Source organism: Paenibacillus sp. G2S3 (genome assembly GCF_030123105.1).
Classification (GTDB): domain Bacteria; phylum Bacillota; class Bacilli; order Paenibacillales; family Paenibacillaceae; genus Paenibacillus_AQ.
In genome coordinates, this window is record NZ_CP126095.1 from 5536459 (window position 1) to 5651801 (window position 115343).

The 115343-nt window shown below is 45.7% G+C and carries 106 protein-coding genes and 3 riboswitches (2 of these 109 only partly in view); of the genes, 30 read left to right on the plus strand and 76 right to left on the minus strand.

Annotated features, from left to right (window positions below):
* The 7 genes from QNH28_RS24340 to QNH28_RS24370 all read right to left on the minus strand — a co-directional run.
* On the minus strand, window positions 1–709 hold the 5' portion of the coding sequence (locus tag QNH28_RS24340) for a carbohydrate ABC transporter permease (protein ID WP_042191442.1). It extends 182 nt beyond the left edge of the window; only the first 709 of its 891 coding nucleotides appear in the window; the start codon lies at window positions 707–709; its stop codon lies off the left edge, out of view.
* A 95-nt stretch (window positions 710–804) separates the two neighbouring features.
* Window positions 805–1731 (minus strand): ABC transporter permease, encoded by a 927-nt coding sequence (locus QNH28_RS24345; RefSeq protein WP_283908901.1) that lies wholly within the window; start codon window positions 1729–1731, stop codon window positions 805–807.
* A 24-nt stretch (window positions 1732–1755) separates the two neighbouring features.
* Window positions 1756–3054 (minus strand): 6-phospho-beta-glucosidase, encoded by a 1299-nt coding sequence (locus QNH28_RS24350; protein ID WP_283908902.1) that lies wholly within the window; start codon window positions 3052–3054, stop codon window positions 1756–1758.
* The gene (locus QNH28_RS24355) at window positions 3051–4028 is read right to left on the minus strand and encodes an N-acetylglucosamine kinase (protein WP_283908903.1); all 978 of its coding nucleotides are present in this window, start codon (window positions 4026–4028) and stop codon (window positions 3051–3053) included. Before QNH28_RS24355 ends, QNH28_RS24350 begins: the two co-directional genes overlap by 4 nt.
* Before the next feature lie 21 nt (window positions 4029–4049).
* Entirely contained in the window at window positions 4050–5039 is a 990-nt protein-coding gene (locus tag QNH28_RS24360) for a LacI family DNA-binding transcriptional regulator (RefSeq protein ID WP_283908904.1), read from the minus strand.
* Between the two features lie 151 nt (window positions 5040–5190).
* Entirely contained in the window at window positions 5191–5352 is a 162-nt protein-coding gene (locus tag QNH28_RS24365) for a hypothetical protein (protein WP_283908905.1), read from the minus strand.
* Between the two features lie 77 nt (window positions 5353–5429).
* Window positions 5430–5654: a helix-turn-helix domain-containing protein gene (locus QNH28_RS24370; RefSeq protein WP_019908812.1), complete on the minus strand. Its 225-nt coding sequence runs from the start codon at window positions 5652–5654 to the stop codon at window positions 5430–5432.
* A gap of 248 nt (window positions 5655–5902) precedes the next feature.
* On the opposite strand from QNH28_RS24370, the gene QNH28_RS24375 reads away from it, so the two are divergent.
* The 9 genes from QNH28_RS24375 to nagA all read left to right on the plus strand — a co-directional run bounded on the left by QNH28_RS24375 (window position 5903) and on the right by nagA (window position 15016).
* The gene (locus tag QNH28_RS24375; protein ID WP_283908906.1) at window positions 5903–6070 is read left to right on the plus strand and encodes a hypothetical protein; all 168 of its coding nucleotides are present in this window, start codon (window positions 5903–5905) and stop codon (window positions 6068–6070) included.
* A gap of 581 nt (window positions 6071–6651) precedes the next feature.
* Window positions 6652–7551: an iron uptake system protein EfeO gene (efeO, locus tag QNH28_RS24380; RefSeq protein WP_283908907.1), complete on the plus strand. Its 900-nt coding sequence runs from the start codon at window positions 6652–6654 to the stop codon at window positions 7549–7551.
* A 5-nt stretch (window positions 7552–7556) separates the two neighbouring features.
* The gene (gene efeB / locus QNH28_RS24385; protein ID WP_349655010.1) at window positions 7557–8888 is read left to right on the plus strand and encodes an iron uptake transporter deferrochelatase/peroxidase subunit; all 1332 of its coding nucleotides are present in this window, start codon (window positions 7557–7559) and stop codon (window positions 8886–8888) included.
* Between the two features lie 58 nt (window positions 8889–8946).
* Entirely contained in the window at window positions 8947–9348 is a 402-nt protein-coding gene (locus QNH28_RS24390; protein WP_283908908.1) for a hypothetical protein, read from the plus strand.
* The gene (locus QNH28_RS24395) at window positions 9305–10747 is read left to right on the plus strand and encodes an FTR1 family iron permease (protein WP_283908909.1); all 1443 of its coding nucleotides are present in this window, start codon (window positions 9305–9307) and stop codon (window positions 10745–10747) included. The genes QNH28_RS24390 and QNH28_RS24395 overlap by 44 nt, the downstream gene beginning before the upstream one ends.
* A 291-nt stretch (window positions 10748–11038) precedes the next feature.
* Window positions 11039–12016 carry a LacI family DNA-binding transcriptional regulator gene (locus QNH28_RS24400; RefSeq protein ID WP_283908910.1) on the plus strand — a complete coding sequence of 326 codons (978 nt, stop codon included), beginning with the start codon at window positions 11039–11041 and terminating at the stop codon, window positions 12014–12016.
* Window positions 12017–12231: 215 nt separating this feature from the next.
* On the plus strand, window positions 12232–13110 hold the full coding sequence (locus QNH28_RS24405) for a MurR/RpiR family transcriptional regulator (RefSeq protein ID WP_283908911.1): 879 nt from the start codon (window positions 12232–12234) through the stop codon (window positions 13108–13110).
* Complete coding sequence (nagB, locus tag QNH28_RS24410; protein ID WP_283908912.1) at window positions 13110–13838, plus strand: glucosamine-6-phosphate deaminase; 729 nt, start codon at window positions 13110–13112, stop codon at window positions 13836–13838. The genes QNH28_RS24405 and nagB overlap by 1 nt, the downstream gene beginning before the upstream one ends.
* Window positions 13826–15016, plus strand: a complete 1191-nt coding sequence (nagA, locus tag QNH28_RS24415) for an N-acetylglucosamine-6-phosphate deacetylase (RefSeq protein WP_283908913.1) — start codon at window positions 13826–13828, stop codon at window positions 15014–15016. The genes nagB and nagA overlap by 13 nt, the downstream gene beginning before the upstream one ends.
* A gap of 86 nt (window positions 15017–15102) precedes the next feature.
* On the opposite strand, the gene QNH28_RS24420 is transcribed toward nagA, so the two are convergent.
* Window positions 15103–16248: a YhcN/YlaJ family sporulation lipoprotein gene (locus QNH28_RS24420; protein ID WP_283908914.1), complete on the minus strand. Its 1146-nt coding sequence runs from the start codon at window positions 16246–16248 to the stop codon at window positions 15103–15105.
* 203 nt (window positions 16249–16451) lie between these two features.
* On the opposite strand from QNH28_RS24420, the gene QNH28_RS24425 reads away from it, so the two are divergent.
* Window positions 16452–17522, plus strand: a complete 1071-nt coding sequence (locus QNH28_RS24425) for a glycosyltransferase family 4 protein (protein ID WP_283908915.1) — start codon at window positions 16452–16454, stop codon at window positions 17520–17522.
* A gap of 65 nt (window positions 17523–17587) precedes the next feature.
* Here the strand turns inward: QNH28_RS24425 and QNH28_RS24430 are convergent, their stop codons facing one another.
* The 11 genes from QNH28_RS24430 to QNH28_RS24480 form a co-directional block, all read right to left on the minus strand.
* Window positions 17588–18628: a glycosyltransferase family 4 protein gene (locus QNH28_RS24430; RefSeq protein WP_283908916.1), complete on the minus strand. Its 1041-nt coding sequence runs from the start codon at window positions 18626–18628 to the stop codon at window positions 17588–17590.
* On the minus strand, window positions 18625–19347 hold the full coding sequence (locus QNH28_RS24435; RefSeq protein ID WP_283908917.1) for a glycosyltransferase: 723 nt from the start codon (window positions 19345–19347) through the stop codon (window positions 18625–18627). Before QNH28_RS24435 ends, QNH28_RS24430 begins: the two co-directional genes overlap by 4 nt.
* 31 nt (window positions 19348–19378) lie before the next feature.
* A complete protein-coding gene (locus QNH28_RS24440) occupies window positions 19379–19954 on the minus strand; it encodes a class I SAM-dependent methyltransferase (RefSeq protein ID WP_283908918.1) in 576 nt (191 codons plus the stop codon).
* 7 nt (window positions 19955–19961) lie between these two features.
* On the minus strand, window positions 19962–20678 hold the full coding sequence (locus QNH28_RS24445; RefSeq protein ID WP_283908919.1) for a glycosyltransferase: 717 nt from the start codon (window positions 20676–20678) through the stop codon (window positions 19962–19964).
* Entirely contained in the window at window positions 20675–21658 is a 984-nt protein-coding gene (locus QNH28_RS24450) for an NAD-dependent epimerase/dehydratase family protein (RefSeq protein WP_283908920.1), read from the minus strand. The genes QNH28_RS24445 and QNH28_RS24450 overlap by 4 nt, the downstream gene beginning before the upstream one ends.
* Window positions 21655–22494 carry a dTDP-4-dehydrorhamnose reductase family protein gene (locus tag QNH28_RS24455; RefSeq protein ID WP_283908921.1) on the minus strand — a complete coding sequence of 280 codons (840 nt, stop codon included), beginning with the start codon at window positions 22492–22494 and terminating at the stop codon, window positions 21655–21657. Before QNH28_RS24455 ends, QNH28_RS24450 begins: the two co-directional genes overlap by 4 nt.
* Entirely contained in the window at window positions 22491–23477 is a 987-nt protein-coding gene (locus tag QNH28_RS24460; RefSeq protein WP_042191479.1) for a polysaccharide biosynthesis protein, read from the minus strand. The genes QNH28_RS24455 and QNH28_RS24460 overlap by 4 nt, the downstream gene beginning before the upstream one ends.
* Window positions 23467–24561, minus strand: a complete 1095-nt coding sequence (gene wecB / locus QNH28_RS24465) for a non-hydrolyzing UDP-N-acetylglucosamine 2-epimerase (RefSeq protein WP_283908922.1) — start codon at window positions 24559–24561, stop codon at window positions 23467–23469. Before wecB ends, QNH28_RS24460 begins: the two co-directional genes overlap by 11 nt.
* Window positions 24562–24819: 258 nt before the next feature.
* Complete coding sequence (locus QNH28_RS24470; RefSeq protein WP_283908923.1) at window positions 24820–26283, minus strand: glycosyltransferase family 4 protein; 1464 nt, start codon at window positions 26281–26283, stop codon at window positions 24820–24822.
* A 450-nt stretch (window positions 26284–26733) separates the two neighbouring features.
* Complete coding sequence (locus QNH28_RS24475; RefSeq protein WP_283912253.1) at window positions 26734–27849, minus strand: CgeB family protein; 1116 nt, start codon at window positions 27847–27849, stop codon at window positions 26734–26736.
* Window positions 27850–27900: 51 nt separating this feature from the next.
* Window positions 27901–28917 carry a CgeB family protein gene (locus QNH28_RS24480; RefSeq protein WP_481858406.1) on the minus strand — a complete coding sequence of 339 codons (1017 nt, stop codon included), beginning with the start codon at window positions 28915–28917 and terminating at the stop codon, window positions 27901–27903.
* A gap of 330 nt (window positions 28918–29247) precedes the next feature.
* On the opposite strand from QNH28_RS24480, the gene QNH28_RS24485 reads away from it, so the two are divergent.
* On the plus strand, window positions 29248–30000 hold the full coding sequence (locus tag QNH28_RS24485) for an AAA family ATPase (RefSeq protein WP_283908925.1): 753 nt from the start codon (window positions 29248–29250) through the stop codon (window positions 29998–30000).
* A gap of 101 nt (window positions 30001–30101) precedes the next feature.
* On the opposite strand, the gene wsfD is transcribed toward QNH28_RS24485, so the two are convergent.
* From wsfD to QNH28_RS24500, 3 genes are all read right to left on the minus strand, one after another.
* Window positions 30102–31517, minus strand: coding sequence for a glycan biosynthesis hexose transferase WsfD (wsfD, locus tag QNH28_RS24490; protein ID WP_283908926.1), 1416 nt, complete (start codon window positions 31515–31517; stop codon window positions 30102–30104).
* Window positions 31518–31525: 8 nt separating this feature from the next.
* Window positions 31526–33418 (minus strand): LTA synthase family protein, encoded by a 1893-nt coding sequence (locus tag QNH28_RS24495; RefSeq protein ID WP_283908927.1) that lies wholly within the window; start codon window positions 33416–33418, stop codon window positions 31526–31528.
* Between the two features lie 198 nt (window positions 33419–33616).
* Window positions 33617–34954 carry a 5'-deoxyadenosine deaminase gene (locus QNH28_RS24500; RefSeq protein WP_283908928.1) on the minus strand — a complete coding sequence of 446 codons (1338 nt, stop codon included), beginning with the start codon at window positions 34952–34954 and terminating at the stop codon, window positions 33617–33619.
* A gap of 67 nt (window positions 34955–35021) precedes the next feature.
* Window positions 35022–35120, minus strand: a riboswitch (purine riboswitch).
* A gap of 288 nt (window positions 35121–35408) precedes the next feature.
* On the opposite strand from QNH28_RS24500, the gene QNH28_RS24505 reads away from it, so the two are divergent.
* On the plus strand, window positions 35409–35858 hold the full coding sequence (locus QNH28_RS24505) for a DL-endopeptidase inhibitor IseA family protein (RefSeq protein ID WP_283908929.1): 450 nt from the start codon (window positions 35409–35411) through the stop codon (window positions 35856–35858).
* A gap of 53 nt (window positions 35859–35911) precedes the next feature.
* Here the strand turns inward: QNH28_RS24505 and QNH28_RS24510 are convergent, their stop codons facing one another.
* The 5 genes from QNH28_RS24510 to QNH28_RS24530 form a co-directional block, all read right to left on the minus strand.
* A complete protein-coding gene (locus tag QNH28_RS24510) occupies window positions 35912–36448 on the minus strand; it encodes a GNAT family N-acetyltransferase (RefSeq protein ID WP_283908930.1) in 537 nt (178 codons plus the stop codon).
* 208 nt (window positions 36449–36656) lie between these two features.
* Window positions 36657–37073 carry a FliH/SctL family protein gene (locus QNH28_RS24515; protein ID WP_094876886.1) on the minus strand — a complete coding sequence of 139 codons (417 nt, stop codon included), beginning with the start codon at window positions 37071–37073 and terminating at the stop codon, window positions 36657–36659.
* 4 nt (window positions 37074–37077) lie between these two features.
* Window positions 37078–37380, minus strand: coding sequence for a hypothetical protein (locus tag QNH28_RS24520; protein ID WP_283908931.1), 303 nt, complete (start codon window positions 37378–37380; stop codon window positions 37078–37080).
* The gene (locus QNH28_RS24525; RefSeq protein WP_349655011.1) at window positions 37377–37724 is read right to left on the minus strand and encodes an alpha-helical endospore appendage domain-containing protein; all 348 of its coding nucleotides are present in this window, start codon (window positions 37722–37724) and stop codon (window positions 37377–37379) included. Before QNH28_RS24525 ends, QNH28_RS24520 begins: the two co-directional genes overlap by 4 nt.
* Before the next feature lie 21 nt (window positions 37725–37745).
* Window positions 37746–38000 carry a nucleoside-diphosphate sugar epimerase gene (locus tag QNH28_RS24530; protein WP_481858337.1) on the minus strand — a complete coding sequence of 85 codons (255 nt, stop codon included), beginning with the start codon at window positions 37998–38000 and terminating at the stop codon, window positions 37746–37748.
* 258 nt (window positions 38001–38258) lie between these two features.
* On the opposite strand from QNH28_RS24530, the gene QNH28_RS24535 reads away from it, so the two are divergent.
* On the plus strand, window positions 38259–38777 hold the full coding sequence (locus tag QNH28_RS24535) for a GNAT family N-acetyltransferase (RefSeq protein ID WP_283908932.1): 519 nt from the start codon (window positions 38259–38261) through the stop codon (window positions 38775–38777).
* Window positions 38778–38806: 29 nt separating this feature from the next.
* Here QNH28_RS24535 and QNH28_RS24540 read toward each other — a convergent pair whose 3' ends face one another.
* The 5 genes from QNH28_RS24540 to QNH28_RS24560 all read right to left on the minus strand — a co-directional run bounded on the left by QNH28_RS24540 (window position 38807) and on the right by QNH28_RS24560 (window position 47541).
* A complete protein-coding gene (locus tag QNH28_RS24540; RefSeq protein ID WP_042191506.1) occupies window positions 38807–39538 on the minus strand; it encodes a sugar phosphate nucleotidyltransferase in 732 nt (243 codons plus the stop codon).
* A gap of 47 nt (window positions 39539–39585) precedes the next feature.
* On the minus strand, window positions 39586–40323 hold the full coding sequence (locus QNH28_RS24545; RefSeq protein WP_283908933.1) for a glycosyltransferase family 2 protein: 738 nt from the start codon (window positions 40321–40323) through the stop codon (window positions 39586–39588).
* Complete coding sequence (locus QNH28_RS24550) at window positions 40320–41303, minus strand: glycosyltransferase family 2 protein (RefSeq protein WP_283908934.1); 984 nt, start codon at window positions 41301–41303, stop codon at window positions 40320–40322. Before QNH28_RS24550 ends, QNH28_RS24545 begins: the two co-directional genes overlap by 4 nt.
* Window positions 41300–42142: a glycosyltransferase family 2 protein gene (locus QNH28_RS24555; RefSeq protein ID WP_349655012.1), complete on the minus strand. Its 843-nt coding sequence runs from the start codon at window positions 42140–42142 to the stop codon at window positions 41300–41302. The genes QNH28_RS24550 and QNH28_RS24555 overlap by 4 nt, the downstream gene beginning before the upstream one ends.
* 527 nt (window positions 42143–42669) lie before the next feature.
* A complete protein-coding gene (locus QNH28_RS24560; RefSeq protein WP_283908936.1) occupies window positions 42670–47541 on the minus strand; it encodes a WIAG-tail domain in 4872 nt (1623 codons plus the stop codon).
* A gap of 239 nt (window positions 47542–47780) precedes the next feature.
* Between QNH28_RS24560 and QNH28_RS24565 the strand changes: the two genes are divergently transcribed.
* Entirely contained in the window at window positions 47781–48875 is a 1095-nt protein-coding gene (locus QNH28_RS24565; RefSeq protein ID WP_283908937.1) for a YheC/YheD family endospore coat-associated protein, read from the plus strand.
* An 86-nt stretch (window positions 48876–48961) separates the two neighbouring features.
* Window positions 48962–49753 carry an archaetidylserine decarboxylase gene (gene asd / locus QNH28_RS24570; protein WP_042191516.1) on the plus strand — a complete coding sequence of 264 codons (792 nt, stop codon included), beginning with the start codon at window positions 48962–48964 and terminating at the stop codon, window positions 49751–49753.
* Window positions 49754–49826: 73 nt separating this feature from the next.
* Here the strand turns inward: asd and QNH28_RS24575 are convergent, their stop codons facing one another.
* The 5 genes from QNH28_RS24575 to pdxR all read right to left on the minus strand — a co-directional run bounded on the left by QNH28_RS24575 (window position 49827) and on the right by pdxR (window position 62322).
* A complete protein-coding gene (locus QNH28_RS24575) occupies window positions 49827–56672 on the minus strand; it encodes a glycoside hydrolase family 3 C-terminal domain-containing protein (protein ID WP_283908938.1) in 6846 nt (2281 codons plus the stop codon).
* A gap of 579 nt (window positions 56673–57251) precedes the next feature.
* The gene (locus QNH28_RS24580) at window positions 57252–58247 is read right to left on the minus strand and encodes an ABC transporter substrate-binding protein (protein ID WP_283908939.1); all 996 of its coding nucleotides are present in this window, start codon (window positions 58245–58247) and stop codon (window positions 57252–57254) included.
* 269 nt (window positions 58248–58516) lie between these two features.
* Window positions 58517–59260 (minus strand): 2,3-diphosphoglycerate-dependent phosphoglycerate mutase, encoded by a 744-nt coding sequence (gene gpmA, locus QNH28_RS24585; RefSeq protein ID WP_283908940.1) that lies wholly within the window; start codon window positions 59258–59260, stop codon window positions 58517–58519.
* Window positions 59261–59859: 599 nt separating this feature from the next.
* Window positions 59860–60645 (minus strand): helix-turn-helix domain-containing protein, encoded by a 786-nt coding sequence (locus QNH28_RS24590; RefSeq protein WP_283908941.1) that lies wholly within the window; start codon window positions 60643–60645, stop codon window positions 59860–59862.
* 171 nt (window positions 60646–60816) lie between these two features.
* Complete coding sequence (pdxR, locus tag QNH28_RS24595; RefSeq protein WP_283908942.1) at window positions 60817–62322, minus strand: MocR-like pyridoxine biosynthesis transcription factor PdxR; 1506 nt, start codon at window positions 62320–62322, stop codon at window positions 60817–60819.
* Window positions 62323–62465: 143 nt separating this feature from the next.
* Between pdxR and QNH28_RS24600 the strand changes: the two genes are divergently transcribed.
* From QNH28_RS24600 to QNH28_RS24610, 3 genes are all read left to right on the plus strand, one after another.
* A complete protein-coding gene (locus QNH28_RS24600; protein ID WP_283908943.1) occupies window positions 62466–63083 on the plus strand; it encodes a pyridoxamine 5'-phosphate oxidase family protein in 618 nt (205 codons plus the stop codon).
* Between the two features lie 180 nt (window positions 63084–63263).
* Complete coding sequence (locus QNH28_RS24605; protein WP_283908944.1) at window positions 63264–64565, plus strand: aminotransferase class I/II-fold pyridoxal phosphate-dependent enzyme; 1302 nt, start codon at window positions 63264–63266, stop codon at window positions 64563–64565.
* 149 nt (window positions 64566–64714) lie between these two features.
* Window positions 64715–64837, plus strand: a complete 123-nt coding sequence (locus QNH28_RS24610) for a YjcZ family sporulation protein (RefSeq protein ID WP_218641867.1) — start codon at window positions 64715–64717, stop codon at window positions 64835–64837.
* A 139-nt stretch (window positions 64838–64976) separates the two neighbouring features.
* Here the strand turns inward: QNH28_RS24610 and QNH28_RS24615 are convergent, their stop codons facing one another.
* From QNH28_RS24615 to QNH28_RS24635, 5 genes are all read right to left on the minus strand, one after another.
* Entirely contained in the window at window positions 64977–66197 is a 1221-nt protein-coding gene (locus tag QNH28_RS24615; RefSeq protein WP_283908945.1) for an ABC transporter permease, read from the minus strand.
* Window position 66198: 1 nt separating this feature from the next.
* Window positions 66199–66945, minus strand: coding sequence for an ABC transporter ATP-binding protein (locus tag QNH28_RS24620; RefSeq protein WP_283908946.1), 747 nt, complete (start codon window positions 66943–66945; stop codon window positions 66199–66201).
* Entirely contained in the window at window positions 66942–68435 is a 1494-nt protein-coding gene (locus QNH28_RS24625; protein WP_283908947.1) for a DEAD/DEAH box helicase, read from the minus strand. The genes QNH28_RS24620 and QNH28_RS24625 overlap by 4 nt, the downstream gene beginning before the upstream one ends.
* A gap of 97 nt (window positions 68436–68532) precedes the next feature.
* Complete coding sequence (locus tag QNH28_RS24630; protein ID WP_283908948.1) at window positions 68533–69309, minus strand: SDR family NAD(P)-dependent oxidoreductase; 777 nt, start codon at window positions 69307–69309, stop codon at window positions 68533–68535.
* Window positions 69310–69337: 28 nt separating this feature from the next.
* On the minus strand, window positions 69338–69793 hold the full coding sequence (locus QNH28_RS24635) for a chemotaxis protein CheX (protein WP_042130872.1): 456 nt from the start codon (window positions 69791–69793) through the stop codon (window positions 69338–69340).
* A gap of 253 nt (window positions 69794–70046) precedes the next feature.
* Between QNH28_RS24635 and QNH28_RS24640 the strand changes: the two genes are divergently transcribed.
* A complete protein-coding gene (locus QNH28_RS24640) occupies window positions 70047–70949 on the plus strand; it encodes a LysR family transcriptional regulator (RefSeq protein WP_283908949.1) in 903 nt (300 codons plus the stop codon).
* A 70-nt stretch (window positions 70950–71019) separates the two neighbouring features.
* On the plus strand, window positions 71020–71829 hold the full coding sequence (locus QNH28_RS24645) for a histidinol-phosphatase (RefSeq protein ID WP_283908950.1): 810 nt from the start codon (window positions 71020–71022) through the stop codon (window positions 71827–71829).
* An 89-nt stretch (window positions 71830–71918) separates the two neighbouring features.
* Here the strand turns inward: QNH28_RS24645 and QNH28_RS24650 are convergent, their stop codons facing one another.
* The 7 genes from QNH28_RS24650 to QNH28_RS24680 form a co-directional block, all read right to left on the minus strand.
* On the minus strand, window positions 71919–72659 hold the full coding sequence (locus tag QNH28_RS24650) for an NADPH-dependent oxidoreductase (RefSeq protein ID WP_283908951.1): 741 nt from the start codon (window positions 72657–72659) through the stop codon (window positions 71919–71921).
* Window positions 72660–72834: 175 nt separating this feature from the next.
* Entirely contained in the window at window positions 72835–73377 is a 543-nt protein-coding gene (locus QNH28_RS24655) for a GNAT family N-acetyltransferase (protein ID WP_283908952.1), read from the minus strand.
* A gap of 33 nt (window positions 73378–73410) precedes the next feature.
* Entirely contained in the window at window positions 73411–74355 is a 945-nt protein-coding gene (locus QNH28_RS24660; protein WP_283908953.1) for a metallophosphoesterase, read from the minus strand.
* A gap of 19 nt (window positions 74356–74374) precedes the next feature.
* Complete coding sequence (locus tag QNH28_RS24665; RefSeq protein ID WP_283908954.1) at window positions 74375–75166, minus strand: DUF3891 family protein; 792 nt, start codon at window positions 75164–75166, stop codon at window positions 74375–74377.
* Between the two features lie 187 nt (window positions 75167–75353).
* Window positions 75354–76118 carry a succinate dehydrogenase iron-sulfur subunit gene (gene sdhB / locus QNH28_RS24670; protein WP_283908955.1) on the minus strand — a complete coding sequence of 255 codons (765 nt, stop codon included), beginning with the start codon at window positions 76116–76118 and terminating at the stop codon, window positions 75354–75356.
* A 75-nt stretch (window positions 76119–76193) separates the two neighbouring features.
* A complete protein-coding gene (gene sdhA, locus QNH28_RS24675; RefSeq protein WP_283908956.1) occupies window positions 76194–77936 on the minus strand; it encodes a succinate dehydrogenase flavoprotein subunit in 1743 nt (580 codons plus the stop codon).
* Between the two features lie 68 nt (window positions 77937–78004).
* Window positions 78005–78670, minus strand: coding sequence for a succinate dehydrogenase cytochrome b558 subunit (locus tag QNH28_RS24680; protein ID WP_283908957.1), 666 nt, complete (start codon window positions 78668–78670; stop codon window positions 78005–78007).
* A 403-nt stretch (window positions 78671–79073) separates the two neighbouring features.
* On the opposite strand from QNH28_RS24680, the gene QNH28_RS24685 reads away from it, so the two are divergent.
* Window positions 79074–79976 (plus strand): LysR family transcriptional regulator, encoded by a 903-nt coding sequence (locus tag QNH28_RS24685; RefSeq protein WP_283908958.1) that lies wholly within the window; start codon window positions 79074–79076, stop codon window positions 79974–79976.
* A 71-nt stretch (window positions 79977–80047) separates the two neighbouring features.
* On the opposite strand, the gene QNH28_RS24690 is transcribed toward QNH28_RS24685, so the two are convergent.
* Together QNH28_RS24690 and QNH28_RS24695 are read right to left on the minus strand one after the other, a co-directional pair.
* The gene (locus tag QNH28_RS24690; protein ID WP_283908959.1) at window positions 80048–80716 is read right to left on the minus strand and encodes a potassium channel family protein; all 669 of its coding nucleotides are present in this window, start codon (window positions 80714–80716) and stop codon (window positions 80048–80050) included.
* Between the two features lie 13 nt (window positions 80717–80729).
* Window positions 80730–82025 (minus strand): TrkH family potassium uptake protein, encoded by a 1296-nt coding sequence (locus tag QNH28_RS24695; protein WP_283912255.1) that lies wholly within the window; start codon window positions 82023–82025, stop codon window positions 80730–80732.
* 133 nt (window positions 82026–82158) lie between these two features.
* Window positions 82159–82340: riboswitch (cyclic di-AMP (ydaO/yuaA leader) on the minus strand.
* A 314-nt stretch (window positions 82341–82654) separates the two neighbouring features.
* Between QNH28_RS24695 and QNH28_RS24700 the strand changes: the two genes are divergently transcribed.
* A complete protein-coding gene (locus tag QNH28_RS24700) occupies window positions 82655–84340 on the plus strand; it encodes a CPBP family intramembrane glutamic endopeptidase (RefSeq protein WP_283908960.1) in 1686 nt (561 codons plus the stop codon).
* A 110-nt stretch (window positions 84341–84450) separates the two neighbouring features.
* On the opposite strand, the gene uvrC is transcribed toward QNH28_RS24700, so the two are convergent.
* A complete protein-coding gene (gene uvrC, locus QNH28_RS24705) occupies window positions 84451–86403 on the minus strand; it encodes an excinuclease ABC subunit UvrC (RefSeq protein WP_349655013.1) in 1953 nt (650 codons plus the stop codon).
* 121 nt (window positions 86404–86524) lie between these two features.
* Complete coding sequence (gene trxA / locus QNH28_RS24710; RefSeq protein ID WP_042130884.1) at window positions 86525–86842, minus strand: thioredoxin; 318 nt, start codon at window positions 86840–86842, stop codon at window positions 86525–86527.
* Window positions 86843–87199: 357 nt separating this feature from the next.
* On the opposite strand from trxA, the gene QNH28_RS24715 reads away from it, so the two are divergent.
* Window positions 87200–87355 (plus strand): YqzM family protein, encoded by a 156-nt coding sequence (locus QNH28_RS24715; protein ID WP_094871648.1) that lies wholly within the window; start codon window positions 87200–87202, stop codon window positions 87353–87355.
* A 65-nt stretch (window positions 87356–87420) separates the two neighbouring features.
* On the opposite strand, the gene dnaI is transcribed toward QNH28_RS24715, so the two are convergent.
* The 3 genes from dnaI to QNH28_RS24730 form a co-directional block, all read right to left on the minus strand.
* Window positions 87421–88377, minus strand: coding sequence for a primosomal protein DnaI (gene dnaI, locus QNH28_RS24720; protein ID WP_283908961.1), 957 nt, complete (start codon window positions 88375–88377; stop codon window positions 87421–87423).
* An 18-nt stretch (window positions 88378–88395) separates the two neighbouring features.
* The gene (locus QNH28_RS24725) at window positions 88396–89934 is read right to left on the minus strand and encodes a replication initiation and membrane attachment family protein (protein ID WP_283908962.1); all 1539 of its coding nucleotides are present in this window, start codon (window positions 89932–89934) and stop codon (window positions 88396–88398) included.
* 292 nt (window positions 89935–90226) lie between these two features.
* Window positions 90227–90523, minus strand: coding sequence for a YuiB family protein (locus QNH28_RS24730; RefSeq protein WP_042130887.1), 297 nt, complete (start codon window positions 90521–90523; stop codon window positions 90227–90229).
* 349 nt (window positions 90524–90872) lie between these two features.
* On the opposite strand from QNH28_RS24730, the gene hemQ reads away from it, so the two are divergent.
* Window positions 90873–91625 (plus strand): hydrogen peroxide-dependent heme synthase, encoded by a 753-nt coding sequence (hemQ, locus tag QNH28_RS24735; protein WP_283908963.1) that lies wholly within the window; start codon window positions 90873–90875, stop codon window positions 91623–91625.
* Window positions 91626–91722: 97 nt separating this feature from the next.
* On the opposite strand, the gene QNH28_RS24740 is transcribed toward hemQ, so the two are convergent.
* Window positions 91723–91980: a hypothetical protein gene (locus QNH28_RS24740; RefSeq protein WP_283908964.1), complete on the minus strand. Its 258-nt coding sequence runs from the start codon at window positions 91978–91980 to the stop codon at window positions 91723–91725.
* 1 nt (window position 91981) lies between these two features.
* Window positions 91982–93175: an NAD(P)/FAD-dependent oxidoreductase gene (locus tag QNH28_RS24745; protein WP_042130890.1), complete on the minus strand. Its 1194-nt coding sequence runs from the start codon at window positions 93173–93175 to the stop codon at window positions 91982–91984.
* A gap of 331 nt (window positions 93176–93506) precedes the next feature.
* On the opposite strand from QNH28_RS24745, the gene QNH28_RS24750 reads away from it, so the two are divergent.
* Window positions 93507–94481: an NAD(P)/FAD-dependent oxidoreductase gene (locus QNH28_RS24750; protein WP_481858407.1), complete on the plus strand. Its 975-nt coding sequence runs from the start codon at window positions 93507–93509 to the stop codon at window positions 94479–94481.
* A gap of 129 nt (window positions 94482–94610) precedes the next feature.
* Here the strand turns inward: QNH28_RS24750 and sda are convergent, their stop codons facing one another.
* Together sda and QNH28_RS24760 are read right to left on the minus strand one after the other, a co-directional pair.
* Window positions 94611–94754: a sporulation histidine kinase inhibitor Sda gene (gene sda, locus QNH28_RS24755; RefSeq protein ID WP_283912257.1), complete on the minus strand. Its 144-nt coding sequence runs from the start codon at window positions 94752–94754 to the stop codon at window positions 94611–94613.
* Window positions 94755–95068: 314 nt separating this feature from the next.
* Window positions 95069–95731: a YheC/YheD family protein gene (locus tag QNH28_RS24760; RefSeq protein ID WP_283908966.1), complete on the minus strand. Its 663-nt coding sequence runs from the start codon at window positions 95729–95731 to the stop codon at window positions 95069–95071.
* 332 nt (window positions 95732–96063) lie between these two features.
* On the opposite strand from QNH28_RS24760, the gene QNH28_RS24765 reads away from it, so the two are divergent.
* The gene (locus QNH28_RS24765; protein ID WP_042130893.1) at window positions 96064–96273 is read left to right on the plus strand and encodes a hypothetical protein; all 210 of its coding nucleotides are present in this window, start codon (window positions 96064–96066) and stop codon (window positions 96271–96273) included.
* A gap of 67 nt (window positions 96274–96340) precedes the next feature.
* On the opposite strand, the gene QNH28_RS24770 is transcribed toward QNH28_RS24765, so the two are convergent.
* Window positions 96341–96793 (minus strand): GNAT family N-acetyltransferase, encoded by a 453-nt coding sequence (locus tag QNH28_RS24770; protein WP_283908967.1) that lies wholly within the window; start codon window positions 96791–96793, stop codon window positions 96341–96343.
* Window positions 96794–96894: 101 nt separating this feature from the next.
* Window positions 96895–97254: a HesB/IscA family protein gene (locus QNH28_RS24775; protein ID WP_283908968.1), complete on the minus strand. Its 360-nt coding sequence runs from the start codon at window positions 97252–97254 to the stop codon at window positions 96895–96897.
* A 370-nt stretch (window positions 97255–97624) separates the two neighbouring features.
* Between QNH28_RS24775 and mqnE the strand changes: the two genes are divergently transcribed.
* Complete coding sequence (mqnE, locus tag QNH28_RS24780) at window positions 97625–98731, plus strand: aminofutalosine synthase MqnE (RefSeq protein WP_076285245.1); 1107 nt, start codon at window positions 97625–97627, stop codon at window positions 98729–98731.
* A 51-nt stretch (window positions 98732–98782) separates the two neighbouring features.
* Window positions 98783–99844: an NAD(P)/FAD-dependent oxidoreductase gene (locus tag QNH28_RS24785; protein ID WP_283908969.1), complete on the plus strand. Its 1062-nt coding sequence runs from the start codon at window positions 98783–98785 to the stop codon at window positions 99842–99844.
* A 67-nt stretch (window positions 99845–99911) separates the two neighbouring features.
* Here QNH28_RS24785 and QNH28_RS24790 read toward each other — a convergent pair whose 3' ends face one another.
* Window positions 99912–100166, minus strand: a complete 255-nt coding sequence (locus QNH28_RS24790; RefSeq protein ID WP_149645001.1) for a YuzB family protein — start codon at window positions 100164–100166, stop codon at window positions 99912–99914.
* Window positions 100167–100247: 81 nt separating this feature from the next.
* Here QNH28_RS24790 and QNH28_RS24795 point away from each other — a divergent pair, with 81 nt between their 5' ends.
* On the plus strand, window positions 100248–100496 hold the full coding sequence (locus QNH28_RS24795; RefSeq protein ID WP_042130899.1) for a NifU family protein: 249 nt from the start codon (window positions 100248–100250) through the stop codon (window positions 100494–100496).
* A 155-nt stretch (window positions 100497–100651) separates the two neighbouring features.
* On the opposite strand, the gene QNH28_RS24800 is transcribed toward QNH28_RS24795, so the two are convergent.
* The 13 genes from QNH28_RS24800 to QNH28_RS24860 form a co-directional block, all read right to left on the minus strand.
* Window positions 100652–101509, minus strand: coding sequence for a MetQ/NlpA family ABC transporter substrate-binding protein (locus QNH28_RS24800; RefSeq protein ID WP_283908970.1), 858 nt, complete (start codon window positions 101507–101509; stop codon window positions 100652–100654).
* Window positions 101510–101567: 58 nt separating this feature from the next.
* Window positions 101568–102227: a methionine ABC transporter permease gene (locus tag QNH28_RS24805; RefSeq protein WP_283908971.1), complete on the minus strand. Its 660-nt coding sequence runs from the start codon at window positions 102225–102227 to the stop codon at window positions 101568–101570.
* Window positions 102227–103243 carry a methionine ABC transporter ATP-binding protein gene (locus tag QNH28_RS24810; RefSeq protein ID WP_283908972.1) on the minus strand — a complete coding sequence of 339 codons (1017 nt, stop codon included), beginning with the start codon at window positions 103241–103243 and terminating at the stop codon, window positions 102227–102229. Before QNH28_RS24810 ends, QNH28_RS24805 begins: the two co-directional genes overlap by 1 nt.
* A 100-nt stretch (window positions 103244–103343) precedes the next feature.
* Window positions 103344–103483, minus strand: a riboswitch (SAM riboswitch).
* Window positions 103484–103582: 99 nt separating this feature from the next.
* Window positions 103583–104317 (minus strand): Cthe_2314 family HEPN domain-containing protein, encoded by a 735-nt coding sequence (locus QNH28_RS24815; RefSeq protein ID WP_283908973.1) that lies wholly within the window; start codon window positions 104315–104317, stop codon window positions 103583–103585.
* 107 nt (window positions 104318–104424) lie between these two features.
* Entirely contained in the window at window positions 104425–105402 is a 978-nt protein-coding gene (locus QNH28_RS24820; RefSeq protein WP_283908974.1) for a COX15/CtaA family protein, read from the minus strand.
* 90 nt (window positions 105403–105492) lie between these two features.
* Window positions 105493–105837: a thioredoxin family protein gene (locus QNH28_RS24825; protein WP_042194485.1), complete on the minus strand. Its 345-nt coding sequence runs from the start codon at window positions 105835–105837 to the stop codon at window positions 105493–105495.
* Between the two features lie 78 nt (window positions 105838–105915).
* On the minus strand, window positions 105916–107544 hold the full coding sequence (locus QNH28_RS24830; RefSeq protein ID WP_283908975.1) for a putative polysaccharide biosynthesis protein: 1629 nt from the start codon (window positions 107542–107544) through the stop codon (window positions 105916–105918).
* 27 nt (window positions 107545–107571) lie between these two features.
* Window positions 107572–108057, minus strand: a complete 486-nt coding sequence (locus QNH28_RS24835) for a DUF456 domain-containing protein (RefSeq protein WP_283908976.1) — start codon at window positions 108055–108057, stop codon at window positions 107572–107574.
* Between the two features lie 36 nt (window positions 108058–108093).
* On the minus strand, window positions 108094–108849 hold the full coding sequence (locus QNH28_RS24840) for a Cof-type HAD-IIB family hydrolase (protein ID WP_283908977.1): 756 nt from the start codon (window positions 108847–108849) through the stop codon (window positions 108094–108096).
* Window positions 108850–108926: 77 nt separating this feature from the next.
* Window positions 108927–111032 (minus strand): peptidoglycan D,D-transpeptidase FtsI family protein, encoded by a 2106-nt coding sequence (locus QNH28_RS24845; protein ID WP_283908978.1) that lies wholly within the window; start codon window positions 111030–111032, stop codon window positions 108927–108929.
* A 26-nt stretch (window positions 111033–111058) separates the two neighbouring features.
* Window positions 111059–113134, minus strand: a complete 2076-nt coding sequence (locus tag QNH28_RS24850) for a peptidoglycan D,D-transpeptidase FtsI family protein (protein WP_283908979.1) — start codon at window positions 113132–113134, stop codon at window positions 111059–111061.
* Window positions 113135–113306: 172 nt separating this feature from the next.
* Window positions 113307–114452, minus strand: coding sequence for a transglutaminase domain-containing protein (locus tag QNH28_RS24855; protein WP_283908980.1), 1146 nt, complete (start codon window positions 114450–114452; stop codon window positions 113307–113309).
* 61 nt (window positions 114453–114513) lie between these two features.
* Complete coding sequence (locus tag QNH28_RS24860; protein ID WP_042191604.1) at window positions 114514–114951, minus strand: hypothetical protein; 438 nt, start codon at window positions 114949–114951, stop codon at window positions 114514–114516.
* 270 nt (window positions 114952–115221) lie between these two features.
* Here QNH28_RS24860 and QNH28_RS24865 point away from each other — a divergent pair, with 270 nt between their 5' ends.
* Window positions 115222–115343: the 5' portion of an MFS transporter gene (locus tag QNH28_RS24865; RefSeq protein ID WP_283908981.1), read on the plus strand. Its footprint extends 1066 nt past the window's final position; the window shows 122 of its 1188 coding nt (coding positions 1–122); the start codon lies at window positions 115222–115224; its stop codon lies off the right edge, out of view.

A 115343-nucleotide genomic window follows, 5' to 3' on the forward strand; every position in this document is an offset into this window, starting at 1 on the left:
TAATGTTGGAGTTCATAACCTGCCGCAGCAGGGTCTGTATAGGAAGCAGTTCGTCCTTCGTAATATAGATCGCTCCCGTAAACCAGTCGTTCCAGTAACCGACCGCAGTAAATAAAGCAATCGTAGCCAGCACCGGGCCGGAGACGGGAATAACGATTCGGAAGAAAATGCCGTAGTTACTGCAGCCGTCGATTTTGGCCGATTCCTCCAGCCCCTCCGGCAAAGCGTTGAAGAAGGTGCGGATGACAATCATGTTCCAGACGCTGATGATGCCGGGGATAATCAGAACCCAAAAGGTGTCCAGCATACCCAAAGAGCGAACTAGTAAATAACTAGGGATGAGCCCTCCACTGAAGAACATCGTAATCATGAAGAACACCATATATTGTTTTCGAAAAAGCAATGTTTTCTTGGACATTCCGTAAGCTAACAGGGCCGTGAAGAAGACGGACAATGCCGTGCCGCCGAGCGTTCTAAGAATGGTGATCAAAAAAGAATTCAGCAGGCGATGATCCTGAAACACAATATAATAATTTTCCAGGGTAAATGCTCTCGGCAACAAGGTTACACCGCCGAGCGCCGTATCGCTCCCTAGATTAAAGGAAATGACCAGCGCGTTCCAAAACGGGTACAGCATAAGTAGCGCCAGCAGCGTCAAAAGGATATAAATAGTCCGCTGCATGATTTTGTCGCCTAGGCTTAGTCTCATTGTTCACCTCTCCTAAAAGGTTTATGGAGCATTACTTACAGTCGATACATCCCAATAAAACTTGCATCGGAAGCATTCGCTATAAGTAGTAGTACCTACCAGAGACTAACATCTGCCCGGCGGGCGATTTTGTTGGCCATCACCAGCAGAATGACACTGATCACCGCTTTGAAAAGCCCTACCGCTGTCGCATAAGAGAATCTGGCATTTAATATCCCCACACGGTACACATAGGTGTCGATAACATCGGAGTATGGTCGCAGGATTGGATTGGTTGCCAGCAGCAAAATGTCCTCAAAGCCCGCACTAAGCAGACTGCCGATGGCAAGAATCATAAAGATGATGATAATGGGGGTAATGCTGGGGAGTGTAATCAAGTGAATTTGCTTAAATCGGCTTGCTCCGTCTATGGAAGCGGCTTCATATAAAGTCGGATCAATGCCTGCAATCGCGGCCAGATAGACAATGCTCCCAAATCCGACCTCCTTCCACACATTTACACTTACTAGAATAGACCAGAAGTATTTGGGTAATGCCAGGAAGTTAACTGGCTCCCCTACCAGATTGAATCGCTCCAGCACATAGTTTACCGTTCCGTTGTCAACAGATAACAGCGAAAATACAAAACCGGATACAATAACCCAGGACAGGAAATACGGTAAATAGCTGACGGTCTGGATAACGCGTTTAAAGCCCATATTACCGATCTCATTCAGCATTAGTGCAAGAAGAATCGGTGCTGGAAAAGAGATAATCAATTTAAGCAAGCTAATCACAATGGTATTTCGCATCACATTCCAGAACTCCGGTGCCTCGAAGAACATTCTGAAATGCATAAATCCAACCCAGGGGCTCTTCATCATGCCGCCAAAAATATCGTATTGCTGGAACGCCATAACCACGCCATACATCGGAATGTAGCTAAAAATGAATACAAAGATAATTCCCGGCCAAACCATGGACTGCAAATCCAATTGACTGGTGAATTTCTTCCATCTACTTGGCTTCTCGGCCGTGTTCATCCGTTTTTCCTCCTCTGGACGATTCTAGTGAAACAACGGCAAAAACGCTTTGTTCTTCTCCAGCATTTCATCCAGCAGCTGTTCAGCTACGGTGACCGAAGGCACGAGCGGATGATGAACCATAGCCTGCAGGGCCATACCCCGGTCTCCGTGCACAGCCGCCTCGATGGTGAGGCTCTCGTATTGCTTGACCGCGGCCAGCAGGCCTTTGACCGGCTGAGGAATTTTGCGCAGCGGAATCGGCAGCGGACCTTGTTTGGTGACCACACAGTTCACCTCAATGGAGGCATCATCCGGCAAGAAGTCAATCATTCCGTTATTCCTTACATTCAACGTCTGGATATCGCGGGAATCATTATAAATGGAGCGCATCAGCAGCACTGCCGCCTCGGAGTAATAGGCTCCACCACGCTGCTCCAGCTGCTTTGGTTTCTCCTTTAGCTCAACGTTCCGATACAGCTCAAACAGCTCTTCCTCCACCTTCTTCACTACCTCAGCGCGCGATCCGGTCGTTGCTGCTGCTTCCTTCTGTTCCGCAAGCATCGCGTCCGTCATGTAGTAATAGCTCAGGTAATAAGAAGGGATGGCTTTCAAAGCATTCAGAAACCGGTGGTCCCAGGAATCAAACGGCACATTACTCGCCTTGTAGTTCTGGGGGTAATCAATGAGCTCCTGTAGCTTGCTTTTACCGTCAATTACGATATCGGATACCCAGTGCAGATGGTTGATGCCGACAAACTCCGCGTAGATCTTCTCCATAGGAAGTCCGAAGAACTCAGAGAGCCACTTTTGAAAACCGATCGGCGAGTTGCACAGGCCTACGCTTTTTACCGATGAATATTTGTGAACAGCTTCAGTTACCATACCGGCCGGATTCGTAAAATTCAGCAACCAGGCATCCGGAGCTAACTCCTCGATGTCCTTGCAAATATCCAGAATAACCGGAATGGTCCGCAGGCCTTTCATCATCCCTCCGGGACCCGTCGTCTCCTGACCGATGACATCGTATTGAAGCGGAATTAATTCATCCCATTTTCGCGCTTCCAGCATACCTACCCGGATTTGAGTGCAGATAAAGTCTGCTCCGGCGATGGCCTCCCTGCGCTCAAGCGTCTGGGTCACGGTAATCGGCAGTCCGGACTCAGCAATCATACGCTTGCTTAATTCCGCAATCGTATGCAGCTTCTCCCTTCCCGCCTCAATATCCACCAGCCATACTTCGCGGACGGGAAGCTCTTTATGATGCATGATGATGCCTTCAATAAGCTCAGGCGTATACGATGAACCCGCTCCGATGACAACGAGCTTCAAAGTCTCCTTCATAATAATAGCCCCTCCTTACCCAGTGATAGACGATTAAGAACCTCCTGATTCACACGCACACCGCTGCTTTCCATTGCCAGAACGACCGCGCCTACAACCGGTTCCCGGGTTAGAATCCTTAAAGTGCCATTTGGAGCCGAATGCTTCACTCTCTGTTCAATGGCCCGCCGGATGATGCCTGAGCGATCCCCTTTGGTCAATAGGCTGCCTGCAAGTACGATGTCAAAGGAATCCTCCTCCATAGCCAAATGGCGGATTGTCGATACCGCTGCCAAACCCAGCTCATCCCCTTGCTTGGTTAGCAGTCCGATGGCGACCTGGTCTCCTTCATCTGCCGCTTGAAACAGCAGCTCAGCAATCTGGGGAGGCAAGTCTCTGGAATGATCCAGGTAATCCTCCCTTAACTCCGAAACACTGGAATAGCCCAGCAAATGAATTAAGCGTTCGCTTAAAACAGTCTCTTTCTCTCTTCCATCATCCGCCCGAATAACGCTACGGAATACCTCAATACTTAGATCATAGCCGCCGCCGTAATCACCGAACCGATAGCCAAATCCACCACATTGGTATGTAACGCCTCGCGGATTTTTACCGGCGCAGTTCACTCCCGAGCCGCAGATCAGCACGATCCCATAATTACTCTCTGTACCTGATCGCAAGGCAATCCAGGTATCGCAGGAAATCTCAGTTCGGGGAAGGCCAAGTCTGCTGATGATTGGTCGTAAAATTCGAAAATCGGATTCTCTGTCCGCTCCAGCCAGACCGAACCAGGAATACTCCATCTGATCCTTTGTCAGCCCCGACGCTATAATCGCTCCCGATACAGCCTGGTGCAAACTGTTCTCCGCCTGCTCACGATTATTTTGATGATTCCCGTTCCCTCCCTTGCCTACACCGATGACCGTTCCCTGTTCATTTGCAATCATTGCATAAGTTTTGCTGCCCCCTGCATCGACTCCCAAAAAGTACTTCACAGTTCGTTTCACTCCTAATATTTAGGTTAACCTTACAGATGCGGTGGATTCACGCACGAGAAGCTGAGGAGCGAGCTTCGTTATAGCAGCCGGCATCACCTCCCCATTGATTAATTTCATCAGCAAATCAACACCAATGCTGCCCATTTGCGCCTCAGGCTGTCTGACTGTCGTCAACCGGGGATAAAATTCATCTACGAACTGCTGATCATCAAAGCCAACCACTGAGATATCCTGAGGTACCAGAATCCCCTCCTCACGCAGGGCTTGAACAACACCTAGAGCAATAAAATCGTCTCCGGAAAAAATGGCTGTCGGCAGCTTATCTTCACGAATCCATCTCTTGGCCACCTCATAACCGCTACTTACCGTAAATCCGCAATATTCCGTGCCGAAGGGTGTTAGCCCCGCTTCATCCAGCGCCTGTACATATCCCCGCTTACGCTCCGCTACACTCAGGAATACCGAAGGGCCACCAATATAGGCGATCTGGGTGTGTCCAAGACCAATCAAGTGCTTGGTAGCTTCATACCCCCCTTGATAGTTATCAACGACGACACTGGGAACATCCTCATGCTGAAGCTGGTTATCCAGCAAGACAAACGGAATGTTTTTTCTTTTTAGCTCCTCCACATATTCTTTTTCTTCAATCGGAGACAACAGGATAATCCCGTCAACGCGGTCCTTCTGAAACAGGAAGTTAACGCCTTCATCCTCATTCTCGGCTATGGACAGGGCCAAGAAGTAACCTTGTTCTGCCAGCTTCCGGTTCACCACGCGAATCACGCGGTCATAGAAAGAATCGTTAAAGTTGGTAATCGACATACCGATGACTCCCGTCTTGCCGCGCACGAGACTTCGCGCCGCCGAATTGGGCTGATAATTTAATTCCTCCATAGCACTCAGCACTTTCCGCCTATTGCCTTCACGTACAGAAGGTGAATTGTTAAGAACTCTGGATACGGTCACTACAGAGAGCCCCGACCTTTTGGCTACATCATGAATGTTCATCTAAGCTTCTATGCCTCCAAGTTCAATAGTTTAAACGTTATAACTTTTAGGGAAATAAAAAAGGACTAACTCTTCTCGCCATAACTACGTCCTGACTGAGAATCAAACATTGAATGTCAGTTTTACCTTTATCGAAAGTATCAAAATGATTTTAAAAGTTTAAAGCTTTTAACTTTAACATGATTTTACAACCATTCCCAATATCCGTCAATCCATAAACTGCAGCCAAACTTAATATTTCTAAACCTAAATCGTCGGGAATAACAAAGTCTTTTCGGAGGATATAATCGCTTAAGGAAATATCATTATTCAAGAACCACAACAAAAAACCTTCCCTCACCCCTAGAGGTGGAGAAGGCTTAAACGCGTCACTTCCGAAGACATGGCCAGCTATATTTTCAGCTCCCCAAGCTTGATCAGCTCGACAACCGCTTGTGAACGGCCTTTAACGTTTAATTTTTGCATTACATTGGAGATGTGGTTCCGAACTGTTTTTTCGCTGATAAATAATAAACCAGCGATATCACGAGTCGTTTTGTCCTGCACGAGAAGCTCGAAAACTTCGCGCTCACGATGAGTCAACAGAAATTTGCTGTGGTGTTCGTTCCCCTTCAATGGTGTCACCCCTCCTTGCCCTGGGTTTGTTTGGTATAACAAGGTAAAGGGATACAGTCAAAACATATTATGTATCGATGAAGTTAATGGTGCTGTCATAACTATAAAATGGGCTTAATCATCCGAAGCTGATTACACCGCTTTAGTGAGGACATTCACCTGCAAAAGCTTGAAATTTTCCAGGATAAAATCATCTCCTTACAGGGTAAACTACAACTTGTTGTTTCTTATTAAAAGGAGGTGTACGTATGAGCAACTCGAAAAATAATCAACCTACTAAAGCAGAGGTACAAACTACGAAATTAAACAAATTTCCACTAGTTGGTAAATTTGAACCTGAATTTTCTGCTGAGGAGGCTGCAGAAGTATTCAAAAATCAACCCTCTACAGAACATGAATCCCATAATGAACAATAAAATAAAGACGACCTGCCGCTTCAACAGTGTATTCACGGTCTCCTTCTGATGCTTTCGGACCCAGATGACGTTATTTGCAAATTTATCGCCTTTTGAGCTAAGTTTCGGACTCCAATGCAGCTACTCCTCAGAAAGAGGTCAATATTTGGTGTTTTTCAGGCCAATAGCGACTATAGGGTCCGATAGCGATCCAAAACTCGAAAAATGCTGCATTTAAGGTCATCTGTGTCCTTCAACTGCTGTGTACGCGCAAATAAATGATCTATACAAACGATGCCTCTAGTGATTTAGATCATATTAGGTCCACACAGAAGGATAACTCTGCAGTTTATTGCATGGCATAGAGACAGTGCTTTTCTGTAACAGTACAATTGAATCATTAACCTGCTAATTCCCGAATGAGATTAGCTATATTACTACAAACTCCACTCCCATCCCAGGGAGTTTTTTTGTCGTGCAAATTATTAACTATGAAATACATCACAATTTTATATTGACAGTAAATGTATACGGACTTATGATAAATCCAGCATAAATGATAACGATTATCATTTACATATAAAAAAGGGGTGCTTCATTCAATGAAATTCACATATGCCGTGCCTGCAGGTCTACTTGCAGCCTCCATACTATTTACCGGGTGTGCCAGTAACAACAATAACAGTAATAGCAACACTAGCAATAATAACTCTGCAAATACTGCTGCTAACAGTACCAAGGCAACAAATACATCTGATACTACTACAGCAACTACTGCCGACTTTACATCAGCGGTTGAGCAATATCGTACATATGTCATCGAGCAATGTGATGAATTTGTAAAGCAAACAGAAAATTTCACAAACGCAGTTAAAGAAGCAAAGATTGAGGATGCGAAGGCACTTTATGCGCCAGCCCGCATGTATTACGAACGAATTGAGCCGATTGCAGAAGCACTGGGTGATTTGGATCCAAATATTGATGCCCGCGAGAATGACGTAGATGCTGCTGAATGGCGCGGCTTCCATAAGCTTGAGAAAGCGCTCTGGCAGGATAACACAACCAAAGATATGACCGAAGTTGCTGACCAATTATTGAAAGATGCCCAGCTTCTGCGTGCAAAAGTAGAGACCGTAGAGATCGATGCCAATCTGCTCGTTACTGGTGCTGTGGAACTGCTTAATGAGGTTTCTTCTTCTAAAGTAACAGGTGAGGAAGAACGTTACTCCCACACAGATCTGTATGATTTCGTCGCTAATGTTGAAGGCGCCCAAAAGATATACGAGCTGTTAAAGCCTGAACTGGCGAAAAAAGATGCTGAGCTAGAAAAAACAATTGGTGAACGGTTCGCAGCCTTGCAAGCCGAGCTTGCTCCTTTCAAATCTGGAGATGGATATGTTTCCTATAAAGAGCTGAAAGAAGAAGATGTGCGTAAGTTGAGTCAGAATTTGGATGCCTTGGCTGAGCCATTGTCCAACATGGGAACTATTCTAGGAGTGTGAACATCATGAATAAGCACAACAAATTCACCGGTTTACCAGCGAATGCTGAGGGTGTCCCTCTCAATGAAGAATCCAAGAGCAATCCTATATTAGATAAAAAACTAAGCCGCCGCGATATGCTGCGGCTTACTGGCGCCACTAGCCTTGGTCTGCTATTAGGTGGAGGAGGTGTTGGCGGAATTATGGCTGCGCGTAATGCCGTAGCTGAGCCAACAGTAGCTTCCCAAAGTGATTCCATTCCTTTTTACGGGAGTCATCAGGCCGGCATTCTAACCCCTGCGCAGAATTTTATTTACTTCGCAGCCTTTGATCTCACCACAACGAAGCTATCCGATGTAAAAAAGCTAATGCAAGCATGGACAACTGCCGCAGCTTCTCTTACTACTGGCAGCCTCATTGGCGACGTCAATGACAATCCTAATCTACCACCCTCCGATACAGGTGAAGTGGATGGTTTAAACCCTTCACGCTGTACGCTTACCTTTGGTGTCGGACCTTCTTTTTTTGACAACAGATTCGGTTTATCTTCCAAGCGTCCAACTCTATTAGCCGATCTTCCTGCATTTACGGGAGATAACCTGGATCCTAAGTGGTGTGGTGGAGATATTTGTGTTCAAGCCTGTGCTGATGATCTGCAGGTGGCCTTCCATGCTATCCGCAATCTGGCACGTATCGCCCGTGGCACAGCCGTACTCCGCTGGACACAGGAAGGCTTCCAGCGCACAGGAACAGCAGATCCTAAGGGAGCCACGCCGCGTAATCTTCTAGGTTTTAAAGACGGCACAGGAAATCCAGATACTACGAACGAAGCAGAAATGAACGAAGTGGTCTGGAACAGCAGCGGTGACGGTCCTTCATGGATGAGCGGCGGCACTTATATGGCAGTTCGCCGTGTACGTTTCCGAATCGAGGTCTGGGACCGTTCCTCTCTAAGCGATCAAGAAGCTACCTTTGGACGTCATCGCCATACCGGAGCACCTATCGGTGCAAAGGATGAATTTGATGATCTGAATCTGAAAGCGGCTGATGCATCCGGGAAGCCGATCATTCCACCGGATTCACATTCTGCCTTAGCCCATGGTGACGGCACAGTCAAAATGCTGCGCCGCTCCTACTCCATTTCCAGCGGATTAGATATCGCAACAGGTCAACTCGATGCAGGATTATTATTCATCAGCTTTCAACGGGATTTAATGAAGCAATTTGTTGCGATCCAGCAGCTCCTCTCGAAAAGCGATCGGCTAAACGAATATATGACTCATACAGGCAGTGCGGTATTTGCCTGCTTCCCAGGTATTCGCAAAGGCGGCTACATCGGGGAAGCCCTTTTAGGCTAAGCCAGCCCTAATTTTCCAATCGAATGTTCCTGTCCATTATTGAAAGGGGATTATCCCGATGTACTCTCTTAATAAACGGCTGCTATCGAAGGCAGCCGTACTGATTCTGTTTAGCATCATATGTATACTGATGCTATCTAACCCGGCGGCGCGCGCGGAGGGCGATGGCTCGGTCGACGAGCTGCTGCCGCCAGTCGGCAGCGCGCTCGTCGAAGCCGGCCAGAGCCGCTGGGACGCGGCCGCCGCCGATGTAGAAGCGTTCGCTGCGCTATGGCGCACCGCGAACGCGAACACGCCGGACCCGGCACTTGCCGGTCCGGCAGCCGCTGTTGACGCCGCGCTTGCAGACGCGGCGGCGGCCTTGCGGCGGGCGATGGTGCGCCCGCCAAAACGGCACTGTCCACGCTCGCAGAAGCGTGGACGCGTATGTCACCGCCGCCTCCGGCACGGACGGCGGTGACACTGGAGCCGCCGGCCAAGAGACGGCGGCGAAGCTGCTGCCCGCGGCGGAGCGCACGCGGGATGCGGCGCGCAGCGCCGACTGGAGCGCGGCAGCGGCAGCGTACCGCGACATCGTCAGCGGATGGAAGCCGGCAGAGCGCAACATCCGGGCCGACAATTCCGCCGTCTACAGCTTGCTGGAGACGAAGATAAGCCTGCTGCGCATCGCGCTGCAGGCAGAACCGCTCCGCGAGGAGTCGGCGAAATCAGAAGCAGAAGCCTTATATCAGCTGCTTGCTGATTACAGTGAAGGCAAAGCAATAGATGCTGGCGATACTTCCGGTAAACCAGCATCTATTGAAGGACTGATCAGCCATCTCAACAAAGCTTCTTCCACCGCCAAAGCAGGCAACAGCGCAGAAGCAGCAAATATCATGGAACAATTCATCGTAGATTGGCCCTCTGCTGAAGGACAAGTACAAATTGCTTCTCCGGCGGTCTATAACAATATTGAGAACGAAAGTGCAGCGGTCACTGGCTATCTGCTCTCTAATCCACCTAAGTTAGATCAAGCCTTAAAGATCATGGATAATATGGTCTCTGAGCTAACTCCTTTGGCTGGTGAGACAACCTATAATGCTTGGGATGCTGCGCTAATTCTACTGCGTGAAGGACTGGAGGCGATCCTCGTATTGTCTGCCCTTCTTGCCTACCTGAAGCGTGATGGCAACACCAAAGCACAGAAATGGATCTGGTCTGGCGCAGCTATAGGACTTGTAGCGAGTATCGGATTAGCCGTTCTGCTCACCTATACCATTTCCCGCGCGGCATCTGGTGGAGCACGTGAGATGATTGAAGGCATCACGGGTCTTGTTGCTGTAATCATGATGCTTACCATTGGACGCTGGCTGCATAGCAAATCAAATACCGCGAATTGGAACAACTATGTTGGTCGGCAAGTGGATGGAGCGTTAGCCAAGGGTAATCTCTGGTCATTATCTTCCGTAGCAGCGCTTGCGATTTTACGCGAAGGTGCAGAAACCACTATTTTTTATGTAGGGATGGCCCCTTCCATTAAAGTGTCTCAATTGCTGCTAGGGATCGGAAGTGCTCTAGTGATTCTAGGGATTGTAGGTTACGCAATTATTGCCTTGAGTGCGAAATTGCCGATTGCCGCCTTCTTCCGTACAGCTACACTACTTATTTACTATTTAGTGTTCCGCTTTCTTGGAGAGAGCATTCACTCCCTTCAAGTCGCCGGGAAACTTCCCGCTCATGTACAGGATGGGTTACCTTCTATTAGCTGGCTCGGGATGTATCCAACTTGGGAAACATTAGTTCCTCAGTTGCTTGTCCTTGCGTTTATTGTGTGGGAAATGCTGCGGAATAGAGCACCGAAAGCGTCACAAACTGTATAGCAACAAAGAAAAAAACGGTTGTCATCTTTTAACGATGACAACCGTTTTTTGTAGATTTTAAATGAAGCCGATCCTATGACCTTTGCATTAGAAAATGAAATTAGATGTACCGGTCCGTCACGCCCTTTAGGTTACGCCGGTTTAGTCCGGTAATCCCTTGCAATTACAGTCTAATTTATGAAATGGATTCCATAGCAAGCTTTTTATTTGCGAGGTAATTTACGGACGATATGATAGAATAAAAAGACTATATACTACACACAAGCACCAAAGGGAGGCTGTTGTTCTCGAATGGCTAATATAAAAGAAATCGCTCGTATGGCTGGTGTTTCCGTGACAACGGTCTCGCGAGTACTCAATAATCATCCTTATGTAAGTGAAGCCAAAAGAACCGCTGTCCTTAATACGATTGAAAAATTAAACTACACGCGTAATATGAACGCCGTACATCTAATTACTGGCCGTACCCAAGCCATTGCAGTTATTATCCCTAACATCAACCTTTTTTATTTCTCTGTAATTATTGAAGGCTTAGCTCAAGAAGCGCTGCTAGCGCATTACCGACTAATTCTGTGCCAGACCGATTATCGTCATGAAGAAGAGCTCAAGGTACTGGAGATGCTGCGCAACAAAGAAATTGACGGCGTGGTAATTGTATCTACGAGAATGAGCTCAGAAGTCATTGAAGAATATACAGCGTATGGCCCAATAGTAATCTGCCAAGATAGAGGTGAATGTCGCTTCTCTTCCGTGTATATTGAGCATTATTCTGCTTTTCGTTCCGGCCTCCAGTACTTGAGTGATAAGGGGTACCAACAGATCGGTTACTGTGAAGGCAAACAGCACGGCAGTAGTAGTTCCATCCGACAAATTGCCTTTAATGACTTTTTAGCCGCTACAGGACAGCCTTTTCATGAAGGATGGATGATGTATGACTGTATGAATGAAGAGGATGGTGGGCGTGTACTGCACGAACTGCTGAAAATGAAGAAGCGGCCCAATGCCCTGATTATAACAGGCGATCATGTAGCAGCCGGTCTGATCATCGAAGCGTGGAAGAACGGGATCCGTATTCCTGAGGATCTGGCGGTCATCGGATTTGACGACCAGCCGATCGGACGAGCTTTGGGTCTCACCACCATAGATAACCAGTTGTCCGAAATGGGCGTTACAGCTTTTCGGATCATTTATGATCAGATCCAGAATAACGATAGACATCCGGTACACCATAAGCTTGAGTATCGCATTATTGAACGTTCTACGGTATAGTACGATTCAGATGTTGTTCAAAAACGGTCCACTTCGCAGTCTTCTGTGAGTGGGCTGTTTTTAATTCTCACATATTATCCTTTTTTTATTCATTTTTCCCCCTTGCATCCGGAATGATTTTGTTTTATTCTGATTATGAAAATAATTTTCTTATTTCAAGATATAATTTTAAAAATAATTTTAAAAAAAGTTTCATTAGAAGTCGAGGTGGATTGATGTCCCCAATTTTGTATGCACTCGAGCACGAAAAGTCCAAGCTCTCACAAATGGAGCGCAAGCTGGCGGAACGGATCCTGTCATCACCAGGTGAAATTGTTCATATGGGTATCACAGAACTCGCGGAGCAATGCGGTATTAGTCCTGCTACCATCACACGTTTTTGTAAGGTTCTGCATTTCAAGGGTTTTCCAGATTTCAAAGTAAAGCTAGCGGCTGAGATTGCTCATAGCGATGCAGCACCTCAGGATGGTGGTTCTTCTTATCAGGATATTGTTGCAGGCAACCCACTCTCCGTTATTGTGGAAGCGATGCAAACAAATCACCTGACATCCATCCGAGATACAACTTCACTTTTGGATTTGGAACGACTACAGGCAGCCGTTAATTTATTGTGTCAAGCACGGCGAGTGGACCTTTACGGAATGGCTACTTCCTCCATTGTTGCTCAGGATTTCTACCAAAAGCTAATCCGCATTGGCGTGAATTGTACGGCATTTGCCGATTCCCATATGCAGATTACATCTGCCTCTTCGCTATCTGAAGGCGATGTCGTTTTCGCAGTATCGTATTCCGGAGAAACCCCAGAGACCATTGATGCTTTAACCTGTGCCAAAGCCAGCGGAGCAAGCACCATCGCTCTAACCTCTTACGGCAGCAGCACCTTGGCAACTCTGGCTGATATTCCACTCTTCTCCTCTTCTCTGGAAAAAGGAATGCGACGAGGAGATATGGCCTCACGTATTGCCCAGCTACACATCATTGATATTTTGTTTACTGGAATGGTCAGCACCCGTTTTGGGGATTTTATTCCTAGACTGGAGCAATCTTATCTGAATGTCCAACATTACCGAAACAAACGAGGAGGTCAATTATAATGAATATTCTTAAGTTCAATAGTGATGAAGATTTCGTACAGACAGGTGCAAATCTTATCGCCAGCCTGCTTCAAAGCAATCCTAAAGCGGTGCTCGGTCTTGCGACCGGAAGTTCCCCAGTTGGTGTCTATGCCAAATTAGTTGAAATGCATCAAAAAGGACTTGTTAGCTTCTCGAAGGCCACTTCCTTCAATCTTGATGAGTATATCGGTTTGCCTGTCGATCACCCGCAGAGCTATCGCAGCTTCATGAATGAGCAATTATTCAATCATATTGATATTGATCTAGGACAGACACATGTCCCTAACGGCAATGCAGCAGATATGGAAGCGGAGTGCCTCGCTTACGACAAAATGCTGGAAGAGAACGGACCGGTTGACTTGCAGATCCTCGGGATTGGAAGCAACGGTCATATCGGATTCAATGAACCAGATGCCAATCTGAGCAGCAAAACTCATGTCGTTGATTTGCTTGAAGACACACGGGAAGCTAATGCCAGATTCTTCGACTCTTTAGACGATGTACCACGGCAAGCGGTCACCATGGGCATCGGCGGCATTCTGAAAGCACGCCAAATTCTTTTGTTAGTACGCGGAGCTGGCAAAGCTGAAGCTATCCGCAATGCTGTTGAAGGTCCGATTACTACCCAATGCCCTGCATCTTTGCTGCAAAGCCATCCGAATGTAATCGTCCTTGTAGATGAAGGAGCAGGAAAATGGCTGAAGTAAAGAAAGAACTAGGAAAATTACTGTTTGGTAAGGTGCTGACTCCCCAAGGATTAATTGAGCAGGGCGTGATTGCTGTATCAGGTGAGCAAATCCGTTATGCCGGTGAGGCAACATGGCTTCCAGAAGCTTACGCACATTGGCCAGCCGATGGTCAAGCTTCGGGAGACCTGCTTATTCCTGGATTTGTAGATGTACATGTACATGGTGGAGCTGGCCACGACTTTATGTACAGTGATACCGAATCTCTAAATACCATCACTAAGTTTCACAGCTCCCAAGGAACAACTACCATGCTGGCAACGACTATGACCGCTTCCAAGCCAGCCATTGATCAAGTATTTGCCGAAATAAACGCATATCGCTCCACTGAGATGCCATACACACAAATTGCGGGTATGCATTTGGAAGGACCGTTCATCAGCCCGAAATGGTCTGGCGCTCAGAACCCAGAGCATATTGTTCCTGCCAATATTGAATGGCTGGAACAATGGGAGAACGATTACCCAGGCATGATCCGGCAAGTCACATTGGCTCCGGAACGCGAAGGCGCACTCGAAGCTATTCTCTGGCTACGTAAGCATGGTATTACCGCTGCTCTCGGTCACACCGATGCATCCTTTGAAGAGGTCATTGCCGCAGCAGATGCCGGATTAAATCAAGCTGTGCATATGTTTAATGCAATGACACCACTACATCACCGCAAGCCTGGATCTGCCGGTGCCGTACTATTCGATAAGCGCATACGGGCGGAGATTATCGCCGATGGCATACATGTTCATCCTGCAGCCATCTCTATAGTGGCTAATCTAAAAAAAGATAACAATTTGTTATTAATTACAGATGCTATGTCTGCGACTGGACTTAATGATGGTGAATATACGATTGGTGATTTACCTGTGCTGGTTCAAGATGGCATCGCCACACTTAAAGATAACCCTGCTGCTTTAGCGGGTAGTACGCTTACCATGATCCGCGGCTTCCGTTATCTCATACAGGAAGTAGGGCTCAGCCTGGAAGAGGCCTCCCGTGCTGCAAGCCTTACTCCGGCGATATCCATTGGAATGGAACGTTCCATCGGTTCTTTGGAAGCCGGAAAACGCGGCGATATTCTCCGGCTTGACGCTGATTTGAATTTGCGTGGCGTATGGATTGGCGGTCGTCAAATTACCATTCAATAAAATTGTGTATAACAAAAAAACAACAGTCCTCACCTTTATGGCGAGAATTGTTGTTTTTTTGTTTATAAATCAACTCTAACTATTTATTAATAATTACGCGTTGGGAAAATTCGCTCAACCATCGTCCGGAATTCATCCACAAAACCTTTGATCGGATGACCCGCACGAGCCTCTTCGGCATAAACGTTGACACGATCTACAAAGTCTGGATTTGCTGATACGTATACATCCTTAATTGTTGCATCATGTTTTTTAATTTCGGCAGCGATTTTTGCTTTAATTTCTTTAGTAACTGTATCAGTTTCTTTCGTATGCATAGTGTTATTTGTGCTATTCATGTGAGTCGAATTGGTGCTGTTCATGTGAGTCGAATTACTTCTATAATTCGTACCATGGGTACTATTGGTGTAGTTTGGAGTGGTACTGCGAATGCCCATTCCTGTTCCCAAACCATCGGTCATTCCTGTTCCTGTTGCGTTTCTAGTTCCCATACCCATTCCGTTACCAATGCCCATCCCCATATTAACATCATGCTTCGAACCGTTGCTGTTCAGCAGAGGTCCATTATTATAAGTATGGGTTCTTGTCCCAGTAGTCCCTGTACCTGTTCCCAAACTTCCCATACCGGTTGTTCCATTTCTGTGAGTCCCCATACCTGTCGTACCTGTACCCGTCCCCATACTTCCCATGCCAAGCGTTCCATTTCTGGTTGCAGGTCCAGTGCTTGTTGTACCAGGGACTGTATTCACAGTACCTCTTAAGGTTCCGTTCGTTCCATTCGTTACGGCCCCTGTATCATTCATCCCATCGCGTCCAATTTTCACTCTTCCTGTACCCGACATTACCCCAGTCGGTCCATAATTGTGAGGAACTGTAGACGATTTAGCTCTATAGGATGTAGTACCTTTGGCCCGAAGTCCAGTAGTTGTATCATGCAATGTTACGGCGACATACGCATTCTTACCTGCAAGCATTACGTTCGCTGTGCGAACTTCAGGCATAGCGGCAATACGATCAGCGAGTTCCTGACTGACCTCCATCTTAGTAATATTATGCGTACCCATCGTTCCTCCGCGTACGGAGTTTACACCGATACGTCCGTCATTTACGCCCCGGACACTATTAGTTTGCACATTAGTCTTTTCTGCCGTATTCGTCCCACACCCTGTAATACTCACCAAGCCTAGAAGTAATGCGGCTGAGACTGACATGCTGATCTTGGATCGCATCATGAATTCATCCTCCATCTCTATTGTTGTATGTGTGCAGCGTAACAGTCGTTAGGATGACCTTCCTTAGATCAAGCTATCCTGAAAGGATTTGGAACTGTGTCCGTTTGACCGTCACCTGACCATGCACATCGGCGTATCTTATAAACAGTAAGCCGTATCTCAAGCGAGTCGGTATTGCTCCGCAAAAGTCAGGAGGCGCGTGCATGAAAGTTTTATTCACGTTTTATATACCGAGTGGCGGGGTGGAGACCTTAAACAAGCTGCGGTGTGAGAGTCTCCAGCGTAATGGGATTGAATGCCATGTTTTATATCTAATGCCTGGTTCAGGAAGCCAGAATAAGGCTAACTTTCCGGTGTTCATTTCCTCTATAGATGAGGAGATTAAAGAAGTACTTGATACCCATAACTATGATGCCATTATTGTTACATCCGATTATTTATTGCTGAAGCGTCTGCGTGAGCTCGGTTACGGCGGTATTTTGATATACGAATCTCAAGGACTTGGAAAACGCAGTCATGCGGAAGACCTAATCAAAGACGCTATTCCTTATTTCCGCTCCTACTGTAACGCTGTCCTAATCCCACCAACGGATCATTTACTGGAGCTGTTTATTGAAATCTGTCCATGGCTGCATCGGTATGTCATTCCCAATATTGTTGATGTCCAGTCTTTTCAGCATATCCCTGCCGAGCCTCCCGCAGATCCGGTCATCGCTTGGGTAGGGCGTTTGGAGAGCAACAAAAATTGGCGAGAATATTTGAGAATTGCCCATCAAATTCGCCTTCACAAACCAAACCTTCATTTATGGATGTTTCATGACCCTGAATTAGCCACAGAAGATCAAAAGCTATCCTTCCAAGAAGAATTGCATGCCTTAGGTCTGAATGACCGTTTAAGTACCTTTACCAATATCCCTAACCATGTGATGCCCATTTATTATTCGTCCATAGCTAATTCTGGAGGGTTCCTGTTATCCACTTCAGTTACAGAAGGATTTGGCTATGCCGTTGCGGAAGCCATTTGCTGCACTTGTCCTGTACTTAGCACGGATTCTGACGGGGTTAGATCCTTTATTGTGCATAATATCTCAGGTAAATTTTATCCGCTTGGCAACATCGAAACCGCCGTCAATGAAGGGCTAGAGCTAATGAACAATATGCCACTACGAAATGCACTCCGCCAGCAAGGAAGAAATTATATGGTTTCACGTTACGGTTCGGAAAAATATGCGCAGTCTTTTCGTGAAATGATGAACTCCTTTGCCATCTTCTAACTGAAAAAGAACCTTCAGTCCACTTTATTTGTGGATTTGAAGGTTCTTTTATGATTTGGGACATACTAAGATGGATTTCTTGATACAATCTCAAATAGCACATTTTGAAGTATTTGTGTGCTTTTTTCCCAAGTGAAATCCTGTGAAACCTGTTCACCCTTACGAGCCAATCGTTGGCGTAAAGCCGGGTCTCTGATTAAGGTTATAATGTCATCTGCAAGCCGGTTCTGAAATCGGTAAGACATTAAGCAGTTATGGCCATGCGTGCAATATTCCATATTCCCACCGGAGTAAACCGTAACGAGCGCCGCGCCGCAACGCATAGCCTCGATTCCTGGCAACGAACCTGTATCATACGTACTCGAACTCACAAAAATGTCGCTCTCACTATAATGGAAACAAAGTTCAGCATCATTCGCTGGAGTCCTTATTTGGTAACGTTCATCGTTCACTAGGGTTTGAAGCGTTGGAGATTCCGCTTGTTCTCCGGGAGGAGAAATTAAATAAAGTTCAACCTCTGGATGTTGGGCTTTAACCTTGTTTAATTGTTGAAGTAAATAATTCTGCTCACGGTGAGCTGAGAATCCACCTTCTGTCTTGCGCATAATCGCGGAAATTACCAGCCTTTTTTTAGGATCACGGATTTTAAGATTTCTAAAAACTTGGCCTACACCGATTGGCACGATTCTCCCTTTAATTCCATGATTCATCTGGACAATTCCTTGTTGCCAGCGCGAAAGAACGAGTAGGTTAGGCGTAATATTATACGATGAAAAAGAACGGTTATTGTCAGGTAAAAAGGTTGGCTCATAACAAAGCGCCAATCGAACATGAACGCCTTTACCGTCTTCACTTGCCCGCTGCGATACCTCGACTGTGGTATAGAAGTTGGAGATAATCACATCTCCTACAGGAAAATCGCTTGCTGCCAGTTCTCCTGTTTTTGCATAGACCAGTTCACATTTCATCTCGTATTCTACGACACCATCGCTGGGTAAGAGGATCGTCACTTCATGACCAATTTCTGTAAGACGATTAGTCAGCTCTGCCAGCATACGCTGCGCCCCACCCCTGGTTAGAGTTAGAACAGGAAATATTAACTTCATCTCCTTCTCTCCTTTAGCAACAACCGCGATAGAACCCGGTGATGTCTTGCTTGTACCTGCTCAATCTCCCTTGTCTGCTCCTCTTTGTGAATTACTGAGCCCATCTCGTTATGAACTCGGTAATCAAGCAGCGGTTCCTCTATATAAGACCATGTATAATACGGCAAAATACGCAGCCATAGATCATAATCTTGTGTATATAAAAATTTCTCATTGAATTTTCCAACTGCGCGTAAAATATCCATATGAAGAAGCACAGTACTTCCATTCACCGGGCAGCCTAACATCATGGTCTCAATAAGCTGTGCCCTACTGTCAAAAATCATACTTATCGTCTCGGAAATCCGCTTACCCTGCTCGTTTATATAATAGTAGGCTGTATAATTAAACAAAGTGCCTGTGCTCTTGAGCATTTGCATCTGATGTTTGATTTTATTCGGATGAAATAAATCGTCAGCACTTAACCAGGCAAAATAGGTTCCCGTAGCCACGTCTATTCCTTTGTTTAGCGCGGAGGCGGTTCCTCCATTATTTTTTCGCTTATAAATGATCTTATCCATGAAGGGTTCAAGCTTCTCCCTCCAAAGAGTAGACCCATCATCAATTACAATGATCTCTATGTTCGAGTAACTTTGTTCCACGACGCTTTGAATCGCGAGATCCACGTATGGACAGTTATAAAAAGGAATGATTACCGACACTTTAGGTTCTTCACTCATGCGCTCACCTCCTTCACCTGAAGCTCGGCCTTTATACTGTTTTGCAAGCCAATAAGGCATCTACCGGAGCATGACTTTCACCAAACGCTTCACGAAACGATGGATTTTGAGCATGATGAAAGCCTTTAAGTACAGTTACAGCATACCCCAGCTCCATAAAGTCCTCCGGCTCCCATCCGCTCCGGTGCTTTTGATAATGTTCTCCTTGCAAGTGATAATGGTCCATTCCCTCCTGCGGAAAAAAACCCCGAGGTGTAAATACGACTACACGATTATAGGCGATCCTCTCTGCCATCCCGAGTAATCTCTGTCCTTCCTTCTTTTCAAAGTGTTCTATGGAATCGATAAAAGTGACCGCTGAGAACGTCTTAGGAAGGAATAATTTATCCATATGACAAGCATCCCCGTGCACAGGAATAATATGAGGTGATTTATATTTACGATGCAGTAGGTAAGGTCTGTGAATTTCTAGTCCAAGGACTACTGCGGCTTCATACCGTTCAAGCAGGGTACCGGTGCCGCTGCCGATATCCAGTATACTTTCACAGAATTTCAATTGTTCCAATAAGATTGGTAGAAAGTCATTCACTTCAATTACCCGGTACATAACCTTCTTACCCCCCCATAGAAGAGATCAAATGCTGGAGCGGACCCTTGTAACGAGCGTTAGTTGCAGCTGCTTCTGCCATAATGACATCGTAATATTTAAGCGTCCCCATCCCTTCATGATTACGGTAAGCGGTGAGTGACTGATTCAGCATAACAGGTGCATACCCGTTCAGAATCGCGCGGTACCATAAATCATAGTCATGTGTATAGGGAAGTGATTCATTAAAAAGCCCAATCGCTCCAAACACCTCTCGTTTGAACATCACCGTACAGCCATTAATAGGATTACCCTGTAAAAAACAACGTAAATAATCGAGGTAACTAGGAAACAATTGCGCTGCGTTCATCTGAATCAACTGAGATTGACCGTTAATATAATTGAAGTTGGTATAGGAGATTAACAGGTGGTTTTGTTCCATGAACAGCACCTGATTATTGATTTTGTCTCGGTAAAATAAGTCATCTGAGCTGAGCCAGGCCACATAGTCTCCGGTTGCATGCAAGATGCCGTGATTCAGAGCGGAGGCGGTTCCTCCGTTGCTTTTTCCCAAATAATGAATTCGCGGAAAATACGGTCGAATCAGATCTGCATGAACGGTCGAGCCGTCATCGACGACGATGATTTCGTAAGGTTCCCAAGACTGTGAAAGCACACTTTGCAAGGCATGCTCTATATAAGGGCAGTTATAAAAAGGGATCACTACCGATACTTTCGGTCTCATAACATCCGTCCTTCCCAGTTCGCACGACAATAGTCCAAAATATCTGTTAAGGACTGACTAAACTCGATTTCTGGCTTCCAGCCCAGTGAAGATACATTTTCCTCCGGTGTTGCAGAGGCGTCTGAAGGTGTTGATCGATCCCCCGCCACTCCGTTTTCCGGAATAGAGAGAGCAGCTTGTTCTGGTCCCCAATCCATCGGAACCGAAGCAATGGAATGGCTTATTAGCTGCTCCGCAATATCGCCAAGTTGCCGCTGCGTTCCTGAATCAATTCGGTAGATGGTTCCATTAGTACCTTTGCGCAATATAAAGTCATAAGCTCTTACAGCATCGCGTACATCCAAAAAATCACGTAATGCATAGCGAGAAGAAAGTTTGAAGGGAGGTATTTCTTCGCCTGCATGGACTTCACTACGAACAATATGCTGTGCCAATAAAGAGCAGAAGCCAGTAGAAGGACCGGGACCGATCAGGTTGCAGGGCTCAGCCAGCAGAACGGGCTGTTTAAACAGCGTCCCCCAAGCTAAGGACACCAGCTCTTCTATTGTTTTGCTGAGGCTATATGGGTGTGGTGGTCCTGCCACCACACCGGGTTTGAATTTAAGTCGCGAGCCTGCTACAAGAATCCGACTGGTAGGTAGACTTCGCATGGCTTCTAGCAAATATAACGTAGCCATCACATTCGTCTCCATAAAGAGCAAAGGGTTACGCCAAGACTCAGGCACCGAGTTGTTTCCTGCCAAATGAAGGACAGCCTCCGGTGTAGTTTCCTTTATCATCTCAGCAACGGCCTTCCGATTGCTTAAATCACAGTGATAAACCTTCACTCCTTCTGGAAACAAAGCGGAAGCGAGGACACCCGCTGTCGATGGCGGACGCACCACAGCGGTAACCTCAGCGCCTCCTGCCGAGAACAAATGAACAGCATGTCGACCGGTGAATCCGGCCGCCCCGGTAATCAGTAGTTTTTGACCTTTCATGGGGACATCTCTGACTGCTTCATCCAGTCAGCCAGTTCTTGCAGCATCAAGGGGTACGAAGGCAACGGCAAATTAACATCCGTTCTTGTATTCACTAATGTTCGATCTTGAACATGTTCATCTTCAGGGATGATTTCTACATCCTCTTTATGAAAGGTAGCCTGAATGTGTTGAAGCAGCTCATACTTACTTACCGGCTTCGGATGTGCTAAGTGAATCAGCCCCGATACCGTGGAATCCAGCAGCGTATCCACTGCTTTAGCTAATTGGAGTGTAGTGACTCCATTCCACATCACCCGGCGGTATCCTGATACTTGACCACGCTGTGCCAGGAACCAATCCATCAGACCAATACCGTCTGGGCGGATTTCCGGACCAATAATCGAAGTGCGGATCGTAAGATGTCCAGGTTTTTGCACCTCACCAAGACTTTTTGAAATCGCATAGACAGAGGTTCCATCAGGAGCATCCTGCTCGGTGTACCCTCCGCGTGTTCCTTCAAACACGCAGTCGGTACTGATATGGATAAGTCTTGCATGAACAGCTTCCGCCATTCGCCACAAGTGGTGCGGAAGAAAGCCATTCACGTGGTAAGCCCCTATTTTGTCACGTTCTGCGAATTGATTGAGTACCCCCATCGCATTAATGATGCAATGGGGGGAGACGATATCGACCAGCTTCTCTACTCCGGCTATATCGTTTGCATCTACATACAGCCCGCCAAGATCACTCTTATCCCGGGTTGTATGGAAGACGTGATGCTTGCCCTGGCGGCGAAAATAATCCGCCAGCATATGCCCCGCCATACCGTTTCCACCAAGGATAAGCAGCTTCATTGCAGGAACCCTCCCCGAATCAGGATGCTCTTGATCTCTTCCTGATCCATTAGATTCGTCTCAGAGCTAAAGCTATTAAAAGAGACATGAGGATAAGCGCTATAATGTGCCTTTAACTCTGGCATGTTCAGCGTAGGGAGTATCACTAGATACTGTTCATCGTAGACAACGGTTGTTAAGCTTTCGAAATCGCTCATTAGAATCTCGTGTATTTTCTCCCCCGGACGAATTCCGGTCTCGATAATACTTACATTCGGCTCTCCAGAGGCCTCAATTAACACCTCAGCCAGGTCGATAATCCGGCAGGTCGGCATCGTCATGACAAAGATTTCCCCACCTAAGCTAACCTCAGAAGCTTTAAATAACAATGTAATTGCATCGCGTAGGGTGAAAAAGAAACGGGTCATTTTCATATCGGTAATGCGTACCTGTCCCTTGTCCTTGATCTGCTTCATGAACAAATGCACTACGCTGCCGTTCGTTCCGAGCACATTCCCTCCACGTACGGTTACAAAACGGGTGTTTGAGCCAATTAGATTGGCATAGACGAACAATTTTTCCCCAATCGCTTTGGTCATTCCATAGAAGTTCGACGGGTTCGCAGCCTTATCCGTAGAGATGTAAATGGCCTTCTCAACGCCATTCACAATGGCTGCTTCGATCACATTCTGAGTGCCTACAACATTGGTTTTGAGCGCTTCATAGGGCTGATCTTCACAGACCGGAACATGTTTGAGCGCCGCCAAATGGAAGATATAATCAACGCCACGGCAAGCGGCGATCAGCGCATCCTTGTCACGGATATCACCAATGATAAAGCTGAGACGTTGATCCTCGAACTCCCGACTCATCGCCACCTGAGCGGATTCACTGCGGGAGAAGACGATGATTTCCTTAGGATTTTGCGGCAGAAGTTGCCTAATCAGCTCATGCCCCCAGGAACCGGTGCCGCCTGTGACCACAATCCGTTTATTATTGAACATGCAGGTTCCCTCCAAGCAAAAATTTAACTACCTTTACCGAAACATCCGGAGTCAAGTAACCTTCCGGAGCCTCCCAATCCCGACGGAGCGCTGTCATCAGCTTGACGCTGCGCAGAATACTTTTCTGGTCCACACCTGACACCACGTTACTTCCGCAATCTACCGTTTCTGGACGCTCCGTTGTTCTGCGAATCGTAACGGTTGGCACTTTCATCAAGCAGCATTCCTCCTGTACGGTCCCACTGTCGGTGATGGCACACAAGGCATGCTGTTCCAAATAAACAAAATCAAAAAATCCGAAGGGCTCATGAAATTCAACGAGAGGGTTCATTGGAAGAGAAAGTTGCTCGGTTAGTTTGGAGCGAGTGCGAGGATGAATGCTGCATATTAAACGAATTCCAAAATGCTCAGCCACTGCGTTAAGACCTGACATAATTTGTACAAGGGACTCTGGATCATCTACATTTTCTGCACGATGTGCTGTTACAAGGAAATACTGCCCTGAGGTAAGATTCAGCTGCTCCAGAATACTGCTAGCCTGGATTTTTGGTTCAAAATGAGTCATGACCTCATGAATCGGATTTCCTGTTAACACAATACGTCTGCTTGGGAAGCCTTCGCTGATTAGATGTCTTTTGCTCTGCTGTGTATATGGCATATTAATGGTCGAAACGGCATCTATGACACGGCGGTTTTTCTCTTCGGGCACTTTTAGGTCATAGCAGCGGTTTCCCGCTTCCATATGCACTACCGGAATACCCATCCGTTCGGCCAAAATCGCGCATAATGCGCTATTCGTATCCCCCAGAAGCAAGACACGGTCTGGCTGTTCTTTCTGTAAAATGCTTTCTAGCCCTCCGAACATGGCGGCAAGCTGGCCGCCGAGTCCTGCTTGCTTATCTTGCAGCACATAATCCGGCGCCCGCAGTCCCAGCTCAGAAAAGAAAATACCGCTGAGACTGGCGGTAAAGTTCTGGCCTGTATGCACCAGGATATGCCGCTCAGCATGTTCGTCGAGAAGCGGAATGATTACACTGAGGCGGATGATTTCAGGCCTCGTGCCTAAAATCGTCATGATCTTCATGAGTTCACTCCCCTGCCTGTTTGATGATAGTCTGACTTGGCTCAGTCAGGTGGACTAAGCTTTAAAGAAAATGGGGCGCTTATCGGGACTGGGCCAATCTACGGGATTTATACCGTTTATTTGGCGGTTCCGGCTGGATTCGCGGCGATCGGGGGGATTTATGCCCCTCTTTTCGCTCATTTGGCCGGACTCGCGGCGATCGAGGGCATAAATGCCCTCTTTCCGCTCAGCTTGCCACCTTCGCGGCAAGCAGGGCATTTACGCCGCGCGCCGCCGCCCACCCCGGCGGGCTCGGCGGTGCTTGCCCCCGGCGGTGCTCCGCCGCCGGGCAGAGCCCTTGCGCCGCTTGCGAGCAGCGCGGCGCAAAACCAATGGGCGCCCGCTTCGCTTGCGCGCCCGGGCTTTGCCGCGCCGCTTACGGGCGACGCGGCTCGGCAGGCCCTTGCTTCGCGGCAAAGCCGGCGACGCTACGGGCAATTCAGGCAGGACAGCGAGTGGTTCCACCACGCTGTCAGCCTCGCGCACCGGTGGTGCGCTGCAATAGCGGAGGCTCCACATCTCCGCAAGACCCTGCAGGCGGCTTCGATAAGCCGCTGGACCATAAACAGCGTCAACCCGCTCCCGCGCTTGGGCGCCTATGGTTATCGCCAGTCCCGGCTGCGCCAGCATGACGTTGACTCTTTCGGCCAGCGCGGAAATGTCCGACGCTGGCACGAGATTTTCGCCGCAGCCTGCTGCGTGCAGGATTTCCCGCAAGCCCCCGGAGTCGTAAGCGACCACGGGCTTTCCGAAAGCCAATCCTTCCAAAGCGGTCATTCCGAAGCCTTCGCGGATCAGACTGGGAACAACCAGCACATCCATAGCGCAATAAGCAGAAGGAAGGCATTCAGCATAACCAACAAATTTAAAGCGAGTATACAGTCCCTCAAGCTTTACCTTGCGGACACAGCGATCATAGTAGCTTTTGTCACCAGCTGAGCCTATGACAACAAATTTCGTACTAGGGTGAACCGCGTACACAAGCACAGCCATTTTCACAAAATGTTCCAATCCTTTTTCCTTATTTATAAAGGAAGAAATATAACCGACCAGCTGCTCCTGCGGTTTAATCCTTAGCTCTCGCCGTCGTTCGCCCCGAAGCTTGCTCCAAGCCTCAATCATCATCTCTTTGTCATTCCAAGAAGGGGGAAGCTGAATCACTTTCTCCGCTCTCACTTCCTCTGGAAAGCACGCTGCTGCCGTCTGTGAAATAGCCAGAATCTCATCACTATTCCGATGAATCAGCCCGACACTAATGGATGTATATTCATTGTCTGTTATCGTCTCTGATATTTTCCAAACCACCGGAATGCCCAGTGACTTAGCAGCCATTGCTGGCAAAGCATGCACACAGGTACTTGTAATAATAAACGCCGGACGCAGAGAGGTCAGCCAGTCTGTTAATTCCTGATACTCCCTGCTTTCCTGGAATTTACGAGCATCTGCCTCGAGCCCTGCATAAGGAGTGTACATTCCATATAAAAGAGGAATCGAGAGAAACTGTACACTTATTCCGCAGCTTCGGGCCTGAGTAGTCAGCTTGCCGTCCTGAGGTGCCACGAGAATACAATTAAAGTACGGAGAAAGCTCCTGAGCGAAAAACAATAACAGCTTCTCCGCTCCGGTAATACTGCGTGTATTGGATACATGTGAAAAGAGGACGATTGTAGCTTTATCAGCCATGGCGTTTCGGCGCTCCCTAACGAGGGCCTGGAGCAGCCATTCACCTCCCTAAAAGTTTTACGAAGGATTGCTTACTTTCTTACTTCGCAGTAAAACTTGCTTCGAAAGCATCCGCTTAGTTTTACGAAGCATTGCTAAAGTTTCTTACTTCGCAGTAAAACTTGCTTCGGAAGCATTCGCTTAGTTTTACGAAGGATTGCTTACTTTCTTACTTCGCAGTAAAACTCGCTCAGAAGCATTCGCTTAGACCGAGTCTCGCCCTCTCAGCCCATAACTCACCCTTCGCTTTCGCTCAGCTATACAAGCCGCTCCAGATGCAGCTTCTTTTCATCAGGTTACAGGCATACGCTGAGGACCGGTTCTACAGTATATCGAGGAAAAACAGATGCCGGCACGACACCTGTCCCCTGCTAAGCGCACATTTCTATATTCAGTTCAGGCACAACAAGTCTAGCCGTAGATTACCGTTAACATCTGGGAAATACGCTTTGCGTAGGTGTGATCCTTAAGCGTCCGTTCAAAGGCGCGCAGCGCGATCGCCCGGCGTTCCTCCTCATGGGTTAGGTAATAACGGATCTTATCCATCATTTCCTGAGGGCTCGCAAAGGTCTCAATTTCTTCACCCGGTTTGTAGAAGGAACCCAAATCATCTCTGGCATCTACTAATTGCAACGTACCTGTTGCCGCAATTTCAAAAGTACGCGGATTAGGAGAAACGGCTGAAATCGAGAGAGAGTTGTTGTTAACTACTTCATCAATGTGCGAGCGGTGTAGGTTAATGACAATTTTGGAACCGCTATAAGCTACAGCTGTCTCTTGTGGGGACATCCATTTGCCAATTTCAATACGGTCACCGTACAGCGGAGCCTCAGGCAGACGATCCCACCAGATTCCGTTAATCACTGTGTTATAGTTCATCAGATCAGGAAGAATCTCACGGAAGAAGTTGACCCGGTTCCAATAGGCGGAGCCAATAAAGCTAACTTCCCGATTTACTGACGAACGTGTGGTAGTAGGACGGTAATGTTCCAGGTGAGCAGCAAAGGGGAGATAATGTACCTCAGGGCAACCAAGTCCCCGGTAGAAATCAATACAATTACGTTCAAGAGTGAATACAAAATCGTAATGCGCCACAATCTTGATCGTAAAGTCAGTGTAATAAGGATCATCTGTAAGCCAAATAGCTGTCCGGATGCCACTCGTACGAATCGCATCGATCTGCTCAAGTGGTAAATCCATACCATCCAGCACCAGTACTAGATCCGGTCTTTGCGCTGCAGCCAGCTCTACTAGATTTTGCCGCACATCCGTAATCGTGACTTGAGCTGTTAATTTTTGCAGTGCGCAAAGAACCGCATCATCTAAAGGAGAGTAAGGGTACCCTTTGCCAGAAGCGACATACATGACATGAATATTCCGTACAGGAAATACTTCTTCTGGTCGACCATTCAGAATCGCAAGGCGCCCCCGTAAATAGCCCTCATCATAACCACCCTTGAAACCACTCAGACGACCACGCAGCTTTTCTTCCTCTGGAGGTGTCAGAGGTAATGGCGGTGTAGGCATAATAAATTCATTATTGTTCATAATCCTCGCTCCTTTATCCCGTTATAGATTTCATGCACGTGAAGCAATCACATTCAGCAAATGAGGCAAACGCGCAGTGAATGTATGGTTGCGCATTGTAGTCCGTAATCCCCGTAAAGCGTAGATTCGACGCTCTTTTTCATGCTTCAGATAGTACTCAATCTTCTGCTGCAATTCCTTAGCGGAGCCAAAAGTATCCAGGTCATAACCAGGTCGATAATAATTGCCCAGATCCTCACGAACATCCGTAAGCTGCATAGTACCGCAGGCGCTGATCTCATAGGTGCGCGGATTAATGGAACGTGAAGGAAGGCGGTAGCTATTCCGGTTATCCTGCCCCTCTTCCCACGGGCGGTGAATATTAATGACTATTTTTGCACCACTGTAGTAGTTCGCTGTTTCCTCTGGCGGGATAAAGCCATTGCTGATAAAAGGTGTAAGTTGATCATAGGTTGCGAGGCGTTCCCAGAACCCTCCAGCGATAAGCACCTTCTTGCCCTTAAGATAAGGTGCCAGTTCGTCGAACAGCTCTGTCCGATTACGAAACGCATTGCCAATAAATACAATGTCATACTGATATTGCGGGCCGGTACGCCGTGGGTAGAACATCTTTGGATTGACACATAGTGGCAAATAATGAACCGATGACACCCCAAGGGATTGATAGAACTCCACACAACCCAGCTCATGCGTAAATACGTGATCATAATGCCTACAAATGACTGAAGTATCCTCTGTAAAATAAGGATCATCCACAAACCAGATGGCGGCTTTGATGCCTAGCTTTCTGATCTCCGAAATCTGCTCTAAATGATTTTCCGGGAATACATGAAGCCCGTTCATCACTAGCACTGCCTCAGGCATTTCCCGAGCCGCGGTTTCCAGCATCGTTTCAGGAGTGCTTATTACAAGCTCACTTACAAGCTGCTGCAACGCCTCTGTTACGCCAGTGTCGATCGCCTGAAATCCTTGAGGAACATACATTAATTTAAATGGTCGGCAAGCTTCGACCCCTGGAGTATTCAGACGCTGCACAGCCTCACACATACCAAGATGATATCCTTCGTGATAACCGTCGCGATATTCTCGCGGACGCTTGTGTCTTTTTCTCTTTCTCGCTTTCACGGCCTTCACCCTGCCCCGTCGTATTCTCAAGACAGTATAACTATATGCGGAGTCAGCACTCGCCTCATGGACATCTGTCTTTACTAGAACTAAATTGGCAGATGTCCCCTGTCTTTTGCCCGGCTTGCCCGAACCTTAGAAGATTTCATCCACTCACAGAATGCTGGTATACTATAAAGGTCTAGCTTGAGACTCTAATCTCGTCATATCTGACCGGAAATGATTATTTATGGCATTCACAAGGGGGACATTATGAATAACACCACGTTGTACTTGCGCCATGCAGAACTGCTTCGGGACCAGGTTCCATCATTCCAAACCTATCCATTTCATCTGCCAGCCGTAAGAACACTGGATCGTCTTGTTTTTCAAAAACCAGTAACCTTTCTTGTTGGGGAGAATGGCACAGGGAAATCTACCTTGCTAGAGGGAATTGCTGCTGCGTGGGGCTTTAACCCTGAAGGTGGAACACTTAACTTCTCTTTTAACACTCGTTCCTCGCATTCGAGTCTCTATGAGTATTTTAGAATTGCTAGAGGGGTTAGACGTCCGAAGGACGGTTTTTTCCTTCGTGCGGAGAGCTATTATAATGTGGCTTCCTACATTGATGAATTAGATGAACAGCCCGGTGGCCCACCGATCAAAAACTCCTACGGAGGCAAATCTCTGCATGAGCAGTCGCACGGAGAATCTTTTTTGGCTGCGTTCGTTCATCGTTTTGGAGGCCGTGGCCTTTATATCCTCGATGAGCCTGAAGCAGCGCTCTCTCCCTTACGTCAAATGTCTCTGCTAGTGCGTATGCATGAGCTGGTCGGGCAGGATTCACAGTTTATTATTGCTACTCATTCCCCCATTCTGATGTCCTATCCCGGTGCTGAAATTCTACTCCTGGAGGGAGAAGGAATTCGGTCCGTCGCCTTGGAGGAAACGGAACATTATACCGTGACCAAAGCATTTATGAACGATCGTCAAGGGATGTTGCGTGAGCTATTAGAGGATGAATGACAAGTATAAACGCCTTCGACGTCCCTATAATTAAAAAAACAGCAAGTCTCCATAATCGGAAACTTGCTGTTTGATTTATTTTTTAAATTAAAGTCTTTAAACTAACGTCTTACAATCCCCACTATCTTGTGTACAATCCATCCAAACATGACTACAACCATCATATCGAAGCACACATTAAACAGGAATAAATGCTTACCGATGTCAGCCCTTCCGTCCCCAAGAATCGGAACCAAGAAGGAGAAAATTCCTATCAGTCCTAATAACATCAGCAGTTCACCAGCAACTCTTCCCCGAACATCCCGGCTACGGAAATATTGGAACAGTGCCCCGGCAAAATACACTAGATAAAATAGAGAGAGAAATCCGAGCGTATGCGGAATATGCTTATTCTTGAATTCGCTCCACCCGCTGTAAGTGTAGGATAATGCGCCTGCTGGCTTATTTTCACTCTTCTCATAGTTCCCTAGATAATAAGGACGAATCGCCATACTGTTACTCGCAGCATATTCCATATTATCTATTAACCGTCCCGGATGTTTTAGATAGAAGAACAATACATCCTTATGGGATACTCGGTCGTAGAAATCCGGTACCAGCGAAGGATCATCCTGTTTGATGACCGTATCGGTCTGAAAATAATTCGTACCCGCCAGTACCTCTAGCCGCTCCGGCAATCCGAGATCCTGCAAATCTCCCTTAACATCCGGGGATTCGTTCAAAATACCAAAAAACACGGTCTGATACAGGTTAATATGCTTCAGCTCTTTCGGCGCCGTCATGTACATAACGATGGATACCAGAAATATGGCAATCGAAAAGCGTAAGGCCAGCTTTCTCCATTTTCGCTCACCGTCAAGCGTCATAAACCGCAGGAAGATTAGCGCAAAAGCAATCCCAATCGGCGCATTCTGAATTTTGGAGGTGACCAGAAAGAGAATCGCGATAAAGAACAAGGTTAACCCTTTAGTCGTAGGCTTTTCTTGGCTAGTTAGTCTTAACCCCAGCGCAAAGGTCAGCAGCATGAACACCATTGATACCGGTTCTCCAAACAAGGAGTTAAAGTATGCCAAATACCCAATATCGTAAAATACAAATAATATAGCTGCACCTAGCAACAGCCCAGTAACATAAGAGCCGCGAGCATTATACTTCACCAACAGCCAGGTCGCCAACAGTAAAAGAAGACCGTAAACTGCACCAAGCAATCTAACATCAAAAAAGCTGCCATGGATGAGCCCGCCGATCAACCTCGGTACGAGCACAAGCAAAATCTGTGAAGAAGGATAGAAGCCCCTGAACAAACTCTCATATGCAAAACTAGAATGACTGTAATTAAAAAACTGGTCGGTATACGATGCTGCAGTATCATAGTAGTTCAGACCGATGGTATTCATCATACGCAGGAAATCTCCATTATCGGCAACACCAATAAATGGTCCTACGAAAAGCAGATAAATAATGAGACCGCAGCCGGCAAGGCTTACAAGATACTCCGGTTTCCAGAACTTTTTCATGATTCCCCCTATCTCTGTGGTAACAGCTTCACATATTCGTCGGACAAATTCATTAGCTTCAATACATACTCATAATCGCTCTGATATTTCGAGAAGTCCGTTACCGGCTTGAGCGTATCCAGCGACACAGCTCCACCATCTGCAAATCCTTTTCCAGGGACATAGAGAATGTCATCATTAAAGAAGGAGCCGGAAGGCAAATAATACCTCATCCCTAACACATTACGATCAATGTTGAGCAGGTCATGACCAAAGGCTGTAAAACCTTCTTGTTGTAGTGAAACGCCCATTAAATTAGCTATCGTAGGAAGGATATCTAGTTGTCCTCCCGTACGCTCTACTACCTTCCCTTGCTCCATTCCCGGTACACGCACAATGAATGGGATATTAAAGCGGCTAATCCGGGAATCGTATGGAATACCAAGTGCACTTTCCACTTGCTCTGGTGAAACATCCTGAGGCTGCAGGCCAAAGTGATCGCCATACATGACCAGAACCGTGTTATCCCACAATCCATTTTCTTTCAAACCTTCTATTAAAGTACCTATAGCATAATCAGTATAGTTTATAGCAGTCAAATAATCACCAAGCATCGTATCCTTCAAATTGTCAGGCACAGTGATTTTTTTAAAGGAATCTGGGATTTTGAAAGGATGATGACTGGAAGCTGTCACCATCTGTGCGTAGAAAGGAGTTCCTTTCTTCTGCAGCTCTGCCAATTTCTCGACACCCGTAATATACAGCTGTTCATCGGAAGCACCAAACGCATTAAAATGATCATTCGTAAAATGATCTTTGTCATAATAGCCGTTAAACCCAAGCGCCGGATACAGCTCATTTCGATTCCAAAACCCTACTTTATTCACATGAAAGGTATACGCCTCATACCCTTTATCCCTTAGCAGTCGTGGTAAGCTTGGTAATTCTCTGTCCCCGAATCCGGTAGACATAGCCAAAGTACCAATCGGATAAATAGAAGTGTTGCTCATGAATTCAGCGTCAGACGTATTCCCTGGACCAATCTGCTGATAGACATGAGGAAAATAAAAGCCCTCATCCGCTAGCTTATTCATGACTGGCGTCAGTTCCTGACCATTCAGGGACTGATGCAGCGGAAAATTTTGAAAGGCTTCCAATTGTAGCACAATTACATTTTTACCCTTTTGTGAGCCAAAATAATCAGGAGTCGTACCCACTGGCTTGTCACTAAAAGGATAGGAAGATTGCAGCGCGTCAACCTTCGCAATCGTATCCTTAATATCACCCGTTCCAATGAGATTGTTATCTTCTTTAATCTTAATAGCTGCAACGACCTCATAATTTAGAAACCCGGCGGTTTCTGCCTGTACAAGCTCATTCGTAATCCCTTGAGCAGAGTGGACAGAATATGCCGATAAAGAAAAACCTCCAATAATGGATACCAGAATCACCACCACATGCACGAATCCTGTCTTCCGGGAGCTAAAGCGTTCACGCGGGTAGGTCTTTCCTTGTTTCCATCTGCGAATCAAACCATAGATAGCGAAGATAACAAAATCCGCGAAGAATAAGTAATCAATACTCTTTATGGTAGATTCTACGCTTGCCTTCACTTGAAATACCTGATTGATTTCAGATAAGGCTAGGTAGGTTGGAACAGAACCAAAGTGATTAAAATATACAGCGGCTGCGAACAGCAACAGCGATAAAAAACCGTTAAATATCCAATAGACGGTTGTTCTTACCCGAGATGGCGTAATCACCGTTAAAATCCCCATGATAAATAGGACTGGCGCTACATCCGCTGCAATCCATTCCCAAGCAACTCTATCAAAGAACAACACTCTCAGAAGCAACAGCTTTAACCATAACAATATAACAACGATAAAAAAATGGGCGCGATCCGGCCCTTGCTTTTTCACTTTTAATCCCCTCTTACATGTTCATTTGTTCGAAATATCAAATCTATTCTAGTCATTTGTAAAATATCAGGTTGCTCTAGTATAACAATACTTACTTTTTTTATCAAAATGGTAGAATTATCTTCCACTCAAAAAAAGAGATGCCCCGCTGCCCTTTCGGCATTGGAATATCCCTGTTAACTATGAGTTGATCAATCTTCAGACGATTGAAGTATACTTAAGCAATCTTTTAATAGAACGGTTAGCTTCATTCAGAACAATCTCTTTATCTACAGTCTTCAGCAGACCCCTTTCCATCACGATCTCTCCGTCGATAATCGTGGTTTCCACATCCGCCCGGGTAGCGGAATATACAATTCTAGAGATAGGATCTACGTCGTAGGAGGGGAAGGTATGGAAATTGTAGAGATTCAGGAGCACTAGGTCTGCTTTTTTGCCAACCTCGATACTGCCGATTTTATCTTCCATCCCTACCGCCTTCGCCCCACCTATAGTTGCCATACGAAATACACTGCGGGCATCCATCGTCGTAGGTCCATATTTAGGCTTCTGAATGATTGCCGCGAGCCTCATTTCATTAAACATATCCAGATTGTTATTGCACGGAGCGCCATCTGCACCCAGACTTAGTGACACATGCTCATGGAGCATCCCAGGTGTATCTGCAATTCCGGAGGCTAGTTTCAGATTTGAACCGGGGCAATGACTTACATGGACTCCGCGATCCAGCAAAATCCGCCGCTCCTCAGCATCCAGCCATACACAATGGGCCAGTATTAAGCGCTCATTAGCTAATCCTAGATGGTCCAGATAGACAATATTACGCATGCCGGTCATCGCCTGCACGATCTCAATCTCCCCTAAATTCTCAGAAGCATGGGTATGCACCTTCACATCATACCTTGCAGAGAGATCTCTTACCTCAGTTAACAAGGGTTCGGTGCAGGATATTACAAAACGCGGAGAGAACGCATATTGAATCCGTCCATTCCCATAGCCATTCCATTTTTCAAGCAAATCCACACTTTCCTGTAAAGAAGAAGCGGTATCCTCCTGCAGTGCTTCAGGTACATCTCCCCCTTTTTGATCCATCATTACCTTGCCAGACAAGGCCCGGATTCCACTTTTAGCAATGGCCTGAAAAGCATAGTCTGTATGGTGAACAGTCTCCATATCAACAATCGTAGTGGTTCCGCTGGAGATCAGTTCCCCTATACCGAGCATCGCCGAATAATAAAGGGACTCCTCATCATGCGCAGCCTCTAACGGCCAGATCCGTTTACGCAGCCAATCCATAAGCTCCAGATCATCTCCCTTGCCACGGAATAACGTCTGGCATAAATGAATATGCGTCTGAACAAAACCGGGAACTAACGTACGGTTTGTAGCATCGATTACCTGGTCGTCTCCCTGCGGGATCAGGCCAGTGCCGATTTCTACGATGATATCGTCCTTCACTCGAACATCGCCGACAATAATTTCCTCCTGTTTGTTCATTGTAATGATCTCAGCATTTTTGATCAGGATGTTCCCCATTGTCCTTCTCCCCCTCATTATTCATTCGTTTGCCGGTTCACGGTGTAACACAAAAAGGCCACAAAAATATGCCTTAGCATATTTTCGTAGCCAGAAATTTACGGTTTCCGGTAGAGACCCTTAAACCAATTATTAAGGATATACGAAAAGAGAAGCTATTCTATTCCAAATTTAATAAAGCAATCATAATCCAAAGACAGGTTTAGTGTCAATATAAGTTATTTAAACTAACACAAATTTCTTAAATATAGCTTTTCACAATTAAAATAATGGTAAACCCTAAAATCTATGTTATAAAACATAACTTTTATTATGATTTCCCACACTACTTATCAATAACTTTTAAGTTCCGCTTTTTATACTCGTCCTATTACCCGAACCGTTAGCTTCACTTTTAATAAAGTAATAGCGAGGAGGAGATCCAATGCCAACAATTTCTCAAACCCCAACTGAGTTGCAAGCATTCATCGCCGCTGCTGAAAAAGTATGGTTCGAAGTCTACGATTCTGCCGATTCTCGCAGAGTGATCCGCGTTGATGGCACCGATTATTATCGCCTGCCGGTTAGATTCAGTACCAGAGCTAAGGTCATTTCTTATTTTAGAAAGTACTGGGGCATTACAATGAGCAACACCATGTTCTGTAATTTAAAAACCGTTTCTAGAAACAACAGACTCTATGTAATATCGGGAGATACAGGAACCATTGCTTTTATCCCAAGAAGACTCACCATTACTGGTCGTACATCAACGAGAGTACGCCTTACAGCAGTTCTGTCGATTGATGATATGAGCGATGAAGATATCGTTAACGTTCGTTACCTGATCGGCGTATCCGGTAAAAGACTTCTTATCCTTAACCGGGATCAAAAAAATACCGATACTCGATACCAGACATGCCGTTAAGAGAAATAAAAGAAAAAAGGTCCAGAGGCTAACCCCCTGGACCTTTTTTTATGTTAAGACTCCGGATTAAGTTCCGGTTTCAGTACCTTCTCGAATACTGGAAAGTTCGCCGTGCGGTCCGGAAAATCCACTTCACCTCTACGGTCATATCCAAGACGGGGATAGATTTCCAGCGCTCTAGTATTCTTCGCATAAGTATCCAGCCGAATACTTGTGTAACCATTAAGCGCCGCGTAATCCTCTGCAAAAGCAATTAATCTAGTCGCAATTCCTTTGCCCTGAATATGTGGATGAACTGCTAAACGATGCATAATCAGATGCGGCCCTTGATTTTGCTTCCACTCGATCTTCCTATATTCCTCAGAAGGATTCTCATCCAGCACAAGAATTCCCGCGATGGCTTGACCCTCTTCACAAACATATAAGGTACCCTGTGCGATATCCAGCTCGATAATCTCTTTATTCGGATAGCGCTCATCCCACTGGTCGCTTCCAGCGGCCTGCATAACTTGTACACATTTTGAGATCAATTCCATGATCTCTTCGATCTCTTCCTGTCTAGCTTTTCTGATCCCATTTCCTACTTGCATCCTGCTATCCCCTCTTTCATATCGACATCTGAAAACCGTCTAAATAGATTCTCGTTTTAGAAGTCTATCATATTCGGAGACAAATTCCGATAGTAGGATGATTCCAGAGAGGATGTAGTCCCTCTAAGTTGAGGGACACGGAATGATCAGAAAAACGCGTCATAGATTAGATCTCCGGGTCCCTTCCTCTTAAATTACCTGCCGCTGCTCAGTTAAACTCCAGCTTATGCCCGTCCTCGAAGCCCTTGGCGAAACCGGCGTCGAACCCCACGTTGTATGCTTCGGTGTACCCCTGCTGAAAGGCGTCTGCCGGTGGCGTTTCCGGCGAAACGCCAAGGTCCGGGGGGAGCGGAATGACCTGCGGGGCAGGTGGAGCCTCGATAACCGGCACTACATGAACTGGTGCTTGTATAACCCTTACCTTTCGAACAAGCTTGCGGCGGAGCCTTCTTTTCTTTCGTACCAAAAGACCCTTCTTCGTCTTTCCATAACGAACGATTTTCCGAGAAAGTCCTCTGCGGGGTTTGCGGGCTAGACCTCTACGCACTTTCGTTTTCCGTGAGAGCAGCAGTGTGCGTCTGCGGGTTCTGCCTGAACGTAATGTTCTAAGGCTCTTTTTCTTCATACTTCTATTCCTCCTGTGCTCCATGATCTCTGGAGGTTCCTACGGCGTATGCCTTGCTCAGCCATGGCGCAGCAGGAATTCCCCGTTTCGGTTGATGTAGTGAAATGCCGGACATCATCCGGCACATCGCGCTCTGATACCCACTTAGGACTCTGATATTGTCGCTCAATTTGCGGGCCGTCAGCTCAGATTGCCCCGTCAATTCGGCGATGCTCTCCAAGATGGCCGCCAAAGCAGCCTGACTGCGCGAAATGGAGCGGATCATCTCCAGCTTGACGGCATGTTCAGAGAGACGGTCCCCACTCATTTGCTGTCTTCTCCAAAACTGAATCCATCACCTGACATGTCTCCAAAACCTTCTCCGCCACCATCATCTTCACCACTGCCCAGCACTGCTTTTAGATTGCTGTAGAGTCCATTCTCCAGTTTAGTCAGCCCTTCAACCATCTCCACGATAACTTCGTGAATGGAAATCGATTCCTTTAGCTGCTCACCGTGGGATTCGAAAGCTCTAGCATGGATATGATGCTGTGCCCACTGCTTTACCTTTTCAGCTTCAACCGCCTTAGCCTCCAGAATCAACGCAATGTTCCACTGGATAGTGGCGGTCGACTCCAGCATTTGCAGATATGCTTGTTCTCTGCTCATCATCCGCCTCCTGCTCCTATAGCGCTACTCTTCGTCTTGACCGTTCAGTTCCTTAATGACTCTGCCTACCCCTTCAGCCATCGCTTCTTCCAGATCCGCAAGTGCATTCAAGTAAGCAATGATATTCTTGTTTACCTGAGTTGAGCTTTCGATCATCCCGCTGATACCGTCAAAATCGGGATCCGCATCTGGCAGATCGTGGACAATTTGCGACATACGGACAGCCACGTGGCGCTCGGCGTCTAGAATCCGCGCCATCTGTTCGTGCGTATGGGCCATGTGCTGCAGGACTTTGGTTATTTTATTCTGCACCTTCATGTCTCCTTTGCTCAAACGCCCTGCTACAGCATATGCGGCAGAAGCCGGGACGGTGCCGGGGTTATGAAGGCAAGTTGCGGCTCTTCAAGCAACAAGAATCAAGTTTAAATGCCTTTGGCGTCCTAAAAATAAAAAACGTTTGAGAATTGCTGCATGCATATAAATGGATTAAAATGTGAAATACGAATTCTTTAATTTACAAAGGTTGGAGGGGGAATTATGCAGCTTGGAAGCCAGCGGATCGATTTAGTGCCTTTAAATGCCACAGAGCTCTCGCTAGCCATAGAAAATTACTCGGGGCTTCAGCAACATTTGGGTTTAAACGCCATCAGTGCCGAGCTTGACGATGACATGCAATATGCGATGAAGATACGGCTAAAAAAGGTGCTGCAGGACCCAGAGCATTACCTATGGCTGACCAACTGGGCCATCATTCATCAGAAAGATCAGTGCATTATTGGGTTCATTATTCTTAAGGGTTATCCGAACGAAAAAGGTGAGGTTACTATAGGCTACGTGATTGATGAGAAATATAGAAGAAACGGATATGCTACTGAGGCATTGCAGACGATCAATACGTGGATTCTCAGCCATCCCCAAGCCAGCTATGTAATCGCAGATACTGAAAAAGATAATATAGCCTCGCATAAAGTATTGGAGCGTTTAGGTTCAGAGAGATACCTAGAGACGGAGGATTTGATCTGGTGGAGAATTGCAAACCCCAGAGGCTTACTGTAGTATCATCACAACAAAAAAAGCACTGCCACTTATGGCAGTGCATCCTTGAGCTTTTCTCCCGCCTCCCGCAGAGACTGGAACGTCCCCGCATCGCTCCACCAATCCTTGAGAACATCATAGCTGAGCCTGCGGTTAGCAGCATATATATTATTTACATCGGTAATCTCCAGCTCCCCCCTCTTAGAAGGGGATACTTGGCGGATAATGTCAAACACAGCTTCATCGTACATATAAATACCTGTTACGCAAAATTTAGTCTTGGGATGCTCGGGTTTCTCTTCGATATAAGCAATCCATGCAGAATCTTGACTATCGAACACGGGAACGCCGTATCTACGCGCGTCGTCCACCGGTTTCAGCAATACCTTGGCTGTACCTTCAGGCTGCCGGAGATAGCTCTCCACGTAAGGCGTCAGATCATCCATAAACAGATTATCACCAAGCAATACGACAAACCGTTCCCCAGGGAAAATGAATCCTTCTGCTAAATCGAGAGCCTCTGCAATGCCTCCAGCAGCTTCCTGAATTTTATAGGTCAGTGATACACCAAATGCTGCACCGCTACCTAAAAAATCCGTATACAGACCAGCAGACTGCTTGCTGATGACCAGAAGAATGTCGGTAATCCCTCCCCGGCGAAGCCGATCTATGCCGTAACAGACCATAGGATATTTGCCGACCGGAAGCAAATGTTTGTTCATAAGCCGGGTCAGCGGTTGAAGTCTGGATCCTGTTCCGCCCGCCAGTATGACTCCTTTCACTTACTTTCCTCCTCTTTATCTAAGTCCTTTGCCTTCGGATCTGCACTTTATATGAAATTCGTTGGATCCACATTCCATTTGTTCATAAAAAGCTTACGATTTCGTTCCAACAGCTCCTGTAGTCCGGTGTGATATACCCGCTTAAAGCTCGCACTTCCTTCATGGTGTACAAGGCAATCCCCTGCGATGAGCAATCGGTATCCCTTTAGCCTGGTGCGATAGCAATAGTCATCGTCCTCGTAATGTCCGGGTGAGTATCTCTCATCCAGCAGACCTACGGAAGTAAGTAGCTCTCTTTTGAATAAAAAACATAATCCTACCAAACGTCTAGTCTCCAACCATTTTTGAGGATTGGAACGATTAGTTATCTCTGCAGCCTTATGAAAATCCAGCAAACTTTCATAATCAGTCTTCACCTGTTGACGTCCACTCGCATAGTTTGTCACTGGCCCAACAATACCTACTTCAGGAGCACTATATAGTGCTCTCTTCAGATTGGCTAACCATCCATGGGAAACCACCACATCATTATTCAGCAGCAATAATTCATCCCCCGATGCTAGCAGTAGACCCATATTACATGCGGATGGAAAGCCTCGATTCTCAGGCAATGAAATAAACGTTATACGATTCGCACGGCAATAGGCATCCGTTCCATCTGATGAAGCATTGTCTACAACGATGATCTCGTAAGGCAGCGGAGTATAAGCACGAATAGACTCCACACAGGACCGCAGCAGAGGCAGCGCGTTGTAGGTCGGAATAATAATACTGGTCATCGTCATATCCGGTTCCTCCAAGCGGCTACTTGTCTGCGGTATTCGCGCTGCATTTCGCTATTTCGTAGGCCCCCAACATCCTGCCGGGAAAGTACCTCAAGGAGAGCCTCTGCGTGATCCCCTATGATTAGCTTCTCCACAGCATTTCCAGCGCCTATATTCGCCTGACGCAGCCGATTATGCTTAATCACATTCACCGTTCCAACTTTCTCCACCCTTAGCTTCTTTAATACAGAGAGGGCTTGGGCTTTAGGAGGCACTATTAATTCACGGTAGCCTATGGTCTCAAGTGCTCTCCGGGAGAGTGCGTGGGGGACAGCCGTCATAGAGCTAACTCCGAGATCGTACCGTCCAAGAGCATAATTCAGAAACAGCTTGCTACGAGTAACATCGTCGCATAATCCAAACGAAGGCATCAGTGGATCCAAATCATTAAGAGCCACGTCAATTCCACCATCTACAGCAGCTGTGAAGAATCCGAGCTGAGATGCAGGGATCACCATATCTCCATCCAGGAAAAGCAGAATATCTCCTCGACTCAGCTTCGCACCAATAGCCCGCCCTACATCATGTCCTACAGACTCCGGGCAATGTACAATTACAGCTTGACGATGTTGTCTGGAAATGGGAAAACTGCTATCACTGCAACCGTTAAGCACGACAATAATTTCAGTAGGTTCCAGCCGCGAAACCTGTTGCAGCAGACGTCCCAAGGTCTGCTCCTCGTTACGCGCGGAGATAATTACTGACAAGGTTCCACGTAAACTCGGTAATTTCAGTGCCTCACGACCTACCTTTGATTGCCGAGACAGAATGGGCGACCGAACGGTAGCCGAGCCTCCTTTTACAGAACGATTCGCTACCCTTTGGCGGGGTGCCAGTGTTGTTTTAGCTTGACTAGACGCTGAACGTTTCTTTACCGAACGAGTTGCTGTTCCTCGTCGAACGGTGGAGCTACCAGATACTTGTAACAGAGCAACCATCATCTCACCATCTCTCTGCGCCGGGTTCCGTCGCCAAACCCCGCCCTGTTTCCCCGGTGTTCAAGCAAGAGGGATACAGCCTCCATATGATCTGCTGTAATTAACTGCTGCAAAGGATCTGTGCCATCTTCCTTACGTCTGACCGCATTCAGTTTCCCTACATGTACTTTGTGAGCAGCTACCACACGTAAACCACTCAGAACGGCCTGTGCATGTGCCAGAGGGGGACGCGATAATGATTCAGTCCCTAAGATTTCAAGCGCTTTGCGGCTGATTGCGTGCGGAACTGCCGTCATCGAGCATCCTTTTAGATCCGGACGGCCAAGCAAAATATTGAGTGCATGTTTGGACAGCACCACCGGATGGGGCGAAAGTCTTCGTACTGGTCCGGAATAATTATTAAGCGCTAAGTCTGCGCCACCACTAATAGCGGTGACGAAAGGACGTAGCCCCGAGGCAGGAATTACTAAATCTCCATCGGTAAACAAGAGGATCTCTCCTTTAGCTGCCTCTGCTCCGACACTGCGGCCCGCGTCATGTCCAAGCGGCAACTCATAGGAAATAACATGCGCACCAAGCGAAAGGGCAATTTCTGCCGTTTGATCGGCTGATCCGTTGACGACTACAATAACCTCGCAGCGCGGATGGACCCCTCTAGCTCCAGATATCACTCCCGCAATGGTCCTCGCTTCATTCATGGCCGGAATAATAACGGAAACATAGGGATTTGGATGGTTAACGATAGGGACTGCAGCGACTTGCCGCACTGGGCGTGAAGTCCGCCGCTTGATCCGAGAGACCCGCCGTCCCGTGCGGCGGGCAGAAGTACGTTTGGGCTTCATGCTCATCCACCTTCCTTACAGAGCCTATTCGTCAGGCTGAGGGTTACATCACAGTTTATGTACTACGCCGAACAGGGTAACGGCCTTTGTCTCCTGTCATTTGGAAAACAGGACAAATGTACTCACCGCCAAACTTCGGCTGAGACACATTTGCTTAAACGAAGCATGCTATCGGACACAGTTAGCCCTAAACGCCGAATTATCGCATATTTGGATGGCTATCGGACTCCATAGCTGCTATTGTTCTAAATCACACAAAATAATGACCTTTTTCTAAGGAATAGCTTCAGTGGAGTCCGAAACCAGCTTCAAATGGTGATCAATTTGCAAATAACGTCATCTGGGTCCGAAAACCGCAGCGGGTGATTAGATTAGCCCACTATCGGGTACAGTTAAAGCCGCAGCAGGTGACTAGGACTCGCAGGTGCATGTATCTAACGTAGCTAACGACCAAAAAAAAAAGCAGAGCAGCGATCTCCAATAAGGAGAATCGCTGCTCTGTCTTTTTAAGAAAGACTATTTGAAGTTTAGTCAAACACACGATCATCCACTGCCGGTTTGGCTAAAGGAGCTCCGATAGCAATCCAAGAGATGACCCCGTAGAAATGCGGAGTTTCACGTAATCGCACCACTTGAATGACTGCATCTCCATTGGCTCTACTCTTCAAGGAAGCATAGAAGTAAGGTTGATTAGTCATGGCAACAAGCACATAACCGGTATGACCAAAGTTCTCATCAAACGATACGGTCACCTCCACACTCTCAGCATCCCCATTGAACATAAAGGCTGTCATTCCGAACTGCTGAAGCGTCTCTCGCTTTCCTGCAGTCTGAATCGGACTGAAGGATAGATGTTCAGCATTTACAGAATTCGCTGCCAAATGGGACCCATTTACTGCACCGGGAGCAATATGATAATCCTGAACGCTTTCTTCCTCCAGATGACGGGCTTGAATGGCAAAAGAAGAAATTTTTGAACCCACAACCGCCTCATCCTGAAGCTCTGTCGTCCCTACGGAACCATCGGCTAGATGAGCGGACTCGATGCTGCCTGCCTTCAGCTTAGCTCCGTTGATACTTGCATCAGGGAGCAATGCTGAGCTGCGTGTTTCATCCGCTAGATGCTCCAATTTGATGATACCAGGCTGCAAATGTCGATCAGCTACAATCTGGTCAGCAAGATGCTCTCCGTACACACTCCATGGCTGTAAATGTAAAGAATTCACTGAACCTTCGGCCAGCTTTTCTTCAGTAATACTGCCTTCCGGCAACAAATCGGCACTACGTACCTCTTCTGCCAGGTGCTTCAGAGTGATGCTGTCAGATCGAATATGGCGACTATCCACCGCATCCCCTGCTAAATGACCACCATAGACACTACCAGGAGCCAGATGGAAAGAATGGATGGATCCACCCTCCAATTTTTCTCCTGTGATACTACCGTCTGGCAGCAACTCGGCGCTAAACACTTCTTCTGACAGATGACTCAGGTTAATGCTTCCAGACCGGACATGGCGGCTATCTATCGTATCACTCGCTAAATGTCCCCCGTACACACTGCCCGGAGACAGATGGAAGGCATTAATGGATCCACCCTCCAGTTTCTTTCCAGTAATGCTGCCGTCTGGCAGTAGATCAGAGCTACGAACCTCTTCCGACAGATGAGCCAGTGTAATCTCTCCATGTCGGATATGACGGCCTTTTACTGTACTTGAACTCAGATGACTGCCATTTACACTTTCAGGCATTAGATGAATAGAAGCTACCGATGCTTCCGCTAACTTATTGCCGGTAAGGCTACCGTCTGGCAGCAGATCAGAGCTACGAACCTCTTCTGACAGATGCGCTAGGTTGATCTCACCATTCTGAATATGACGACCTTCTACTGAACCCAGGCTCAGATGACTACTTCCTACACTTCTAGATATTAGATGAATGGAATCTACGGATGCTTCCGCCAACTTCTCGCCAGTAAGGCTACCGTTTGGCAGCAGATCAGAGCTACGAACCTCTTCCGACAGGTGAGCTAGGGTGATCTCACCAGGCAGGATATGACATCCTTCTATCGAACCTAAAGTGAGATGACTACCATCCACACTTCCAGGCACTAGATGAATGGAATCTACCGATGCTTCCGCCAACTTCTCTCCAGTAATACTACCGTCTGGAAGCAACTCGGAGCTGCGTACCTCTTCCGATAAATGAACTAGGGTGATTTCACCATGCAGGATATGACGACCTTCTATTGAACCAGGACTCAGATGACTACTCCCTACACTTTCTGGTGCGAGATGACTAGAATCTACGGATTCTTCTGCCAGCTTCTCCCCGGTAATACAACCTTCCGGTAACAAGTCTGCACTACGCACTTCTTTGGCCAGATGAGCCAGCGTAATCTCACTGTACCCGATATGACGGCCTTCTATTGTATCCAGGGCCAGATGACTGCCATTCACACTTCCAGGTATTAGATGATTTGAATTCACGGATTCTTCCGCTAGCTTTTCTCTGGTAATACTGCCGTCTGGGAGCAAGTTTGCACTACGTGCATCTTTCGCTAGATGAGCCAGTGTAATCTCACTGTACCCGATATGACGGCCTTCTATTGTATCCGGGCTCAGGTGACTGCCATTTACACTTCCAGGTATTAGATGATTTGAATTCACAGATTCTTCCGCCAGCTTTTCTCTGGTAATACTGCCGTCTGGAAGCAAGTCTGCGCTACGTGCATCTTTCGCTAGATGAGCTAAGGTGATTTCACTGTGTCCGATATGGTGACCTTTTACTGTATCCGAGCTCAAATGAATGCCGTTTACACTTCCAGCCACTAAATGAATAGAACCTACCGATTCCTCAGCGAGCTTCTCGCCGGTAATACTACCGTCAGGCAGTAGCTCAGAGCTATAAGTTTCTTCTGCCAGATGAGCCAGTGTGATCTCACCATGCCGGATGTGACGTCCTTCTACTGCTCCCAGAATCAGATGATTTCCATCTACGCTTCCAGGTACAAGATGAATAGAATCTACCGATGCTTCTGCTAGCTTCTCCCCGGTAATACTGCCCTCTGGCAGCAAGTCGGAGCTACGTGCATCTTCGGCTAGATGAGCCAGCTTGATCTCACCATGCCCGATATGCCGCCCTTCAATCGTATCAACACTTAGATGGCTGCCGTCTACACTGCCCGGTGAAAGATGCTGGGAATCCACAGCCCCTTTGGCCAGCTTAGAGCCGCTAATGCTGCCCTCCTGTATTTGAATCGTAGAGATGGAATTAGGAATAATATGGCCATTTCCGATGGACAACGGCCGAATATGCGCCCCGCCGATGCTTCCCGGATTCAAATGTCTGCTCTGAACCGCGCTATCGCTAATGGATTTTGAATGAACTGCATTCACAGATAAATGCTCTGCCTGAACTGCTGACACTGCTAATTTACTGGAATCAACGCTTCCGTCGGCAAGCTTAGCCGAAGTGACCGATAAATCACTAATCTTATCCGTCGATACACTTTCCGGGGACAGCTTTAACGACGTCACCACATGATCTGCCAGATGATGCGGCTGCACCGCTCCAGCGGCCAAATGAATCTCTCTCACCGCAGCAGAAGCGAGCTTATCTCCTGAAACCGAGCCGGACTGAATCGCAGCGGCAGTCACACTATTTTCTCCTAGATGTCTCCGTTCCACGGCTCCAGTGGCTAGATGATCTTTATCCACCACGGCATCCTGCAAGGCACGACCACTCACGCTGGCATCGGCTAAATGTTTCTCCTCCACTGCACAAAAAGCAATATGCTCCCCGCTAACCACTTCACGAGCGATCGTACTTCCGATGACCGATCCTGCTGCTAGTTTAGCCGAGTTTACCCCTCCATCCGCTAACTTGGCGGAAGTAACACTCTGTGGACGAAGATGCTCTGCTCCCACAGATTCTGAGGCCAGCTTTTCTCCAGTAACAGCACCAGAGGACAGATGATCCGTATGAATAGCTTCATCCATAAGCTGCTCCGGGCCCACCGCTTCCAAAGCTAAATGAGAGTGGTTCACAGCCTCACGTTCCAGATGGTTGGAGGAAATAGCTTGCATAGCAATTTGCGGTCCGCGTATGGCGGATTTGGCAATATGTCTTGTGGTTACAGCTTCATCTGCTAGCTTATGTGCGAGTATGCTTTGATCAGCGATTTTCGATGAGGTAACTGCTTGCTCAACCAGCTGTGCAGTACCTACTGCACCCTCCGATAGCTTCAAAAAAGAAATACTTCGGTCAGCCAGATGACGACTTGTTATTTCTCCGTCGCTGATATGGGAACCGTGTACGCTTTCTGCACTTAAGTGGATGCTTCTCACTACTTCTGCACCTAGCTGCTTGGAACCAATAGCACCATCTGCAATATGCGTGCCTTCGATTACACCCGACTGGAGCTGCTCCTTGCCGATCAGCTTGCTGGCAAGCTGCCCTGGTCCAATCGCTCCCGGTGCCAAATGTTTGGCAGTTATCAGAGCATCGCTAAGATGACGACCCTCAATAACAGCATCCGCCAGCTTGGAGCCGCTAATTTCACCATCGGCTATTTTATCACCAGATACCGCTGCATCAGCTAGCTTGGAACGGTCAATACTCCCGTTCGCCACGTGGCGGCCAGTGATGCTGCTGCTTCCTATTTTTTCACCAGTAACCGCTCCATCTTCCAGTAAATCAGCCGTAATAATCAGATCGCTCAAATGACGACTCTCAATAGATTTATCTGCAATTTGTCCACCGCCGATAATTCGATCAGCCAGCTTCTCTGGACTAATACTGCCGTTCTTCAGCTTCTCTCCACTGATGGAATGGTCCAGCAGTTTACCGCCACTTACGCTTCCTTCAGCTAAATGCTCACCCACAATGGATTCAGGCGCGATTTTCGAAGAAGTAACTGCCTTGTCCGCGATATTGATACTCTGCACAGCGTAATCTTGCAGCCATGGTGTACCGATAATACCGAACTTCAGCTTTGAACCGTCGATGGTGCGTGGGGCGATTTTAACCCCAGTCACTGCTGCATCCGACAGATCATCTGTATAAACAGGCTGGAACCGCTCTTTTTCCGGAGCGAACCAGATCGTTTCAGGAAGATTATCCGCCTGTTTCTGAAGCTGCGTTTCCACTATAGCCTCTGGCTCTAGTTCTGGTTGCAGAATTGGAACTGAAATCGGTTCCTCTAGAATGACTTCAGCAATTGCTCCCCCACTTACCTGAACATCCGCGAGCTCTGCTTTACTGACTCCGTCACTGCTGCTCCCCGAATCCTTAGAACTGCTTTTGCTTTCCAGCATGTTCAGTTCCTTTATATTGGGATTATCTACATAGTAGAGTCGTTTTTGTGGACTGCGCGGCTGCTTTTTTTTGGAACCCCTCACAAGCAGTCTCCTCCTTCCATCTATTGTTTCTCCTAGGCATCATATGCAGCGATATGGGCTGATGACACCCTTTTGCGATAAGCCCTTAATAAGATTCTGATGAAATTTAAACTTTCTTATATTCAAAAAAAGGCTTCTGCCGCCGCGCATTCGTCCACCCTGACATGCGGGTACAAACATACAATGACAAGAGTAGTAAAAGCGGGAATCACGTGACCGAAGAAACAGGAGGAACAAACATGGGGCATACGCACGTTGGAATACTACTAAATGCCGATATGCACCGGGGCGTTCCCCGGCTAAAAACAGGACAGGAGTCTCTATCCAATTATGAAGAGGCGGCCGCTGCATACGGCTTAGTCCCCTGCTTCCTGAAGCTCGCAGACATCGATACAGACTCAGGCTTTAGTAGCGCATATATAAAGGGATCTCAAGGATATAAAAGCGTAGTAGTTCCTACGCCCACTGTCATCCATAACCGGGCGATATACAGCCAGAATAGCCCAGGAATGCAACGTCTGCTGCGGCACCATCCTTTGGTGTACAACACTTGCAATCGCTACGGCAAGGATGAGATCCATGAACTGCTTGAGCAGCATGAAGAGCTGCGTGAGGTTTTGCCAGCAACAACTGGCGTGTCTGGACTCAGACAAATGATGAATCGTTACCCCGATCTTATTCTTAAACCTTGCCGTGGAAGCATTGGGCATGGTGTCATGCGACTAGTTCGTAAAGGGCCACAGCGCTGGAGCCTACATTATCTCTCCTCCTCAATGCGGCGCTGGATAAGTACTCCCGTATATCAGGGGGCACTACCAAAAATGCTCCGAGCACGCCTTGCCTCTGTTCCTTATCTCGTGCAGGAGCGTATTGCCCTTGCAGAGATTGAAGGACGTCCCTTTGATTTACGTGTCACCGTTCAACGTGGCTGGGGAGGCGACTGGCAGGTCACGGGTCTCTTTGCTAAACTGGCACCTCCTGGAGGATTTGTCTCCAATATAGCCCGTGGAGGGGAAGCTTTAAGCTCTTCCTTTGCGCTTGAAAAAGCCTTCTCTAGATCAACAGCGGCTCATATCCGTATGTCTGTCGAATCACTCAGCCTTGTTATCGCGCGTTGTCTCGAACAAGACCTTCCAGGTCTGGCCGATATCGGGCTGGATATAGGCATTACTAAAGACGGCCAACTCTTCTTTATAGAATGTAATGGCCGCGACCAACGCTATGGATTTCACAAAGCTGGCCTTACGGAGATTTGGAAGGAGAGTTACCGAAGACCTATGGGATACGCACGTTTTTTACTAGAAAAGAACAGTCTCATATATAACAGTTATTGATTTGTCTCCTATTCTATGTCAATATAATGCAGAGCAGATGGCGGCCACATACGACCGTACTGCTGTATTATGGAAGGGAGATGGGCATGGTAAAACAATTGCTGCGGCTAATGACCGAGCTATCCTCGCACCGATGGCTTTCACGGTTAATGGGGTCTTTTTCTCATAGTAGACTCAGCCGTTTTCTAATCCCGGTATTTATTAAGACTTATCAAATCCCCTCCGCCCAAGCGGAGAAGAATCCTGGAGAATATCTCACTCTTAATGAGTTTTTCAGCCGCCGGCTGAAGCCTGGCATGCGGCCTATTGCAACCGATGCTGACGCTTTAGTTAGTCCCGTAGATGCAATGATTACTGCTATGGGTGACATTTCCTCTGGTACGATTATGAATGTAAAAGGGCAGGATTATAAGATCGAGGATCTACTGAATCATTCTCCGCATCTGGAGCTATACAAGAGAGGTTTTTTCTTCGTCCTTTATCTAAGTCCTACGGATTATCACCGGATTCACTCTCCCCTTACTGGACATAAGGTTGAGAGTGATCATATTCGTGGACGAGCCTATCCTGTCAACGATTTCGGCATGCGACATATGAAGGGCGTACTGAATCGCAATGAACGTCTTATCACGTATATCGCCGGAGACTACGGAGAAACCGCAGTAGTAAAGGTAGGCGCGATGAACGTCAGCAGCATCGGGTATACGGATGCTAACGCTACCGAGTGGCAAATTGGCGATGATCTAGCCTATTTCGAGTTCGGCTCCACTGTAGTACTGCTTATGGAGAGCGGTACTTTTACCCCGAGACCCAAGCTTGAGGTCAACACGAAGGTAAAGATGGGGGAATTGCTGGGGACGCTACATCGGCCGCTTTAGTAAAGCTACGATATAACAAAACAAGGGTATCCCTAACCGATTGAAAATCGGCGCCGGGATACCCTTGTTTTGTTTATTTCACTTTAGAGCTTGTTACGCTAGCATAGTAATCCAGTACATTGTTGATGATCACAGCTGCTTCAGCTCTTGAGGCCGAAGCTGTCGGATCCATTTTTCCACCGCTGCCTCCATTTACAATACCAAGATCTTTGAAGGCATAGACCGCTTCTTTAGCATAACCCGCAATAGAAGCATCATCTGGGAAGTCATGGTTAGTCGGTTGCGGCAATTCAACATTCAGTTTCTTCAATGCATTGAATAGAATTACACACAGGTCCTGACGGCTAATGCTGCTATTAGGAGCAAACATGCCATTACCGATACCATTGATCAGTTGATTAGAAGTCCCAATCTCAACATAGTTTTTATACCAAGCATCTTTCAGAACGTCAGTAAACTGCTTTTGATTCTCGCCCATGCTGAAGTTGAAGCTTTTTACTACCATGGCAACAAACTCGGCACGGTTTACCTTCCCACTTGGATCAAAGCTTCCGTCTGTGCGTCCGCCGATAATATTTCTCTCCACCAGCGCTGCAATCGCTGATTCTGCCCAGCTAGGAATTAGAGTAGCATCTTTAAACTTATTCTTAAGCTCTTGTCTGATTAGCTCCGGTGTCTTCGTTTTTCCATCTGTTTTTGGAGGCTGAGGCTGCTGTTCTCCAGGTTTTACGACTTCTCCAGGAATGGATGGTACTGAAGGTACTGCTGGGTTAGTCGGTGTTGGTGTGCTTGGTTGATTGCCATCTCCACCTGTTCCGCCGCTGTAAGGTTTAACGATCACAGAGATCTGCACCTTCAGGCCAAGCGGATTAGCTATACCCTCCGGCAAGATCAGCTCCCCCTTGATGGTGTACGTTCCTTCCTTATTACCGTTATAGCCTTCCTTGTTCCACTGAACAGAAACGACCTTATTCATCCCGGTATTCAGGGTTACTGATACTGAAGCTGGTAGCTCCAGCGCGTCAAAACCAGTGCCATAAGCAACGCTCTTACTTGCTAGCGCTTGCACTTCCGTGATTTCCGGTATCGTAATAACCTCTGGCAGCACTTCGATCGTAATGGATGCCTTTAGATCCTTTGGATTGCTGATACCTTCCACAGGTACTAGCGCTCCTTTCAGGATAAAAGCCCCTTGCTTATCGCCATTGTAACCGTCACTATTCCAATCGATGGATATCGCCTTTGTCTCACCGTTGTTCAAAGTAGCTATTACAGATGATGGTAGCTTCAATCCATTAAATGGAGTGCCGAATGGAACACTCTTACTTTCCAAATCCTGCACTGTGACAATCTCAGCGACACGAATCACTTCCGGCCTTACCTGAATGGTGATGGAGGCTTTCAGATCATTCGGGTTAACCATTCCTTCTTCAAGGACTATAACACCGTTCAGTACGTAAGATCCTTCTACATTGCCGTTATAACCCACAGGGCTCCATTTAACAACAAGTTCCTTCTGCTCATACGTATCAAGCGTTACTGTAGCTGAAGACGGCAATTCCAACTTATCAAAAGCGGTGCCAAATTCAACATTTTTGCCCTCCAGCTTCTCAACCTTAGTAATCTGGATAGGTTTAGTACCTTCTGGCAGTACAACCACTGTAATAGAAACAGTTTGATGGGTACTATTCAACACACCCTCAGGAAGCTCAAAGCTACCTGCCAGCGTATAAATCCCCGCTTTTCCACCGTTGAAATCTTTACTATCCCATTGTACAGGCAAGTGAATTACCCTTTTGTTGCCCAATGTAGCTTCCACTGTAGCTGGTAAATTCAATTCTCCTGCAACAGTTCCGAACGGCACACTCAGCAGCTGCGGCTGAACAATCGATATAATTTCTTTAGCATGGGTATCTTCTGTCCATTTGGCATAATACACCGTGCTTATGTTCATTACCGTGTCTACTGTTAATGCATTACCGGTCCCTTCTTTATTATCAAACCAGCCAGCAAAAATGTAGCCTTCACGTTCCGGTACCCGAGGTAAGGTGCTTATTGCTTCACCTTTAAATGCGGTTACCTTAGTAGGCGCCGGTGCGTCCAGATAATTCTGATCGAAGGTGACTTCAATCGGATCAGCATAAATGAGTTCAACATATTGTAAATTTGCATTTAATCCGTTAAAAATCATATACACATTTTGTTTTCCAGTCACTTTGGTTCTGTCTAGGAAGGTTTCCGCTGTCAAATAATGATCAATGTAAGAATTTCCAGATGTTTGCTTGGTGCTTGCCATTCCATAATTCCCCCAAGCAGCGCCTGCCTTCTGAGCAAAACTAATGCTTGCAAATTCATTACCGAGTTCGAAAGTACCCCCGCCACTGTAAGCATCAGCATATGCTTTTCCTTGTGTAGTAGCTCGTTTGACTGGTTTACCCGTATTGTCAGCCTCTGTATAGAATTTAAAAGATGGAGACGATCCGCCTTCACGGGCATATTGCACTCTTACTTCCACAAGATTAGTCAAGTCAACCTGACCAAAATAAACAAGGTCATTAGAATTGACATAGCTCATGGCGTCCGTACCACTTTCGAATCTGAACTGGGTATTCGTTGCATAAATCCACGGTGCATTATAAGGGTAAATTCTAATACCATTCTCTATTTTCAGCGTTTCTTTCGGAGCAATATTGATTGGCATAGACGATATGCTCAAATCTGTTATAGCCGCTTTTAAGGAAGCTATGGCTTCTGCAACAACCTCGTCGTTAATCGGCTCAGCAAGAACAGCCTTAACCTCATCCAGCACAGCGTTGAATTTGAGCTTTTTGTAAGCTGTGTATGCATTCATATCGATATTTTGAGCAGCCTTGATATCCGCATCTAACACCGATGTGTCTACATTGTCCTGCTTCAGCTGGAAGGTTAGCCAGTTCAGGTCAATACCAGCACTCTCAAATACAATTCTAAGGGTATGCTCACCCGCCGACAGCTGAATATCAGGGATTCTGAAGGTTTTCCATACCCCTTTAGTCGTGGTGAGGTCGAAGGTACCCAGTAGCTTATCGCCATCATAGATGCCAAAGGACATTTGGGCGACATCCGATTGGCTAGAGCGAATTCGTGATGTGACTTTGTACATGCCTTCTTTCTCTACATTTACCTTATAGGAGATGGCTTCTCCCTTACTTGTGTTGGTGTAGCATAATCCGCCGTCTACATCATTACTGCTTACTGGCGTGATTATCGGAGTAATGGAGGCAAATTCCGTCTCAGCTACCTTCAATTTAGTATTTTTCCCAATCTTCTTTACTGCCAAAGCTACATCACTGTTGATTCTGACATAATCAAAATCAACAACAAATGGATCTGTGAGATTCTGACTTCCATTAGATGCAAGTAATCCAAACTTCGGATTGGCATAATTCGCAGTTGTACTGCCAAGTGAAATATATTCCTTGCCGTCAGCGCTGACATAACCGGAATAGCTATTGCCTATTTTTTTCAAACGTAAATACAGCTCTTTCTTTTCTCCAAAAATACTGGTGAGCTGACTGGCAGACAGTTGTCCGATGGTAACAGGCTCCGTACCTCCGGTTTCTTTGGTCATACCGATGATCTTGCCGCTACTGTATTCATACTTCACCCAGATATAGTTATTGTTATCCTGTGAAGCCGTGATGCCGACGCCGTTATAATTTTGATTTGGCGCTTTGCTCATATTAATTTTCACTGTTGCTTCCCAGTTGCCGAAGGCCTCCTGCTGGAAATAGTTCTTCAAATCTGCATGATCACTCCAGAAGTCACCTCTTTCAGCGATGATTCTCAAATTGCCGAGAGCGGTGCTCAAAGACCAATTTTTGTTGTTTTCTGTATTGGTAGCAGTCTCTTTATTAATCGTCCAGAAGTTGCTTAGATTTGTACTATCGAACTCATCACTCTGTGGTGTCGTACCAAACTGTATCACATAGGAATTCGCCTGATCGGAGCTGATACATTTGATCGTCACTCTTTTATTGATGAGATCTACGTTGGCCGTCGCTTTTACACCATCATTCGTTTCAAACGTAACTTCAGGCAAAGTAGCCCCGTTACTGAGACCTACATCATAACTGAACCTAGTCTGTGCAAACCCCTCAAGCGGCTTACCATCAATAGAGATATTCTTTAAATAAGCATAGGTCGGATTCTCAAAAATAGGTTCCAAACCTTCCTCCGAAGAGAAAATAACCTTGTAGATCCGTTTCTCTCCTCCGGCCGAAGCAGTAATTACAGCAGCCGGTCTATCTTTATCCGCTTGTCGTATACTTACGTCTACACCAGCTATCGCCGTAGCTTTGACTTCAGGATAGCTGCTAGTTTCAGTCGTTTCACCAAAGGCTTTATAGTCGAGTTTCAATGGATTAAATATTTTAATCTTTTTGCCGCCAACCGTAATATCAGAGAGCTGTGGATCTCCTGATTTGTCCGTATTCACCCGGAACCAATCTCTTCCCGGCGTATAATTGACCACATAATCAATCTTTGCCGTTCTTGCAAAGGCTGGAGATTTCATCAAAAAGCTCGTAATATTCTTGGCAGAACGCTGCAATTCTCCCAAGGTCAGACTGCCGTTAGCAAGCGATGTCATCGTATTAAAGGTACTGTTATTCCGATTCTTATGCGTTTCTGCATAATCGTTCGGAATTACCATGTAAAGGTCATTTTGGGCACGGACCATGGCTTTGCCGTTGGTTTCATCATAACGATTGGTAGTGGCATAGAAGCCCTGATCCTCACTCATCTTCGCCCACCAGTCTGTCATGACAATCCCGTCAAAGCCCCACTCTCCGCGGAGGATGGTCGTATTCAGATCATAGTTACTGGAAGCCCAAGTTCCGTTTACCGGACCATAGGACGTCATCACTGAGCGCGCCTTTCCACTCTTCACTGCCATTTCATAACCTTTCAAATAAATCTCGCGAAGCGCTCTTTCAGAGACAAGTGCATTCACAAGATGTCTATCCGTTTCCTGATTGTTCGCTGCGAAATGCTTAATAGTAGGCGATGTACCGTTCTTCTGAAGACCTCTTGTCTGCGCAGCAGCCATGATGCCTGTCAGTAACGGATCCTCTGAAAAATACTCAAAGTTTCTTCCGTTCAGGGGACTTCTGTGGATATTGATTCCCGGTCCAAGCAGCGTGTCGATATTGTTAATCAGCATTTCTTTACCGAGAAGATCAAACAATCTTTCATTCAGCTCGGTGTTCCACGTACAGGCAAGCATCGTCCCGTTCGGGATACTGGTCGCCTTCTCTGCATTGGTCTCCATCCGGATTCCTGAAGGACCGTCGGCAGCACTGTCGATAGGGAGTCCGAATTTCAGCAGATTTTTAGTGACACCACCAAAAGCCGCAGCGGTACCGGCAGTAACTTTAGGGCTAGACATTCCTTCCCCTAAAATAATGGCCCCCAAATCGTTATTGGACAATTGTGCAATGAACTGATCCATAGTCACTTTTTGATTGTATACATCCAATAAGGTATAACCCTTGTCCCCAGTTTGTGCAATGGACGCAGGGAGATTTTGCTTGATTCTTTCATCCAAGTCGGTAGTCCGTGTCGGTACCTTTTCAGTGACGGTCGTAAAAGTACCATTTTCATTCGGTTGTCCTGGTTTGATACGATCAAATTCCTTAGTTGGCGCGAGCGCTTCCTGCAGGGTTTCTACAACCTTCAAAGCATTAAGGCTGTATACTCCTTGCTTTTCGCTGTCACTTACACTGTTGCCTACGTAAATATTATAGTCACCAGCTTCTAGGACATAAGATGAATCATGACCTGTAATTCCACTATCATCATATGAGGCCATATCTTTGGTGTCATACGTGATGGTGATCGACTGTGATTCCCCAGGCTGTAACAGCCGGGTCTTAGCAAAAGCAGCAAGCTCCTTGGCCGGCTTGCCAAGTTTACCTTGTGGTGCACCGTAATAAATCTGTACAACTTCTTTGCCTTCCACCTTACCAGTATTCTGAACAGTTACAGTCACTGCAACCTCATTCTCACCAGCTTTGACATTATCAGTCGTGATCTTGAAATTGGTATAGGACAGTCCGTACCCAAATGGATAGAGCACCTTATCCGGAGCAAAGGTCTCAAAATAGCGGTAGCCTACATAAATATCCTCACTATAAGAATTCTCAGTTTTGCTGCCAAAATGTGCAGTAGAAGGATAGTCAGCAAGTGTAGCTGCAATCGTGTCGCTCAATTTACCGCTTGGCGTAACGTCTCCGGTCAGTACGTCGGCTACAGCGCTACCGCCTTCCATCCCCCCTTGCCATGTGTACAAAATAGCAGCTTTGGGATAGTTTTTAGCCCATGACATATCGATAACGTTGGCTACGTTCAATACGATGGCCACACGGTCGAATTTGGCATAGACCCGGTTAAGCATGTCTACTTCAAGGTCTGTCAGCTTATAGGCACCCTTGACGTCCGTATTATCCTTATCTTCACCGGCTGTTCTACCGATGATGACCACAGCTGTATCCGTTTTTGCTTTTGCTGCATCCACAATTTCATCGGTTAAAGGCATTTCTGCCTGTGACCACGGCTCTGCTGCCCAGCCACCACCGCCATTGTTGAAAGGATTCTTTTTGATCCAGTCGGCATAAACCTTCGCCAGATCTTCATTTAACTTGAGACTGGGATTGTTCCGAAGACCTTCCAGAATCCCATTCACATAATCTACCCTTACCGCACCGCCAGATCCTGTGCCTGACTTGTAATAATGCGCTTGTATGCGGCCAAATACCGATACATTTTCACTCTTCTTGATAGGAAGCACTTGTTCATTCTCATTTACTTGTGATCCTGCTGGTTTATACTCCGGATTTTGCAGCATCACAATACCTTCAGCGGCCACTTCTCTGGACACATCCGCTAATCCCGGGAGAACCTTAGCCAAAACGGGAGAACTGGTACTAGGCGTTATGATTGAGGTTATCAGAATGCAGCAGAATAATATTTTAAGTAAGCGATTACAATTTTTCCTCATACTTATCACCATTCCTTTCGATTAAGGCACAGCTTAGGATAATGGGTCATCGTAAAGAGCGAGATTTCAATTAAAAAACCGATGGGATGAATTTACTTTCAGGAAGGAGTTATTCTCTAAGAGCGCTAGCCGCTGTGGAGTAAGGCTTGTTCAAGTATCAAGTGTGTTACTGATTAAATCTAAACCGGTTTAGATTTTTTGCATAATTCCCCTAACTCATACCTACAAAATAAAGAGTGCGAAAATGTTCATTAATTCCTCCTTTACTTTTTAAACTTACATTGAATACTATCATCAGAAATATCATCCTAACATAGAAAATCCTCATAGATTTATTGAATATACTCATGTATCACAGAACTATATTAAAATAGCAGGGAGAATCAGCATCGCTCAATGCCAATTCTCCCTGCTATAAAAAAACCAAATGCAAGTTCGCGGACTTTCTTTCAAGTAGAATTATTTTGCAGATAAAAGACTCTCAGTAATGTAATTTAACTGCGCTTCAAGCGTAACGGGATCGCTATATGTATCAGCGGTTGGGTCCAGTTGGAATACGTTGCCTGCTTTTACGGCAGGAAGGTGCTTCCATAAGGGGTTGTCATAGACAATTTTCGGATCGCTCGTATCGCCAGCCCATGGGCATGTGAATACAATATCGCCAGCAAATTGAGGTAGCTTCTCAAGGGAGATTGTTGCCCAACCAGTGCCGCTGTCTATAGCTTCTTTCTGCGCTTCAGGAGGTGCTTTCAGACCAAATTCATTATAAATAATTTCTCCACCGCGCCCGTAGCTGTGACCGAATACGAATAGTCCACCGGAAAACGGATTTAGGATAGAAACGGTTTTGTCACCTACAGCTGCTAACACCTTAGGCTTCAATTCGTTGATTTTTTTGTTCCATTGTTCCACCCAAGCTTTAGCTTCGACTTCTTTCCCCGTTAATGTACCGAAATCAAGCATTTGATCTCTGATAGTTTTTGCACCGTATTGAATGGCTACTACTGGCGCTATTTCGGCCAGCTTGTCGAGTCCTTCCATTCCGGAGAATGCAACAATAAGATCAGGGTTCAGCTCTAAAATGTGTTCAAGAGATGGTTCATCCCCAAGGCCTTGAACGCCTTCCAGCATTCCTTCAAAGTAGGGACTGTTTAAGACACCATTCATAACACCAACCGGTTTGATACCTAACGCCAAGAAGTATCCAGTGTCGAAGGAGGTTAAATCGACAATCCGTTTCGGATGTCTGGGTACTTGAATATCTCCGTTACTTGCTTGATATGTAACCATGTCCACTTCGCTGGATGAGTCATTGCTATTTGATGAAGATACAGCACTCTCTGTCCCATCTACTGAGGAGGTGGTATGCTCAACTGCTTGTCCGCAAGCTGCGAGAAGTAACATAACAACCAAAATAAACACAAGGAACAGATAAGTTCTTGTTGATTTAAACAAAATAATTCCACTCCAATCGACATATTATATAATAATGATATTGATAATCATTATCAATTGAATTATATAGTATTATTCTAGTATTGGCAATGGATAATACGTTGACATCTACTGTATTACCTTTTGGACACCTATTATCTGAAGATTGAAAGTTATAAGGTAACAAAAACCCCCTTTCGCTTAAAAACACACTAACAATAAAAGGACAGCCCCCCGGCTGTCCCTTAATCTCTTCAAGTCATATCTACTCTTTACACCTGTTACGCTTATTACACATGACCCTGCTTAGCAACATCAAGCGCCTTGGCGGCAACCTGTTCCGGATCTCCTAAATAAAAGCGGCTAATTGGATTAATGTTCTCATCCAGTTTGTACACTAAGGGTACTCCTGTAGGAATATTGAGCTCCAGCAGTGCCGCCTCATCAATATCCTCCATAAATTTAATCAACGCTCGCAGCGTATTGCCATGGGCTGAAATGAGCACCCGTTCCTTTTTACGTACAAGGGGGACAATGCGGTTTCTCCAGAAATCACCCACACGATGAACAGTATCCTCCAGACTCTCACCACGCGGGATATCCTCCGGACGAACACTGCTGTAGCGAATATCGTTTCTGGCATACCGAGGATCATTAAGCTCCAGCAGTGGAGGCCGAACCGATAAACTCCGACGCCAGAGATGCAGCTGTTCTTCACCGTACTTTATGGCCGTTTCACTTTTGCTAAGTCCCTGAAGTGCGCCATAATGCCGTTCGTTCAGTTTCCAGGACTTTTGCACAGGAATCCACAGCAGATCCATTTCATCTAGAACATAATTGAGTGTTTTGATCGATCGTTTAAGTACCGAAGCAAAAGCCAAATCAAACGTATATCCTGCATCCTTCAACAGCTTGCCAGCAGCCTTGGCCTCTTGGATACCCTTCTCGGTTAAATCTGGGTCACTCCAGCCCGTAAATAAATTCTGCACATTGTACTGGCTTTCACCATGACGTATAAGCACGATTTCGTACATTTCCTCTCTCCTCCCACCTATAGCTCTGGAAATCTGTCACGTATAATTTCTGCGCTCCATTACTTGAATAATACTCTTTTTAGTAATAACCCATTCGCTAAAATAAATATCGACAGCTAGCCCATCATTGGACTTTTAAACGGTGATAATCTTTAGTATGGGCTTTTTTTCACCAATTGAATGTAAGATATGCAACAGAATGCAAAATTACCCTTACAGGAATTTATTCTATTGTATCAAAATAACGCGAAGGACGATAAACCCTTCAGTTTGCCAAGCATAAAGTATGGTGTGAAACTTATACTTTCTTATATTTCAAAAAAACCGGAAGCCTGTTGGCCCCGGTGATTTAAAGTCTTTGGTCATATCCAGCGATTATGTTTAGAACCAGCTATCTATGGCAAAAGCACTCGACTGTTTTAATCGTTTTAAACGGTTTCTAAAAATCCTTGCGCCTCCACTTTTACAATCTGTGTTGCAGATTCGGCGTCTGTTCATCATTCCATGCGTCTCCCCTTCCAAGAAGTTATGTAAATCCTCTGTAAACTAAACTGCAAAGTATTTACCCTTGGATGAAATAACTGAAACAAGGAATTAAATCAGCGGATCTCAGATGGACTTTTTCCGGTATACTGCTTAAACTGGCGGCTGAAAAAGAAAATGTCACGGTATCCAAGCGCATCCGCTACTTCAGTAACATTCATTCCCGCGTAAAGCAGCAAATGCTGAGCACGCTCAATCCTCGCTCGAATGACATAAGATTGAACGGAAGAGCCTGTAAGCTCCTTAAACTTAATTGAAAAATACCGCGGCGACAGCCCTGCACGTGCAGCAAGATCCTCTACGCGATGCGAAATCCCGGGATGCTGGCTTACATAGTTCGCTATTTCGTGAATTATCTCTGTTAAATGGTTGCTGGCATAACGTTCTACAGGCTTCACACGGTCCTCCCTAAGCAGATGAATCATTAGTTGCTTTAGAACAAGCTGCCCTTCTTCCTCAGCCGCGAACGTATCCACTAGGAATAGCCGGACGTAACGAGCAAGCAAATGCTCAAATTCAACCGTCTCTGCAAGTACGCGATAGGGCAGCGGAATATCCGTCACCTCTCCGGTGACATCAAAATGAATATATGTAAGAACAAGCGGCTTTTGCGGATTATGAGTAGCACTTGTATGGTCACCCGGACGGAACAAGAAGCAGCTTCCCTTGCCCACTTGGAAGGGTTCCCCGTTACGTATAACCGTTCCTTCCCCGCTCCATACATAGAATAAATCATAATTTTGCAGCGACTTCTCTCTTTTTTGCCATTTCCAGCTTGGTTCGCACACAATCTTCGCCAAGGCAGGTAATATAACAAAAGAGGACGGCGATGCGTGCAGCATAACGTTCCCTCCTAAAAGTTTTGTTAGCATAATCTACTTGAGTTACTTCGCAAAACTCTCTTCGTAAGCATCCGCTTAGTTTTGTTAGCATAATCTACTTGAATCACTTCACAAAACTTGCTTCGTAAGCGTTCGCTTCTTTTTAATTTCCATCCCCACCATCATACCTTGTCATGTTGCACTTTGTACATCTTCCCACGCCAAAAGCAGGCGCTTTATTCCTTCCTCCAGCTCCACAGCATTCAGATGTGCAAAAGCAAAACATGCGGCTGGCTCCCCTACCGAAACTTGATATAACGCCGCATCTCTGAAATCCGTGCCGCGCCTGCGCGCCGCCACCCGGAATGCTACGAACTCTTCTCTACTGCGCAGCCACCGTGCATAAACCTGTAGCCCCGCATCGCCAGGCAGCAGTTCAAACAGCTCATTAAGCTGTTCCGACAGCAGATTCCTGAGGATGCGGCCACGTTCGCCGTAAATTCGGGTCATCCGGCGCAGATGACGACTATAGCCGCCAGTATTCATGAACCGCGCCAACGCACGCTGTTCCAGCAGCCCTACTGGCAAGGGCTCATATAACGCCTTGGCGGCGATCGTCGGCTTCACCAGCGAGGGTGGAAGCACTGCAAAGCCAAGTCGAAGGCCAGAGAACATCGTGTTTGAGAAGGAGCCAATATACACGACCTGTTCTCCGCGATCTAGCGCTTTTAAAGGCTCAATTGGACGTCCTGACCACCGAAACTCACTGTCATAATCATCCTCAATGATCACTGCATCATGCCGTTGCGCCCATTCCAGCAAGATTCGCCTCCGTTCCAAAGGCAGCACTACACCTGTAGGAAATTGGCGACTCGGTGTAACAAACAACAGACGCGCATCCCAATCCTCGGGAATAAGACCGCTGTCATCTAGCTTTCCTGACAGCAATCGTCCCCCGTTGATCTCTACCGCTCGGCGAATCCCATGAAAGCCTGGGTCCTCGACAACTGCTGCGCCTCCTGCATCCAGCAGCAGCTGTGTCAAAATAACGATGCCTTGCATCGAACCGCTAAACAATACGATATGCTCTGCATCCGCACGAATTCCGCGGGTAATCCGCAGATGCGCAGCAATAGCTTTCCGAAGCCCTTCATCTCCTTGAGGTGGGCAAGTACTTTGAAGCAATCCGCCTTCCTTCCCTCCGGCATATGACAACGCACTACGCCATTCGGAATAAGGAAAATGCTCCATCCGCATACCACTGCTAAGAAAGCTTATAACATTGTTGCTACGCTGCTCATACAAGGGTGTCGGACGCGCAAGTAGTCGCCTTCCCCAAGTCGAGAGTGGGATCATTCTCTCAGATGCAAGGCCTCCCCCAGTAACATCTGCTACTTCACCCAAAACCACATTTTCACGCTTAGTATCTCCAGAAGCTGAAGAGAAGCTATCTTCTGATACGAATGTCCCCCGCCCTGTCACCGTCCTTACATAACCATCAGCAAGCAGCATTTCGTACACCTGCGAGACTGAACCGCGCGACATGTCATAGTGCATAGCCAAACTTCGTGTAGAGGGCAGCTGCATGCCACCCGGGAGAGTTCCCTCCAATATTGCAGCGCGGAGCGCGTGATATAGCGCTAGATATTTGTAGCGGTGTATCGCCAGATATTGATCATATGCCAGCGTGATATTCATTGTTTCCCTCCTTGGCCAGCAAGTGGTCCATTAAAAACTATCTTAATTGGTCCTTTTTAATTGTCAATCACTCTACTATTCTTGAAAGAACATCTACATCGGAGCAAAAGCTCTACACTAATAAGAATGAGGAAGTGATCCCTATGCGCAGAAAAGAATTTCAAGTAGATCAGGAGGAAGAATTGGTCTCTTTTCTAGACGGAATGAGCTTTGGTTTTCTCGGGACAAGCGATGAACAGGGGCTACCGCGGGTGACACCGCTGAATTTTGTATATACAGGTGGGTGTTTCTACTTCCACGGCAGTCATGCTGGCGGCAAAATGAAAGCGATCCGTAATCAGCAGAGGGTCTGCTTTAGTGTAGCGGATGAGTATGCACTGATTCCGTCTTATTTTAGCGATCCTGAGATGGCCTGCCCAGCCACCGCATATTTTAAAAGTGTTACCGCCTACGGCATAGCCGAGCCTGTAGATGACATTAGCGAAAAAGCCACCGTACTCTCCTTATTCATGAACAAGCTCCAGCCCGAAGGTGGTTATGATCCCATTGAAGCTGAGGACCCTAGGTACCGTCCCCGTCTGAAGGGCGTTGCGGTTGTACGTATTACCCCCGATGAGATTACTGCGAAGTTTAAGTTTGGGCAAAATTTGAAGGAAGAAGGACGTTCTGGAGTCATCTCCGGTCTGTCTGAGAGAAATCATCCACGTGATGAAGAAACCATTGAAATGATGAAGAAATTCTGTCCCTTCCACTCCGAATAATAGATACGGATAAACCTGTTTCTCGTACGAAAATCAGCATTACGTATTGTGTAAAACCTATACTTCTTTAAATTTTAAAAAAACGTATCTTTCCAAGTGACGGTTGCAAGCCGCGGTGATATAATGTTAGGCAATGTTAACAGTATGTTATCCCCAAAGAACCCTGGAAGGATGAAACTGATGAATCCACTAGCTGGACAATTAAACGAAAGTATCAAAGCAGGAAATGAACATGTATATGATATGCTCTCTACGCTTGGCAAAGAAATTTACTTCCCTAAAGAGGGCATCCTGAGCCAATCCGCTGAAGCAGGAGCTCATGCCAAGAAATACAACGCAACCATCGGTATTGCTACTGAAGGTGGTGTACCTATGCACCTCGGCGTCATTCAGGATAAACTTTCCGCTTACAGCCCTAAGGATCTGTATAGTTACGCTCCTCCAGCAGGTAAACCAGAGCTACGTACTGTATGGCGTGAAAAGATGCTGCGCGAAAATCCATCGCTAGAAGGTAAAACCATCAGCAATCCTGTTGTAACCAACGCCCTGACTCATGGGCTTAGCATTGTCGCTGACCTCTTCGCAGAGCCAGGTGACGCTATTATTTACCCAGATAAGAACTGGGAAAACTATGAACTCACCTTCGGAATTCGCCGCCATGGGGAGACCGTTAATTATCCGCTTTTCACAGAAGAAATGACCTTTAACAGTGCGGGTCTTGAAGATGCGCTGCTTGCTCAAAAAGAACGCGGAAAAGCGATCGTTCTGCTGAACTTCCCTAACAATCCTACAGGATATACTCCAGGGATTAAAGAAGGCGATGAAATCGTCGCAGCTATCCTTCGTGCGGCTGAGGAAGGTATTAACGTGGTTGTCGTAAGTGATGATGCCTACTTCGGACTGTTCTTTGAAGACTCACTAAAGGAATCCTTATTCGGTAAGCTTGCTCATCTGCACCCACGTGTGCTTCCAATCAAAATTGACGGTGCGACCAAAGAAGAATTCGTCTGGGGCTTCCGTGTTGGCTTCATCACTTATGCCTCTGAAGACAAGGATTTGCTGGCTGCATTGGAGCAAAAAACACTAGGCATTATTCGCGCTACTATTTCCAGCGGTGCACACCCATCACAGACCTTCGTACTGGATGCACTGAAATCTCCACAATTCGAAGAACAGAAGGAAGAGAAGTTCCAAATCATGAAGGGCCGTGCGAATAAAGTAAAAGCACTGCTCGATAGCGGCAAATACGGCGATGATGTATGGACGTATTATCCTTTTAACTCCGGCTACTTCATGTGTCTGAAGCTGCATACTGTTTCGGCTGAAGCTCTTCGACTTCACCTGATCCATAATTACGGACTGGGCACTATTGCTCTTGGTGAAACAGATCTGCGTATTGCTTTCTCTTGTATCGAAGAAGATCAGCTTGAAGATCTGTTCGATCTTGTATACGCGGGCGTTCGCGATTTGGAAAAAGCTTAACAAATCTTTCATATTCCCTACAATCAGCTCCGCTTCTGCGGGGCTGATTTTTTTTCTGGACTCCTCCGGCATTGGCCTATACATGCTTCTTACTCCGCACATACAATACGATGTACTCAAGTACAACACACACCGAAAGGGGAATGAACATGAGCGAAGAAGTAAGAGGCGGATTTAACGGTTGTTGTGGAGGCGGCGGATTCACAAGCACTGGCGCCATTCTGGTTCTCTTTATCCTGTTGGTTATCATCAGCCGTTCACTCTTTGTCTAACTAGAGATGACAGTCTCGGGAGAGAGCCTTGAGCTCTTTCCCTTTCTCGTGGTACACCACATTCCCCACACAAAAAAAGGCTCCCTCATCCGTAGAATGCTCTACTTTTGAGAAAGCCTTTTTTATTTTGAAATAGCTCCTACAAATCCTCGTCAGCCATCCGTGCCGCTTTGCGGGACAAGTATCCCTTAAATAGAAAGGATACCAGAACCCCTGCTACAAATGTACCCAGCACTGGCAATAGTCGGTCACCTATAGAGGCTAAGAAAGGCAACCCAAGAATCAGTGCCACTACCAGATGCGCGCGGAATACGAATTGTGTTGTGTTATCCGCCTTACTGCCTTCAGGAAAGGGATACACTGTCAGCCAAAAAGACTCACTGTGCAATTTGCGAAGTGTCGACAACTGCACGCCTATAATGAATAGGAAGAACAAATAAATCGCGGTGCCAAAATAACTGTCACGGTTCAACCAATTCAGCAGCAAGGCCAGCACCGAAATCCGCATGATGATTCCGAAGATATCTCCCCGGGCGAAGCTTTTAGTCAGCAAATAGCGGTAAGCCGTATCTTTACGCCAAGGTAGCCGAGCCCCCCATTTGGAAAGATAACGACGAGGATACACCCGCTGATCACGGCCCGGTACATCCACGAACCAGCCTAGAACCATCAGTGCGCGTCCACCTTGATTCTTTTCCATGGCGATTAGTCTTTCCCAAGGTACAGCGTGGCGTCCAGGTACGGACAGTGCAACAAGATAGGCTGCTGCTAATAGCGCCATAAATATCAGGCTTCTACCGGAAGGCTGCCACAACCAAGCGGCAATCATTAATCCTCCTACTGCCCAGCGTAAGAAAGTGAATATGCCCGCCATCGGACGCGACAGCATAGCTATCTCTTTCCATAAGCCGTAACTCGCGATTAGCTTCACAGCGATCAGAATCAATATTGTAAATAACAGCCGCTTAGGCGAGTCATCTGTACGTATGTACAACGGCCAAAGGGTAATGAGTACAAATAACAATCGAACAATCTTCCATACGTTCCCACTCACCCACGAAGGTGCGAAATATTCCTTCATTCGATGTCCTTGCGGCAATAGAAAGATCGTATCCGGAGTCTGCAAATAAGTGCGGAAGCTGCTATTTACTGCTGCAGGCAGCAGTATTGCAAGCATAATCCAGCGGATGGGAATGCCTTCAGGCACATTCTGTAACAACGATGTATACCAAGCAGAGAAGACAATCAACACAAAGAGGAAGACCATAGCTACGCCGCTTTGAATGATATATCCCACATAAGGAAGCATACTTCCCATGAATCGACCTCGCCGCGTGCGCCGCAGCTCTTTCAAATCCATATTATTTCCCTCCCTGAACCAGCTCGTAGAACAGCTGCTCCAAAGTCAGCCCCTGTAGTCCAGTGGTTGCCGCAATTTCTGCCAGCGTTCCCTGAGCAATCACCTTACCTTTATGCAGCACAATAAAACGGTCGCAATAATTCTCAATGGTAGAAAGAATATGAGAGCTAAGCAGAATAGAGGAGCCTGATTTTTTCAGATCCATCATGAAATCAAGCAGAGAGCGAATCCCGAGCGGATCCAGTCCTAAAAAGGGCTCGTCGATCACATATAACGCAGGGCGTGCCACGAAAGCGCACATGATCATGACCTTCTGCTTCATCCCTTTGGATAGATGAGTCGACAACGTGTCCATCTTATCTTCCATATGGAACAGCTTGGCTAGATGTAAGGTGCGAGTTTCGTAGTCACTTTGTTCTACCCCATACGCTCTTGCTGTAAATTCAACATGCTCACGTACTGTCATTTCATCATACAGAAGAGGCGATTCAGGGACAAAACTCAAAGCATTGTGATATCCGATCGGATCTTCAGCACGGGTCTTACCCTTTACTGTGATATCGCCCTTATGGGGCGACATCAATCCTAGAATATGCTTCATGGTTGTACTTTTTCCTGCTCCATTTAAACCAATCAATCCAACCATTTCGCCAGGCTGCACCTGAAGTCCAATATCATGCAGCACCGGCTTATTCAGGCTGTATCCACCACTGAGGCCCGTAATTTGCAATACGGGAGAATTATTCATTGACCGTCACCTCTCGGAGTTTTGTCTTTCAACCATTTTGGTGCTCCTTTATTCTTGCGGTTCTTCTCACGTTCCGCATTGCTGCTGCGTTTACTCCGTGCAGGAGTAGCACCTCCACGCGCGCCTGCGGAAGGATTCACACTGCGCTGAGAATCGCGCTGTGGTTCTCCACTTACCTCACTTGTCTGGATCGTAGCCAATCTTTTCGCAGGTTGCTGCCCTGTGCTGGCTGCAGACGGCTGAACCCCTGCATTCCCTGATGTTCTTGCCTGTGGTTTGCTGCTATGCGGAGAAGCTCCATCGCGACGTTGTCCACTGCTCTCGTTACGTCCCCGTCCAGTGTTGCGCGCTTCATCTGCTGCTAGCACCTTGCCACCGACCATTTCCCGCTCTTCAAGGGCAATATCCAGTTCACGCGCAAATTTACGCATGATAAAGGTCTGCTGCTCTGTCACAATCGTTACGGATAATCCGCGTTTTCCCATCCGACCCGTACGACCCGCGCGGTGTACATAATGCTCGGAATCAAAGGCAGGATCGAAACTGACTACCAGTGACAAATTCTCAATATCCAGTCCTCTGGCCGCCACATCACTGGCAACAAGCACACGGAATTTACCCTCGCGGAAACGTGACAATACATTACTGCGTGTTACTTTATCTGCATCACCGTAAAGTGCGGCTGCGGTTAGTCCAAGATGATTCAGCTTAGCCTCTACCTCTGCAATATCATCAGTAGCATTCACGAATACAATCGCCTTATCTGGATTGTAATGACGGATGACCCGACGCAGCATGTCTATTTTGTTGCGTTCTTCAGTAACAACGTAATGATGCTCTAAACTCTCTGCCGTCATTACACCAGGAGCAATTCCAACCTCTGCCGGGTTCTTCATTTCACGATTAGCCAAGGCTTTCGTCTCCGGTCCAATCGTTGCAGACAGCATAACGAGCTGGCGTGAACGCAGCGCGCTGCTAACGATTTTCGTTACCTCTCCGGCCCCGCTTAGCTGGAACATTTGGTCCGCTTCATCTAGAACAATCGTGCTGACTTCATGCATCTTCAACTTGCGAAGTCCAATCAGCTCCCGGATCCGGCCAGGGGTTCCCACAACAAGCTGTGGATGCTCACGTAGTTTGTCAATTTGGCGTTTGATGGCTGCCCCGCCAATAAGACCCATTACTCGAATCCCACGGTGTTCGCCATATCGTTCCGCCTCACGTAAGATTTGCATTGCCAGCTCCTGTGTAGGGGCGAGCACCAGCTTTTGGACCACCTTCTGCTCCGGGTTAATCGTTTGAAGCAGAGGCAACAGATAGGCCAAGGTCTTACCCGTTCCAGTCTGGGAAGCAGCAATAACATCTCTTCCCTCCAGCAGAAGTGGAATCGTCTGCTCTTGTACCGGGGATGGAGCGTTAATACCGAATTCCGACAATCGGGCAACTAGGTCTTCCTGAATGCCGATAGCCGCAAAAGAAGCTTTATTCATAAGTGTAATTCATCCTTTTCGCTTGAGATAATATCTTCATTATATGCCAAAAAGGCCTCTCCACCAAATGGAAGGCCAATAATGCTGACGGCAGGCTCTATTTTCTGTTCATCGCATTATAAGTAAGCTTGTCCGCCAGGCGAGGAAACAGACCATAAAGCCGAATACCAAACCCTGCCAGACCCGGAAGATCAATCTCTTCTTTGCCAGTTTCCATGACCTTTACGATCTTGGAAGAGACATGTTCTGGTGTCATCATCATCCGAGCAACGCTCTTTTCATAATTGCCGGAAGGGTCAGCCGTTTTGAAAAAATCAGTGGCAATAGGACCAGGGTTCACAGCCGAGACGATAATGCCACTCTTGCGCAGCTCCTGACGGAGTGCATTCGTGAATCCGAGAACAGCATGCTTGGTGGCCGTATAAGCTACCGATTTGGCTGTACCGATCTTCCCTGCCATAGAAGCCACATTTACGATCTGGCCACTTCCCCGCTCTAACATATGTGGAACAACAGCCTTCGTACAGCGAACAATTCCCATGTAGTTAACATCCATCATATCGTCAAATTCATGGGATTCCATCTCCGTAAAAGCAGCAAATTTACCATACCCTGCGTTATTCAGTAAAATATCGATTCTGCCGTGTGTCGCCAAAATCTGAGCAAAGGTCTCCTCAACAGCTGCCGCATCTCTTACATCACAAGTATACAGTCCAAAAACGCCCGAAATACCGGCCGCCGTTTCTTTCAGCTTGTCTTCAGAACGTGCTACTAGGATAGGAATCGCGCCCCGTTTACTAAGCATTTGTGCGGTTAATGCACCAATACCACTTGACGCTCCTGTAATTACAACAACCTTATCTTTGAGTACCATAAAAAGTATTTCAGCTCCTAACTCTTGCCTAAGAGATCATCACCTGAATATCCATCTCTCCAACCCCATCCATCAACAATGGAATACTAAGTGCTCTGCGAGGCAAAAAGGACATGCTCTCTAGCTTCATAATTTGGGGCGGGCTGATATCCACCGAAACTCCCTGATTATATAGAATCGTACTAGCATTCCCACTGATCATATTGCCCAGCTCTGAAATTGCACTCTGACCCATCTCATCCATCTCCGTAATCACATAGCCGCCCATCATAATCGATACCATTCGCAAGGCTACCTGCTCCGCGATACCAAATATAATATTTCCGCTCAGCTGGCCTGTCATTCCCACTTGAATCCATATATGATTATCGATCAGTTCAATTTCTTTAATGCCTAAATTCCCAGTGGAAGGCGAGACCTGAATTACTTGTTCTATAACTGTCCGTGCAGATTCTAAAAACGGATTAATTACTTCTGCTTTCATGAAAGTCCAGTCTCCTCCTTTATCGTGCTTTAGTCATATACCAAAAGTCCCAAGTAATATGGATTTATTATACTTTATATATCGGCACAATTCAGCAAAAATTAATGTGCATGTCGAATTCGAACCCAAGTTTGTTTATGCTGCAACATTGCTCTGTCGGGTATTATCTCCTATAATTTAAATCAAATGCCAACATGGAACGTAAGATTTTACCCCATCACTTTCATATTCGCTTGTCCAAAGGAGGTATTCCATGAACATCAGCCAGCTGGAGACACTAATAACGATCTCCAAAACGATGAGCTTTCGCAAGGCCGGAGAACTGCTTAACTTGACCCAACCAGCGGTTTCAGCACAAATCAAGAGCCTTGAAGAAGAGTTCAAAACACAGCTGGTTGACCGGAACCAGCCTGTTACGTTAACCGATCGAGGGACAGTATTTCTGGAGCATGCGGAACAAATTGTGACGATTGTCGAGGAGCTGAAACAAAGACTTGCGGATCTTGAAGACAATCCCCAAGGACATATTATTCTAGGCACAACTACCTCTATCGCCATTCAAATTTTACCGCGTATCTTGTCCTATTTTAAAGACCAGTTCCCTCATATCAAAACATCTATCTCCTCTATGTCCTCGTCTCAAATTTATCAACATGTCGAAAATGGCATTGTCGATGTCGGCATCGGCTATTTGATCGGACGTAGTCCGAGCATGACTACTTCCATTTTATATTATGATACGTTCGAGCTGGTAGTCTCACCTAGACACCCCTTGGCTCAAGTTAAGACCGCAGGTATAGAAGCCCTTAACAAAATCCCGCTAATTCTGCTCTCACCAGATACAGTGGGCCGTAAATTTGCCGATGAGGTTTTCTCTAAGCATGGCATTCAGCCACAGGTAATTATGGAACTGACCAGCAGCGAGGAAGTGAAACGGATGGTAGAGCTCGATTTAGGTGCAGCCATTATTTCCAAGCAGTCAGTGACCGCTGAGGTTAGAGCCGGTTCTCTCAAAATTGTGCCTATTATTGAATTGGAAGTCACGCATCCTGTAGGTGTCATAACGAAGTCTGGGAAATATGTGAACTCAGCCATGAGACAATTTCTTAGTGATCTTAAAGGTATGCCGGAGACACAATTTATTGGGTCTGAGTAAAATACATCCAAAAAGTGGAATCGATACTTCTATGCTTATTGCATAACCTTGTTTAAAGGAGTTGTTCTTGATGAAATTTGACCTGCATACACATCATTTCCGCTGTGGCCATGCCGATGGAACGATTAGAGATTATATTGAAGCTGGAATTTCAGCGGGCCTAGGGGTGATAGGCATCTCTGACCACACCCCTTATTTCGGAAGTCCCTCCGAGCAAGCTTTTCCTCAAATTGCTATGGGTAAATCCGAATTTTCAAATTATGTTGAAGAAGTCCTCTCCCTCAAAAAAGAATACGAAGGTGTGATCGACGTTCTGCTAGGTATTGAATCAGACTACTTCCCTGAGCATGCCGAGCTTTACCGCAAAACATTATCCGCCTACCCATTTGATTATGTAATTGGATCGGTACATAGTGTTGGTGGGGTCAGTATCTTTAACAAGGGGCGCTGGAAAGGACTTAGCAAGAATGAACAGATTCGTGTGAAGTCTGATTATTACCGATTGATTGCTGATTCCGCCCGCAGTGGCATGTTCCAAATTCTTGGACACATAGATGCGATGAAAGGGAACTACCCGGCCTTTTCGGATATTCCTGCGCCTAAGCCGATTGATGATTGTCTGAAAGTGATCAGTGAATGTGACGTGGCGATCGAAATTAATACCTCAGGCGGAACCAAGCTGGTTGGCGGCTGGTATCCATCGGAAGATATACTGGAGCGCGCACATCATTTTGGCGTTGAGGTTAGTTTTGGCTCGGATGCGCATAAGCCGTCCCGGGTCGCAGAAGATCGAGATGCGGTAGCCGCTCAACTCAAAGCGATAGGTTTTACACATTGGGTCTATTACAAGCAGCGCGAGAAAATTAAAGTTTCATTGTAACCAAGAACAAATGCACCAAGCGTTATTGGTTTAGTGGTGGGGATTCCCCCTCCGTTAAACCAATCTCAGCTTGGTGCATTTGCGTTTATTTATAGGTTATCGCAGGTAAACCCTTGCTGCTTCAGGGTGCGCTTCGCATCCCCATATTCCGGATTGATATCGTAAAAATGAGCAATCGTGCTCGTCCAATCTCTTTCCGTCAATCCCTGCTGTTGCAAATATTCACGGTGAGCTTGATTATACGTCTCTATGAAACCTTCCACATCCGGATTGTATTGTTCCTCATGAAACACTGCTTCCATCGGCAGGCGCGGCTTCTGTGCGGCCTCTTCGGCTGGATATCCGACACAGAGCCCGACAATAGGGAATACGTACTCCGGCAGCTTCAACAGATCAATAACGCCTGCTGTATTGCGCCGGACACCCCCAATAGGGATGATCCCGAGTCCCATGGATTCTGCCGCTGCAATTGCGTTAGCCACTGAGATACCGACATCTGTAGCGCCTACGAGCAGAGCATCTACATCTTTTACCGCTTCAAAAGACATTCCTTCAAGCTCACTAGCTAATTTTGCCCTATAGAAGTCCATGCAGAACACCAGAAAGACGGGCGCTGCTGCTACATGCTTCTGATTGCCGCACAAGACCGAAAGCTGCTGCTTACGCTCAGGATCCTTGATAGCTATAATGGAGACCTGCTGTCCATGAACCCATGAGGGCGCTGCTTGGGCGGATTCGATCATTATCTTTAGCTTCTCCGGCTCCACATGTAGATCAGAATACTGCCGGAAAGAACGGTGATTCATTAACGTCTGTATTACATCATTCAAGATGTTACGCCTCCTTCTCAATTCATTCGACTGTTTGTTAATCATAAACGATCGGATTAGGTCCTGACAAAAAAAATGGACCCGAATCATCGGGTCCCAAAGCAGTTATATTTTTAAAAGGGGGTCATGTACTTAGTTTAACCGGACACTGTTAGAGTTTCATAACGGCATTATTTCATTTGTGTAACAATGTGAATACTTTCATTACATCGTCCAAGGAGCCTACTCTGGGCATCACTCGCTCCAGCGTCATGCCGTTCTTAAGCATCACACGTTCGGATCTAATATTATCTCCGCGACAGCGCCCTTCGATCCGTGTGATTCCAAGCGTATGAACACTGTAATTTAAAAATAAGCCAACCGCCTCTGTCGCCAATCCGCCTCCCCAGTACGCCGGGTCTAGCATATATCCTAAAGTAGCCTTGCCCTCACGGCGGTTCCAATGCTGTAAAGCAACAATACCGATCAACTTCTGCTGCTCTTTCAAATAGATACCCGCATGTAGCGCGCAAGGATCGAATGCGAATAACATCCGGTTCACCAGCTTCTCCACCTGAGCAAGGTCTGATCCAGCGCCGGTGCGTATTTGAATATGAGCTTGCACTTCTGGATGGGAGAGCAGCTGCTGCAAATGACAAGCATCTTCGGGCGGGATTTGCCTAAGGTCAACCCCCACACCTTGTTGCGTCTGGAATGATACTACCTCATAAGTACTCACACTCTCCCCCCTCCATACAGCTAAAAATTCAGCCTATTCATCCGATGAATGGTGCAATGTTAGCACCGTTAATTCAGGTCTACAGAGAAAACGAAAAGGAATGACCGTTTCACCAAAGCCTCTATTCACATACACTGGCATACGCTTGGTATCTGTATAATACAATCCATTTATGTATTTTTGGGATCCATAAGGGGTGAATGGCGCACCTACAAACGGCAAACGAATTTGTCCCCCATGGCTGTGCCCGGATAGTTGTAGGTGAAATGAATGAGCCTGTGCTATATCAGCATAATCCGGTTCATGCATCATCAGAACGGTAAAGGTTCCTGCAGGCACGCCACTGAGGGCCTTCACAGGGTCAGGCTCTCCATGCAGCAGATCATCCAGTCCTGTCACAGCTATGACTGCTCCGCCTCTTTTTAGAAGATAAGATTCATTCCTTAGCACCCGGAAACCAGCAGAAGTAAGCAACTCTATAAGCCGTTTCGTATTCTTGAAATCATGGTTGCCTAACACCGCATATTTCCCTAGTGGAGCACTCAGCTCTGACAATACAGGTATGGCGTCTACAAGATCCTCAGGGTTGCTGTCTACGATGTCCCCTGTAAAGCATATAAGATCTGGTTCTGCCTTAGCTATACGCTCTGCAAGCCGAGCCAAATCACGGGCATCCTTATTAAACCCAAGGTGAGTATCACTGAAATGGACAACCTTCATGCCTGAAAAAGCAGAAGGAAGATCTTTGAAAGACAGCTTCAGCTTAGTAATCTCAATCCAGTTCGGCTCCCCTTGCCAAGCATAACCACTTGTAAGCAAGCCTGCGCCGATTACAGTAGCCGCACCTCGAACAAGGAATTGTCGGCGGGTCATTGTTGTCTTGCCCTTAGATCGACGTACAGAGCCGCTAGAGTGGGTGTCTTTACCCGAAAGGTTATTGTTCTTATTGGGAGAAGCCCCAGACGATTGTATCTTCATACGGAGTTTCTCCTTCCGTTCAGCTTTCGTTTCGAGCTGTCAGTACAATTCTACATTCTTCTTCAGGCGTATCCCTGTATGCGGGTGCGATGCCTCTCTTAGCAATTTCTGATTGTTGGACTCGTTTCAGCATAAAGGCTACTTCCAACGTCTTCTTAAATGGAAAAGGATCCAGTACTAACGTTGACTTATCTTTCCACTCCGCGGTTATCGTACGCCCTGACGTAAAACTGAAATCTTCACTGCCAGAGAACCCTTCACGCCACCATGGATGCTCCTCTGATTTCGGGCTACCCGGTTCATTTAAAGCCAAATATAGAGATAAGTCATCGCAGAATTCTAAAAGACGGGCATCATAATACAGCTCATCCTCACCAATTGGCTTGGATACTTCCAGCTCTCGGTGAATGCGGGATCTACGTTCCTCTTCATGCTCTTGATATAAAGTCAGTTCTGGATAATCCAGTCCCGAAATCTTAATGAGTCGTTCAAAATGCAAGCTGCACAGGAGCGCTCCATAGGGTGTCCGCGCCTCGATCTCATCAAGTCCTCGCTTATAGAAGGTCAGCTTCGGCACTACAGGAAAATCAATAAAGCTGTATGGCGCGTGTTCCGCATCGTTCCAAAAGGGTGTCTCATCCAGATCAATCCAGCCCCGGTCATGTTCAGCTACCGCCCAGAGCACCTCATCCCGGCGTCCTTCCTCTGGCACATGCTCTTCCTTGAACCAAATGGCAAGCTCTCCAGCTAACTTCCCGTGATCATGCTGTTTAACCATTACAATTGCTCCATCATGCTCCCGACAAATCACGATTATTCCTCCCTGTTGTTCCACACCTAACGTACGTTAACAATGGATATTATAGCATATGCCATTCATTCTCTGAGCTAGACGAATTTCCTATTCCCTACCAATTATAAACAAAAAAGCTATCCTCAGCGAATATAAATCCACCATTGAGGATAGCTCAATATTAAAGATCTGGCGGTACTACTTATTACACACCTAACCAGCGTTTGAACATATGTTTTGTCGTTTGCTTGTTAATTTCTGCAATGGAGGTGGTAAGAGGAATGCCTTTCGGACAAGCACGCACACAGTTCTGTGAGTTACCACAACCGTCAATACCGCCATCGTCCATCAAAGCGTCCAATCTTTCATCCGCATTCATTTCACCCGTAGGATGAGCATTGAATAGGCGTACTTGAGAGATGGCTGCGGGTCCGATGAAATCCGTCTTCTCGTTGACATTCGGACAAGCCTCCAAGCACACGCCGCAAGTCATACATTTAGATAATTCATAAGCCCACTGCCGTTTTTTCTCCGGCATCCGTGGTCCCGGTCCAAGATCGTACGTACCATCAATTGGAATCCAAGCCTTCACACGTTTAAGTGCGTTGAACATCCGAGTACGGTCAATCACTAAGTCACGCACCACCGGAAATGTCTTCATTGGCTCAATGCGTACAGGTTGCTCCAGATTGTCTATAAGCGCTGCGCAGGCTTGGCGAGGTTTGCCGTTAATCACCATCGAGCAAGCTCCGCATACTTCTTCTAGACAGTTGGAATCCCAGCATACCGGAACGGTGCTGTCACCTTTGGCATTCACAGGGTTACGCTGAATTTCCATCAAAGCACTGATTACATTCATACCTGGACGATAAGGAAGCTCAAATTCCTCAATATAAGATGAACTTTGTGGATCGTCCTGGCGGGTGATGATAAATTTCACGTTTTTGGGAGCTGTAGCTGTTTCCGCCATAATGGTTCCCTCCTCAAATTGCCTAATTTTATTTCGTAAAGCTTGCCTCGCAAGCTGGTTCGCTCCTGAGAAAGATTAATCCTTCGAATAATCACGTACCCGTGGTGGGATCAGTGAAACATCGACTTCGTCATAGGAGATTTGCGGGCCATCTGCAGTCCAGGCTGCTTTCGTGGTCTTCAAGAATTCCTCATCATTACGATTTGGGAATTCCGGCTTGTAATGTGCGCCGCGGCTCTCATTGCGCATAAGGGCTCCTAGTGTCATCGCTTCGGACAGCTCCAGCATGTTCCATAGCTGACGGGTGAAGGCCACACCTTGGTTATTCCAGCGGGACGTATCATTCATATTAATATTGCGATAACGCTCTTTAAGCTCTTTGATTTTACCAATGGTCGCTTCCAGCTTCGGATTGTGCCGCACAACCGTCATATTAGCGGTCATCCATTCGCCTAGTTCTTTGTGAATCACATAAGCATTCTCTGTACCTGACATCGATAGCAAGGACTCATATTTGTCCGTCTGCTTTTTGTGGAAGCTATCGTATACGGAAGAAGAGATATCCTGTGATGATTTCTTCAGACCTTTAATGTATTCAACAGCCTTCGGTCCAGCGACCATCCCACCGTAAATAGCAGATACCAGAGAGTTAGCGCCTAGACGATTCGCTCCATGATATTGATATTCACATTCGCCTGCCGCAAACAGACCAGGGATGTTCGTCATTTGGTTGTAATCAACCCACATACCGCCCATGGAATAATGCACAGCCGGGAAGATTTTCATCGGTATTTTACGAGGATCATCCCCCATGAATTTTTCGTAAATTTCAATAATTCCGCCGAGCTTCACGTCCAGCTCTTTCGGATCCTTGTGAGAGAGGTCCAAATACACCATGTTCTCACCATTAATGCCCAGCCCTTGATCTACACACACATTAAAAATCTCACGTGTAGCAATATCGCGCGGCACCAAGTTACCGTAAGCCGGATATTTCTCTTCAAGGAAATACCATGGCTTTCCGTCTTTATAAGTCCAGATACGACCGCCTTCACCACGTGCTGATTCTGACATCAAGCGGAGCTTGTCATCACCTGGAATAGCCGTTGGGTGAATCTGTATAAATTCTCCGTTGGCATAATGTACGCCCTGTTGGTACACCGCACTTGCGGCTGTGCCCGTATTAATGACGGAGTTCGTCGTTTTACCAAAAATAATACCAGGCCCGCCACTAGCCAAAATAACAGCATCTGCAGGAAAAGTCTCAATCTCCATCGTCTTGAGATTCTGGGCACTAATGCCGCGGCATACGCCTTCATCGTCGATGATGGCCGAGAGGAACTCCCAGTTCTCACGTTTCGTTACAAGACCTTCAGACTCCCAGCGGCGCACCTGCTCATCCAGTGCATACAGAAGCTGTTGGCCTGTCGTTGCGCCGGCAAATGCCGTACGATGGCGCTTCGTACCGCCGAAACGACGGAAGTCGAGTAATCCCTCAGGTGTGCGGTTGAACATTACGCCCATCCGGTCCATAAGGTGGATGATGCCCGGTGCCGCTTCACACATCGCCTTGACTGGTGGCTGATTTGCCAGGAAGTCACCACCATAAACGGTATCGTCGAAATGCTCCCAAGGGGAGTCGCCCTCCCCTTTCGTATTTACAGCGCCATTGATGCCGCCTTGCGCACAAACGGAGTGTGATCTTTTTACAGGAACTAATGAGAATAAATGAACATGCGCGCCGGACTCCGCTGCCTTGATGGTAGCCATCAGGCCGGCCAGACCGCCGCCCACGATAATGATATTTGCTGTTGCCATGATAGTTCACTCCTTTTATCAAAAATATCAGAAAGGATTCTGGAATCTAGTCCTGAGAGGGTAATTCCTTAGATGAAAGTCTTTATGGACTGAGCTACGGAAGCTGCGCTTTGAAATTCAGCATCACGGAAAGTGACTAGCGAAATGAGGAACATGAATGTTACAAGAACAAATATACCGAGACAAAGGTAAGAGGATACCCGCTGTGAACGAGGTCCTACCGTGATTCCCCAGCTGATCAAGAAAGACCATAGGCCGTTCGAGAAGTGAAAGCATGCAGCAACGATACCGATAATATACAGTGTCAACATCAGTGGTTGAGTCACAATATCGTGCATCAGACCGCCCAGTTCTTCGTGCTCTACACTACCAACTGCCACCTGTACCCGGGTTTGGAACAAATGCCAGACTATAAAGATAAAGGTAATAATTCCTGTAATGCGTTGTAGCGTATAACGCCAGTTTCTTTCAATGTTGAAACGGTTCAAGTTCGGCTTGGATTGATAGGCAATATACAGTCCGTATACGCCATGGTACAGCAGAGGAAGCCATATACCGAACAATTCCAGGAAGAAGACAAGCGGTAGGCTATTCAGCCATATCACACTGTCAGTGAAACCGGAAGCGCCACCCTCTACAGCCGCAAAATTCGTCATCATGTGCTCAATGAAGAAGGCTCCAAGCGGGATAACGCCTAGCAAGGAATGAATCTTTCTGGAATAAAATCCTTTCATACAAAGTACCCCTTTCCGATTAAAACAGCGTTTTCATTTTAATGTGTATTCACCGCCGGAACTACAATTGACACAGGATAACATAGACTATGTAACGACAAAACGCCTATATTTACTGTTATCCTTTAGTTTCCCGGACTTTGTTTTCTTTTTCACAAATTGTGAATATCTTGTGTCACTTTTCATGTTACTCCTTTTTCCCTTATAAGGGAATTGCAATCTAATTATTAATCGTTATACAATAAACGCATAAGAATAGATTTTATATGATAATAATTCTCATTTAGAGAAGCAACATTTTCCGACAAAACTTTTATTCCCTTATGGAGCAAGAAGTATTGTCTTCAAGGCTATGAATTTCGTCACCACTGTTTATAGATTGCACTACGAGAGGAACATAAATATGTTTGACGATTTAGATGTTTTTGCAGCGGTTGTAGAGCATTCCAGTTTAAATCGGGCCTCACGCCAGCTCAATCTGTCCCAGCCTGCCCTATCCCGTAAAATCTCCAAGCTGGAAGAACGTCTGGGTGTCGCGTTATTTAATCGTTATGGCAAGCGGCTGGAGTTAACCGAGGTTGGGCGTCTTACTTATTCCTACGCGCTTGAACAACGGCAGCAGCGCTCTAAATTTCTGGAGGCTTTGTCTAAATACAAAGAAGGCGAGCCAAAGCTGGTCACCTTAGGGGCGTCACTCACCTCACTGCAGACCACTCTGCCTCCACTGGTTAATGCATATATGGAGAAATACCCTTCAGCAGAGCTGAAGCTAATCACAGGCCGAACGCATGAGATTGTCTCCTCTGTCAGTGAAGGAAAATCAGATATAGGTCTAATCGCTTCCTCCATCCAAGAGCCTGGGCTGCGCTGTATTTCTCTGTTTGAGGATCAACTTCGACTGGTTGTTTCTGAGCATCATCCTCTGAATCAATCATCAAAGCTAACCATGGATGATCTGTCCCGGCTGCCCATGATCCTCTTCTCCAAAGGCACGTGGTATCGCCGTCTAACAGACGATCTGTTCCAGCGCTGTGGGATTGATCCAGACGTACGTATGGAGATTGACTCCTTCGAAGCCATCGTGCGGCTACTGCCGACGGTCAATGTGGCTGCTTTGCTGCCTAAGTCTTATCTGCGTCCGCAGCTGTTAAACGGCGGCGGGCTGGTATCTCTGCATATTAAGGAGCTGGAGCAGACGCAGCGAACTACCTGTCTGATTTACCGTGACGATGGAAGCCTGAGCACAGCGGCTCGCAGCCTGGTACAGGTTACAGAAGAGATGTTTCTGACGGAACGAGAGAAGTAATCTCTGTTTCTCTTGTGCAACCTAGATTTAAAAAGCCCTCCGTCCCATGTAAGGACGGAGGGCTTAACTATTTATTCTTGGTTTACAACTTCCTCCTCAAATCGATCAATACTTTCATTAGAACCAATGAGTACCATAACGTCGCCCTCACTCAAATGATCATGCGCCGTTGGAGCAACTATAATTCCACTTTCCCGGTTCAGGGCAACAATACTGCAGCCATATTTCGCTCTTGTATTTAAATCCGACAAGCTTTTCCCGTTCATGCAGGAAGGCACGGTTAGCTCAACGATTTTATAATCCTTGGACAGTTCAATATAATCCAGCAAATTGGGCGTCACGAGCTGATGCGCCACCCGAATCCCCATATCCCGCTCCGGAAAAATAACCCGGTCTACGCCCAGCCTGGACAACGCACGACCATGAAGGATCGAGATCGCCTTGGCTACTACTTGCTTGACTCCAATCTCTTTTAACAATATCGCCGCCAGAATACTTCGTTCCATATTGTCACCAATCGCTACAATCCCACAGTCAAAGTTCCGTACGCCGAGCGAGCGCATAATCCCTTCATCTGTAGCATCAGCCACTACCGCATGCGTCAGATGATCGCTCATATCCTCCACGCGCTCCTCTTGGTGATCGATGCCGAGCACCTCGTAGCCCATTTCCATCAGCTCAAGCGCGAGACTTGAACCGAAGCGGCCTAAGCCGATTACTACAAATTGCTGTGCTTTCATTTCGGATTAACTCCTATCCAATAATTATTTTACCTTCTGGGTGCTTATACAATGGTTTACCCTGTTTTGGTCCAAGCGCATACACTAATGTTAATGGACCTAGCCGACCCGCAAACATCGTCAGACAAATCAGAATCTTGCCGATAACAGACAGTTCAGGTGTCAGCCCCATACTTAGTCCAACCGTAGCAAAGGCTGAGGTCGTCTCGAATAGTATTGCTAAGAAATTACTATCCTCTGTTGTGGACAGTAACATCGACACAGAGAGGACCAATAGTAAAGCCAGTAAAGTTAACGTCAACGCTTTATAGATACGCTCCTGAGCCAATCGATAACGGAACAGCACAACATCTTCACGCCCGCGTAGCATCGCGATTACTGCACCAATCATAAGGGTAAAGGTTGTAGTCTTGATCCCGCCACCTGTTGAACCCGGTGATGCACCAATAAACATAAGGATAACCATAAAGAACTGCGAGGCTTGCCGCAGCCCGGCAATATCCACCGTGTTGGCACCAGCGGTTCGGGGCGATACAGACTGAAAGAATGCCGATAATATTTTGCCGCCGAAATTCAGATTACCCAGTGTGCGCTGATTCGTAAATTCAAATATAAAAATGACCAAAGCGCCGATAAGAATAAGCCCTGCAGTGGTAGAGAGTACAACTTTGCTATGCAAAGATAATTTACGTTTGACACGAAACTCCACCAGATCCGACATGACAATAAAACCGATTCCGCCGGAGACAATCAGAAACATCACTACGATATTCACAAGCGGGTCATATACATAATCGGTTAAACTCCGGAAATCCCCGAAAATATCAAATCCAGCATTATTAAACATGGATACCGCATGAAATATCCCAAAATAAATGGCCTTGCCGAGCGGCATATCAAATGCCCAGCGTATGGACAGTAGCACCGCTGCACAGCCTTCGATGACCAAAGAATAAATAAGTACCCTCCGGATCAGTCGAACAATCCCCTCCATTGAGCCTTGGTTCATCGCTTCCTGTAGGATCAGTCTGTCCCGCAAGGAAATTTTACGTTTCATCATCATGGCAAATAAGGTCGCCATCGTCATAAACCCTAAGCCGCCGACCTGGATTAGCACCATAATCACGGTTTTCCCAAAAATGGTGAATGTCGTCCCGGTGTCCAGCACCACAAGTCCTGTCACGCAGGTTGCCGAAGTCGAAGTAAACAACGCATCAATAAAACTCAATGCATTCTGGCTAGTACTCGAAATGGGAAGCATAAGCAGCAAGGCGCCTATCAGAATAATCGATGCAAAACCGAGCACCATAATTTGAGGCGGAGAGAGCTTCAGAAACTTTGATTCAGAAACCCTGCGAAACTGTGAAGCCACTATGCTCACCCTCTTATCTAATTTAAAGAATTCCAACAAAAAAAGCACTGGAAAACCAATGCTACCCTTGGTCCCTGCAGTAAATTAGCCTACGAGGTTAGCTGACGGATTCGGACTGTGCAGGCTGCCCTATTCGTTCCTAGAACGAAATTCACCCCTGATGAATAAAGACACCGTTTACGGCGTATACTCATCTTTTCATTACTTCTTGTGGTTCCCCCGTTTTCACCTGAAATTCGGCTATATACAATTGCATACAAATTATATATGTTATTTCGATAAATCACAAAGACACTATTAATGGTGATTCAAATGAAAAATGCGGTTTGGAGAGGATGTACCAATAGGAGTGCCTTTTCTCATCACTTTTCCGTGTTTTCCCTGCAATTGCATCGATTTTCATGAAAAATGAAGAAATGATCACCTTAAATTCATGGTATATATTCAGTTACCTATTCTATAATATCTCTATTACCCATAAAAAGAATATACGATGATTTTTGTAACTATCATGGCACTAATACTATAATGGAACATAACATTGTCAGTTTACAAGGAGGCGTTACATGAATCCCGTTGGCCAGCCCTTACAGCAACGTGCCCTCTCCAAGAGGCTCATCATCTCGGGCATTATCGGTCTTATTCTATTTATTATGTTTCAGATTGCTCCCTCGGTGCTAAATAGCCCTGCCGGGGAAGATTCTACTGTCATCAGCAAGGCGGAAGCCCGCGACAAAGCGATATCATTCGCAGAACAAAAGCTAAACTACACCCATGCACCAAATGATCAGTGGAATGTACTGTACGAAACGGACTCTTCCTTTTATGGTTATATGTCCCGCGAGAAGCTTTTGGAGGACTATACAAAGAAGAAATTGGATCAACGATATCCTTTTGACATTTTCCGTGTAACACTTAGTCCTTCAGCGGAACAAGAGCCACTGATCTCCGTTGACCTCAATATGTATACTGGCGCAGTTGTCGCTTTCACACAAGGTGCAGAAGGATCAGGTGCCGGGTTACCAAGCACTGTATCCACCAGTGCAAAAGAAGAGGACAAGGGTACTGCCTTGTCTCTAGCACAAAAAGAAAATCTTGCCCGCCCTTGGCTTCAGGAATGGGATGTGAATCCCGCCAAGCTGCAAATTGAGTCGAATACGGGAAACTACGGGCTCGTGTATACAGATCGTTCCGTGCAGATCGGTGAATCCTTGCTACACTATTATTTCGATTTCGCTGGCGAACAGGTATCCAGCTTTAAAGCAGGATTCACTGCTCCAGCCTGGCATACCTCCTACGTGAAGGACCAGACCTCTCTCGCGGAAAAGCTTACTCTATTCGGCTACGGTCTGCCTACCTTAGCTTTAGGACTTCTGGCACTTATCTACAGCATACTTAGAAGAGAACATACCTCCTTTAAGCGTGGAATATTCCTAAGCTCGGCTTATTTTGTAATCATGATGATCAGCACCTATAATATGCTTCCTGAATCCTCAGGTGAAGGACTCGAGGCTCAGATAACTTCCGTCATTATGTTCATCATTTATGCCTTATATAGCCTTCTAATGTCCTCCCTGCTCTATTTTTCTTTAGTTGGAGGGGACGGCCTTTGGAAAAAAGAAGAAGGGATGAATCCGTGGCCCCGTGCCAAAGAGCCTGGCTATGGAAAATATGTACTGGATAGCATCCGGGCTGGATACGTCTGGGCATTCGTGCTGCTAGGGGTGCAGACCCTTATGTTCATCGTATTATCATTTACCTTGCAGAACTGGTCCACTACTGACGCTACTCAATCTCCTTACAACATGAGATATGCTTGGCTGCTGCCCATCGTTGCATGGCTCGCTGGTTTATCCGAGGAAGCTATTTATCGTTTTTTCGGAATTCCTATGTTGAAAAAAGTATTCCGTAGCACGTTCATTGCTTGCCTGATCACCACGCTGGTCTGGGCGTTTGGCCATACGCTGTATCCGATCTACCCCATCAGTTCCCGTCCTATTGAGCTGACCGTGATCGGGCTGCTCTTTAGCTATATTTTCCTTCGTTACGGCTTTATTGCCGTCATGTTCAGTCACGTTGTGTTTGACAGCATTTTGATGGGCGCCACACTGATCTTTATGAAGGAAAGCGTGAATGTTGGGGCTGGTATCTTCGCGATTATCATGCCGTTCATAGTCGCCTACATCGTCTATCGGTTTAATCCTCCGCAAAAATCAGAACCTAAGCCGGTTGAACCTACATCTGTAATTTAAAGAAGTAACGGGTGGATGGAAATCCGATAATGAAAAAAAGGTGTCACAGCAGAAGCCTGCTATGACACCTTTTTATATTTACGTAAATATCATTCCAGCATGTCAAATGCCTATGTCGCTGGCTCTTCATCCTTGAGCGCCTCAAGGATTTGACTAGCCAGCTTTTCGCCAATAGAAAGTGATTTGAAATCCTCTATGGAGGCTTCTTTAATTTTCTTTAGCGATCCGAAATGCTTAAGCAGCGCCTTGCGACGCTTCTCCCCTATACCTGGTATGGAATCCAGCTTAGAGGTCACCATGGACTTCCCACGCTGTTCACGGTGGAAGGTAATAGCGAACCTATGCACCTCATCCTGAATCCGTTGCAACAGATAAAATTCCTGACTATCCCGCGCCAAAGCGACTGGTTCTGGCGGATCTCCAACCAAAAGCTGAGCCGTCTTATGCTTATCATCCTTAACGAGGCCGCAGACCGGAATGAATAACCCCAGCTCGTTCTCCAGAATATCAATAGCTGAGGATATCTGCCCTTTACCACCATCGACTACGATTAGATCTGGTATCGGCAGGTTCTCTTTCAGCACTCGTTCATAACGCCGCCTGATGACCTCGCGCATCGTTCCATAATCATCCGCACCCACTACCGTACGAACCTTATATTTACGATACTCTTTTCGTGCGGGCTTGCCATCAATGAAGACAACCATCGCAGAGACCGGATTGGTCCCTTGAATATTCGAGTTATCGAATGCCTCGATCCGGCTTAAGCGTTCGAGCCCCAAGCTCTCACCTAAGCTAATCGCAGCACCAGAGGTACGTACTTCATCTCGTTCAATAAGCCGGAACTTCTCGTCGATTGCGACTGTTGCATTTTGGCAGGCCATACCGACCATCTGCTTCTTAAGGCCACGCTGTGGCACTAGCACTTTGGTACCGAGCCACTCCTGTAGAATAGAGGCGCCACCAGCGGCATCAACGACACCTGCTGCTGATGCTTCTGCAGCGGCCATCTCACGGGCCTCAGCTTCTTCCGGCGATTCGGGGGTATCTTCCCCCTTTTGCAGATCATCTTCGGCTGGAGCAGCAATGACAATCGCCGGTTTAGCTTCTGTATCAACCACTGCTTCCTCGTCAAGCACATCGGGCAGAAGAATTTCCTGCGGCAAGGCGGGATTATCACTATAATACTGCGTCACATAAGACATAAAGTCACTATAAGCTTCCCCATAGAACGGAAAGACAGAGGAGTGACGCTGAATCATCTTCCCTTGTCTCATGTACAGAATCTGTACACACATCCATCCCTTGTCTACCGCATAACCAAATACGTCACGATCCTTAGTATCAGTGGTGTTAATCTTCTGTTTCTCCATCAATGCATCAATATGGATAATTTGATCCCGGAGTTCCTTCGCCCGTTCAAAATATAATTCCTCAGCAGCTTCCTGCATCTTCTGCTGTAGATCCTTCTTAACCGCATCATGGCCTCCGCTCAGAAAAGCAGCAATATCTTGCGTAATCTGCTCATACTCGGATTTCTGCACTTCCTTCTCACAAGGCGCCAAGCATTGGCCCATGTGATAGTAAAGACAGACCTCCTTCGGCATTACGCCACATTTACGGAGCGGATACATACGATCGAGAAGCTTTTTCGTTTGCTGTGCAGCATAACCATTAGGATAAGGGCCGAAATATTTTGCTTTATCTTTAATCACCCGACGTGTAACTTCAAGCCGCGGGTGAGTTTCATTCGTTATTTTGATATAAGGAAATGTCTTATCGTCCTTCAAAAGTACGTTATAACGCGGCATATGCTTTTTAATCAGATTGCACTCAAGAATGAGCGCTTCCATGTTGCTGGACGTAACGATATATTCGAAATCAGCAATGTTAGCGACAAGCCGCTGAGTTTTACCATTATGACTGCCTGTAAAATAAGAGCGAACCCGATTCTTAAGTACCTTCGCCTTACCCACATAAATAATGGTGCCTTCTTCATTCTTCATCAGATAGCACCCGGGCAGGTCGGGTAATAGAGCCAGTTTGTTGCGGATATTGTCCAAAATGATCCCCTCCAGCTAAATTGGACCCATGATTAGTTGGCATTCAGCACACAAAACGCCTCCGGAATGAACCGAAGGCGCTGAGCGGCAGGGCCGAGGCCCGAACAGTAGCATTTAACAATTATTGATGTTTAGCTACGATATTTTTCAGGGATTCTTTGGAGTTCAATCCCACAACTTTATCTACCGGTTGACCATCTTTGAAGAAGATCAGGGTTGGGATACTCATCACGCCAAAACGGGAAGCCGTTTCCGGATTCTCATCCACATTCAATTTTGCAATCTTCACGCTGTCTCCCAGTTCTGCGGACAATTCGTCCAAGATTGGAGCAATCATCTTACAAGGACCACACCAAGGAGCCCAGAAGTCTACTACTACAGTACCTTGACCTTCCACTTCGTTACTGAAGGTTTGGTCAGACACGTTCACGATAGCCATGATATTGTTCCTCCTCTAAAGTTTTACGAAACATTACTCCACTCTAAACCAAAGCTTAGTTTATGGAAGCTGCTCCGAAAATATAAGTTAATAAATTGTTTCATGTAATATGATAACCAAATTACCACTTACCGACACAATTCCAGTATAACATATCTTTAAGGGATATGTTATATATCACATACAATTATATTGCCCTCAAACTAATTTTTTTAAGTTACTCTTTTCTTTACAATCTCCCCAGCCTTTCGGTATACTCTAAGAAAGCGCATTAAATGTCAATGACTTATTTCATAATAGTCAACTCAATTTGCATCTTAACAATACAGGCATTGTCCCTGTAAGGAGGCAGAAGCTATGGATGTCAACGCGCAAGTACGGGACCCACGAGAACATATCAACGAAGAACCCCGCAATGATCTAGGCGATTTAATGAATGGATTTTTCGGAATGACTGCATTTATGACTGTTGTCTTTTTCGGCATGGTTATCATTAAGTTCATTTCGGAGTAAGGGAATCATCGTATAATAAAAATCCGTTTCTTCCTCAGGAAGAAACGGATTTTTATATTCCAGGCTTATCTAATCGTCCCCCGTTGATTCTCCCCATGCAGTGGAATAACATCCACAAAAGGAGCAATACGATCCATCAAACGTTGGCCTTTATAAATCTCCTCGCCATCCTTGCTTGTAAAGCTAAGATGTTTCTCCAAGCCATCGAGTGGATAATTCGAGGTATAGAAGGTTGGTTTACGGTTCATCCGATAATTCAGAATCGCACCAAGCACATGATCACGCGCCCAAGGATTCAAGTTCTCCGCACCGATATCATCAAAAATAAGCAAATCGCAATTTTTCATCGTATCCACGGTTTCCTTCATCTTCTGCCCGTCCATCATGATCGATTTTAAATCCTCGATAAAATCTGGCATATATACGATAACTCCAGTATAGCCGGCAACAGCAAGTTCATGAAGCAAGTAACACATCAGAAACGTTTTGCCTGTTCCAAAAGTCCCATGTAAATAAATCCCGCGCGAGGTCAGACCCTCTTCTTTAACACTCGTGATATAATCAAATATTTTATTAACCGCCGAAACCCGGCGTGGATCCTTACCCATAATATCTATTTCATCATAACCGCCATTAAGCACACGCTCGTCCACATAAAAGCTGCGGATACGTTTACGGATACTATCCTGATTATCCTGTGCCACTTTAAGGCGGCATGCGGTCTTGCGTTCATATAGATCCGTTGAGCCATTCACTGTCTCTACCGTAAGTTTACTATAATGCCCCTGAAAATCATTTGGACATTTCTCAAGTCCCGGACAGTTCGCACAGTTGCGGCTTTCCTCTACATATTGATACAGGCGGCTCATATGAAGCCGCAGTCGCGAATCGTCCAGCTCAGGATGTTCGGACTGTAATGCCTTCACAAGCGGATGATTAAATAACCCCTGTTCAAGATCACGTTGTCGCTGCCGTAGAGTTGGATTGTTGATCGAACGAAGTACATCGCCCATAGACTCCATAGTTCCACCTCTCTTTCATTACGGCGCTTGGGAAACGCCTTTTTTCTTGTTGGCTTTAATTTCTGCCGCTTTCTTCATCATCGCCGCGAATTCCTCTTCCGATACCGTTCCGGCACTTCCATCATCCAGCACAATCGGAATTTCCGGTTTAGCGGACCGGCCTGTATTTTTGGCATATGAACGTGATCGGGATCCTGCCGCCGTGTTAGTCGTAGCTCCCTTGCCTTTCACTTTGGACTGATCTCTGATATATTTCACAGCCTTCTCGTAGGTGTTCACCTGTTTAACCAGCATATTAGAAGCGATAGCCTCCACAAAATTGCGGTTCATTCGTTGTTCTCCACCTGAGGCTACCATAGTCATTAAATAATGAATAAGTACGTTGATTACTTCACCGCTTAGCTTATAGTTCAAATCTATCTTCTCGAACATATCCATCAAATGACTGGGTACTGCACCTGGGAAAAAGGTTTGAAGCAGCCGCGTATAAGGTTCGTTCCGCAGCATCATATTATATTGGTGAATGTCACATTTGGACAAAAATTGTGGTGGTACTTCTACATAATACTCCATCTCAACTGATTGCTCCGGTGGCGCTATAGAATCATCATTCTCTTCGGAGGTATTGGAACGGATGGAAACAACCTTAGCAGCAGCAATCTCACGCTTTTCTTGTCGTTTCATATCCTGCCTGAAATGCTGGCTCGCTTTATATTGCAGTGCATCCAGAATAACCTCACCTTCCGGTGAGAACACGCCATCTTCATCCAGCAGACGACATAAATCCTGCGGACTGAGTTCATACTTATGAGCTACATAGTTAATAACACCCATTTGAGTATGGTCAAAACGCAGTTTTTCTACATGGGCCCGATTCACGGACTCCCGTGGAAAACGCAAAATAATGTCACTATATCCAATCGCCTGTTCTCCTGATTCATGTATGCCAGGCTGACGTACAGTGGCTACTTCTGCAAGTGCCTGCTCCAGCTCATAATCAATGACATGTGTATTAAGTTGAAAAATATCATAAAAAGGCACGGAGATATTCTCTTTACCTATGGATCTGCGACTCCACTCTTCTGGCTCTCGGTTCCAGAATTGTTCCCGTAAGGACAGCACAGCAAATTTGCCAATTTTATCGCGTAACAGCAACGTCAAATGCTGAGTTGCAAAAAAGTCAGCTGGCGATAGTGGCGGCATTAGCTCATATTCATATAAGTAATCGTCGGTTTCCTGCACATAGATTCGACAGGTCTGTAGCAGACCTACCGCTTCTAACCGGGAAGCCTGATCTATTAAATATTTGCGGCCTTTCTCATTTGGTTCAACGCCTAGCGTCATAAATAACCTGCGCTGTTGCTCCACTCCAGAATAGCCAATGCTATCTGCTGGCACATGTTCAACCAGCAAGCGATAGAAACTGATTGCAAAAGCTCCTACCATAGGCTGATACACAGAGCTAAGCATACGTCCATCTATAACACTAAGACCAAATTCGCGGGAAACGCAGTACCGATGATGTTCGGTGAAATGATGTAAGTTACTCATGCGCATCTACGGATACCCCCTTGTTTTCACGAATTCATACAGGATTCTATTCTATCATAAAAAACGCCGCCGGAAATGTAAATAAACTACCAATTCCGACTCTTTTCGCTATATAATCAGCTTTTTCTTACGAATATCTTCCTCTATTAAACAAGAAGAAACGGCTTCGCTGTCCTCTGGAAGAGGAAGGTTCCGTTTCTCGCAAAATTTCAAAATTGCTTCTTAGCGTAGAACTAAAAGCTTATATGTTCAAAAAAACGACTCTCACATCAGAGCCGCAGGTCTTCCAATTAAATCTTTAAAACATCTTGTAACCGCCAAAGCGCAGTTTTTGAATGGTCCATCCACTCAATATAGCACCTGCAAGACCAGCGACACCAGTTAAGTAATCAACAAAGTGGAAACTGGAGAGATGCTCCCAGAGCGACATCGCGCTTCTATCCCAAATGGAATAGACTACGACGGGTAGAATAATAAGTACGAATAGATAAGCGGGAAACCAGGTTGTCTTCATTAACATGTTAAGAATAAATCCAATACCAAACATCATCACAAAGAATAAAACGGTTAGGATAAACACTGGAATAAACCCCATCTTACCGTCACTACCCCTTTCTATAAAGAAGCGCACATCTTATACGAGCTAGTAGTAAGTTTACTAGAAAAAATGTCACGAAGCAATGAACTTTATTCAAAATCAGGTCTAATTCTCTTACATCGGAATGTCATCATTTGCTCTAAGCAACTTGATTGCGATACAATGCATATAGATTAATAAATCATACATAGTCTATGATGCAAGAGCCTCGTAGCTAGTTTAACGCGACGTTATTTCAAGCGGAGCTTATGCTTCGTAAAACAAAGCGTATGCTTCCGATGCAAGTTTTACGCGACGTTATTTCAAGCGGAGCTTATGCTTCGTAAAACTTTTAAGGAGTGAGATCATGAACGAAGCCGCTATGACACTGGAAGGCTGGTATGCATTGCATGACTTCCGCTCACTGAACTGGACCGCTTGGACGGCAGCAGATGATGAAGAACGTGCCGTTGCTCTGGAAGAATTACATGCTTTCATGCAGGAATGGAGCACTGTTGAAGAAGCTAAGGAAGGCAGCTCCGCAGTATATTCCATCGTTGGCCAGAAGGCCGATTTCGTAATGATGTTCTTGCGCGAAAGCTTGGAGGATCTGAACAAGCTTGAGACAGCCTTTAACAAAATCGCTTTTGCTCAATATACAACTAAAGCCTATTCCTACGTAAGTATCGTTGAATTAAGCAATTACCTTGCGGGGGGCAGCGATGGTAGTGATCCTATGCAGAATCCACATGTTATCGCACGTCTAAAACCTGTTTTGCCGCAAGCGAAGCATATTTGCTTCTATCCAATGAACAAGAAACGCGAGCTCGCCGATAACTGGTATATGCTTGATATGGCTAAACGTAAGGAGCTGATGGCTTCTCACGGATTAATCGGACGAGGTTATGCTGGTAAGGTGAAACAGATTATCTCCGGCTCCGTAGGTTTCGATGATTGGGAATGGGGCGTAACCCTGTTCGCTGAAGATCCGCTGCAATTCAAGAAGTTGGTTTACGAAATGCGCTTTGACGAAGTCAGTGCCCGCTACGGCGAATTTGGACCTTTTTATGTCGGCAACCTGCTGACTGAGGATTCTTTTGAGGAAATGCTCAAATTGTAGTGTGAAACATATAAATTCTTATATTTAAAAAAGGGTGAGTCTCCAGATCTTTATGGAGACTCACCCTTTTTAAATGCTATAACGAAGTTCCTGCTACCTAATCCTCTTCGCTGTCCTCTTCATCATCACGCAGACTTTCCAAATATTCAGCCGTAGCCCGGTCACGTGCTCGCCCTTTTTCCTTTAAGCGTTCAATGCCAGGGAGAATGAGCAAATCAATTTCCTTTTGAACAACATAAGCTAAATCGTACTGATTCTGATCCTCCAGATAAGATCCAACCTCAATCAGTCCGTTGTACCGGTCCAATTCTTCTCGGGTCAGCAATCCACGCACCTGCACGCTGCAGTGACGCATTTTATAAGAATCTTCCTTTTTTCAGAACCAGCGGAATCCCACCGATAATGAACAAATAGCGCATATCCACAACTTTTTTCAATTGAGCTGCGGTCCAGCCCTTATAAGTTTTGCTGCCAACTACAGCAATCCCTTGACCTTTGCCTAGAGAAGCTACTGTTCCTTTATTGCTGAATGCGAATTTCTTTGGTTGTTGATTACGGATCGCAGCCACCAAATTATGCGCACAGCACTCTCCCTGTTGCATAGCAATTTGTGCCGTTGGCGGGTAAGGACGTCCTTCTGGGTTAATCATCAAGGAGCCGTCTCCAATAATGAAGATATTGTCTTGGCCTGGTGCACGTAAATATTCATCTACTTTCACACGTCCACGCATAGCTTCAAATCCTGCAGCTTCAATCAGACGATTTCCCCGAATTCCGCCTGTCCAGACAATTGTAGAAGCTTTAATCTCTTCGCCTGATGCCAGAATTACACCGTTTGGTAGACATTCCTTAATAGCTACGCCCATCTTGAAAGTAACACCCTTCTTAGTGAGCAAGTTCATCGCATACTCAACAAGTTCAGGAGCAAATCCAGGCAGAGCTGTTGGTGCAGCCTCGATGTTATATATATTTACCATGCTTGGATCAACGTCAAATTCTTTGCACAACCCAGGGATGCGGTCCGCTAATTCGGCCACGAACTCAATTCCGCTAAAGCCGGCACCACCGACAACGAAATTGATATGCTCCTGAGCATTGTTTTCGTTCTTGTATTTGGCAAATTGATACTCAATATGTTCACGAATCAAACGAACGGAGTTGATGCTCCGGATCGTCAGTGCGTATTTATCAAGTCCTGGAATACCGAATGTTTCAGGCTCTCCGCCCAAAGCAATGACGAGATAGTCATACGAAAGAGTACCATCCTCCAAAATAATCTTTTTCTGCTGGGTACGAATTTCCTGAACAGATGACTTAACGAGATCGATCTTGAATTCATCGATTAGTTTAGAAATAGACACCCGAGTGTGTTCAATACTATCTGTACCCGCGGCAGGCATATGTAGATGGGTAGTAAAATAGTGGTACTCGTGACGGTTTACGAGCGTGACATCCGCTTCATTATAATTCAAAGCCTTCTGTAAGCGCTGTGCGGTCAAAATACCCCCATAGCCCGCGCCTAAGATTACGATTTTGGGAATACTACTCATGTTCCGGCTCCTTCCAAGAGGTAAATCTGTCTTTGTATTTTTTATTGAAACAATGTACGGTCCTTTTTGTGAATTTATACACTTATATTTAGAAGAAATTCCAATCAAACTTAAAGGATTTCTAAATTGACCATATCCATTGTAAACCTTAGTGTACTATTAATCAAACATTAAAATACTAAAAAACGTCACATTCTTATCGTGTTCTAAAGTCTTTCTTTGCAGGTATGTGTCACAATGTTTATAATAAGAAAGAATACAAGTATGGCAAAATGAATATATCAACTCGGAGGTGTAATATCCCGTGACACAAGAGCAATCCGGCGTTCCTATGAGCGACCTTTTAATCATAGGTGGCGGTCCAGCTGGCATGTTTGCCGCATTTTACGGTGGGATGCGTCAGGCATCAGTAACACTTATTGAAAGTATGCCCCAATTGGGAGGACAACTTGCTGCACTTTATCCTGAAAAATACATTTATGATGTAGCAGGTTTCCCAAAAGTAACTGCACAAGAATTGGTTGACAACCTGACACGGCAAATGGATATGTTCCAATCGAATATCCGGCTGGAGGAGAAAGTAATTTCTGTTCAGAAACGGGACGAACGCCATTTTGTAGTTACAACCGATGTAGCAGAATATCACAGTAAGGCTATTATCATCACAGCTGGTGTAGGCGCTTTTGAACCTCGTCGTTTAGAACTTCCAAACGCAGGACGGTTTGAAAAAGCCAACCTCCATTATTTTGTAAATGATTTAAATGCCTTTAAAGATAAAAAAGTTCTGATTAGCGGCGGTGGAGATTCCGCAGTGGACTGGGCGCTAATGCTGGAGCCAATCGCGGAGCAGGTAACCCTGATTCACCGCCGGGATAAATTCCGCGCGCATGAGCATAGCGTAGAGAATCTGATGGCTTCCAAAGTTAACGTAATTACACCTACTGAAATTACAGAACTGCATGGTGATGAGTTCATTACTAAGGTTACCTTATCCCATATCAAAACCAAGGAAACACAAGAAATCGAAGTCGACAGTGTAATCGTCAATTTCGGATTTGTTTCCTCTCTAGGACCCATTGCAGAGTGGGGTATCGATATTGAAGGAAACTCCATTGTCGTTGACTCACGGATGGAAACGAGTATTCCAGGAATCTTTGCTGCCGGCGATATCACCACATATCCAGGTAAGCTGAAGCTAATTGCTGTAGGATTCGGCGAAGCCCCAACGGCTGTAAATAACGCAAAAGTCTACATCGATCCTGAAGCCAAGCTTTCACCAGGACACAGTAGTAATATGAAACTCTAATTCTATCTACTACAATAAAAAAGGGTATTCTGATAGGCCTATCAATAACAGCCTATCAGGATACCCTTTTATGTTTGTGACTCGCGGTTTATTTATATGTAGCCAGCTACAAAGGTATACTTTGCGCTCTTAATGAAGAACCGCATGAACTGGAGAGTGTAATTTGCGTTTGCGAATCTCAACGAGTAGAAGAGCGATGAAATCATGCTCTAGTTGCAGTTCTATTGCCCTATGGTAAGAGTCTAGAAGCATCTCATCCGACAATTCAACCATAACGTTCATCTACCTTTCCTGTATTTGGATCTGAATCTATCATATCAAACTATCATTTTTCGAACAAGCGTTCGTGTTATCCACAAGTACATGTGGAAATCCTGTGTATAATATGTGCGTAAGCGTTGCAAAGGTGATAACTGCACAGTGGAATATGGGGATAATAGTTATACACAGGATTGAACCACATGTATACAGCTAAAAATATATTTTTATTGTAAATAAAGCACAATATAATTTACCCCAAAAGAACGCAACTAAACGCAATTTTATCTTACTACTCTATTATCGTCAATTCTAAAATATTTGTTAATTTACTGAGGTCTTGTATTAACCTCCAAAATCCATATTTTGCCTGAATAATCCACGGCATAGTCAAAGCCCAGTTCACCTATTCCCGGGAAGTGCCGCTCCATTAGTTCGATACACACAAGCGTTAGCCTGCGCATCTCTGCTTTCTTCGCCGAAGCTTTAATCCGAGGCAACGATCTGCGAAGCCCTTCCCGACAAGAAAGCATCGTGCCCCCTTTACATAAATTCGTTACGAACAGACCGGGCCGAGCCAATCTCCCTACCATAGAGCGGAACTCCCAAACATCACCATTTTTCACTACCTTAACCCGGTAATCAATAGGACGCCCACCAATTCTGGCGAGAGAAATCCCCTGTTGAATCAAATATCTACGTCTAACCTTGACGAAATGGAGTGCACGTCTCATGGATTTAAAGTCCTTGTAAATTCGAGTTCTGTCCATATAAGTAAATCCATAACCTCGACTATCCCGAAACACTTTGATTACACCGTAGCCTCCGCCGCCAACTATCGGTTTAATAACAACATTTCCGTATCTCCGGAGCATGGCTAACAGTGAGTCAGCCGAATACACCCTCGTCATTGGTATATAATGAGAAACCCTCGCATCACTGAGCAATGCTTCTGTCTTTAACCATTTGCTAGCCAATTGTCTTCCCGACATCGTCCTTTCCCTCCTTTCACGTTCCAGCCTACCCTATACATTACTCAGAAAAGGTCCCGCCCTCTTGTATGATTGTCCGTGTAGGAAGAGGCTCTTAGCAAAAAGGGCTTAGAGCTTGTATCGACAACAGCCTCAACCTTTCATGATTAGATTGCAGATTTTGTAGAATCTCATCTCAGTGTATTCGACATTTAAATCGCAATGGATGAGTTCACTATAACTAGAATAATCTTCAAAATCGTTGTATTATTAATAGCGGTTACATTTTCGATTCTAACGATATAAAAATGAATTAGAAGCTTCTTAAAAAAACAGCGCAGGGAGGGCTCGGAATGGCTCAGTTTTTTGAGGTCTTATATTGGGTGGCCATGCTTGGGATGTCCATCGTATTGGCTGGAACTACTATACTGATCTGCGCTATTGGCTTTAAATTCATTAAAGACAGACGCAGAGCACTGGGTGCTGGCTGTATTGCCTTTTCCCTTGGAGCCGCGGCGCTCATCGTGTTTATGATTAATTACAAGTTTATTATTCCAGCTTAATTGTACGCAGGAACAAACAAACGCCCTCTCGCGGAATTCCGTCGAAGGGCGTTTGTTTGTATGTCACTCAAATATCTAGCGAAAGACGGATCATATCCACAACTTTGATCCCATTTTCAACAATCTCTTCACTGTAATGTCTGATAAAAAAGTCTCTGTCGATTCCGGTAATTCTAAATCCACATTTCTGATAAAGAGCCAGTTGTCCTACACTAGAATTTCCCGTGCCGATTTCAATTGTCTTTGCATCAAGTAATCTTGCATTCTGAATCGCATGATGAACTAACTGCTTTCCGATCCCTTTACTTTGATGATTCTCATCAACGGCAATGTTCACTAGCTCCACCGTCTCAGGTCTCGTTTGCAGCAAAACATAGACACCAATAATGCAATTCTCTACTTCAGCCACATAACATTGACCTCTTTTTAAATATGCTTCAACAAGACTTGGGGAAGGATCGGCTAATAACAACAATTGCAAGGGAGGTTGTTCTTCTGCGTTTAACTTCCTAATTAGCATGTCTAGAACTCCTTGTAATGACTTTTGTCATTGAGAATAAAAAAAGCCTCCAAACCCGTGTTGTAGAACTCAACATGGGGCTTGAAGGCGTAGCGTCGCGATTAGCAAGGCTCTTCGTTAGGCTTCCCTGCATCCGTTGCTGTACGGAAGCTTGAGCCGCAGCCACAGGTTGCAGTAGCGTTCGGGTTATTAATGGTGAAGCCACCCGTCATGCCGGATTCTTCAAAATCAATTTCGAGACCGTCCAGGTAACGAAGATTCTCTTTCTCCACGACAACCTTCATTTCTTGAATGTCCATGTATACGTCCTGATCACTTTCATTATCATCAAAGCCCATAGCGTAAGAGAATCCACTGCATCCGCCGGGCGTTACTCCAATACGGAGGAACATGTTCGGCACTTCTTGCTCAGCAAGCATCACCTTTAATTGTTCTGCTGCCTTTTCGCTAATATTAATCATGATCATATCCTCCTATAAATTAGACTTACTTCAACAAAAAAACTTATGTTTAAGGGACCTTCCGGCCAAAAGTTACTTTCTAAAATATATACTTGATAAACTCAGTATAACCCACTATTCCTTTACCCTCAAGTCACAACTGCCTTATGCTTGACCACCCACACCAAAATAAACCATCCATATCCAGCTGTTGATCCCCTTATAAGAGAGGTTTATAATAAGGAAGGCAAACATAAGTAAAAATTCGGAAATTTGTCACGGAGGTTAACCCTCCGATTTATTTTCATGAATGAACAGCTACCATCTGGGTAAGTCTGGGAATTATCTGCGGGCAATGGACCCCGTAAAACTTTCAGGAGGAATTCATAATATGTCTACTCTTTTCACCCCCCAAACAGACGCCCGAATGATGAACATTATTGAAAAAGTTCGCGGCGGCGAAAGATTGAATTTAGAAGATGGCGTTTATTTATATCAGAGTAACGATCTACTTACGATTGGCCAGTTAGCAAATGAAGTCAATCTCGCAAAGAATAACAACAGGGTATATTTTATCGAAAACATGAGTTTATATTTCACCAATGTTTGCGAATCTCACTGTGCATTCTGCAATTTCCGCAAAGATGATGGAGAAGAGGGAGCTTATACCCTTTCCGGTCAGGAAATGGTGCAATATGTCGAACAGCATATTCATCCAGGTGTGCGCGAATTCCATATCGTCGGCGGTCATAATGACAAGGTTCCTTTCCAGTATTACGTGGATTCTTTAAAAGCCTTGAATGAACGTTTCCCTGAGGTAACCTTAAAAGCATACACTGCAGCCGAAATCGATTTTTTCACCCGAATTAGCGGGTTGAGCATTCGTGAGGTGCTGGAACAGCTGCGTGCTGCAGGACTTAAGACGCTTACCGGTGGTGGCGCAGAAATATTATCCGATCAATATCGTAAAAAAATGCGTGTAGATAAGGCTAATGTGGAAGAATACCTAGAAGTTCACCGGACAGCACATCAGCTTGGCATGAAGACCCATACAACTATGCTCTACGGCTCGATTGAATCTCATGAAGATCGTATCCGGCACATGATGCAGATCCGCGATCTACAGGATGAAACCAATGGCTTTATGGTATTCATTCCATTATCTATGCAGCCTAAGAACAAGAATGCAGGGATTATGCGCCGCAACTCCGCTTATGAGGATCTGAAGACGATTGCGATCAGCCGATTGATGCTGGATAATTTCGATCACATCAAAGCTTACTTTATTAATATCGGTCCTCAGCTTACACAGGTTGCACTGAACTTCGGTGCTTCTGACGTACATGGTACTATTCTTAAAGAACGCATTAGCCATGCAGCTGGTGCCTTAACACCTGAAGGCCTCACTCGCGATGAATTGATCTGGTTAGTAAAAGGTGCTGGACGAATTCCAGTAGAACGCGACACGTTCTACAATGCGATAAAGGTGTACGAATAAAAGACTAACTTAGATCCGTTATCCTAATATTGGAAAGGAAGTTCGGTCAGCATGAGAACACTACTCGTTCTGGGCGGCGGCTATGGCGGCTTGGCCCTAATTCAAGAATTGCTCAATAATCACCTTCCTCAGGATATTGAAATTATCTTAATTGACCGAATGCCTTATCAAGGAATCAAAACGGAATATTATGCGCTTGCCGCAGGTACAGTAACCGACTATCACTTGCGGATCCAGTTTCCGGTTCATCCCCGTCTCACTATCCGTTACGGTGAGGTGAGTTCCATTGATTTGGACAGCAGAATCGTTACAATGGAGCCTGACGAGACTGTGTCTTATGACATTCTTGCCATTGCACTAGGCTGTACCGACAATTACCATAACATCCCTGGAGCTGATCAATATACTTGCAGTATCCAGACCTTTGCAGGAACACGCGAAACTTACCAACGTTTAAACGATGTGAAGCCTTATGGAACAATAAACATTGTAGGCGGTGGACTAAGTGGAGTGGAATTGGCGGCAGAGCTTCGGGAGAGCCGTCCAGACCTTAATATTGCTATTCTGGACCGCGGTGAACGTGTCTTGTCTGCCTTTCCTGCGAAGCTGTCACAGTACGTGGAGGAATGGTTTCACCACCATCAAGTACAGACACTTGGAAGTGTCTCTGTATCCCATGTGGAGAAAGATGCGCTTTTTAACGGTGCAGAGGAAATTCTTTCAGATGTTACGGTATGGACCGCAGGGATTCAACCGGTGAAGGTCGTGCAGGAATTAACAGTCCCGAAGGATCGCGGAGGCCGGATCATTCTGGATGAGTATTATCGTATACCAGATTATCCAGAAGTGTATGTGATTGGCGACTGCGCCAGCCTGCCATTCGCTCCAAGCGCACAAGCAGCAGGAGCGCAGGGTGAGCAGGTCGCACAGGTTATTCAAGCCTTATGGCGAGGCGAGACCCCTAAGCTTCATCCTATTCGTCTGAAGGGTACCTTAGGCTCACTAGGTAAGAAAGCTGGATTTGGTCTGATGGGCCAACGCTCCGTCAAAGGACGGGTTCCCCGTATCCTCAAGAGCGGGGTTCTCTGGATGTCAAAACGCACTTTAGGATAAACCTAAGGGCTGCTCTTTTCCCTATTTATAACGGAAAAGAGCAGCCCTTTATTTTCCACAAAAGCATTTAGTCAAGGTCCATGTTGAACCAAGCCTCAAGCTCTTTGATTTTAGCATCAATTTTCTCTTCTAGCTCGGCAACCGTATCTGCAGCAACGATGTCACCTTCAACCATGGCAAATGGAGTTAAATAACATTCCCCACAATTGTTCAGGCATCCGTATTCGATCACATCGTAATCTGGATTTTCCTCCAGCTTATGCATTAGCTTGTCTGTTCCGTGACCCATGTTACTGGCACAAAATTCAATAATTGGTCTCATGATGATCTCCCTATTCCGCCTAACCATTTTATTTTTTAACTTTTTGTACTATAATGAACTTATGAAAGGAGTGATTGAGAAATGAGTGAGAATGCACAAAGCACCGAAATGTATGATGAAGTATTAGAAGTGCTGGATAAGCTTCGTCCGTTCCTACAGCGCGATGGCGGCGACGTTGAATTGGTCGATGTAGAAGACGGCATCGTTAAGTTGAAACTTATGGGTGCCTGCGGCAGCTGCCCAAGCTCCACGATCACCTTGAAAGCCGGGATTGAACGCGCACTTCTTGAAGAAGTAGAAGGCGTACAAGAAGTTATGCAAGTATTCTAATCCCATTCAATAGCCTTCCCGATCCTCCTCTTTAGGAGATCGGGATTTTCTTATTATAGAGGATTTACCCTCCTCCTACAACATAAGCATAAAACCCGCATGCCATTAGGCAGCGGGTTTTATGCTGTAATTAGAGTCTACGTTAGCTCTCTGTCTTAAAATGCTGGAATGATCGAACCTTTGTACTGCTCTTCGATGAATGCCTTAGCTTCTGGAGAATTCAGTGCAGCAGCCAGCTTTTTGATTGCATCGGAATCTTTATTGTCAGGACGAGCTACCAAGATGTTAGCATAAGGGGAATCCGTACCCTCGATGAACAAAGCGTCTTTAGTAGGAACTAGGTTAGCTTCCAAAGCATAGTTAGTGTTAATCAAGGCAAGATCTACTTCATCCAATTGACGACCTAACATTGCTGCATCTAGCTCGATGATTTTAAGGTTTTTCTTATTTTCAGTGATATCTGCTTGGGTAGATGTGATGTTGGTATCATCTTTCAAAGAAATCAGTCCATTTTTGGCAAGCAGGATTAGTGCACGACCACCGTTTGTAGCATCATTTGGGATGGCAACTTTCGCACCATCAGCCAATTCGTCGATGGATTTGATTTTTTTGGAATAAGCACCAAAAGGTTCAACGTGAACTGCTGTAACAGAAACTAGATCCGAACCATTCTTTTGATTCTGGTCATCCAGGTAAGGTTGGTGTTGGAAGAAGTTAGCATCCAGATTCTTCTCTGAAAGCTGAACGTTTGGTTGAACATAGTCAGTGAATTCTTTGATTTCAAGTGTAATTCCTTGCGCTTCAAGCAAAGGAGCAATAGCTTTTAAGATTTCAGCGTGTGGAACAGGTGAAGCACCGACCACCAATTTTACAGGCTCTGTAGATGTCTCAGTTGCAGCACCATTTTTCGGTGCATCAGTAGCAGCCGAGTTAGAAGCATTATTGTTATTGCCGCAAGCAGCTAGCACCACAACCAATGTCAGACTAAAAAAAGTAAGTAGTAATTTTTTCATTTTAAATCCCCCTCTTATCCTTGGTATTTGTATGAATAAGGCTATATATGGACGTACCTTATTTCCGTGTGAAATGTCGTACTAGTCGATCACCGGCCATTTGTAGCAGTTGCACCAGTATGACCATCAAGACTACAGAGATAATCATAACTTCCTTCTCATAACGGTAATATCCGTAACGAATCGCTAGATCTCCTAGCCCCCCGCCGCCTACCATCCCGGACATTGCCGTATAGGAGACCAGTGTAACTAGTGTGATCGTAACCCCAGCAAGCAGACCTGGACGAGCCTCTGGCAAAAGAACACGCATAACGATCTGATTCGTGGAAGCTCCCATCCCTTGCGCCGCTTCGATTACTCCGCGATCCACTTCTCTTAACGCCGTCTCCACCAAGCGAGCAAAGAATGGAGCTGCACCAATCACAAGCGGTGGAATCGTACCGAGTACTCCGATGGAGGTTCCAACAATAGCTTTACTAAAAGGAATTAAAGCCACCATCAGAATGATAAAAGGTACGGAACGCAGGATGTTTACAAGGAATGATAAGACCGAGTAAGTTACTCTGATTACTATACTATTCGATCTTCCCCATAAATACAATAGAATTCCGAGTGGTAAACCAAGAATAATTGTGAACAATCCAGAGAATATTAACATTTGCAAAGTAGCAACAGTAGCATCCATCATTTCTTGCCAGTTTAAATCTGCAAAATTCATTACGAAATCACCTCCACTTCAAGACCTTGAGCGGTTAGCTCGGCTATCGTCACAGCGATCGCTTCAGATGGACCTTCGAACCGAACAATCATTTGTCCATAAGGTACGTCTTTAATCGTTGAAATGGTGCCATGCAAAATGGCAAAGCTAACACCCGTTTCACGTACTACATTGGAGAGTGCAGAGCCATAGGTCTTCTCTCCGAAAAAAGTAATTTTGACGGCCTGAGAGTTGTCCCCAGCAGCAGCGTCAAGCGCCGTACGAAGGGGGCCCTCATTCTGTGATTCACTGCGAATGAAATCGCGAGTAACCTCATGCTGTGGCTTCAGGAATACCTCCGTAACTTTACCTTGCTCAACGATACCACCACCATGAATGACTGCAACACGGTCGCAAATGCTCTGAATCACGTGCATTTCGTGAGTAATCAGCACAATGGTCAGATGGAACCGTTTATTAATATCGAGCAATAGCTTAAGAATAGAGTCTGTCGTTTGTGGGTCAAGCGCAGAGGTTGCCTCGTCACATAGCAGGACATCAGGGTCGCTGGCAAGTGCCCGTGCGATGCCGACCCGTTGCTTTTGTCCTCCTGATAATTGAGAGGGATACTTATCCTGGTGTTCTTCAAGCCCAACTAGAGCAAGCAGGTCTTTCACTTTTGTATCAATATCTGCTCTCGAGGTACCTGTGAGTCGCAGAGGAAAAGCAATATTATCATATACAGTCGCAGAAGATAGCAGATTGAAATGTTGAAAAATCATCCCAATTTTGCGCCGCTGCTCCTGCAGCTGGCCTTGGGTAAGCTTGGTTAGTTCAATGCCATCTACCCATACTTCCCCTTCGGTAGGACGCTCCAACAGATTAATGCAACGGATCAATGTGCTTTTTCCCGCTCCAGAATGGCCGATGACTCCGAATATTTCACCTTTTTCGATAGACAGATTCAATCCGGAAAGTGCTGTGGCTGCATGGCTGCCTTTTCCATATACCTTAGTAATTCCTTTTAGATTAATCAACGCTCGTCGCCCCCTTTATATTTCACTTATTCCATACAAAAAAACCTCCGACGATCGATGCAGATCGCAAGAGGCTCTGTGTGTTTATTTAGACAATGCCTTCTCATCTGCCAACGACCACAAACCTTGCGTCATTGTAGGAATTAGCACCATGACATTTGTACATAACGCTAATCGCGCTGTTTACAAATCGGTTGCCGGGCTTCATCGGGCCTATCCCTCCGCCACTCTCGATAAGATATAAAGTATGAAATTTATGTTTGAATTCATACAGACTTTAATGCAAGCATAAGTATAGTAAGTTTCTTGTTTTTTGTCAAAAGGAAATATCTTGAACGCTTAGGATTGTATGCTCTTTGCCTTGCTAATTTCCTTACGCAGCTGTTCATTGCTGTAGCTAAATGCTGCGATTAATGTTTTACAGTTCATTTCGAGGGATTGCTTTAAATCCTCAAGATGGCTATCTAGATCCTCAAGCTGAATCTTGTCATGCAGGCCTTGATGTCGCTGCCATAAATCATCCTGCATCTCGGAATTCATATAATGAATTTCAGCATTCCTGCGTTTGCGTAGATTCTCCAGTGGATCTCGATAGGAATTCTTGATCTGTTCCAGTTGATCCGCTAATGCAGGATGCACATTCAATAATTGAAGTTGACGAAGCACTGTAAAATAAGAAAAGTGCGTTTTTAATTTGGAGGTTTTGAGGTCATAAAAATGATTCAGTACCGTTCCAAGCTTGTCCAGAAGAGAGAACACACGAATAAATCCATCTTTATAAAAATAAACATAACGCGCATAATCACCTTGCTCCACTGGCGACATATCGTCCATATAACCAGCAATTACCGATTTCCGGTAAAAAGCGGCCGCGAACCAGCTTTGCTCCAATTCATCCAATGAGGAGATCAGTCCACGTGTCCAAATCTCCAGCTTTCGGTATTCATGGTCACTATCCTCATGGGCACTCATTTCTTTGCGCAGCAAGGCTGCAAAAGTGGCCATATTCTCCATCGCATCAGCCAACACACCACTATTCTTTCGAGGCGGCTCTCCAAGTATAACCCGCAGCATATCCCAGTCCTCCTAAAGTTTTGTCCAGCACCACGATATACCGATTTCCACTTTATTATTCCGCAGGTAAAGCCACTCTATCCACGGTGGGAACTTTCTACCAAGGGTTACAACGGTGCCACAGGATTCGTTGGATTATTTTCAAAAACGACATTTCTCGCGCGATTCAGCTGCCAGACTCTTACACTCATATAACATAAGACACCAAACAAACTAGCGATCAACAAAATATGAGCCAGAGCAGCAAATATGTACAATCTTTCATTATCTAGCGTGTAAACGACAGCAGCTCCACTAAACACCTGCATCAAGCACAGCAGAACAGCAGCTACGCCAAGAGCTCTTAGCTCTGGGTAATCCTTATGTTTCCAAAAAGCTAGATGTCCAAGCACCGCTGTAAGAATGAATAAGATCAAAGCCGCAATCCGGTGCGTAAAAACAATACCTACTCCCCCAGACAGTTCGGGAACCCATTCGCCGTTACAGAGCGGCCAGCCAGAACATCCACCGCGTGAATCCGTATGACTAACAAAAGCACCAATATAAACGACAACATAGGAATAAAAGGCCGTAAAGCAGGTCAAATTGCGGAAAGCCTTGCTGACGGGCTTCTTCTGAATATCCACGTTATGATCGTACTCACCTGCTTCATGCCGCCTTTTCGTTCCGAGAGCAAGCATTAGAGAACTTGAAAAAGCGATCAAGGAAAAGCCCATATGCAGAGCCATTACAGCAGCAGATTGAGATTTAATTACTGCAAGCGCTCCCATACCACCTTGAACAATTACAAACAGCAAAGTCATAAATGCATATGCTAGCAAGTCCCGCCGATTTCGAGCATAACGCCAAAAAGCAATCATCGAGGCAAGTGACATTAACCCTGCCAATCCGCTAAACAAGCGATGGGTGTACTCAATCATCGAACCTACAGTATAGGCCGGAATTAATTTCCCATGACAGAGCGGCCATTCATTTCCACATTCCAATCCCGATCCAGTCTTCGTTACAACCGCTCCCCCTAATACAGCGAGGAACATGATAAGGCAAGTAAGATAACTAAGCCATTTCAACTGATTTGTCGTCAAAAAATATCACCCGCAGTTTTTAGTAATGAAGAAGCATTTTAAAAAACCACCGCTTTTGCTCGAACAGGCGAAAGCGGTGGTTTTCCGGAATTACTGTTGAAGGCTTTGATGCACTTGAACCGCTTTATCCAGGAAATTCTCAATTTCCTCGCGGGATTTACGTAATTTATTAACGAATCTGACCAATTCACGTCCATCGGAATACGCGACAAAGCTTGGAATACCCATAATATTTTGTTCCTGACTAACATCACCCACGGCATCAACGTCAACCTCAACCAGCGTTAGACGATCAGCATAGGCTTGCTCTACCTCAGGGATAAAAGGATCGATAAATTTACAGTCCGAGCACCAGTCCGCCTTGAATATGGCTACTGTTAACCGAGGAGATTGAATGGCTACCTGAAATTCAGCGGGAGAACTAATTTTGTCCATAGCTTGTTCAGTCCTTTCTTCCATATCTGTCAAATTTCTATTCTTTAAGTGAAGCAAAATGTTATGCAGAAGTCAAACCTATTCTCTCATACGAACACGCGCAGGCTGTAATTTCATCAGCGGATTCAACAATTTTTGCAATGCACGCGGATAACTGGAGATTTCCTGTTTAGTAAGCACACCTAGTACAATTAGCATGACCAGATAAATAACAACAACTGCAGCCCCTACAACAAGACAAGTGATCAGAAACGCCAGACGTGCAGGCATTAGATCTGTTAACAGAATTCCAGCTTGGTTAAGTCCAAAACCAATACCTCCGGACACAAGTACCGCAATTGCGAAACCGCCCCAACGTTTACCCATAATTTCGAAAGGTACAATGGATTTCAGCATCCGTAAGTTAAGAATAGTAATGACTACGAAACAAAGAGCTGTTGCGCCGATAATTCCATAGATCCCAAATACCTTACTCAGTAAGAAGCTTGCGGCTAATTTAACGATAATACCCACTAGCACATAATACATTGAAATGCGGGATTTGCCCATACCGAGCAAAATGGAGTTCGTTGTCATCATGGTGATTTGAAAGATCGTTCCAATCGTAAGCATCGCCACAATTCCACTTCCGTCCAAGCTGCTGAACAATAAACCATTCACAGAATAAGCCGCAGCCACAAGCGCCAATACAATTGGCATCCCTGTCAGGATAGAAATCCGCAAAGCAAGTGTAATTTGCTTCTTCAAGTGTCCCTCATCACGACGGGCATAAGCAGCTGAAATAATCGGGATCAGCGAGGTACCTAGCGCAATGGCTAGTACTGGTGGAATTCCGGCCACACTTTGAGCACGCGTGGTTAGTATACCCAAAGCTGCTGTTGCACTCTCTCTACCCATCTGATCGATAAGCAGTGGAACAGCCAAAGAAGTATCAATTACATTCACTACCGGAATCGTAAGTGAAGAGAGCACGATCGGAATCGATAGTGTGAAAATATCCTTGTAAATTCCCCAAATCGGCAATTTTTGAGTGGTATTGTAATTCAATCCTTGCTGCTTATCCTCTCGGCGCAGCTTGATTGCAAAATAAATCATGACACCAAATGCTGCAATACTACCAATTACACTACCGAAGGATGCTCCCGCAGCTATAGTTGTATTGTTATACCCCTGCTGTAATAGAATATAAGCTAGTAAAATAGCGACTAGTACGCGAGCGAACTGCTCTACAATCTGTGAAATACCACCAGCCATCATATTGTTGCGCCCTTGAAAATATCCGCGCATCATGGCAATTGCCGGAAAAAGTAAAAGCGCAGGTGCAATAGCCCTAACTGCCATCGCTGATTCAGGTACGTCAGCAATATGTGTCGCATAGAACGGAGCGCCGAAATACAGCAATGCAGTCATAACTACCCCTGCTGCTACCGAAAATATCAATGCTGCATGATACACTTGTCTAGCTTCTTCTGGACGATTCAGAGCGTACCGCTCGGAGACCATCTTACTAAGCGTACTTGGAATACCTGCTGTAGCCACGGTGAGTAGCATTAAATAGATATTGTTCGATACCCCAAATGATGCTCTCCCCACATCATCAAAAATATGATCCAGCGGCACCCGCTGAACAAGCCCGAGTACCCTTGCCACCAAAGCTGCAGCAGCAAGGATAAGCGTGCCTTTTACGAAAGACTCTTTCTTGGACAAACCATTTCCCCTTCTTCACTGTTAAAATTAAAACCGGACGACCCATATAAAAAAGAGGACGACCATAATAATTTGTAGCACAATTTTGACAACAGTACTACTAAACAACCCAAGTATTGATCCTACACTTACTTTGGCAGCTTTAGCTGGTGAAGAACCCACGATCAATTCTCCTATAAAGGCACCCAGAAACGGACCAATAATAAGTCCGAAGGCTGGGATTACAAAAGGACCAATGATTAGCCCAATCGTACACCCGATAATCGATGAACGTGAGCCGCCAAATTTCTTAACGCCCCACGCCCCTACAACGTAATCAGCAATAAATAGAACTACAACGATCAGCGTTTGAATGATCCAGAACCAAACACCAAAAGGCTCGAAAGAAAAGAACCAGCCATATACGAAAAAGGCAAGATAAATCGCAAGCGCACCTGGCAGTATAGGGTACACAGCTCCGGCCAGTCCTACGGCGAATAAAGCAATAATAAGAATCCAACCCAGGATCGTCAATACTTAACCTCCTAATAGCAAATATGCTTTATGGATTCACTTCGCAACAGCTTCATTAAAGATATATTTTTGAATGACTTCTGCAATTCCATCATTATTATTATTAGCCACTACAGCATCAGCCTCTTCTTTTACCGTCTTCTGTGCATTGCCCATCGCAACCCCAAGCCCTGCCTGCTGAATCGCTGCAAGGTCGTTGAGGCTATCGCCAACCGCTATAACTTGGGACATATCTAGCCCTAGCAGCTTACAGACTTCCAAAATTCCGGCGGCTTTATTCACACCTAGTGGATTAATCTCCAAATTATGCGGAGAGGAGTTCGTAATCTCCAATCCACCCATATCTTGAAGACGAAGCAGCAGCTTATGACGAAGCTCATCATCTTCGGTGTGATAACCGAATTTAAGCCATTCTCTGCCTGTGACATCCCCGTCCCAGTTATCCTGTTTGTGGACCTTTTCCGTAGAATAGGCCCAGAACCAAATGTCATCTTCCTTCGCAAGTTCATACATTTGTTTTACCAACATAGGGTCCATCAATGATCGACGATAAATTTCATGCGGCGCACGCCATACCTCACTACCGTTCACAGTAATCATCGGTGTTTCTAGTCCAAGCTGCTCAGCATATGGAAATGCACTTGTAAAAGCTCGGCCTGTCGACAGACAGACATGAACGCCTGCGTCGACCGCCTTTTGAAGCCATTTCACAGTTGTAGGTGTAATAATCTGTTCATCATTCAATAGGGTTCCATCCATATCCAAAGCAAGCAGGCGGTATTTGGCAGTCATTGCCACCCCTCCATTCTTTTATGCTCTCTATAGAGCAGCTGTTTATTTTTCAATCAATATTCACCTTAGTGTCAAAGTTACTGAGTACCTGTAGTCGTTCCTTCATTCGCAGGATCATTTGTATTATTACCTGACTGCAGACTCTTCTTCGGAACGCCATCTAGTCCATACTCCCAATCATAAGCATCAAAAATTTTGCGTGCGACCGGCGCAGCACTCTGGGAACCAAAGCCTCCTTCTGGAATAACTACAGCTACTGCCAGCTTAGGGTTATTTCGTGGGGCATAGGCAATAAATACACCGTTATCGCGAATTTGACCCTTAGCCACTTGTTGGGATGTTCCCGTCTTGCGAGCAAAATCATAAGGGAAATCAGAAAAAGCACTAACTTGACTTCGCATTCCCTGCTTTATTTCTGTCCAGTAGGATTTATCGAAGGCTGTTACTTCATCTATTACCTCACGACCGAACTCCTTGACCACTTTTCCATCAGCATCCGTAATCTTGCTAACTAGCTGAGGTTTGATCCGTTGTCCTTCATTAGCAAGTGTAGCTACGTATTGCGCAAGCTGCAACACCGTATAACTACCTTGTTGGCCGAAAGAAGCATACACAAGTGCCGCTTGGGCGCTACCCGCAGCCTCTATATTGGTATAGTTAATCTGTCCTAAGAATTCATTTGGCAGGCCACTTCCTGTGGATACACCAAGGCCAAACTCTTTCATATATTTATCCCAGATATCTATACCCTTGCTTTTATATTTCTCATACAATCTTTTACCAACCATGTCAACCATGAACGGATTCGAAGATTTTTCAAGCGCTTTTGCAGGGTCCATAGAACCGTATACGTGTCCACCCGCATTTCTTACCTTGGTTTCATGACCGGCTTTACCAAAAGTGGCGTAGCCTATGTCCTGATAATAGGTTGAAGTTGTAAAGAGACCTTCATTCAAACCCACGAGTACGCTCAAAGGTTTAATCGTTGAACCTAGAAGCAGTACAGATCTTAGTCCATTACCTGACGTCCCTGAAGAAATCGGATTAATGGTACCATTCTGGTAGTTATCCATGATACTGTTCCAGACATCTGTGGATAAGGATCCCGATGTCCAAATATTCGTATCGTAGTCCGGCATACTTGCCATACTGACGATATTCCCCGTATCGACTTCCATCGCTACAGCGTAACCAGTTAAAGCATTAGGATGTGTTTTACCCTGTACAGGATTGGAATGCAGCCACTTAATCTGATCCATAATCGCCTGCTCTGTCTTCATTTGAATGTTCTTATTAATGGTTGTCCAGACGTCATTGCCTTTCACAGGAGGGACTACACGTTCGACTTTCTCTGCCATGTTCTGTGGATTGACGGAGATTTCCTGATAGCCGTTTTGTCCCCGAAGCTCTCTCTGATACTGCAGCTCCAGGCCGTCAAATCCGACAAATTCGTCGTCCTTGTAAGTTAGTCCTGGCTCCGGATTGTTCTTCATAGCATTTAAGATATTCTTATAAATATTAAGGCTGTTTGCTGATTTAAAAGGCTTGATATAACCTATCGTCTGTACGGCAACCGTATCTTTATCATAATGACGAATGCTTTCCTCGACAATTTCAAGGCCTGGGTATTCACCCTTATGTTCCATGAAATAGGCTACTTCCTGAGTAGTCAGGTCCGCCTTAATTCGCCGTGCCATAAAGCCAAGTGATTTTCGGAAATATAAATCCAGTGCGTCAATAACATCTTTTTCTGTCATCTTCTCAGCTTTTGGATCACCATATTTATTGAAATCAGCTACCAGCTTGGCTGCCAATGCATCTGACTTGGCTTTAGCTTCTGGAGTTAGGGTAGTTTTACCGGTAATTTTATCTGTTTGCTTAGCGGTATACTCCTTATTGAGCGTAATATACAGCGATTGAACCGGCGTAGAGTACGCTAACTTCTCACCTTCAGCAGCATAAATTACACCTCTCATGGAAGCTAGCGGTACATTTTTGGTATCTCTGCTTGTCTCCACTTCAGTTAAAGTGGGTCCTTCCACGAATTGCAACACAGCCAGGCGTATAATAATTACGCAAAATATAACAAACGTGCTAAAGAAAAACACGTTGAGTCGCAGGCCTATGGAACTTTTACTGTTGGTCTCATCTGGAGGTGAGGCCTGCTTACGGAAAAAACTCACAGTTTATTTCTCTCCTTTTTCTCTAATTATTCTTGAACGGGGCCTGACGCAGGAGTGACATTCTTTTTCGGCACACCATCGAGCCCGTACTCCCAATCATAGGCATCAAAAATTTTACGAGCAACCGGAGCAGCGCTTTTGGAGCCAAAGCCCCCTTCTGGTATAACAACCGCTACGGCTAGCTTCGGATTTTCTCGCGGAGCAAAGGCAATAAATACCCCATTATCACGGTTTATATTTTTTCTGTCTGTTTTTTCAGAGGTACCTGTCTTACGTGCAAAATCATAAGGAAAATCATCAAAGGCACTAACTTCACTGCTCATCCCCTGTTTGATCTCTTTCCAGTAGGATTTGTCAAACGTTATCGTATTAAGCACTTCTCTTTGAAATTCCTTAACCGCCTTACCTTGCGCATCCGTGATCTTGCTAACGAGTTGAGGCTTAATACGTACTCCTTCATTTGCAAGAGTAGAAGCATACTGGGCAAGCTGCAATGTAGTATAACTGCCCTGTTGGCCAAAAGAAGCATAGATAAGTGCGGCCTGCGAGCTGCCAGCCGCCTTAAGATCAGTATAGTTAATCTGGCCCGCTGATTCACCTGGGAGACCACTTTTCGTAGATACACCCAGCCCGAACTCTTTCATATATCTGTCCCATACCTCAATGCCTTTATCCCCCGGATATTTCTTGTAAAGCTGCTTACCCACCATATCAATCATAAATACATTAGAGGAATTCATAATCGCCTTGGCCGGATCTAGTGAACCATATACGTGACCCGATGAATTTCTTACGGATGATTTATTATCCTTACCGAAATAGGTAATGCCCACATCTGAATAGGTTGTTGAGGTATTAAAGAAACCTTCCTTTAAACCAATTAACACAGTTAATGGTTTGATCGTAGATCCCATAAATACAAGTGAACTAAAATCATGACCTGATCTACCAGATGAATTCGAAGTAATCGTACCGTTTAGATGATTATTCATTATTTTATTCCAAACAGGTGTTGGTAAGGAGTCTTTAGTCCATACATTTGAATCGTAATCCGGCATGCTTGCCATGGCGACAATATTACCAGTCTCCACTTCCATTGCTACGGCGTATCCGGTTAAAGCATCTGGATGCGTCTCACCTTGAACAGCATTGGTATGTAGCCATTTAATCTGATCCAATATGGCCTGCTCTGTCTTCATCTGAATCTGCTTATTAATGGTCATCCAAATATTATTACCCTTTACAGGAGCAACGTTCTGTTCAACCTTCTCAGCCATATTCTGAGGAGTCACTGAAATGACCTGATAACCATTTTCTCCTCGCAGCTCTCGTTGATACTGCATTTCCAAACCATCAAACCCCACATATTCTTCTGCTTTATACATAAGTCCAGGGGGAGAATTTTTTTTCATTTCACTACGGACATTCTTATACATCGCTATATCTTCAGTCGATTTGAACGGCTTTCCAAAGCCGACTGTCTGCACCGCTACCGTATCTTTATCGTAGTGACGAACACTCTCCTCCACGATCGTTAGCCCCGGATAATTGTCTTTATGCTCCATGAAATAGGCTATTTCCTCTGGAATTAATCCAGTCTTGATCCGTCGCGGCACATAACCTAAATACTTTTTGAAATCTAAATCTAATGAATCTAAGATATCTTGCTGCGTTAGCTTCGGTGCATTCGGATCTCCATATTTAGCAAAATCAGCCGCAAGCCTTGTTGCAAGCATATCGGAGTTGTACTTCGCCTTCTCCGTAAGTGAGGTCTCCCCCGTTGCTTTATCTGTCGTTCTAGCTGTGTAATCTTTAGTTAATGTAAGGTAAAGCGACTCCGTAGGTGTTGAATAGGCAATCTGCTCTCCTTCGGCAGCAAAAATAATCCCACGCATCGCTGCGAGCGGAACAATTTTCGTTTCCCGGTTCGTTTCTTCTTCACTTAACAGAGCTCCCTCAGTAAACTGTAAACCTGCAAGACGTACGATAATAATACAAAAAATAAAAAAAGTGCCGAAGAAAAAAATATTCAATCTCAGACCTACAGAATTTCTTGAAGATATCCCGTCCTTAGGCGGGGGCTGCTTACCAAACAAACTCACCAGCTTTCTCCCCTTCTACAAAATAATGTCTGACATACCGTTGCCTGCGACATTGCTCTTATGATGAAGGTGATTTCTAAGCTGCTTTATTGTGAGCATGGCCTCGCATTAAAGTTAAAATTGCTGTTACTTGAGTTTATTGTACCACACCCAAGGAGTTCAGCGCCCTCACTCAGAGGGCGTTCTCCCTAATATGCGTTTCATTAAAATCCTTCGGATTGAACCAATCTCCACTGCTCGCCCAAGTCGAATCCAGCGGGATCCAGGCTTGCCGATCACTTATATATACTTCATTCCAAGCATGAGCACCATAACCGCCACGCCCATCATAACCTTGACCTGTTACAACCCGTACCTGTAAGCCCTGTGAACGAGCCATCACAGCATAAAGCCGGGCATAATCTATACACACCCCTTGCCGAGTGTCGAATGTATCCTGTGGTGTCTGTTCATGCCAGACCCTATTTTGCAAATAATTGTCAGCTTTAGCATAATCGTAAGTCACGCGTGTACCTACCCAATCATAGAGAAGTCTTGCTTTTTTCTCTTCATCTTGTGCTTGTCCAACAATGTCTTCTGCTGCTCCTATAATATCCTGAGGAATTTCATGATCGATAACCTCATATTTTCTGCGAAGAATATCATTCATCTCTGCTGCAACGGTCTTCGTCAGAATAGGAAGTTTCTTCTGCACCGTCTCACCAACAATAGGTTCAAATACAGCAGCAGCACTCTGACTATAGATTGGAGAGGACTCCACATAACGACTAAATCCACTCTCCGGATTTAATCCAACACAGATGAAAAGAGCAAGAACAATTACCAGACTGCGCATTAAGCCGATAATTAATCCAACCATTGCTCCTCCCATACGGCTTACCTGCGTAATCTTTCTGTCTTTAAATTTTTTGGTACGCCGCAATTGTGGAAAAGGAAGCAACATGGATAACAATCCTAGGAGCATACGAATTAACAGATAAGAAATCAGGAGTAACAATAGAAATCGAACTAGCGGCGATTCTGATAACACAGACACCGCCGTATAATAAATTTGCTGCCACTGTGTAAGCTTCGTATCAGGAAGACTAATCCCCGATGCCCAAGTCTCTACATATGGATTGAGGTAGGCTGCTGCTGGGATAGCTAATACCAAAGATGCTATAGTAAATAATCCTGTTCCCAGCAGCCCAAATAATCTTCCGGTAGCACTTGAGAAACCTCTGCTCCAGCCTTGCAATAGAGAGAAGACTACAACCAGCAGGAGGGCAATGGAAATGATATTAGCATCACTCACACTAGTCATCCATCCGTTTATCATATCCGCTCTCTCCTTTCAGTCGCGTGCTTGCTCGCATGTTATATTTTTGAGTCCAAGCCTCTTATTGATGTTTTCGGGCTTCCTCGATAAATGTTTTTGTCGTATCTGTAACACTCCACTTCCCAAGACTAACACCACGGAAAGTAACCTCTACTTTATCTTCACCCGCTGCGCCCTTCACTTCAATATTCGGTGTTGTAATCGTAAAGGTCCCGTCTCCATTTGAAGTGTACTTCGCATCCTGCGCTTCTTTAAGCATAACCTCTTGCGCTTCCTTCTTTAGCGTGCTTACCGTTCCATCTGCCACCTTATTCACAGCGTTACCAATTTGGTCCATTGTAACACCACTATAGATGAACAAACCTACAACGATCACAATGACAATCGCCCATTTCAGAACGGTTTTGACCAAATTAACAACCGCAAACAGCAGGACAAGCGCAATTACAATAACTAGCCAATTTTCCCTTATAAACTGTGACCATACCTCTGGATCCATCAATCTCACAACACCCCTATCGCCTAGTTTCGTCCCAAGAATTCTCTTTTCCCATAGACATAACGCCAATATTAATTATTATACATGAATACCCATCATAATTCATGGTTCCACCCTCCGTAAAAGGTATACCTACTAGCAGAATTAAAAAAGCGGTATAAGCCCTCTCTGTCCCACGTAAAGTACAAGTAATGCTTAAGAATTGGTTCTTCATTATTACGCCGTCCTGCATACACTTGTGCTGTAGGTGGCTCTCGGAGGTGTTTCCCTGTGAAAACTGCGCTGTGGCTATACTTATTTCTCTTTTTGGCGTTCTTCGATTTACATGCTCAGTATCCCGTCCTCACGCCCTTTGCCCTCTCTCTTGGTGCGGGACCCACCTTTATTGGCTG

Bases quoted from the DNA above. Each gene is read 5' to 3' on its own strand.
- QNH28_RS24345 (WP_283908901.1), bottom strand. From the start codon at position 1,731: ATGAACACGGCCGAGAAGCCAAGTAGATGGAAGAAATTCACCAGTCAA.
- QNH28_RS24350 (WP_283908902.1), bottom strand. From the start codon at position 3,054: ATGAAGGAGACTTTGAAGCTCGTTGTCATCGGAGCGGGTTCATCGTAT.
- QNH28_RS24360 (WP_283908904.1), bottom strand. From the start codon at position 5,039: ATGAACATTCATGATGTAGCCAAAAGGTCGGGGCTCTCTGTAGTGACC.
- QNH28_RS24375 (WP_283908906.1), top strand. From the start codon at position 5,903: ATGAGCAACTCGAAAAATAATCAACCTACTAAAGCAGAGGTACAAACT.
- efeO (WP_283908907.1), top strand. From the start codon at position 6,652: ATGAAATTCACATATGCCGTGCCTGCAGGTCTACTTGCAGCCTCCATA.
- efeB (WP_349655010.1), top strand. From the start codon at position 7,557: ATGAATAAGCACAACAAATTCACCGGTTTACCAGCGAATGCTGAGGGT.
- QNH28_RS24390 (WP_283908908.1), top strand. From the start codon at position 8,947: ATGTACTCTCTTAATAAACGGCTGCTATCGAAGGCAGCCGTACTGATT.
- QNH28_RS24400 (WP_283908910.1), top strand. From the start codon at position 11,039: ATGGCTAATATAAAAGAAATCGCTCGTATGGCTGGTGTTTCCGTGACA.
- QNH28_RS24405 (WP_283908911.1), top strand. From the start codon at position 12,232: ATGTCCCCAATTTTGTATGCACTCGAGCACGAAAAGTCCAAGCTCTCA.
- nagB (WP_283908912.1), top strand. From the start codon at position 13,110: ATGAATATTCTTAAGTTCAATAGTGATGAAGATTTCGTACAGACAGGT.
- nagA (WP_283908913.1), top strand. From the start codon at position 13,826: ATGGCTGAAGTAAAGAAAGAACTAGGAAAATTACTGTTTGGTAAGGTG.
- QNH28_RS24420 (WP_283908914.1), bottom strand. From the start codon at position 16,248: ATGATGCGATCCAAGATCAGCATGTCAGTCTCAGCCGCATTACTTCTA.
- QNH28_RS24425 (WP_283908915.1), top strand. From the start codon at position 16,452: ATGAAAGTTTTATTCACGTTTTATATACCGAGTGGCGGGGTGGAGACC.
- QNH28_RS24430 (WP_283908916.1), bottom strand. From the start codon at position 18,628: ATGAAGTTAATATTTCCTGTTCTAACTCTAACCAGGGGTGGGGCGCAG.
- QNH28_RS24435 (WP_283908917.1), bottom strand. From the start codon at position 19,347: ATGAGTGAAGAACCTAAAGTGTCGGTAATCATTCCTTTTTATAACTGT.
- QNH28_RS24440 (WP_283908918.1), bottom strand. From the start codon at position 19,954: ATGTACCGGGTAATTGAAGTGAATGACTTTCTACCAATCTTATTGGAA.
- QNH28_RS24445 (WP_283908919.1), bottom strand. From the start codon at position 20,678: ATGAGACCGAAAGTATCGGTAGTGATCCCTTTTTATAACTGCCCTTAT.
- QNH28_RS24450 (WP_283908920.1), bottom strand. From the start codon at position 21,658: ATGAAAGGTCAAAAACTACTGATTACCGGGGCGGCCGGATTCACCGGT.
- QNH28_RS24455 (WP_283908921.1), bottom strand. From the start codon at position 22,494: ATGAAGCTGCTTATCCTTGGTGGAAACGGTATGGCGGGGCATATGCTG.
- QNH28_RS24460 (WP_042191479.1), bottom strand. From the start codon at position 23,477: ATGTTCAATAATAAACGGATTGTGGTCACAGGCGGCACCGGTTCCTGG.
- wecB (WP_283908922.1), bottom strand. From the start codon at position 24,561: ATGAAGATCATGACGATTTTAGGCACGAGGCCTGAAATCATCCGCCTC.
- QNH28_RS24470 (WP_283908923.1), bottom strand. From the start codon at position 26,283: ATGGCTGATAAAGCTACAATCGTCCTCTTTTCACATGTATCCAATACA.
- QNH28_RS24475 (WP_283912253.1), bottom strand. From the start codon at position 27,849: ATGCCTACACCGCCATTACCTCTGACACCTCCAGAGGAAGAAAAGCTG.
- QNH28_RS24480 (WP_481858406.1), bottom strand. From the start codon at position 28,917: ATGTGTGAGGCTGTGCAGCGTCTGAATACTCCAGGGGTCGAAGCTTGC.
- QNH28_RS24485 (WP_283908925.1), top strand. From the start codon at position 29,248: ATGAATAACACCACGTTGTACTTGCGCCATGCAGAACTGCTTCGGGAC.
- wsfD (WP_283908926.1), bottom strand. From the start codon at position 31,517: ATGAAAAAGTTCTGGAAACCGGAGTATCTTGTAAGCCTTGCCGGCTGC.
- QNH28_RS24500 (WP_283908928.1), bottom strand. From the start codon at position 34,954: ATGGGGAACATCCTGATCAAAAATGCTGAGATCATTACAATGAACAAA.
- QNH28_RS24510 (WP_283908930.1), bottom strand. From the start codon at position 36,448: ATGCAAGTAGGAAATGGGATCAGAAAAGCTAGACAGGAAGAGATCGAA.
- QNH28_RS24515 (WP_094876886.1), bottom strand. From the start codon at position 37,073: ATGAAGAAAAAGAGCCTTAGAACATTACGTTCAGGCAGAACCCGCAGA.
- QNH28_RS24520 (WP_283908931.1), bottom strand. From the start codon at position 37,380: ATGAGTGGGGACCGTCTCTCTGAACATGCCGTCAAGCTGGAGATGATC.
- QNH28_RS24525 (WP_349655011.1), bottom strand. From the start codon at position 37,724: ATGATGAGCAGAGAACAAGCATATCTGCAAATGCTGGAGTCGACCGCC.
- QNH28_RS24530 (WP_481858337.1), bottom strand. From the start codon at position 38,000: ATGGCCCATACGCACGAACAGATGGCGCGGATTCTAGACGCCGAGCGC.
- QNH28_RS24535 (WP_283908932.1), top strand. From the start codon at position 38,259: ATGCAGCTTGGAAGCCAGCGGATCGATTTAGTGCCTTTAAATGCCACA.
- QNH28_RS24545 (WP_283908933.1), bottom strand. From the start codon at position 40,323: ATGACGATGACCAGTATTATTATTCCGACCTACAACGCGCTGCCTCTG.
- QNH28_RS24550 (WP_283908934.1), bottom strand. From the start codon at position 41,303: ATGATGGTTGCTCTGTTACAAGTATCTGGTAGCTCCACCGTTCGACGA.
- QNH28_RS24555 (WP_349655012.1), bottom strand. From the start codon at position 42,142: ATGAAGCCCAAACGTACTTCTGCCCGCCGCACGGGACGGCGGGTCTCT.
- QNH28_RS24565 (WP_283908937.1), top strand. From the start codon at position 47,781: ATGGGGCATACGCACGTTGGAATACTACTAAATGCCGATATGCACCGG.
- asd (WP_042191516.1), top strand. From the start codon at position 48,962: ATGGTAAAACAATTGCTGCGGCTAATGACCGAGCTATCCTCGCACCGA.
- gpmA (WP_283908940.1), bottom strand. From the start codon at position 59,260: ATGTACGAAATCGTGCTTATACGTCATGGTGAAAGCCAGTACAATGTG.
- QNH28_RS24590 (WP_283908941.1), bottom strand. From the start codon at position 60,645: ATGCTGCACGCATCGCCGTCCTCTTTTGTTATATTACCTGCCTTGGCG.
- pdxR (WP_283908942.1), bottom strand. From the start codon at position 62,322: ATGAATATCACGCTGGCATATGATCAATATCTGGCGATACACCGCTAC.
- QNH28_RS24600 (WP_283908943.1), top strand. From the start codon at position 62,466: ATGCGCAGAAAAGAATTTCAAGTAGATCAGGAGGAAGAATTGGTCTCT.
- QNH28_RS24605 (WP_283908944.1), top strand. From the start codon at position 63,264: ATGAATCCACTAGCTGGACAATTAAACGAAAGTATCAAAGCAGGAAAT.
- QNH28_RS24610 (WP_218641867.1), top strand. From the start codon at position 64,715: ATGAGCGAAGAAGTAAGAGGCGGATTTAACGGTTGTTGTGGAGGCGGC.
- QNH28_RS24615 (WP_283908945.1), bottom strand. From the start codon at position 66,197: ATGGATTTGAAAGAGCTGCGGCGCACGCGGCGAGGTCGATTCATGGGA.
- QNH28_RS24620 (WP_283908946.1), bottom strand. From the start codon at position 66,945: ATGAATAATTCTCCCGTATTGCAAATTACGGGCCTCAGTGGTGGATAC.
- QNH28_RS24625 (WP_283908947.1), bottom strand. From the start codon at position 68,435: ATGAATAAAGCTTCTTTTGCGGCTATCGGCATTCAGGAAGACCTAGTT.
- QNH28_RS24630 (WP_283908948.1), bottom strand. From the start codon at position 69,309: ATGGTACTCAAAGATAAGGTTGTTGTAATTACAGGAGCGTCAAGTGGT.
- QNH28_RS24635 (WP_042130872.1), bottom strand. From the start codon at position 69,793: ATGAAAGCAGAAGTAATTAATCCGTTTTTAGAATCTGCACGGACAGTT.
- QNH28_RS24640 (WP_283908949.1), top strand. From the start codon at position 70,047: ATGAACATCAGCCAGCTGGAGACACTAATAACGATCTCCAAAACGATG.
- QNH28_RS24645 (WP_283908950.1), top strand. From the start codon at position 71,020: ATGAAATTTGACCTGCATACACATCATTTCCGCTGTGGCCATGCCGAT.
- QNH28_RS24660 (WP_283908953.1), bottom strand. From the start codon at position 74,355: ATGAAGATACAATCGTCTGGGGCTTCTCCCAATAAGAACAATAACCTT.
- sdhB (WP_283908955.1), bottom strand. From the start codon at position 76,118: ATGGCGGAAACAGCTACAGCTCCCAAAAACGTGAAATTTATCATCACC.
- sdhA (WP_283908956.1), bottom strand. From the start codon at position 77,936: ATGGCAACAGCAAATATCATTATCGTGGGCGGCGGTCTGGCCGGCCTG.
- QNH28_RS24680 (WP_283908957.1), bottom strand. From the start codon at position 78,670: ATGAAAGGATTTTATTCCAGAAAGATTCATTCCTTGCTAGGCGTTATC.
- QNH28_RS24685 (WP_283908958.1), top strand. From the start codon at position 79,074: ATGTTTGACGATTTAGATGTTTTTGCAGCGGTTGTAGAGCATTCCAGT.
- QNH28_RS24690 (WP_283908959.1), bottom strand. From the start codon at position 80,716: ATGAAAGCACAGCAATTTGTAGTAATCGGCTTAGGCCGCTTCGGTTCA.
- QNH28_RS24695 (WP_283912255.1), bottom strand. From the start codon at position 82,025: ATGGTGCTCGGTTTTGCATCGATTATTCTGATAGGCGCCTTGCTGCTT.
- QNH28_RS24700 (WP_283908960.1), top strand. From the start codon at position 82,655: ATGAATCCCGTTGGCCAGCCCTTACAGCAACGTGCCCTCTCCAAGAGG.
- trxA (WP_042130884.1), bottom strand. From the start codon at position 86,842: ATGGCTATCGTGAACGTGTCTGACCAAACCTTCAGTAACGAAGTGGAA.
- QNH28_RS24715 (WP_094871648.1), top strand. From the start codon at position 87,200: ATGGATGTCAACGCGCAAGTACGGGACCCACGAGAACATATCAACGAA.
- dnaI (WP_283908961.1), bottom strand. From the start codon at position 88,377: ATGGAGTCTATGGGCGATGTACTTCGTTCGATCAACAATCCAACTCTA.
- QNH28_RS24725 (WP_283908962.1), bottom strand. From the start codon at position 89,934: ATGCGCATGAGTAACTTACATCATTTCACCGAACATCATCGGTACTGC.
- QNH28_RS24730 (WP_042130887.1), bottom strand. From the start codon at position 90,523: ATGGGGTTTATTCCAGTGTTTATCCTAACCGTTTTATTCTTTGTGATG.
- hemQ (WP_283908963.1), top strand. From the start codon at position 90,873: ATGAACGAAGCCGCTATGACACTGGAAGGCTGGTATGCATTGCATGAC.
- QNH28_RS24740 (WP_283908964.1), bottom strand. From the start codon at position 91,980: ATGCGTCACTGCAGCGTGCAGGTGCGTGGATTGCTGACCCGAGAAGAA.
- QNH28_RS24745 (WP_042130890.1), bottom strand. From the start codon at position 93,175: ATGAGTAGTATTCCCAAAATCGTAATCTTAGGCGCGGGCTATGGGGGT.
- QNH28_RS24750 (WP_481858407.1), top strand. From the start codon at position 93,507: ATGAGCGACCTTTTAATCATAGGTGGCGGTCCAGCTGGCATGTTTGCC.
- sda (WP_283912257.1), bottom strand. From the start codon at position 94,754: ATGGTTGAATTGTCGGATGAGATGCTTCTAGACTCTTACCATAGGGCA.
- QNH28_RS24760 (WP_283908966.1), bottom strand. From the start codon at position 95,731: ATGTCGGGAAGACAATTGGCTAGCAAATGGTTAAAGACAGAAGCATTG.
- QNH28_RS24765 (WP_042130893.1), top strand. From the start codon at position 96,064: ATGGCTCAGTTTTTTGAGGTCTTATATTGGGTGGCCATGCTTGGGATG.
- QNH28_RS24770 (WP_283908967.1), bottom strand. From the start codon at position 96,793: ATGCTAATTAGGAAGTTAAACGCAGAAGAACAACCTCCCTTGCAATTG.
- QNH28_RS24775 (WP_283908968.1), bottom strand. From the start codon at position 97,254: ATGATTAATATTAGCGAAAAGGCAGCAGAACAATTAAAGGTGATGCTT.
- mqnE (WP_076285245.1), top strand. From the start codon at position 97,625: ATGTCTACTCTTTTCACCCCCCAAACAGACGCCCGAATGATGAACATT.
- QNH28_RS24785 (WP_283908969.1), top strand. From the start codon at position 98,783: ATGAGAACACTACTCGTTCTGGGCGGCGGCTATGGCGGCTTGGCCCTA.
- QNH28_RS24790 (WP_149645001.1), bottom strand. From the start codon at position 100,166: ATGAGACCAATTATTGAATTTTGTGCCAGTAACATGGGTCACGGAACA.
- QNH28_RS24795 (WP_042130899.1), top strand. From the start codon at position 100,248: ATGAGTGAGAATGCACAAAGCACCGAAATGTATGATGAAGTATTAGAA.
- QNH28_RS24800 (WP_283908970.1), bottom strand. From the start codon at position 101,509: ATGAAAAAATTACTACTTACTTTTTTTAGTCTGACATTGGTTGTGGTG.
- QNH28_RS24805 (WP_283908971.1), bottom strand. From the start codon at position 102,227: ATGAATTTTGCAGATTTAAACTGGCAAGAAATGATGGATGCTACTGTT.
- QNH28_RS24815 (WP_283908973.1), bottom strand. From the start codon at position 104,317: ATGCTGCGGGTTATACTTGGAGAGCCGCCTCGAAAGAATAGTGGTGTG.
- QNH28_RS24825 (WP_042194485.1), bottom strand. From the start codon at position 105,837: ATGGACAAAATTAGTTCTCCCGCTGAATTTCAGGTAGCCATTCAATCT.
- QNH28_RS24840 (WP_283908977.1), bottom strand. From the start codon at position 108,849: ATGACTGCCAAATACCGCCTGCTTGCTTTGGATATGGATGGAACCCTA.
- QNH28_RS24855 (WP_283908980.1), bottom strand. From the start codon at position 114,452: ATGATAAACGGATGGATGACTAGTGTGAGTGATGCTAATATCATTTCC.
- QNH28_RS24860 (WP_042191604.1), bottom strand. From the start codon at position 114,951: ATGGATCCAGAGGTATGGTCACAGTTTATAAGGGAAAATTGGCTAGTT.